We start from the raw sequence: 112,705 nt of genomic DNA on the forward strand, positions 1-112,705 counted from the left end.
GGCTGTTCTCCGGCTCCTTCTGCTACGCTCTCTGCATCTATCCGGAAGAAATGGCGCGCGCCCGATGCCGGAGGCAGGCTGATCCGCGCGCTAAATCCCGTTTCCGCAAATTCCAGCCGCGTCTCGGCCTTCAGCTCATAGGCCAGTCCCTGCTGGAGCAGTTCCAGCCCGAATCCCTGCGTCGGCGCGAGATTGGTGAGTGGTTCGGCCACGCTCTCGCGCCATTCCAGCTCCAGCCGCTCGTCCTCGATCCACCAGTGCACCGAAAGCCCGCGGCCCGCCTCCGCCAGCCCGCCATATTTGACGGCATTGGTCGCCAGCTCGTGGATCGCCAGCCGCATCGTCTCCGCCGCGCGGCCAAGCAGGCGGACATTGGGCCCGGAAAGCGCCAGCGCCCCATCCTCCCGCACGGCATAGACGAGCAGCTCCTCGGCGATCAACGTCTTGAAATCGATCCCGCTCCGCCATCCGCGGATCAGCGCCGCCTGGGCCCGGGCGAATGCCGCAAGACGGCCGTCGAGATGCGCCTGATATTCCTCCACGCTCTCGCTATTCTCGCCCGTACGACGGGCGATGTGGCGTACCGCGGCAAGATTGTTGCGAAGACGCCGTTTGAGTTCCGCGATCTGGGCCTTCAACGCTGCCGTATCCTCTCCCTCCTTGTCCGGCATCGTCACTCGACCACAGGCTTGATCTCGCCGCCATTGGCGTCGAACTGCGCGCCCTCATGGTCGAGGTGGAGATAATTGGGGTGGAAGAGGCTCACCCGCTGGAGCTCGGCCAGATCGGGAATCCTGAGCTCGCGTCCCTTGAGCACGATCAGGCCGGACGCCCGCAGATCCTGGAGCGTGCGATTGACATGCACCGGGGTGAGCCCCGTCGCTTCCGCCAGTTCGGTCTGGGTCACCGGCATCTCGCATATGTCGCCATGAGTACGTCCCACGGCGCGCAGCCGCAGGAACAGTTCACAAAACAGATGGGCGAGCCTTTCGGTTGCGTTGCGCTGTCCGATATTCACCGTCCATTCGCGCTGTACTGCCGCACTTACCAGCGCCTGCCAGGCCAGCGCCTGATGGATGCGGGGATAGGTTGCCATCAGCCGGTCGATCGTGCTGCGCGAGATTTCCGCGAAGGTGAGCGCCGTCAGCGCGCCGATCGAATGATCCATCTCGTGCAGCATCGATATGTCGAGGTCGCACATGTCGCCGGGTATGAAGAAGGCGATGATCTGCCGGCGTCCGTCCTCCAGCGTCTTGTAGCGGCAGGCCCAGCCTTCGAGGACCAGATTCACGTCACGAGGGCTGTCGCCCTCGCGAATGATGTCCTCGCGGGCGCGGATGCGGCGCACCCGTTCGGAAGCCGCCTTCGTCAGGGCGTCACGCTCTTCAGCCGATAGATGTACGAAGCCTTCTAGCTTTTTTATCAGTGCCGTAGCCATCTGGCGTCCCTGTTGCCTTGGCGAAGATTAGACCCCCGGGGGAAGCGGCGGACTCACCTATGTTGCCCCACTGGTGGCCCCTCCTCCCGGCCCCGGGCTGGCGACGAAGGAACGCCAACCATACAGAAACTTACCTTTGTAAAAGCGCCGTCTACGACAACTCTTCTAATCCGGTTCGGCAGGACGGACAGGAGAGCATCATGAACCGGAGCGACCTCCAATATTATGCGGACCGCGCAATCTGCCAGCTGGCGCTCGCCCAGCGCGCCCGCAAGACGGAGGCGAGCAGCGCGCATCTGCGCCTGGCGCAGCTTCATCTCGCGCGCCTGCGCGACGGGCTGGCGGCGCCGGAGCTGATGGATCGCGAACAGCTCGGCTGGGGCGACGAGGCCCGCCACTAGCCTCGCGCGATCCGATTGGCCGATCCACCCGCTCATCCGTGCAGCCGGTCGCGAAGCATTCGGGCCGGACACCTCTCGCTTCGCCACGCTGCCTCGCCTTCCATCCCCCTGTCCCGCCGGGCGGGGCGATCCGCCGGCCCTAACATGCCGGCCAAGGCGTCGGATCCCCGCGTCTTGGCATCTGCACCGATCGTACAGTCTCTTGCGGGCCCTCCCAAGCTGCCGCAATGCGGGGTGGATATCCCCACCGCATTCGGCAAGCAGCTGAAAAAGCTCACATCCCGGCGTCCACAAACGCCCTGACGGCAGAAAAGCCATTTTCCTCGCCGCCCCCTGCCGTCTACCGTGCCCCCCGCGTCCCGGGCCATCATCCCCGGCGATGACATGAAGCGGGACATGCGGGGGGAATGGATGGCGCTGATCGCACGGGAATATCCGGGGGAGCCGGAGCGGCTACGGCAGGGGCTGCATCGGCACCTCTACTTCCAAGTGCTGGCGGCGATCGCGCTGGGCACGCTGCTGGGCTATTATTGGCCTGCCATGGGCGAAGCGCTGAAGCCGCTCGGCGATGGCTTCATCAAGCTCGTCAAGATGATCATCGCGCCGGTAATCTTCCTGACGGTGACGACCGGCATCGCCGGCATGAAGGAGCTGGGGTCGGTCGGCCGCGTCGCCGCCAGGGCCTTCGCCTATTTCCTCTGCTTCTCCACGCTTGCGCTGGTCGTCGGCCTGGTCGTCGCCAATCTTCTCCAGCCGGGCGCCGGAATGCATATCGCGCCGGCCAGCCTCGATGCCGGCGCTGTCGCCAGCTTTGCCGAAAAGGCGCATGAAAGCACGATCACCGGCTTTCTCCTCTCGATCATCCCGACCACCATCCTCTCCGCGCTCACCGAAGGCTCGATCCTCCAGGTGCTGTTCGTCGCGATCCTGTTCGGCGTCGCGCTGTCGCTGGTCGGCGATCCCGCCCGGCCGCTCATCGACCTGCTCGATCGGCTGTCGCTGGTCGTGTTCCGCCTGGTCGGCATATTGATGCGCGCGGCCCCCATCGGCGCGTTCGGCGCGATCGCCTTCACCATCGGCAAATATGGCATCGGATCGCTGGTCAATCTCGGCGCGCTGGTTGCATCCTTCTATGCCACCTCGCTGCTGTTCGTGGTGGTGGTGCTGGGGCTGGTGGCGCGGCTCAACGGCTTCTCAATCTTCCGCTTGATCCGCTATCTCCGCGCCGAGCTGCTGCTCGTGCTCGGCACCTCCTCGTCCGAAGCGGCGCTTCCCAATCTGATCGACAGGCTGGAACGCGCCGGCTGCGCCAGGCCGGTGGTCGGACTGGTCGTGCCGATGGGCTATTCCTTCAATCTCGATGGCACCAACATCTATATGACGCTCGCCGCGCTGTTCATTGCCCAGGCGACCGACATTCCCCTCTCGATCGGCGAGCAAATAGCGCTGCTGCTCGTCGCGATGCTGAGTTCGAAGGGCGCGGCCGGCGTCACCGGCGCGGGCTTCATCACGCTCGCCGCAACGCTCTCGATCGTGCCGAGCGTGCCGGTCGCGGGTATGGCGCTGATTCTCGGCGTCGATCGCTTCATGTCCGAATGCCGCAGTCTCACCAATTTCATCGGCAATGCGGTAGCCACCCTCGTCGTCGCCCGCTGGGAAGGGAGCCTCGATGGAGCCGCGCTCGATCGCGCGCTGGCGGGGCATCCGCCCGAAGCCATAGCCGGAGCGCAAGGCAGCCCGGCCGATGCAACAACTGGACGATAGGGCCATAGGCCGCCATTAAGCCGGCTGCGAAGGCGGATCCGCCTTCGTCGGCGCCACGGAACGGAGCATGTGATGGACGAAGATTTCCGCCAGGCGGCACTGGATTATCATCGTCTGCCCCGCCCAGGCAAATTGTCCGTCGAGCCCACCAAGCGGATGGAGACGCAACGCGATCTGGCGCTCGCTTATTCGCCCGGCGTGGCCGCCGCCTGCGAGGCGATCGTCGCCGATCCGGACAAGGCGCGCGACTATACGGCGCGCGGCAATCTCGTCGCGGTCATCACCAACGGCACCGCCGTGCTCGGCCTCGGCAATATCGGCGCGCTCGCCTCCAAGCCGGTGATGGAGGGCAAGGTCGTCCTGTTCCGCAAATTCGCCGGGCTGGATGCGTTCGACATAGAGGTCGACGCGACCGACCCCGCTAAATTCTGCGACGTCGTGGCGGCGCTCGAGCCGAGCTTCGGCGGCATCAACCTCGAAGACATCAAGGCCCCCGAATGTTTCGCGATCGAGGCGGAGCTGCGGCGCCGGATGAAGATCCCCGTCTTCCATGACGATCAGCATGGCACGGCGATCGTCTGTGCGGCGGCGGTGCGCAATGCGCTTCTCCTCCAGGGCAAGCGGATCGAGGATGTCCGGCTCGTCACCTCCGGCGCGGGTGCCGCCGCGCTCGCCTGCGTCGATCTGCTCGTCTCGATGGGGCTCCGGATCGAAAATGTCACGCTGACGGATATCAAGGGCGTCATCCATGAAGGCCGCGATGCGGACATGCTGCCCAACATGGCGCGCTATGCCCGCGCGACCGACGCGCGCACGCTGGGCGAAGTGATTGCGGGCGCAGACATCTTCCTCGGCCTGTCCGCGCCGCGCGTGTTCAAGCCCGAATGGCTGCCGCTGCTCGCCGAAAAGCCGCTGATCCTAGCGATGGCCAATCCGGAGCCCGAAATCCTGCCCGAGCTGGTCCATGCCGCGCGGCCCGACGCGATCGTCGCCACCGGCCGTTCGGACTATCCGAACCAGGTCAACAACGTCCTCTGCTTCCCCTATATCTTCCGCGGCGCGCTCGACGCGCAGGCGACCGAGATCAATGAGGCGATGAAGCATGCCGCGGTCGAGGCGCTGGCGGGCCTGGCGCGCGTCGAGCCGGAGGAGACGGTCGCCAATGCCTATGGCGGCCAGCCGCTGCTGTTCGGGCATGACCATATCATCCCCAAGCCTTTCGATCCGCGCCTGATCCTGGAAATCGCGCCCGCCGTCGCCAAGGCTGCGGCGGACAGCGGCGTGGCGCTCAGGCCGATCGCCGATCTCGACGCCTATCGCGAGCGGCTGTCGCGCTATTCCAATCGCTCGATCCAGCTCATGATGCCCGTGTTCGAGGCCGCGCGCCGCAATCTGAAGCGCGTCGCCTATGCCGCGGGCGAGAGCGAAGCGGTGCTGCGCGCGGCGCAGACGGTGGTCGACGAGCGGCTCGCCCGGCCGATACTGGTCGGCCGGCGCGAGGTGGTCACGCGCAGGATCGAGGCGCTCGGCCTACGTATCCGGATCGACCATGATATCGAGCTGTTCGATCCCACCGTGGAGACCGAGCTGTTCCTGAGGCTGGGCGACCGCTATGCCCGGCTGGTGGAGCGGCGCGGCGTGCCGCCCGAAGCCGCGCGCCGCCGGCTGCGCCAGCAGCCGAGCGTGGCAGCGGCAATGCTGCTCGAATCGGGCCGAGCCGATGCCGCGCTATGCGGCACCCCCGCCGACTGGTGGCGCGAGACGCGCTATGTGCTGGAAGCCATTCCGCGCGCCGAGGGGGTCGATCGTGTCTCGGCGCTCACCGCGCTGATCCACTCGGGCGGCACGCTCTTCTTCGCGGACACGCATCTCAACGTCGATCCGACGGCCGAGCAGGTCGCGGAAATCACGATGCTCGCCGCCGATCAGGTACGTCGCTTCGGCATCACGCCCAAGGTGGCGCTCGTATCCCATTCCAATTTCGGCGCATCGAGCTCGCCCACCGCGCGCAAGATGCGCCAGGCGCTGGCTCTGATCCGCACGCACGCGCCCGAGCTGGAGGTCGATGGCGAGATGCACGCCGATGCGGCGATCAATCCCGCCATCCGCGCCCGGTCGGTCCTGACGAGCGCGCTCGAAGGCGCTGCGAACCTGCTCGTCATGCCTTCGCTCGATGCCGCCAACATCGCGCTCACCCTGCTCTCCTCCGTGTCGAAGGGCTTGCCGGTGGGCCCGATCCTGCTCGGCATGGCCAAGCCGGTCCATGTCCTCGTGCCGAACACGACGACGCGCGGCATCGTCAACATGACCGCGCTCGCCGTAGCCGATTGAGCGTTCGTTCGAGGAGGGGGCCAGCCTCGAACGCCCCGACCTCGAACGGGCGCTCAGGCCTCGACCGGCTTGGCCCGGCGGCGACGCGCCGGCTTTACGGCCGGCGCCTCTTGCACCGGCGCCGACCCGGCCTCACGCTTGCGCCCGAGGCCGATCGCATGGGCGAGATGGCGCCGTTTCTCGGCATAGGCTGGCGCCACCATCGGATAATCGGCCGGCAGCTTCCATTTCGCGCGATATTCCTCGGGCGACATGTCGTAATTGGTGCGCAGATAGCGCTTCAGCATCGTCAGCTTCTTCCCGTCCTCCAGGCAGACGATATAATCGGGCCTGATCGAGGCACGGATCGAGACGGCGGGCGCCTGCTGTCGCGCCGGTTCCTCGACAGGCGCGCCAAGCCCACCCAATGCGCCATGTACCTTGCCGATCAGTTCAGGAAGTTCGTTCATCGCCACGCGATTATGGGCGACATGCGCCGCGACGATATCAGCAGTCAATGCAATAAGCCGATTGTCGGTTTGTTCAGCCATAGGACTCCTCGCCAAGAAAGATTAGGACGCACGCTGCCGTACATTACGCTCGACATGTTCTTCCCATTCCAAGCCCGGACCAAGCCAGACTTTGCGTTATTTATATAGTTTTTTTGATGCTGCTCGACTTATCGCCTGCATCATCCTCTATTACATATATGCATCGAAACCCTTTTTCTAGATGGGATCTCGCTTGGAATATTATGCCATCCGGCATGATGGATCATGAATATCCGCCTTATTCCGTTGGAGAATTGCATGCTGCATCACAGCAACAATCGGGAGTCTTTGCGGAAGACCGGATAAGATCGGGGATGCGACCGCTCATCGCGCCGCCGGGCATGCGATGCGGCCTCGCGAAAAGCTGCGCTCAACTCTGGCTCTTTTGCCCGCTTCAGCCTAATTCGCGCCCATGAGCACGCGCTTCGATGCCCTGCCCCAGCGCCGCGCGATCATCGATCGGCGCGCGGTCGCGGACGTGCTGGCGGCACTGCTGCCGGGCGAGGAGGATAGCGCCGCGCTGCGCGCCGCCGCCACGCCGCTCTTCAAGCAGGCGCTCGAGCAGGGCCGCGCCGAAATCGCCCGCCGGCTCGAGGCCACGCCCACCAGCGGCAGCCAGATCGCTGCCTCCTACGCCTTCCTCACCGATCAGCTATTGCGCCTGATCTTCGATTTCACCGTCGAGCGCCTCTATCCCAATTCCAATCCGACCGCGGCCGAGCGGCTCACGCTGCTCGCGGTCGGCGGCTATGGGCGAGGCGAGATGGCGCTCCATTCCGATGTCGACATCGCCTTCCTCACCCCCTGGAAACAGACCGGCTGGGCCGAGCAGGTGATCGAATCGATGCTCTACATATTGTGGGATCTGGGGCTGAAGCTGGGCCAGTCCAGCCGCTCGATCGACGATATGGTCCGCATGGCCAAATCGGATCTCACCATCCGCACGGCGCTGCTCGAGGCGCGCTTCGTTTGGGGCGACGAGGCGCTCTATGACGAAGCGTCACGCCGCTTCGACCGCAATGTGATGGCCGGCACGACGCGCAGCTTCGTCGCCGAGAAGCTCGCCGAGCGCAATGCGCGGCATGAGCGGATGGGGGACAGCCGCTATGTCGTGGAACCCAATTTGAAGGAGGGCAAGGGCGGCCTGCGCGATCTCCACACGCTCTTTTGGATCGGCAAATATGCCTATCAGGTCCGCTCCGTGCCCGAGCTGGTCGACAAGGGCCTGCTCACCCGCGACGAGCTGCGCCGCTTCCGGCGCGCGGAAAATTTCCTATGGGCGGTGCGCTGCCACCTCCACATCCTCGCCCGCCGGGCCGAGGATCGGCTGACCTTCGACGTCCAGTCCGAAATCGCCCGCCGGATGCATTATGCCGATCGGCCGGGCCGCTCCGCGGTCGAGCGCTTCATGCATCATTATTTCCTCACCGCGAAGCAGGTGGGGGATCTCACCGGCCTGTTCCTGGCGCATCTGGACGAGCAGTTCGCCGCGCGCGGGCGGCGCTTCGGCCTAGTCGGGGTCCGTCGCCGCAAGCCCCGGCAGCTCGAAGGCTTCGTGCTCGATCGCGGCCGGCTCGCCGCCCCGACGGACGAATTCTTCAACGAGGATCCCGTCCGCCTGCTCAAGCTGTTCGCGCTGGCGGATCGCCACGGCCTGGAAGTCCATCCGCTCACCATGCGCCAGGCAGGGCGCGACGCGCGGCTGATCGATCATGGCGTGCGTTCCGATCCGCGCGCCAACGCGCTGTTCATGGATGTGCTGACGAGCCCGCGCGATCCCGAAACGGTGCTGCGCTGGATGAACGAGGCCGGCGTGTTCGGCCGCTTCGTCCCCGATTTCGGTCGTGTCGTGGCGCAGATGCAGTTCGACATGTATCATCATTATACGGTCGACGAACATTCGATCCGGGCGCTCGGCCTGCTCTCTCGCATCGAACAGGGGAAGCTGGCGCAGGATCTGCCGATGCCGACCGCGGTGATGCGGCAGATCGTCTCGCGCCGCGTGCTCTATGTCGCGGTGCTGCTGCACGACATCGCCAAGGGGCGCGGCGGCGATCACAGCATATTGGGCGCGGAGGTGGCGGAACGGCTCTGCCCCCGCTTCGGCCTGACCGCGGCCGAGACGGAAACCGTCGCCTGGCTGGTGCGCTACCATCTGCTGATGTCCGCCACCGCCTTCAAGCGCGACCTTGCGGACTTCAAGACGATCCTCGACTTCGCGGAGATCGTGCAGTCGCCCGAGCGGCTCCGCCTGCTCCTCCTGCTCACCGTAGTGGATATCAGCGCGGTCGGCCCGGGCATATGGAATGGCTGGAAGCGCCAGCTATTGGGCGATCTCTATGACGCGGCCGAGGAAGTGCTCGGCCCGGGCCACAAGCAAAGGTGCCGCAGCGAACGGATCGCGCTCAAGCGGACCCAGCTCATGCAGGAGTTGGGCTGGCCCGAGGCGCAGTTCGAAACCTTCGCCAATCGCCTGCCCGAATCCTATTGGGTGGCCGAAAGCACCGACATAATGGAGCGCAATGCGCGCCTGATCGCTGCCGCGGATGCCGCCGAGAAGCGGCTGTCGATCGCCTCCCAGGCCGATCCGGATCGCGGCGCCACGCTGGTGACGGTCTATACGAGCGACCATCCCGGCCTCTTCTATCGCATCGCCGGCGCGATCCACCTCGCCGGCGGCAACATCATCGATGCGCGGATCCACACCACGCGCGATGGCATGGCGCTCGACAATCTGCTCGTGCAGGATCCGTTCGGCCGACCGTTCGACGATTATGACCGGCTGGCGCGGCTGAAACAGGGTATCGAGGATGCTCTGGCCAATCGCAGCAAGCTGGCCGACCGGCTCGCCGCCAAGCCGTCCGCCCGCACCCGGGCGGAGGCTTTCCCGATCGAGCCCAACATCCTCATCGATAACAAGGCGTCGAACCGCTATACGGTGGTCGAGGTCCATGCCCGCGACCGGCCGGCGCTGCTCCACGCGCTCGCCCATGCGCTCTTCCAGGCGAAGGTGACGATCTATTCGGCGCATATCGCCACTTATGGCGAGCGCGCGGTCGACGTCTTCTATCTGACCGATCTGATCGGCGACAAGATCGTGAGCCAAAGCCGGCTGAGGACGCTCGAACGGCTCCTCCTCGAAGCCGCCGAGGGCAAGATCGCCAAGCGCGCGGCCTGAGCCCTCCCCCCAGCCGGAAGGAGGGCTCCCGCCTCAGAAGCGCGTGCGCGCCGTCACGCCATAGGTGCGCGGCTCAGCCAGGAAGGCGCCGTAAAGCTGCGTCCCCGTCGCCTGATAGCCTTGGGCCACGCCGCGCGCCGTATTGAACGCGCCCCCCGGCTGCACCGGCGCGTCGAACGCCACCTGCTTGTAGAGCGTGTCGAACAGGTTGTTCGCCCAGAATTCGAGGCTCCACCCGGCATCCGCATGCCGCACGCCAATGCGCGCATTGACCGTCGCGACGCCCTGCTGCTCCTTCTCCAGGTCGAGATCCGATCCGGTATTGATCCGGCTCTGATAGCGCATATCGGCATAGAGCAGGCCGGAAAGCCCGCCGCTGCCGATCGGCGGCGTCCAGCCGAACGATCCCGTCACCGTATGGAGCGGCGCGTTGGACAGGCCCCGCCCGGGGAGCTGGAACAGCGCGGCGCCGATCGCACGCCCGCCCACGCCCGCCAGATCCTTGGCATAGCGCGTGTCGGCCAGCGTATAGCCGATATTCACCGACAGGTCGGGCGCCGGCCGCAAATAGGCCTCCACCTCCACGCCGCGCGAGGTCACGCCCGGCTTCTTTTCTCCCACGCACGCGCTGTTGCCGCCGATATTGTCGCTGTCCGATCCCGGACCGCCCGCCAGCGCGCCGCAGCCCTCGATATTCTCGACGATGAAATTGGCGCCGGAGAAGATGTTGAGCTGGAAGTCGTCGAACCGCTGGTAGAAGGCCGCGACATTCAGGTCGAAGCGCCGCCCGTTGAACTTGGCGCCGATCTCGAGCGCATCCACCTTCTCGGCGGCGAAGCGCAGCGACCGGGCGGAGGGCGCCGCCGGAGTGAGCGCCGCGCGATCGAGGTTGAAGCCCCCCGCCTTATAGCCGCGCGCATAGCTCGCATAAGTGAGCAACCGCTCCACCGGCCGATAGGAGAGGATCGCGGTGCCCGTCAGCTCATCCTCGCCCCGCCGGTCGGCGAGCGTCGCGGAAGTGATCGGCGCCACGACGCAGCCGAGCGAGATGATCGTCCCCGCCGCCGTGCGGATCGCGGCCGGCTGCGCCGGATCGTCGCGCAGCGCGGCGAGCTGCGCCGCATTGGTGGCGCAGGTGGAGGCCGCGGCCGGGCTGCCGTTCAGCGATGCGGAAAGCCTCTTGCGCTCATTGGTGTAGCGCAGGCCGAGCGTCAGGTTCAGCCGGTCGGTCAAGGTCACGACATTATGCGTGAACAGCGCCCAGTTGCGGCTGCGCTGGACATAGCGGTCCGATCCCGCCCCCGCCGACGTGATTCCCGCCAGCCGGTCGAGCCCGGCGAGCAGGGTCGCGCCCGAAGCCGAGGAGGCGAGCGACGCACGCGTCGCGGGCGAGAGACAGCCGGGCGATGCGGGGCTGAGCCCCCCCAGCCCATTCGCGGTCAGGCAGGCGGTATAGCGGCCATAGTCCGCGCCATATTGGAGATTGTCGGCATAGTTCAGCCGCTCATCGGCGAAATAGCCGCCGACCAGCCAGTCGACCGGCCCCGCCTCGCCCTGCATCCGCACTTCCTGGCTGAAGGTGTGGAAGCGCACGCCCGCCGATCCGTCGTCGGGCCGGGCGAGAATGTCGAGCCCGGTGAAGTCGCCATCCTGGCCGCGCAGCCAGCGCCAGTCGCGCCAGGCGCTGATCGAGGTCAGCGTCGCATCCCCAAGATCATAATCGACCTGCCCCGAAATGCCCCGGTCGCGCACGTCGGAACGGAAGCTCCGCCCGGGCGTCACCGCCGCGCGACGGCTATCGGGGTCCTCCACGACGATCCCGCCAAGCTGCCGTTCCAGCGCGGCGATGCTCGACGGGCTGACGGCAAGCGTCCCATCCGCATTGCGCCTTATGTTGCGCGTCGGCTGATAGGGCGCGGCGCAACATTCCTCATCGCGCTCGGCATAATCGGCGATGATCCGCGCCGTCAGCGGCCCGCCCTGATCGAACAGCAATTGCCCGCGCAGCAGCCAGCGGTCGCGATCATTGATGTCGCGCCCCGAAACGACGTCGCGGACGAAGCCGTCGCGCTTCACATAGGTGCCATCGATCCGATAGGCGACGCCCGTTACGAGCGGCCCCGTCAGGCCGAGCTGGAAGCGGCGATAATCATAATTGCCATAGCTCGCCTCGGCTGTCCCTTCTTCCTCGAACTTGGGCCGGGCGGTGATGACCTGGATCAGGCCGGCGGACGCGTTGCGGCCGAACAGCGTGCCCTGCGGCCCGCGCGCCACCTCGATCCGCTCGACCGCGCCGAGCTCGGTCAGCGCCACGCCGCTGCGCGCGCGATAGACGCCGTCGACGAAGGTCGCGACCGAGCTTTCGAGGCCGGCATTGTCGCCCACCGTACCGATGCCGCGAATGCGCGCCGCGCCGCCCGCCGCCTCGGTCGAGCTGGACGAGAGCAGCAGCGACGGTGAAAGCTGGACAAGCCCGCGCGTGTCGCTCGCGCCTGACAATTGCAGCGCCTCGCCCGAAACGGCGGAGACGGCCAGCGGCACCGACGACAGCGCCTCGCTGCGCTTGGTGGCGGTCACGATGATCTCACCCTGCCCTGTGGCTTCGGGGGTCTGGGACTGCGCCAGGACGGGTACCGCAATCAGCGACAAGGCCGCCGGCGAAAACCGGATCATTTTCAATGAAATTCCCCCTGATTACGAAATTATATGTCTCATTCTTCAGCGGCGGCGCCCCTAGACGCCTGCCGATGAGCTTGCCAAGCGAAATGAGTTGAGCCGTTATTCGGGTCGCAAGCGGAATGATCGGCAAGGGAGCGAGCGATGGGCATTACGGGAATCGGCGGGCTGTTCTTCCGGGCGGCGGATCCGGACGCGCTATCGCTTTGGTATCGCACGCATCTTGGGATCAGCGCCGGCTGCAATACCGAGGGTGAGGGCGATCCCGAGGACTGGTGGTGGCGCACCGCCGCAGGCCCCACCGTCTTCGCTCCCTTCCGCGCCACGACCGATTATTTTCCGGCCGACCGGCAATGGATGGTCAATCTGCGTGTGGACGGGCTCGATGCGCTGCTCGATCGCCTGCGTGCTGCGGGGATCGAGATCGTCACCAAGGCCGAATGGGATTCGCTCGAAACCGGCCGCTTCGCCCGCATCCACGATCCCGAGGGCAATCCGATCGAATTATGGGAGCCACCTGCGGGCCTCTGATCGATCCCTCGCCCTGGCAAAGCAGGGATGACGGATTTTAGCGAAACACCACCGTCCGCATGCCGTTGAGCAGCACCCGCCGCTCGGCATGCCAGCTCACGGCGCGGGCGAGCACGATCGATTCGATGTCGCGTCCGGCGGCCACCATCTGCTCGGCGGTGGTGGCATGGCTGATCCGCGTCACCTCCTGCTCGATGATCGGCCCCTCGTCGAGATCGGCGGTGACATAATGGGCGGTCGCCCCGATCAACTTCACGCCGCGCGCATGCGCCTGATGATAGGGCTTGGCGCCCTTGAAGCTGGGCAGGAAGCTGTGATGGATATTGATGATCCGTCCGGCGAGCCGGGTGGAAAGCTCATCCGACAGCACCTGCATATAGCGCGCGAGCACCACCAGCTCCGCCTCTTCCGCCTCGTACAGCGCCATCAGCGCCGCCTCGGCCTCGGCCTTGGTCTCGCGCGTCACCGGGATGTGGTGGAAGGGGATGCCTGCGGTCGCGGCGACGCCCTCGAAATCGCGATGGTTGGAAACGATCGCAACGATATCGAGCGGTAGGCTGTCCGTCGCATGGCGGAAAAGCAGGTCGTTCAGGCAATGGCCGAAGCGCGACACCATCAATATGGTGCGCACCTTCTCGGCTGCGTCGTCGATCCGCCAGTCCATGCCGTAACGGCGCGCGATCGCCGCGAATCCGCCGCGCAGCGTGGGCAGGTCCACCCCGCCTTCGCTCGCCACGACGACACGCATGAAGAAACGACCGCTCTCCAGATCGTCATATTGCGCGGATTCGAGGATGTTGCAGTCCTGGCTCGCCAGATATCCCGCGACCGCGGCGACGATGCCGCGCTCGTCGGGACAGCCGAGCGTCAGTATGTAGCGGGCCCCATCCCCCGGAAGAGCCTCAGCCATTATTTGGGTGCGAGCACCATCAGCATCTGGCGACCTTCCATGCGCGGATGCTGCTCCACCTTCGCCACCTCGGCGATATCGGCCTGAACGCGCTGGAGCACCTGCATGCCGAGCTGACCATGGGCGAGCTCGCGGCCGCGGAAGCGCAGCGTGATCTTCACCTTGTCGCCTTCCTCGATGAACTCATGCACCTTCTTCATCTTGGTGTCATAGTCATGGTCATCGATGTTCGGACGCATCTTGATCTCCTTGATCTCCTGCGTCTTCTGGCTCTTGCGGGCGAGATTCGCCTTCTTCTGCGATTCGTACTTGAACTTGCCGACATCGAGGAACTTGGCGACGGGCGGGTCGGCATTGGGCGAGACCTCGACCAGATCCAGGCCGACCTCAGCCGCCTGCTCCATCGCCTCGCGCGTGTACATTACGCCCAGATTCTCCCCGTTTTCATCGATCACCCGAACCTTGGGCGACTGGATGAATTCATTGTAGCGGGGGCCGTTGAGGGGCATCGGCGGCTGCCCGAGGGGGCGGCGCATCATAGGCGGACGTATAGCAGTTTCTCCTGTCGAAAATTCCTTCGAGAGCGCGCGATATAAGGCGTCCCGGGATCTTTTGAAAGATGTCGGAAAGCCACTCCCCAAATGTCGTTCCGACCGATGCCGGAACGACATTTCCCGGCTTGTTCCGGGGACTTAGGCCAAATCAGGCACCAGATCGGGCGGCGTCGCTTCCCGCGTCAGCAACGCGATCGCCTCGTCCACGGACAATATCTGCTGCCCCTGATCGCCCAGGCGACGGAGGGCGACCGTGCCTTCCTCCGCCTCGCGCCGGCCCACCACCAGCAGCGCCGGCACCTTGGCCAGGCTGTGCTCGCGCACCTTATAGTTGATCTTCTCGTTGCGCACGTCCGCCTCGACGCGCAGCCCGGCCGCGCGCAGCTTCGCCGCCACCTCCTGCGCATAGCCGTCCGCTTCGGAGACGATCGTCGCCACCACTGCCTGCACCGGCGTCAGCCACATCGGGAAGCGGCCGGCATGATGCTCGATCAAAATACCCAGGAAGCGCTCGAACGTGCCCAATATCGCGCGGTGGAGCATCACCGGGCGGCGGCGCGTGCCGTCCTCGGCGACATAGCTCGCGTCCAGCCGCTCGGGCAGCACATAATCGAGCTGCAGCGTGCCGCACTGCCAGGTCCGCCCGATCGCATCGGTCAGGTGGAATTCCAGCTTGGGCGAATAGAAGGCGCCCTCGCCCGGCAACTCCTCCCAGCCATATTCCGGCCCGGCACGGCCCGCCAGACGCACCGCGTCGCGCAGATCCTGCTCGGCTTGGTCCCACATCTCGTCGGAGCCGAAGCGCTTCTCCGGGCGCAGCGCCAGCTTGATCGAATATTGCTCGAATCCGAGGTCGCGATAGATCGAATCGAGCAGATCGCAGAAACGCCGCGTCTCCTCCACGATCTGGTCCTCGCGGCAAAAAATATGGGCGTCGTCCTGCGTGAACTGCCGCACGCGCATGATGCCGTGCAACGCTCCATGCGCCTCGTTCCGGTGACAGCAGCCGAACTCGGCGAGCCGCATCGGCAGATCGCGGTACGACCGGATGCCCTGCCGGAACAGCTGCACATGCGCCGGACAGTTCATGGGCTTCAATGCCATCAGGTCCGCGTCGCCCGACAGGACCGGCCGGTCCTCCTCGGTGCTCGGCACCTCGTCGGGCACGACGAACATATTCTCGCGATATTTGCCCCAATGGCCCGACGCTTCCCACAGCTTCGCATCCATGAGCTGCGGCGTCTTCACCTCCTGATAGCCACCCGCATCCAGCTTGCGCCGCATATAGGCTTCCAGCTGGCGCCAGATGATCCAGCCCTTGGGATGCCAGAAGACGGAGCCCTGCGCTTCCTGCTGCAGGTGGAACAGGTCCATCTCGGCGGCGATCCGGCGATGGTCGCGCTTGGCCGCTTCCTCCAGCCGCGTCAGATGCGCCTCGAGCTGCTTCTTGTTGAGCCAGCCCGTGCCATAGATGCGCGAAAGCATCGCATTCTTCTGGTCGCCGCGCCAATAAGCGCCCGAAACGCGCGTCAGCTTGAACGCGTCGGCGGCGAGCTTGCCCGTGGAGGCGAGATGCGGCCCCCGGCACATGTCGAGCCAGTCCTCGCCCGAACGATAGACGGTCAGCTCCTCGCCTTCGGGCAGCTCGCCCGCCCATTCCGCCTTGAACGTCTCGCCCTTCTCGCGGAACCAGGCGATCAGCCGTTCGCGCGTCCAAACCTCGCGAACGAGCGGTTTGTCGGCAGCGATGATGCGCCGCATCTCCGCCTCGATCGCGGGCAGATCCTCGTCGGTGAAGGCGCGATCCTTGGGCGCGAAATCATAATAGAAGCCGTCCTCGGTCGCCGGACCGAAGGTGATCTGCGTACCCGGGAACAGAGTCTGCACCGCTTCGGCCAGCACATGGGCATAATCATGCCGCGCCAGTTCCAGCGCATCCGCCTCGTCCTTCGCGGTCACGAGCGCGAGGCTGGCATCGCCTTCCAGTGGGCGGTTTATGTCGCGCAGCTCGCCATCGACGCGCGCCGCCAGCGCCGCCTTGGCGAGGCCCGGCCCGATCGCCGCCGCGATCTCGCCCGGCGTGGTGCCGGCCGCAACGGAGCGGACGGAGCCATCGGGAAGCGTGATCGTGAGAAGCTCGGACATGGGGTTCGCAATCATTCCATCTGGAGGGGAAATCGTGCGCGCTTATGCCCGCGATGCGCCCGCCGGGGCAACCGCCTAAAAGTCCGTCGCGCGCGTCAGCGCCACGCGCAGGCCGATGTCGAGCCGCGACACGCCCGACAGCGCGCGTCCCCCCGGCACCCGCTTCCCCCGATTCAGATCGGGCCCGCAAGGGGCCGGCGTGCAGGAAAGCGGCAGAACAAAAAGGATTTCGCACAGTTCCATCGGCGGAATTGGCTCGATAGGGTCCGGCCATCATCAGGGGATAGCAATATGGCAGTTCTCGATCGCATGCCCCGCCGGGCCGTTCCGTCGGCGCTCCGCAAATTTCTGCGGGGCGAGGCGACGGGCGGCATCCTGCTGATGGCGGCGGCGGCGCTGGCGATGATCGTGGCGAACGGCCCGCTCGCCACGGCCTATTTCGCCACGCTCCACGCCTATCTCGGCCCGCTGTCGGTGCAGCATTGGATCAATGACGGGCTGATGGCGCTGTTCTTCCTGGTGGTCGGGCTGGAAATAAAGCGCGAATTTCTCGACGGCCATCTATCGAGCTGGGCGGACCGGAGCCTGCCTATGATCGCGGCAGCGGGCGGGATGGCGCTCCCCGCCTTTGTCTATCTCATAGTGGCGGGGGGCGAACCGGGCCTGGTACGCGGCTGGGCGATCCCCGCCGCGACGGACATCGCCTTCGCGATCGGCGTGCTCACCCTGTTGGGCCCGCGCGCGCCCACTTCGCTCAAGCTGTTCCTCGCCACCGTCGCCATCGTCGACGATATGGGCGCCGTCGCGATCATCGCGCTCGCCTATACGGCGAAGATCAATCTCGTCGCGCTGGCCGCAGCGGGCGGCATATTGCTCGTCATGTACGCGCTCAACCGCGCGCGCATCTTCGCGCTCTGGCCCTATCTGCTGCTTGCCGCCGCACTGTGGCTGGCCGTGCTGCTGTCGGGCGTCCATGCCACCATCGCCGGCGTGCTGGCGGCGCTTGCCGTGCCGCTGCGCAAGACCCCGGCCGCGCCGGATGCGGCGGATTCGCCGCTCCACCGGCTGGAGCATAAGCTGCATCCGCTGGTCGCCTTCCTGATCGTGCCCTTGTTCGGCTTTGCCAATGCCGGCGTGACGCTGGACGGCGTCGGCCCCGCCGATCTGCTCGATCCCCTCCCCCTCGGCATCATGCTCGGCCTGTTTCTGGGCAAGCAGCTCGGCATATTCGCCAGCCTGCGCCTCGCGGTCGCGCTTCGCCTGGGCGTGCGGCCGGCAGGCGCGAGCTGGCTGCAGGTCTATGGCGTGGCGCTGCTGTGCGGCATCGGCTTCACCATGAGCCTGTTCATCGGCGGCCTCGCCTTCGCCGACCCGAAGCTGGTGGACGAGGTCAAGATCGGCGTGCTCGCCGGCTCGATCCTGTCGGCGCTTACAGGCTTCCTCCTGCTGCGGATCGCGCCCCTCCGGGAGCCTTGCCGCCCGGAATCCTGAAGGATCTAGCCCAGGCTGCCCGCGAAACGCTCGGCGAGGCGCTCGCGGCGGAACGTCTCGGCGACGAAGTCGACGAACACGCGCGTCTTGGACGGCAGCAAGGTCCGGCTCGCATAATAAAGCGAGATCGGCCCGGCATCGGCATACCAGTGCGGAACGAGGCGCATGAGCGCGCCGCTTTCCAGATACGGCAGCGCATCGGGCACGGCGATCAGCGTAACACCGAGGCCAAGCAGCGCTGCGCGGCACATCGCCGCCGGATCGTTGAGCACGATCGTCTCGGGCAAGGTCGCGGCCATCTCCTCCCCGGCGGCGTTGCGCATCGTCCAATGGCGCACCCGGCCGGTTCGCGCCGATCGCATGACGATCCCGTCGAGCGCGGCGAGGCCCACCGGGTCGATCGGCATCCTGCGCCCTTGCAGATAGGCAGGCGAGGCGACCGCGATGATATGCGCCGGCGCCAGCGCGCGCGACACCACGCCCGGCGCCAGATCGAATCCACCCCCGATCGCGGCATCGAAGCCTTCGGCGATCAGATCCACCTGCCGGTTGTCGAGCTGCCAGTCGGCGCGGATGCCAGGATAGCGAGCGAGGAAGGCCGGCAGCAGCGGCAGGATATAATCAAGCCCGAACATCAGGCTCATGCTCACCTTCAGCACGCCCGCCGGCTCGCCCCGGTCGGTCGCAGCCCCCGCGATCGCGGCCTGCAGCCCTTCCAGATTGCCCCGGATCGCGTGGAGGAAGCGCTCGCCCGCCTCGGTCAGCATCAGCTTGCGCGTGCTGCGCTGGAACAGCCGCGTGCCCAGATTGCGTTCCAGCATCGCCACATTGCGGCTCACCGCCGCCGGGGTCAGCGCCAGCCGCCGCGCCGCAGCCGAAAAGCTCCCCGCCTCCGCGCTGCGGACGAAGGATTCGAGGTTGGCAAGCGTTTCCATAGGCAGACTTTCAATTAATGCTTGCAGATAATTCCATTCATTACCGGCTAATCATGAACCAATGACTGGGCGATATCCCCTCCGTCAACCCCGAACGGAGTGCCCTTCCAATGTCCAATAACTCGCCCCTCACCGGTAAGACCGCCCTCGTCACCGGCGGCTCGCGCTCGATCGGCGCGGCCATCGCCAAGCGCCTCGCCGCGGACGGCGCCGCCGTCGCGATCACCTATAATGGCTCGCCCGATAAGGCCGGCGAAGTCGTCGCCGCGATCGAGGCGGCGGGCGGCCGCGCGCTCGCCATCCAGGCGGATGCCGGCAATGCGGATGCGGTCCGCGCCGCCGTCGGCCAGACGGTCGCGCAGCTTGGCGGCATCGACATCCTCGTCAACAATGCCGGCATCGCCATCAACGGCCCGGTTGAAGAGATCGCCTTCGCCGATTATGAACGGATGATCGCGGTCAACGTGACCGGCGTCTTCGTCGCCACCCAAGAAGCGGTGCGCAACATGAAGGCGGGCGGCCGCATCATCCATATCGGCAGCTCGATGGCGCGCTATGCCGCCTTCCCGACCGCTTCGGTCTACACGCTCACCAAGGGCGCGGTGGCCGGCTTCAACCGCAGCCTGGCGCGCGATCTCGGCCCCAAGGGCATCACGGTCAACACCGTGCTCCCCGGACCGACCAACACCGACATGAACCCCAAGGACGGCCCCGTCGCCGCGATCGTCGGCCCCGGCATGGCGATCGGCCGCTATGGCGAGCCGGAAGAGATCGCCGCGGCCGTCGCCTTCCTCGCCAGCCCCGATGCCGCCTTCATCACCGGCGCCGAGCTGATGGCCGACGGCGGCTTCACCGCCTGACGCCTCGCTCCCCTCCCCCTCTCCCCCCTGCGGGGAGGGGAGCCCCCCATAGCCTTCAAGGAATCCCGTCATGACCATCGGTATCATCGGATCGGGCGCCATCGGCTCGGCCATCGCCCATGCCCTCACCCGCGCCGATCAGGAAATCGCCATCGCCAACAGCCGCGGTCCGGAAACGCTTTCCGAGCTCGCCGCGAAGCTCGGGCCCAAAGCCAGTGCCGCGACCGTGGCGGAAGCGGCAGCGCAGGACATCGTCTTCGTCGCGGTCAACTGGTCGAAGATTCCCGCCGCGCTCGCCGGACTGGGGCCTTGGAACGGCCGGATCCTGATCGACGCCAATAATCCGATCGAAGCGCCGCTCTTCCGGCCCATCGATCTGAATGGCCGCGCATCGAGCGAGGTCTTCGCCGATCTCGTCCCCGGCGCGCGCGTGGTGAAGGCGTTCAACCATCTCCAGCCGCATCTGCTCTCGAGCGACCCCAAGGCCGAAGGCGGCCGCCGCGTCCTCTTCTATTCGGGCGACGATGCGGGGGCCAAGGCGGAGGTCGACGCGCTGATCGACCGGCTCGGCTTCTTCGGCATCGATCTCGGCAGCCTCGCCATCGGTGGGCGGCTCGTCCAGTTCCCCGGCGGCCCGCTCCCCGCGCTCAATCTCGTCAGATTCGGCTGATCCCCCGGCCGATGCGGGGCGCCCTTCCCCAGGCGCCCCGCTTTTCCCTCATCGGAGAATCCCGCCATGGCAAATGTTTCGGCCATCGATGCCGTCCCGCCGCCTGGCCATAGGCCCCCGGCATCCTGGGCGGCGGTCGCCTCGGTCGGCGTCGGCGCCTTCGCGCTCGTCACCACCGAATTTCTTCCCGTCGGCCTATTGCCGCAGATTGCCCGCGATGTCGGGATCAGCGAGGGGCAAGCCGGGCTGATGGTGACGGTGCCCGGCATGCTCGCCGCGATTGCGGCGCCGCTCACCATCGCCTTTGCGGGCCGGTTCGATCGGCGCCACGTCCTGTGGTTCCTGCTCGGCCTGCTCGTCCTCTCCAATATTCTCGTCGCGACCGCCACAAGCTTCGCCGCTTTGCTCCTCGGCCGCGTGCTGCTCGGGATCGGCGTCGGTGGTTTCTGGACGATCGGCGGATCGCTCGGCCCGCGTCTGCGGCCGGGGCCGCAGGGCGCACGCGCCACGTCGCTCATCTATTCCGGCGTCTCGCTCGGCACGGTCGCGGGCGTACCGGCGGGCGCGCTGGTCGGCAACCTGCTCGGCTGGCGGCTCGCCTTCGCCGGCTCGGCCGCAATGGCGCTGCTCGTGGTCGTGGCGCTCATGCTGCTGCTGCCCGTCATCCGGCCCGAACGCTCCTCGGGGCTCGCGCAGGTCCCGGCGGTGCTGCGGCTCGGCAAGGTGCGGATCGGCCTCATCGGCACCGTGCTGATCTTCATCGGGCAGTTCGCGGCCTATACCTACATCACGCCCTTTCTGAATCAGGTCACGCATATCGAGGCGGCGGGCCTCAGCGCGGTGCTGCTTGGCTATGGCCTCGCCGGCTTTCTCGGAAATCTGTTCGGCGGCTGGGCGGTGAGTCGCGACGTGCGGCTGACGCTGGTCGGCACCGCCATACTGCTCGGCGGATCGGTGCTTCTCCTGGCGCTTGCCGGCACGATTCCCGTTACGGCCATATTGGCGGTCCTCGCCTGGGGATTCGGCTTCGGCATGCTGCCGATCGCGATGCAGAGCTGGATGTTCAGCGCGGCGCCCGACCGGCTGGAAAGCGTGGCGGCGCTGTTCGTCTCGATCGCCCAGGCCGCGATCGGCAGCGGCGCGCTCGTCGGCGGGCTGGCCGTCGATCGGCTCGGCGTGGAAAGCGCGTTCTGGCTCGGCGGCCTCGCCGCGCTCGCCACCGCCGCGCTCACCTTGGTTTTCGGGCGGGATAGTTCCGATGCCGCCCGCACTGAGCCTGAGCTTGCCAAAGGCTGTTAGCCCGGTCTCGACACGCGCCTGATACGAAAAAGGGGTGGAGCAATGCTCCGCCCCTCATCCTTGCCTCCCGCCCGGCGGGCGAGCCCTCAGAGTTTTTCGGTCAGCTCGGGAACGATCGTGAAGAGGTCGCCGACCAGGCCAAGATCCGCCACCTGGAAGATGGGCGCATCCTCATCCTTGTTGATGGCGATGATGACCCCCGAATCCTTCATGCCGGCCAGATGCTGGATGGCCCCGGAAATACCGACGGCGACATAGACTTCGGGCGCCACGATCTTGCCCGTCTGGCCCACCTGATAATCGTTGGGCGCATAGCCGGCATCGACCGCAGCACGGCTCGCGCCGATCGCGGCGCCCAGCTTGTCGGCCAGCGGATCGATCAGCGCGTGGAACTGCTCCAACGATCCCAGCGCGCGTCCGCCCGAGACGACCACCTTGGCGCTCGTCAGCTCGGGCCGCTCGGACGCGGATATTTCCGCGCCGACGAAGCGCGACAGCCCGAAGTCGCCCACACCCGGCACGGCCTCGACCGTCGCCGCGCCGCCGTCACGCGCCGCCTTCTCGAAGGCGGTGCCGCGTACCGTGATCACCTTCTTGACGTCGGTCGACTGGACGGTCGCGATCGCGCTGCCGGCATAGATGGGCCGGGTGAAGCTGTCCGGCCCCTCGACCGAGAGGATGTCCGAAATCTGCATCACGTCGAGCAGCGCCGCGACGCGCGGGGCGATATTCTTTCCGGTCGAGGTGGCCGGCGCGACGAAGGCGTCATGCTCCGCCATCAGCCCCACCACCAGCGGTGCGACATTTTCGGCGAGCGCATTGGCATAGGCCGCATCGTCGGCGAGATGGACCTTGCCCACGCCCGCGATCCGCGCAGCCTCCTCGGCCACGCCACCGGCATTGTGCCCGGCGACCAGCAGATGGACCTCGCCCAGCTTCGCCGCCGCGGTCACCGCGCTCAGCGTCGCATCCTTGATCGCGCCCTTGTCATGTTCGACCCAGACGAGCGTCTTCATGCCGCCACTCCCAGCGCCTTGAGCTTCGTCACCAGCGCATCGACATCGTCGAGCTTGATGCCCGCCTGCCGCTTGGGCGGCTCGGATACTTTGAGCGTCCTGAGCCGCGGCGCGATGTCCACGCCATAATCGGCCGGCGTCTTCTGCGCGAGCGGCTTGGACTTGGCCTTCATGATGTTGGGCAGGCTCGCATAGCGCGGCTCGTTGAGGCGCAGGTCGGTCGTCACCACCGCCGGCAGCTTGAGGCTGACCGTCTCGAGCCCGCCATCGACCTCGCGCGTGACCTTCACGCTGTCGCCTTCCACCTCGACCTTGGACGCGAACGTGCCCTGCGGCCGGCCGAGCAGCGCCGCCAGCATCTGCCCGGTCTGGTTCGAATCATCGTCGATCGCCTGCTTGCCCAGGATGATGAGGCCGGGCTGTTCCTCCGCGACCACCGCCTTCAGGAGCTTCGCCACGGCAAGCGGCTCGACCACCTCGTCGGTGAGGATCAGGATCGCCCGGTCCGCGCCCATCGCCAGCGCGGTGCGCAGCGTATCCTGCGCCTTGGCCGGACCGATCGACACCGCCACGATCTCGCTCGCCACACCCTTTTCCTTCAGGCGCACCGCTTCCTCGACCGCGATCTCGTCGAACGGGTTCATCGACATCTTCACATTCGCGAGTTCCACGCCCGTGCCGTCCAGCTTCACGCGTGGCTTGACGTTATAATCGATCACCCGCTTCACGGGCACCAGCAACTTCATTCACTCTGCTCCTTGCCCTCGATCCTTCCCCCCGGCGGAGGGGGGAAGGGATGAAGGTTTCAGGCCGCCTTGCGCACCTCGGCCACGATCTTGCGGGCGGCGTCGCCCAGATCGTCCGCCGCCACGATCGGCAGGCCGGACGCGGCGAGGATATCCTTGCCCTGCTGGACATTGGTGCCCTCGAGCCGCACGACCAGCGGCACGGAAAGATTCACTTCCTTCGCCGCCGCGATAATGCCCTCGGCGATGATGTCGCAGCGCATGATCCCGCCGAAGATGTTGACAAGGATGCCTTCCACCGCTGCATCGCTGAGGATCAGCTTGAACGCTTCCGTCACCTTCTCCTTGGAAGCGCCGCCGCCCACGTCGAGGAAATTGGCCGGGAAGGCGCCGTTGAGCTTGATGATGTCCATCGTCGCCATGGCGAGACCCGCGCCGTTCACCAGGCAGCCGATATTGCCGTCCAGCTTGATATAGGCGAGGTCATATTTGGACGCTTCGATCTCGGCCGGATCCTCCTCGGTCTCGTCGCGCAGCGCCTGGATGTCGGGATGGCGATAGAGCGCGTTGGAATCGAAGCTCACCTTGGCATCGAGCACCAGCAGCTTGCCGTCGGCCGTCTCGACCAGCGGATTGACCTCGAGCATCGACATGTCGGTCGAGACGAAGGCGGTGTAGAGCTGCTGCGCGACTTTCTGCGCCTGCTTGTTGAGATCGCCCTTGAGCTTGAGCGCGAAGGCCACCGCGCGGCCATGATGCGGCTGGAAGCCCTCGGCCGGATCGATCGTGATCGTCACGATCTTCTCGGGCGTCGAATGCGCCACTTCCTCAATATCCATGCCGCCCTCGGTGGAGGCGACGATGGCGATGCGGCCGGTCGCGCGATCGACCAGCATCGACAGATAATATTCCTTCGCAATATCCGCGCCGTCGGTGACGTAGAGGCGGTTGACCTGCTTGCCCGCCTCGCCCGTCTGGATCGTCACCAGCGTGTTGCCGAGCATTTCCTCGGCATTCTTCCGAACCTCGTCCAGCGTCTTGGACAGGCGCACGCCGCCCTTCGCCTCGGGTGCGAGCTCCTTGAACTTGCCCTTGCCGCGGCCGCCGGCATGGATCTGGGCCTTCACCACGTAAAGCGGCCCGGGAAGCTTGCCGGCCGCCTCCACGGCCTCCTCGACGCTGAGCGCCGCAAAACCGGCCGGAACCGGCGCGCCGAACTTAGCAAGCACTTCCTTCGCCTGATATTCATGAATGTTCATGGGCAGCGCCTCTTCCCGTGGTTTCAGGATATGTCGCTCGCGCCTAAAGCATAGTCGCGCAGCGATGGAAAGCCCGTGCGCTCGCGCAAGACGGCCGGTTCGGCTATATCCCGGCCATGTCGTTCCTGCCCGGCCTGCTGCTGTTCCTCGCCACCATCGCCGGGATGGAGGGGTTCGCCTATGCGGCGCATCGCTGGGTGATGCACGGGCCCGGCTGGTTCCTCCATGCGAGCCACCATCGCCCGCGCCGGGGCAAGTGGGAATGGAACGACCTTTATGCCGCGATCTTCGCGGTGCCGAGCATCATTCTGCTGATGGGCGGGGTGCAGCTCGGCTGGTGGCCCGGCTGCACCTGGATCGGCGCGGGAATCGCGGCCTATGGCGCCATTTATTTCGGCTTTCACGACCTGATCGTCCACCGCCGCCTGCCGATCCGCTATCTTCCCCGATCACGCTACATGAAGCGCATCGTCCAGGCGCATCGGCTCCACCATGTGGTCGAGACGAAGAAGGGCACGGTCAGCTTCGGCTTCCTCGTCGCGCCGAAGCCGGAGGCGCTCAAGGCCGAACTCGCCCGGCGCCAGCATGCGGGCATGAGGGCTCCGGCGCGCTAACCCAGCCGCGCGGCATGGCGGCTTATCGCCATCAGCTCCTCGCTCACCGCCACCGCGCCGACCGTGCCCGAAGCCTTGACCTGCCGTTCCGCCTCGGCGAGCCGGCCAAGCGCCGTCTCGATCGCATGCGGCGTCCAGCGTGCGAGCTGCTGCGCGATTTCGGGCTTTTCCTTCCAGAAGAGCGCCCTTCCCGCGCCCGCCATCACCGCATCGACGCTCGCGCCCGCCGCCACCTGCGCGCGCAGTTCCGCGAGCAGCAGCAGCCGGCGCAGCGTCGCGCGGATCAGCGCCACGCCCTCAATCCCCTCGCCCGCCAGCCGCCTGAGCTCGGCATCGACCGCATCCGGCCGGCCCGAAAAGACCGCGCCCACCAGCCGGCCGAGATCGCCTTCCTCCGATGCCGCGCCCAGCGCGTCGAGCGCCTCATGATCGATCTCGCCCGGCCGGTCCGGTGCGGCATCGACATAGAGGGCGAGCTTTTCGATCTCGCGCGCGATCAGCGCCCGGTCCCCGCCGGTCGCTCCCGCCAGCCGCCGGCCGACATCGGGCCGCATCCGGAGGCCCGCCTCGCGCGCGAGCTGGAGCACGAGTTGGTCCGCATCCCGCCCCTCGGGCACATAGCTTGCGAAGGCCAGCACCGCCGGATGCGCGAGCGCGAGCTTGAGCAGCTTCGATTCCTTGCGCAGCGCACCCGCCAGCACCACCACCGGATTGCCCGCCGATGGCGCCTCCAGCAGCGCCGAGACGGCCTCCATTATCTCGTCCCCGGCCGGCTCGACGCGGATCCAGCGCGCGCCGCCGAACAGCGAGATCGCCGCCGCCTCATCGGATAATCGCGCCGGATCGGCCTTGAGCGCGGCGCCGGTCAGGTCGATCCGCTCGGCATCCCCGCCGACCGCCTTGGCTAACCTCTGCCCGAGCGCGCGCGACCCCGATTCGTCGGGGCCATAGAGCAGGAACAGGCGGCAGGCGGGATCGGCCGTGTCGAGCGCCCGTTCGATCTGGTTGCGCTGGGCCTTCACTTCCCCCCGGGGGCCGGCGCGGCCGAAGCGCCCGGCGTGCGCGAGGCATAAAGCGCGATCCGCGCCATGATCTGGTCCGCCACTTCCAAGGCGAGCCGCTCCTGCGCGGTCTGCTCGGCGGCGATGGTGGCATATTCCGATCCGACGACGTCGATGCCCGCATCCGATCCCGCCGTCGCGTCGAGCAGCACGCCGCCCTGGCTATCGTCCACCAGCCGGTAGCGCGCGCGCAGCGTCCGCCGCTCGCGCGTCACCGCATTGTCGGTGCGCACGCCGAAGCCCTCGATATTGTCGTCAAGCTCCACTTCCAGCCGGTAGCGCGGCGCACTCGTGCCGCCCGCGCCCAGCCGATCGACCAGCGCGTTGCGCACCAGCCAGCCGGCCCGCCCCGGAATAGGCGCCACCTCGACCGAACCCAGCGTCCGCACCACCGGGCTCTGCGTGCCGCCCGAATAGAGCGGCCGCAGCCCGCAGCCCGAAAGCGCGAGCGCCAGAGCGAGCGCGGCGCCGGCCCGTCTCATGCGACGATGTTCACCAGACGATCGGGCACGACGATCACCTTGCGGGGCTCCTTGCCTTCGAGCAGGCGGACGATCCTGTCCGATCCCAGCGCGAGCGCTTCCAGCGCGGCCTTGTCCATGCCCTTGGGCGCGGTCAGCGTGTCGCGCAGCTTGCCGTTCATCTGTACCGCGATCGTGACCTCGTCGTCCACCAGCAGCGCCGGGTCCACCTCGGGCCAGGCCGCATCCGCGATCAGCCCCTCGCCCCCGATCCGCGCCCAGGCCTCCTCGGCCACATGCGGGATCATCGGCGCCACGATGCGGATCAGCGTGCGCGCCGCCGCATCGCGCGAGGCGGACGGCTTCGCCTTCTCGATCGCATTGGCGAGCTCGTAAATCTTCGCCACCGCCTTGTTGAAGGACAGCGCCTCGATATCCGTCGCCACGCCCGCCACCGTGCGATGCAGCCGCTTGTCGAGTTCCCTGTCCTCGCCCGAAGCGCCCTCGCCCGGCTCGGTGATCCGCCACAGCCGCTGGACGAAGCGCCACGAGCCCTCGATTCCTGCCTCGCTCCACGGCAGATCGCGCTCGGGTGGGCTGTCGGAGAGCATGAACCAGCGCACCGCGTCCGCGCCATATTGGTCGACGATCGGGCCCGGATCGACGACATTCTTCTTGGACTTGGACATTTTCTCGACACGGCCGACATTCACCAGCGCGCCCGTGTCGAGCACTACGATCTGCCCATCGCGCGAGACCACATCCTCGGGCGAAAGCCAGCTTCCGTCCGCCGCCTTATAGGTTTCATGCGTCACCATGCCCTGGGTGAAGAGGCCGGTGAAGGGCTCCGCCACGTCGATCCGGCCGATCCGCTTCAAGGCCCGCGTCCAGAATCGCGCATAGAGGAGATGCAGGATCGCATGCTCCACGCCGCCAATATATTGGCCGACCGGCAGCCATTGTTCGGCCACCGCCCGGTCGAACGGCCGATCCCCCGGCTGGCTCGCGAAGCGGATGAAATACCAGCTCGAATCGACGAATGTGTCGAGCGTGTCGGTCTCGCGCCGCGCCGGCTTGCCGCAATTCGGACAATCGACATGCTTCCATGTCGGATGACGATCGAGCGGATTGCCCGGCACGTCGAAGGAAACATCCTCGGGCAGCACCACCGGGAGCTGCTCCCTGGGCACGGGCTGCGGCCCACAGGCGTCGCAATGGATGATCGGGATCGGCGTGCCCCAATAGCGCTGGCGCGAAACGCCCCAGTCGCGCAGGCGCCACACGGTCGTGCCCTCGCCCCAGCCTTCCTCCTCGGCGCGGCCGATAATGCCCGCCTTGGCCTCTTCCGCGCCGAGACCGTCGAGGAAATGCGAATTCACGATCACGCCCGGGCCCGTATAGGCCTCGTCATGGATCGGCTCGCCCGCCTGCTCCACCGTGGGCGCCACGACACGCGTGACGGGCAACGCATATTTGCGTGCAAAATCCAGGTCACGCTGATCATGCGCGGGCACGCCCATCACCGCGCCCGTGCCATATTCCATCAGCACGAAATTGGCGACGAACAGCGGCAGGCGCCAGTTCGGGTCGAGCGGATGGATGACGTGGAGGCCGGTGTCGAAGCCCTTCTTCTCCGCGGTCTCCACCTCGGCCGCCGCCGTGCCGGTCCGACGGCAATCGGCGATGAATTCGCCGAGCGCCGGGTCCTTCGCCGCCAGCGCCGCCGCGATCGGATGGTCCGCCGCCACCGCCGCGAAGCTCGCGCCAAAGATGGTGTCCGGCCGGGTGCTGAACACCTCAATATGATCGATGCCGCCCACCACATGGTCGAGCGCGAAGCGGAAGCGCAGCCCCCGGCTTCGCCCGATCCAGTTGGCCTGCATCGCGCGGACCTTTTCGGGCCACTGGTCGAGCGTCTCCAGCCCGTCGAGCAGCTCCTCGGCGAAATCGGTGATCTTGAGGAACCATTGGCTGAGCTTGCGCCGTTCGACCAAGGCGCCCGAACGCCAGCCGCGCCCGTCGATCACCTGCTCATTGGCGAGCACCGTATGATCGACCGGATCCCAGTTGACCGCAGATTCCTTGCGATAGACCAGCCCCGCCGCATGAAGATCGAGGAACAGCGCCTGTTCCTGGCCATAATATTCGGGTTCGCAGGTCGCGAGCTCGCGGCTCCAGTCGAGCGCGAAGCCGAGCCGCTTCAGCGCGGCGCGCATCGTCGCGATATTGGCGCGGGTCCAGTCGCCCGGATGCACGCCCTTTTCCATCGCCGCATTCTCGGCGGGCATGCCGAAGGCGTCCCATCCCATTGGATGGAGCACCTCATGGCCCGTCATCCGCCGGAAACGGGCGAGCACGTCGCCCATCGTATAGTTGCGGACATGGCCCATATGGATGCGCCCCGAAGGATAGGGGAACATCTCCAGCACATAGCTTTTCGGTTTCGGGCTGGCATCGTCGGCGCGGAAGCTGCCGCGCTCGTCCCAAATCTTCTGCCAGCGCGCGTCCGCCGCCTGCGGGTTGAAGCGCGAGCTCATATAATATGTCCGTCGATCAGCGGGCGACCGCAGTGCGGCGCAGGTCGCGCGCCTTGGAAAGGATGATATCCTCCAGCTTCTGCACCGTCGCCGCCTGCACCGGGGCATCGACCCACTGGCCGCCCTGGCTGATCTGGCGCGAAACCGCGACGCGCAGCGCATCGGCGCGCAGATCCTGGTCCAGGATCGCGACCGAGACCTTCATCCGCTCGCCGGCCGCGGCCGGATTGGCATACCAGTCGGTCACCAGCACGCCGCCGTTCGAATCGACCTGCGCCATGGGCATGAAGGACAATGTGTCGAGCGCAGCGCGCCACAAATAGCTGTTGACGCCGATCGTCGTCACCTTGGACGGCGCGAGGCCGGAGGCGGTCGGCAGGGATTTGCCCCCACCGCAGGCGGCGAGCGTTGTGGCGAGCGCCAGGCCAAACGCGGTGCGGAACGGGCGGTTCATCATGCTGTCCTTGGGGTCGTACGGAACTGGAGGCGCCGTTATAGAAGCTCCCGCCCCGCCCGCAAGCGCCAGAGCCGTGCCGCCTGCCCTGTATCCACCGCGCAACAGCCCAGGGGATTCGCCCCCCTATGCTGGCGCGAGGCCATGGGTTCATGATAACTCAAAGCTCACGGGGACATGGTCAGCAGAATGAGCGCGATTCGGGGAGGTATGGGATGGATGGGTGCCTTAGCGGCGCTCTCCCTCCTTGCGTTTGCCCCGGTCACGGCGACGACGACCAAGCCGATCCGCAAGGCGCGGCCCGAATCGCAGATCCTGCCACTCGCCGAATTCGGCGCTTTCACGCCCTCCGCAGCCGATCCGCGCCGTGCCTCGGCCCTGTCGCGCGGCGGGCTCCTGTCGGGCACAAGCGGCGCTTTCCGCTTCACGCCTTCGGGCAATCTGGGCAGCCGCCGTGCCGTCACCGTCGCCGTCCGGGCGCGGACCAATGCGCGGGCGGAGGCGGCGCGCACCGCCTCGATCACGCCGGGCATCATGCCCTCCGCCTATAATCTGGGCGTCTCGGTCGGCTGGAAGCGCTTCGCCCTTTCCGGCGACATCGCCAAGGTGGATGGCGGCCTCTTCCCCGAAAATCGCGAATCGGCGGATATCGGCCTGGCCTATCTCGGCAAGAAATGGTCGACCCGGCTCGAAATCGGCGCCGATCGCACGACCGGCGATCGCCCGCGCCTGATCGGCGACGACGAAAGCTATTCGCTCGGTCTCGGCGGCTCCTATTCGCTCACCCGCAATATCGACGTCACCGGCGGCGTCCGCTACCGCCTCCAGCGCGACCGGCTCGAGCCCGTCGTCGACAATCGGCGCGACAGCCAGGCCGTCTATATCGGCACCGCCTTCCGCTTCTGATCGGCTCGTAATTCTCCGAATCGCTGCCCCCTGCGAAGGCAGGGCCCTATATGTCTCTCTCCATCAAAACTGCCGCCCAGCGCGGCTTTTCCCTGACTAGGCTCGCCCTGAGCGCGGCGATTCAGTGGGTCCAAGGCCTCCTAGCCTCGCAACCCATCAATCGCCGCCCAACCATAAGCGCCCAGGGCCCGCGCCTCCCCCGCACGCCGCCGCGTCATCCCGCCCAAGGCCACCACCGGGCAGGGCGCATACCGCGCCAACAGCCCGAATCGCGACCGCCCCAAGGGCGCCGCCCCGGGATGCGACCGCGTCGCATGAAGCGGCGAGACGAAGACAAGATCGGCCCCGATCCGCCGCGCCACCGTCATTTCTCGCCCGTCATGCACAGGCACGCTGCGTATCTGTCGTCCCGCCCGCCGCGCGCCATATCGGCCATGCGTCCCGTCCGCACCCCAGGCCGCAGCCAGCGCCGGCGGCCCAGCGAGCAGCAGCAGCAGCCCCCTTGCCCGGCTCATCCGTCGTATCGCGTCAAACAACCGCCGCCTTTCTCCCGCCGGGGTCGCATGATGGCGAAAGACGACGCCGCTCCCGCGCGGCAGCCGGGCGAGCGCCTGCCACAGCCCGTCACCCAGCCGTTCGTCGGTCATCAGCCAGATTCGCGGCAGGGATCGAGGCTGGCGGGTCGTCACGCCTCCGCCTATAGCACGCCGCCATGCCTGCACATGCCCTCTCCGCCGCCGACCTGCTGGCCGAAACCCGTGCCGCCATCGCGCATGCCGCGGGCCTTGCCGGCCGCGCGCCCGAAACGATCGAGCTGCTCGCCATCTCCAAGACTCGCACGGCGGACGAGATTGCGCCGCTGATCGCCGCCGGCCATCGCAGCTTCGGCGAGAATCGCGTGCAGGAGGCGCAATCCAAATGGCCCGCGCTGCGCGAGGCGACGCCGGATCTCCGCCTCCACCTCGTCGGCCAGCTCCAGTCGAATAAGGCGGACGCAGCCGTCGCGCTGTTCGACGCGATTCATTCGGTCGATCGCCCCTCGCTGGTGGAGGCACTGGCGAAGGCGATGGAACGGAGCGGCCGCCGCCCGGCCTGCTTCCTCCAGGTCAATATCGGGGAAGAGCCCCAAAAGGGCGGCTGCGCCATCACCGATCTGCCGGCGCTGATCGATTTCGCCCAGGCCGCCGGCCTGCCGCTTACCGGGCTGATGTGCGTGCCGCCCGCCGATACGGAAGCCGCGCCCTATTTCGCGCTCACCGCCAAGCTCGCCCGCCGTCACGGCCTGGCCGGGCTGAGCATGGGCATGTCCGCCGATTATGAGACGGCGGTGATGATCGGCGCGACGCATGTCCGCATCGGCACCGCGCTCTTCGGCGCGCGAACGCTATAATGTCGTCGAATCCGCAGGCTTGGGTTCGACCGGCGTAGCGGGAGCGGGCGCCGGCACGGCGTCCTCGGCCGGCGCTGCGGGAACGGGCGCCGGATGCGGCTGGAGCAGCGCCGCCGTCTCGATCCGATCGAGCGCGTTGCGCGCGCCCGAATAGCGCCGGGCCATCGCGATCCAGTCGGCTGCGATGGCATGGCCGGGCAGCCGCGCTACCTCCGCCAGCGCCAGATCGACATGCCCGCCCTCGAGCTGGCGCCGCGCCCGCGCCAGCCGATCGGCGGGAACGGCGGAGGGCACCTCGCTCCTGCGCACCACGATCAGCTGCCCCAGTTCGCGCCGGAATCCGGCCCACCAGCCTTCCTCGGCCGGCGCGACGGCAAGCTTCGGCGCGATCCGCTCCAGTCCGGTCTGCAGCTCCTCCAGCGTCACCGGCTGGCGCGCCGCGGCGATCACCGCGGCGACCGCCTGCGGCTCCGTCCCGCCAAACCGTTCGCGCAGCAGCCCTTCCATATAGCCGAGCGGCACGCCGCGATCGAGCGCGCGCCGCGCGGCAAAGGCGAGCAGCAGCCCCTCGGCCCGGTCGGCATTGCCCGAAGCCGCGCTCGCCCGGATATCGATCTGCTGAAGCTGCTCCTCGATCCGTCCGATCCGCGCCTCCAGCTCCGGCGCTGTGGGCTGAACTTGCGGCACAGGCGCGACCGCCGTCATCGGCGCGGTTTCAACAGGGCGTGGGGCAGGCGGAGGCGCGCTGCCCTTCTTCTCGAGCGCGACCAGCGAGGCCGCCTCGTCCCAGTTGGTCAGCGCATAGACCGCCGCCGCCAGCCCGCCGGCAAAAGCCAGAAGCGCGATCATCAGCACGGTCAGCAGCGGCCGGCGCCGTTTGGCCGGTCGTTCCGTCGCGCGCGTCCAGTCCCTATCGCCTTCCATCACCATTCCCCAGAAATCGGCCCCTGATCGCACAGCCGCGCCGCCGCCGCCAGCAGCGCCGCGTCGGTCGGCCTTTCCGCCGCCACGATCCCGGCCCAGCCCATGCCCGCCGCCTCGCTTGCCGCCGGGCTGATTGCGGCGACGGCAATCCCGCCCCGCTTTATCCCCGCCTGATCGACCAGCGCACCGAACAGCGCCGCCGCGCGCGGCGAATGGAGCAGCGCCACCACATGCTCGACATGCGCCTCCGCCGGCAACCGCTCCACTGCCCGCGCCCGATAGACGATCCGCCGCGCGATCCGCACCCCCTCGGCGGCAAGCGACCGATGATCCTCACCCGCCAGATGGAGCAGCCGCCCGATCCCGTCGCGCGCCGCCCGGGCGATCAACGCAGCCCCGTCCGCCTCCCCTGTCCGGACATCGGCGAACCCCGCCGCCTGCGCCGCCTTGGCCGTCACCGCACCCACCGCATAGAGTGGAAGCCCGACCAATCTCTCCAGTCCCGTACCGCCATGGCGCGCGGCATTGGCGCTCGTCATCATCACCGCATCATGCTCGGCCGGATCGACCGCGTCCCAGCCAAGAGGTTCCACATGGAACAATGGCGCGCGGATCACTTTCCAGCCCGCCTGCCCCGCCCGTTCCGCGGTCGCCGATGCGCCCGGCTCCGGCCGCAGCAGGAGCAGCCGCCGCCTCATCGTCTGAAATGGGCGCGCAAATCCGGCTCCGCCCGCGCCAGCAGGTCGCGCGCCAGTTCTGCCGCCGCCTCGAGCGCATCGACCGCGAAACGCGCCTCGCCCGCCTCGAAGCTCCGCCCATCCTCGCGCAATATTTCCGCCCGGAGCCGGATCATGTCGCCCTCGCGCAGCGCCAGCGCCGCCACCGGCGCGCGGCAATCCGCCCCCAGCGCCGCCAGCAGCGCCCGCTCGGCACGCACGCAGGCGCTCGTACACGCATCGTCGATCGCCGCCAGCGCCGCGCGCACATCTTCGCGTGCTGCCAACGTCTCGATCCCCACCGCACCCTGTGCCGGGGCGGGCAGCATCGTCTCGACGGGCACGGCATGGCCGATATCGCTTCGCCCCAGCCGGTCGAGCCCCGCCGCCGCAAGCAAGGTCGCCTCCGCCTCGCCCCCGGCCAGCCGCCGCAGCCGCGTATCGACATTGCCCCGGAACAGCACGATCGAAACGTCCGGCCGCGCGCGCAATATCTGCGCGCTCCGCCGCGGCGAGGATGTCCCCACCCGCGCGCCGGCCGGAAGCGCGTCGAGGCTTTCCGCGCCGATCAGCCGGTCGCGCACATCCGCTCTCGGCAGCATCGCCGCGATGACGATCTCGGCCGGGCGGATCGTCTCCACATCCTTCATTGAATGGACCGCGAAGTCGATCTCCTCCTCGAACAGCGCCCGGTCGAGCTCCTTGGTCCAGAGCGCCTTGCCGCCCACTTCGGCGAGCGGACGGTCCTGAATGCGGTCGCCGCTGGTCTTGATCGGCACGATCCGGATCGCTTCCGGCCCCCAGCCATGCGCGGCACGGAGCGCGCCTGCCACCATATTGGCCTGGGTGAGTGCGAGCGGCGATCCGCGGCTGCCGAGACGGAGAGGAAATTGCATCGCGGTTGCTCTAATGACACCCAAGGTGGCAGGGAAGGCCCATGAGCCTCATCCTCGGCCTCGAATCGAGCTGCGACGAAACCGCCGCCGCGCTCGTGGCCTCAGACCGCACCATCTTGTCCCACCGCCTCGCCGGCCAGGAATCGGCGCATGCGCCCTATGGCGGCGTCGTGCCCGAAATCGCCGCGCGCGCGCATGTCGAGGCGCTGACGCCGCTGATCGAAGCCGCGCTCGCCGATGCCGGCAAGAGCCTCGACGATGTGGACGCGATCGCCGCCACCGCCGGCCCCGGACTGATCGGCGGCGTGATGGTCGGCCTCGTCACCGCCAAGGCGCTGGCGCTCGCCACGAACAAGCCGCTCGTCGCGGTCAATCATCTGGAGGGCCATGCGCTGTCGCCGCGCCTCGCCGATCCGGATCTCGCTTTCCCCTATCTGCTGCTGCTCGTCTCGGGCGGCCATTGCCAGCTCCTGTTCGTCGAAGGCGTCGGCCGCTACCGCCGTCTCGCCACCACCATCGACGATGCCGCGGGCGAGGCGTTCGACAAGACCGCCAAGCTGCTCGGCCTCGGCTTTCCCGGCGGCCCGGCGGTGGAACGCGCGGCGCTCATGGGCGATCCCGCCGCCGTCCCCCTCCCCCGCCCGCTGCTCGGCACGGCGGAGCCGCATTTCTCCTTCGCCGGCCTCAAAAGCGCCGTGCTCCGCGCGCGCGATGCCGGGCTCCATCGGCCGGAGGATATCGCCGCCTCCTTCCAGCAGGCGGTGGTCGATTGCCTTGTCGATCGCACCCGCCGGGCGCTCGGCCAGGCGCATGGCGCGACCGCTTTGGTCGTGGCCGGCGGGGTCGCCGCCAACAAGGCGGTCCGCGCCGCGCTCGAATCGCTCGCTTATGCCCATGATCTGCCCTTCGCTGCGCCGCCTTTGTGGCTCTGCACCGACAATGGCGCGATGATCGCCTGGGCCGGCGCCGAACGCTTCGCCGCCGGACTCATCGATCCGCTCGACGTGCCCGCGCGCGCGCGCTGGCCGCTCGATCCCAGTGCCGAAAAGGCGCGCGGCGCGGGGGTGAAGGCATGAAAATCGGCGTAATCGGCGCGGGCGCCTGGGGCACCGCGCTTGCTCAGGTCGCCGCTACCCGCGACCGCGACGTGCTCATCTGGGCGCGCGAGCCGGAGGTTTCCGCCTCGATCAACGAGGCACGGGTCAATGCCGCCTTCCTGCCCGGCATCCGCCTGTCGAGCGCGATCCGCGCCACTTCGGATCTGGCCGCACTCGCTGATCGCGATGCGCTCCTCCTCGTCACGCCCGCGCAATTTCTGCGCTCCGTGCTCGCCGAGGTGCCGGTCGGAGCCAGGCCGATCATCCTCTGCGCCAAGGGGATAGAGGCCGGCACGCGCATGCTGATGTCCGAAGTCGCCGCCGAAGCCGCGCCGGACGCGCCTATCGCCGTCCTGTCGGGCCCCACTTTCGCGCATGAAGTGGCGGCCGGCCTGCCGACCGCGATCACGCTCGCTTGCGAGGATGAGGCGCTCGGCCGCAGCCTCGCCGACCGGCTCGCCCGCCCCGGCTTCCGCCCCTATCTTTCCACCGACGTGATCGGTGCGGAAATCGGCGGCGCGGTCAAGAATGTGCTGGCGATCGCCTGCGGGGTCGTGGAGGGCGCCGGCCTCGGCCAGAATGCCCGCGCCGCGCTTATCAGCCGCGGCTTCGCGGAAATGAGCCGCTTCGGCCTCGCCCGCGGCGCGCGGGTCGAAACGCTCGCCGGCCTGTCGGGCCTCGGTGATCTGGTGCTCACCTGCTCGTCGACCAACTCGCGCAACTTCTCGCTCGGCAAGGGGCTTGGCGAGGGCCGCGCAGCCGCCGATCTGCTCGCCGATCGCCGCACCGTCGCCGAAGGCGCCTTCACCGCCCCCGTCCTTGCCGAAGCCGCGCGCGACGTAGGCGTCGAAATGCCGATCGTCGATGCCGTCTGCGCGCTCCTGAAAGGCGACATCAAGGTCGATACGCTGATCGACGCCCTCCTCGCCCGCCCGCTCAAGAATGAGGGGCTCTGACCCACCGTCGCCCCCACACACAGACAGGGCCGAGCCCTGAGGCATTTTCCACCTGACGGCGCTCAGCCTGAGCGCGCGGACAAGTGAAAGTCGCCTTAGAAATCGATCGCGATTCCCTTGCTCTCCCAGTCGCCATAGCGCACCGGATCGAGCCCCTCGCGCCCGGCAAAGGCGGGCTCGTCCGGATCGCGCACCATCGGTTCGGGCTCGGGCACGGGTGTATTGGGCGAAAGATGGGCCGGCGGCTTCACATGGGGCGGGCGCTTGGACATGTCACATCATTCCGGGAAATTGCGGCCGATTGAACAATATCGCTCTATCCCCCACATTGGGATTGGAGGGTCAATAGCCAATATGAACGGTTTCAAGACGACCATGCTGCTCGCGGCGATGACCGCGCTGTTCATGGGCCTGGGATATACGATCGGCGGTTCGGGCGGTGCCATCATCGCGCTTCTGGTCGCTGGCGGCATGAATCTGTTCACCTTCTGGAACGCCGACAAGATCGTCCTGCGCATGCATGGCGCGCGCGAGGTCAATCGCGAAAATTGTCCGGAATTCGTTGGCTTGGTGCATGATCTCGCGGCGCGCGCGAACCTGCCGCTGCCCAAGGTCTATGTGATCGATTCGCCGCATCCCAATGCCTTCGCCACCGGCCGCAACCCTGAAAATGCCGCGGTCGCCGCCACCACGGGCTTGCTCGCCATCCTCGATCGGGACGAGATTGCGGGCGTGATGGCGCATGAGCTCGCCCATGTCCGCAATCGCGACACGCTGATCATGACGATGACGGCGACGATCGCGGGCGCCATCTCGATGCTCGCCAATTTCGGCCTGTTCTTCAATCAGGGCGATGGCGAACGGCCGCAGAACATGCTCGCCACGCTCGCCGCCGTCATCCTCGCGCCCTTCGCCGCGATGATCGTGCAGATGGCGATCAGCCGGAATCGCGAATATGGCGCGGATCGCGGCGGGGCGGAGATTTCGGGCAAGCCGCAGGCGCTCGCCTCCGCGCTCGCCAAGCTGGCGGAAGGAGCCGCGCGCATCCCCAATCCGGTGGTGCAGCGCAATCCCGCCGCGGCCGAGCTCTATATCGTGCCGAGCTCGGGGCGCGATAATATGTTCTCCACCCATCCCGACACCGGCAACCGCATCGCCGCACTGTACCAGATCGCCGCCGAAATGGGCATAAGGCCCACCGGCGTGGCAGCAACGGTTTCGGCCGGCGCCCGGCGCAGCGCGCTGCATCCCGCCGCCGCCTCGGTGCCGCCCTCCCGCCGCCGCGCGAGCGCGCTCGATCCGCTCCGGCGGGACTGACCTTCAAGCCCGGTCTTCGCTGGAGCGACAAAGGCTGTTACAGGCGCCGGCTTGACCGACCATATCCCCGATCCCGCCGGCACGGCCACGCGCCGTGCCGCCATGAAGCTGCTCGATGCCGTGCTGCGTCGTGGCCTGCCGCTCGATTCCGCGCTCGACGCCGCCGCATCCGGGCTCGATCGCGCGGATGACCGCGCCTTCGCCCATGCCATCGCCGCCGAGGTGCTGCGCCGCCTTGCCGATCTCGATGCGCTGATCGACGGCGCCACGGCGAAACCGCTGCCGCATGACGCCAAGGCGCGCTTCGCGCTGCGCATCGCGCTCGTTCAGGCACTTGCGCTCGAAACGCCCGCCCATGCCGCCATCTCCACCGTGCTGCCGCTGGTCGATGGCGGTCCGCGCAAGCTCGTCCATGGCGTGTTCGGCGCGCTGATGCGCGGGGATGCGAAGCTTTCCGATCCGCCCCGCCTGCCTGCCGCCGTGTCGAAACGCTGGCGCCAAGCCTGGGGCCGGCAGATGGTCGATGCCGCGCGCGTCGCAATCGCCGCTCCCCCCCCGCTCGATCTCAGCCTCGCCGATCCGTCGCAGACCGCGCTCTGGGCCGACCGTCTGGGCGGGATCAGCTTTACCCCCGGCCATGTCCGCCTCCCCGCCCGTTCGCGCGTCGCCGATCTGCCCGGCTTCGCGGAAGGCGCATGGTGGGTGCAGGACATTTCCGCTTCGCTGCCCGCGCGCCTGCTCGGAACCGGATCGAAACGAACCGTCCTCGATCTCTGCGCCGCGCCGGGCGGCAAGACGCTCCAGCTCGCCGCCGCCGGCTGGCAGGTGATCGCCCTCGACCTCTCCGAAAACCGCCTCGCACGCCTGAACGAGAATCTGAACCGCACCGGCCTTTCCGCCCGCACCCTCGTCGGCGATGCCCTCACCTTCGCCGCCGATGCGCCGGCCGATGCCGTGCTGCTCGACGCGCCCTGCTCCGCCACCGGCATCTTTCGCCGCCACCCCGACGTCCTCCACCGTGTCCGCGACAAGGCGATCGCCGATATCGCCGCCCGCCAGCGCGCCATGCTCGCCCGCGCCGCCGACTGGGTGAAACCGGGCGGCACGCTGGTCTATGCCGTCTGCTCGCTCGAGCCGCAGGAAGGCGAGCCCGTCGCCGACGCCTTCGCCGCCTCCCATTCCGCCTTCATCCCCGATCCAGTCGCTCCGGAGGAGCTTCCCGCCGGCATCCTCCCCGACAAGGCCGGCCGGGTCCGCATCCTGCCCGGCATGCTGGCGGACCAGGGCGGCGCGGACGGCTTCTTCATCGCTCGGTTCCGCCGCAGCGCCTGACTTTCTTGCCCCCGTCGATTCGGGACGGTAAGTGCCCCTCGACATGAGCCAGCCCATCCGCATCGCCCCGTCCATCCTCTCCGCCGATTTCGCGAAGCTCGGCGAGGAAATCCGCGCGATCGACGCGGCCGGCGCGGACTGGATCCATGTCGACGTGATGGATGGCCATTTCGTGCCCAACATCACGATCGGCCCGGCGGTGGTAAAGGCGCTGCGCCCGCACACGGCCAAGCCCTTCGACGTCCATCTGATGATCTCGCCGATCGATCCCTATCTCGATGCCTTTGCGGAGGCCGGCGCGGATATCATCACCGTTCATCCCGAAGCGGGCCCCCACCTCCATCGCACGATCCAGCGGATCAAGGCGCTGGGCAAGAAGGCCGGTGTGTCGCTCAATCCCGCCACCCCCGCCAAGACGCTCGACTATGTGCTGGAGGAGATCGACCTCGTCCTGGTGATGAGCGTCAATCCCGGCTTCGGCGGACAGAGCTTCATCTCCAGCCAGCTCCGCAAGATCGAGGCGATCCGCAATCGGATCGACAAGCTCGGCAAGCCCATCGACCTGGAAGTGGATGGCGGCATCGACGCCGCCACCTGCCGCCAGGCGATCGACGCGGGCGCCGACGTGCTCGTCGCCGGCACGGCCACCTTCCGCGGCGGCCCTTCGGCCTATGCCGCCAATATCGCCGGGCTGCGCGCGGGCGCATGAACGCGGCGGGGCCTAACGAGCCCGCCGACGGGATCGAGCCGGGCAAGCGCCTGATCCGGCTGGAGGGCGACAAGGGCCTTTCGCTGACGGAAAGGCTGGCCCAGCGTTTCCACCGTTTCGCCTGGCGCACGCCCTTCCACGCATTGCGCCTGCGCGGACGCCATCCGCTGAAGCTGCTCGGCGTGCCGAAGGATCCGATTCCCGGTGACGAGCAGATCGGGCGCCAGATTCTCGCCGGCCAGATCGTCCATCGGGGCGAAGCGCTCGATATCACGACGCTCGACCTGAGCGGCACCACCCTCTCCCCTGCCCTCGCCGATCATCTCCAGAGCTTCGCCTGGCTGCGCGATCTCGCCGCGGCCGCCAGCTACAAGGAAGGCGCGCCGGTCGCCGAGGCGGTGATGCGCAAATGGCTCAGCGCCCATGCCCGGCAGGTCACCGAGGCGGCATGGCGGCCTGACCTGTGGGGCCGCCGCATCCTTTTCTGGACGGCGCATGCCCCGCTGATCCTCTCGTCCGGCGACCTGGTCTATCGCTCGGCCGTGCTCAACGCGCTCGCCCGCGGCGCACGCCATCTCGATCGTTCGGCGGACAAGGCACCGCAGGGCCTGCCGCGCATCGCCGCCTGGGCGGGCACGATCGCGGCGGGGCTGCTGATCCCGAATGGCGACATGCGCCTCGCCATGGCGGAGGAAGGGATCGCCCGCGCGCTCGCTCTGTCGCTCTACGAGGATGGCGGGCTCGCCAATCGCTCCCCTCTCGGCCAACTCGAATTGATCGAGCTGCTCGCCCAGCTCAGGGCGGTCTATGACATGGCCGGCCGAGATCTGCCCGATGTGCTCGCCCGCGCGCTCGCCACCGCCGTCCCGGCGCTGCTCGGCGTCGCGCTCGGCGATGGCAGCCTGTCGAGCTGGCAGGGCAGCGGCCCCGTGCCGGGCGCGCGCATCGAGGCCGCAGTCGCGGCCTCCGGGATTCGCGCCAGACCGCTCCGGCAGGCACGCGACTGGGGCTATCAGAGCCTGAGCCGCGGCCAGACCCGGCTGGTGCTCGACGCCGCGCCCCCGCCCGTCACGCGTCTCGCTACCGGCGGCTGCGCTTCCACGCTCGCCTTCGAGCTGTCGGACGGGCCCCACCGGCTGATCGTCAATTGCGGCACGCCGGCGGGTGCGGGACTGCCGCCCGAATTCGCCGCCGCGCTGCGGACCACCGCCGCCCATTCCACGCTGATCGTCGCCGACAGCAATTCCACCGCGATCCATCCCGACGGATCGCTCGGCCGTGGCGTCGCCCAGGTGGAGCTCGACCGCAAGGAGCTGGAATCCGCCAGCCGGATCGAGGCGGCGCATGATGGCTATGTCCGCCGCTACGGCTTCCTTCATCGGCGGACGTTGACGCTTTCCGCAGACGGCCGGGAACTGGCGGGCGAGGACCTGCTACTGCCCGCCGGCCGCCGCCGCAAGCCGAGCACCGGCTTCGCGGTGCGCTTCCATCTCGCCCCCGGAATCGCCATTTCCGAGACGCAGGACGGGCTCGGAGCGCTGCTCCGCCTCGCGCATGGCGCCTTCTGGCAATTCCGCTGCCGGGGCGGCACGCTCGCCATCGAGGACAGCGTATGGATCGACGCCACCGGCCGGCCGCATCCCACCAGCCAGCTCGTCATTTCGGGCGAAGCCGTCGCCGGCGGCACCACCATCAACTGGCTGCTGCGACGCGCGGCCTGACCCCAACCCCACAGGATATTCATCATGACCGAAGTGAAGATCGCCCGCGCCCTCCTGTCGGTGTCCGACAAGAGCGGCCTCGTCACGCTGGGCCAGGCGCTCGCCCGCCATGGCGTCGAGCTGGTCTCGACCGGCGGCACGGCGAAGACGCTGCGCGACGCCGGGCTTGCGGTGAAGGACGTATCGGACCTCACCGGCTTTCCGGAGATGATGGACGGCCGGGTCAAGACGCTCCACCCCAAGGTCCATGGCGGCCTGCTCGCGGTGCGTGACGATCCCGAGCATGCCGCCGCGATGGCGGAGCATGACATTGGCGCGATCGATCTGGTGGTCGTGAATCTCTATCCCTTCGCCCAGACAGTCGCGCGCGGCGCGGGCCGTGACGAGGTGATCGAGAATATCGACATTGGCGGCCCGTCGATGGTCCGCTCTGCCGCCAAGAACCATGCCTATGTCGCGATCGCGACCGATCCGGCGGACTATCCGGCGCTGATCGAGGAACTGGACGCCAATGGCGGCAAGTCCACTCTGGCGCTGCGTCGCCGCCTCGCCGCCAAGGCCTTCGCCGCCACCGCGGCTTATGATGCCGCCATCGCCTCCTGGTTCGCCTTCGCCGACCAAAGCGAGGCGTTTCCGGACTCGCTGTCGGTCCCTCTGCGCAAGGCGGCGGGGCTGCGCTATGGCGAGAATCCGCATCAGTCGGCTGCGCTCTATCTGCCGACCGGCCCGTCTGCGCGCGGTATCGCCCAGGCGGAGCAGGTGCAGGGCAAGGAGCTCAGCTACAATAATTATAATGACGCCGATGCCGCGCTCGAGCTGGTCAGCGAGTTCCGCGACGGCCCGCCGACCGTGGTGATCGTCAAACATGCCAATCCGTGCGGCGTGGCGACGGGGGAGACGCTGATCGAGGCCTATGAGGCGGCGCTCGCCTGCGACAGCGTCTCGGCCTTTGGCGGGATCATCGCGGTCAACCGCCCGCTCGACGGCAAGACGGCAGAAGCGATCTCGGGCATCTTCACCGAGGTCGTCGCCGCGCCGGGCGCGGACGAGGAGGCCCGCGCCGTCTTCGCCCGGAAGAAGAATCTGCGCCTGCTGCTGACGGGCGAGCTGCCCGATCCGGCCCGGCCAGGCCTCACCTTCAAGACGATCGCCGGCGGCGTCCTCGTCCAGTCGCGCGACAATGGCCAGGTCGCGGCCGATGCGCTCCAGGTCGTCACCAAGCGCGCGCCGACCGAGCAGGAGCTGGCCGACTGCCGCTTCGCCTGGACGGTCGCCAAGCATGTGAAGTCCAACGCCATCGTCTATGCCAAGGGCGGCGCCACCGCCGGCATCGGCGCGGGCCAGATGAATCGTCTCGAATCGGCGCGCATTGCCGCATGGAAGGCGAAGGATGCCGCGGAGAAGGCCGGCTGGGATCAGCCCCGCACGATCGGCTCGGCAGTCGCCTCGGATGCCTTCTTCCCCTTCGCGGACGGGCTGCTGGCCGCCGTCGAGGCGGGCGCCACCGCGGTGATCCAGCCCGGCGGATCGATCCGCGATGCGGAGGTGATCGCCGCCGCCGATGAGGCGGGCCTGGCAATGGTCTTCACGGGGATGCGTCATTTCCGCCATTGATCGGGTGCCAATAAGCTGGCGATAGCCATGCCGCTCGGTTTGTCGCGCTTCGCTTGACCGCTTCCCGCGCTCGGGGGCATTCTGCCTCCCGGAACATTTCGAGGACAGGGCAGGCGCCCGCCCGAATGGGGGACTAAGGCAAATGGCGAGCATCGCACCCGAAGGGCCCGCTTGGCGGGATACCGCGCGTCGGATCGGCCGGCGCGGCGGCACGATGATGGCGGGCGTGGCGCTGTTGGGCCTCGTGCTGCTCGTCGGTTTCGCGCTGGCGAGCTACCATGGCACCGATCCCGCGCTGAACACGGCGGCCGGCGGCCCCGCGCTCAATATCATGGGCAGCCCCGGCGCCTGGCTCGCCGATCTGCTGCTCAGCCTGTTCGGCCTGCCGGTCGTGCTGCTGCTGCCGCCGGTGGTGGTGGTGGCGCTTCGCCTGTGGCGCGGCGCGGAACCCGGCCGCTGGCGGCGCGCGCTTCCCCTCTCGCTCGGCGCGATCCTGCTGCTCGACATCGGCTTCGCGCTGTTTCGCGGCGGATCGATCGCGCCGCTTCCTGCCGGGCTGGGAGGCGCGATCGGGCTGGTCGGTGCAGGCCTGGTCGATCTTGCGCTCGCTCAGATCAGCGCACCCGGCTGGCCGGCGGGCATCCGCGTCGCGCTGATGCTGCTGTTCGTGATCGCCGGCCTGGGGCTCGGCTTCTGGTCGCTCGGCCTCGATGCGGAGGAGCGCAGCGTCTTCCGCCGCCGTGCCGCGTCCGCCGCCGAAGACGAGGAGGATGAGGCTGATTTCCTGCCCGAGCCCGCCCCGGAGCGCGTGAAGCGCCCGCGCGCCGTGGCCCCGCCGATCGAGGAGGAAGCCCCCCGCCCGGTGATCGCCGAACCCGCGCCGCAACAGCCGACCGGTGCACGTGGCCAGCGCGAGCGACAGGCCAAGCTCGACCTGCGCGACACCTATACGCTGCCGACGCTGGACCTGCTGAGCGCGCCGCCGGCCGCCACCGACAAGACGATCGACAAGGCCGCGCTCGAACGCAATGCGCGGTTGCTCGAATCGGTGCTCGACGATTTCCATGTGAAGGGCCGCATCACCGAGGTCCGCCCCGGCCCGGTCGTCACAATGTATGAGCTGGAGCCGGCCGCCGGCATCAAGGCGAGTCGCGTGATCGCGCTCGCCGATGATATTGCGCGCAACATGTCCGCCCTCTCCGCGCGCGTCGCGACGATTCCGGGGCGCAGCGTGATCGGCATCGAGCTGCCCAATCAGCGCCGCGAATCGGTGATGCTGTCGGAACTCGTCGCGAGCGGGAGCTTCGAGGACCAGACCGGCCTGCCGCTGATCCTGGGCAAGAATATCGCGGGCGATCCGGTGATCGCCGATCTCGCGCCCATGCCCCATCTGCTCGTCGCGGGCACCACCGGATCGGGCAAGTCGGTGGGCCTCAACTGCATGATCCTGTCGCTGCTCTACCGGCTGACGCCCGACGAGTGCCGCATGATCATGATCGATCCCAAGATGCTCGAGCTCAGCATCTATGACGACATCCCCCACCTCCTCTCGCCCGTCGTCACCGAGCCGCAAAAGGCGATCCGCGCGCTCAAATGGGCGGTGGAGACGATGGAGGAGCGCTATCGCATGATGGCCTCGGTCGGCGTGCGCGGCCTCGCCTCCTTCAACGAGAAGGTCCGCGCCGCCAAGGCCAAGGGCCAGCCGCTCGGCCGCCGCGTCCAGACCGGCTATGATGCCGAGACCGGCCAGCCGCTCTATGAAGAGGAGAAGCTGGAATATGAGGTGCTGCCGCAGATCGTCGTGATCGTCGACGAGCTGGCCGACCTCATGATGACCGCGGGCAAGGAAGTGGAATTCCTGATCCAGCGGCTCGCCCAGAAGGCGCGCGCGGCGGGCATCCACCTGATCATGGCGACGCAGCGCCCCTCGGTCGACGTCATCACCGGCGTCATCAAGGCGAATCTGCCGACGCGGATCAGCTTCCAGGTCACGTCCAAGATCGATTCGCGTACCATCCTGGGCGAGCAAGGCGCCGAGCAGCTTCTGGGCAAGGGCGACATGCTCTACATGCCTGGCGGCAAGCAGATCGCCCGCGTCCACGGCCCCTTCGTCTCGGACGAGGAAGTTCGCGCTGTCGCGGAGCATTGGCGCGGCCAAGGCACGCCCGATTATATTTCCGCCGTCACCGAAGAGCCGGAGGATGGCGGCTATGTCCTCGAAGGCGCACCTTCGGGCCCGGACGATCCCGAGACGCAGACCTATCGCCGCGCGATCCAGCTCGTCGTCGAGAATCGCAAGGCCTCGACCAGCTGGCTCCAGCGGCAGTTGCGCATCGGCTATAACAGCGCCGCGCGCCTGATCGAGCGGATGGAGAAGGAGGGGATCATCTCCCAGCCCGATCATGTCGGCCGGCGCGAGGTGCTGATCGAACCGGGCGAGCTGGCGAACCATATCTGAGAAGCCATATCCGGCAGGTTCAGTGGCGATTAAAGCCGGCTCCGCCATGTCCGGCGGCATGATGAATCCAAACGGAGTTTCCGAATGCAGCGTTTCCTGATGGCCGCCCTCCTGGCGGCGCCGGTCGTGGTCGCCTCCGCGCCCGCCCCGGCCCAGACGAGCTCGCTGCAGCAAATCTCGCAGCATCTGCGCGGCGTGAATACGATGACCGCCGATTTCGCGCAGACCGACCGCAACGGAAAGACGCTTACCGGCGCCCTGACACTCAAGCGGCCGGGCCGTATCCGCTTCCAATATCAGAAAGGCGTGCCGCTGCTCATCGTCGGCGACGGCAAAGCGCTCACCATGATCGATTATCAGGTGCGCCAGGTCTCGCGCTGGCCGATCGGCAATTCGCCGCTGTCGGTGCTGCTCGATCCCTCGCGCGACCTGTCGCGCTATGCCAAGCTAGTGCCGAGCGGCGATCCGAACCTGCTGCTGCTCGAGGGACGCGATCCCAAGCATCCCGAATTCGGCACCATCACCATCGCCTTCGCCAAATCCGCGAGCGCGCCCGCGGGCCTGCTGCTCCAGGGTTGGTCGGTGCTCGACGCGCAGGGAAACCGCTCCATGGTCCGCCTCTCGAACCAGCGCTTCAACGTGCCCGTTTCCGACAAGACGTTCCGCTGGAACGATCCACGGGCGAAGGGCCCGGCACGTTGAACGAGGTCATTCATCATGGCGACAGGTAGACTCGCCTAGAAGGACATCAGCGGTCGCATGATCCCTGTCAGGATTTCCCCCCTGTTGCCTGACATGGATTCGCGTCCCGCCTGCGTGACGAACGCTAGGTCGGCCCTCGCTCCATGCCCCCGGAGCGAGGGCCTTTCCTTTTCCGGCCCTGCCTCCGCGAAATCGCCCTTCGCCGCTTCTGGCGCTCGGCGCGCGGCAACGCTACATCGCCTGCCATGACCGCGCTCAAGATCGCTTCCTGGAACATCAACTCCGTCCGCGCCCGCATCGACATCGTCGAGCGTTTCCTGCGCGAGGAGCAGCCCGACATACTCTGCCTTCAGGAAACGAAGGTGGTGAACGACATCTTCCCGGGCGGCATCTTCCACCAGCTCGGCTACACGCATCAGATATTGCACGGCCAGCGCATGCATCATGGCGTGGCGATCATCAGCCGCATTCCCATCCGCGAGGATGCGGAGAGCCAGTGGCGCTTCGACTGGCAGGATAATGGCGAGGCGCGCCATGTCGGCGTGCAGCTCGATTGCGGTATCCGGCTGGAGAATGTCTATGTGCCCGCCGGCGGCGACATTCCCGATGCGGAGCTCAATCCCAAATTCGGCCAGAAGCTGGCCTTCATCGAGCGGATGACGCGCTGGGCCGAGCAGATCAGCCAGCCGACGCTGCTGGTGGGCGATTTCAACATCGCGCCGCTCGAATGCGACGTGTGGAGCCACAAGCAGCTGCTCAACGTCGTCAGCCATACGCCGATCGAGGTGGAGGCGCTGGCCGGGCTCAAGGCGGCGCATGATTGGGTGGATCTCGGCCGCAAATTCGTGCCGCCGCCCGAGCGGCTCTACACCTGGTGGAGCTATCGCGCGCAGGATTGGGCGGCGTCCGATCGCGGCCGGCGGCTCGACCATATGTGGGCGAGCCCCGAAGTGGCGAAGCTCGCCACCGCGCACAAGGTGCACGAGCCCTGCCGCGGCTGGCTCAAGCCTTCGGACCATGTGCCGCTCGTCACCGAGTTCGAGGTGTGAGCGATCCACGCGATTCCGCACGCGCCATCGATGCGCTGCGTCGCGGCTGGCCGATCGCCATTTCGGGCGCGGACGGCCGGCTGGTGCTGCTCGCGATCGAGACGGCGGACCAGGACCGCCTCGCCGCCTTCGATCCCCGCGCGGAGGCCAGGATCCTGCTCTCCTCCGCGCGCGCGGCGACGCTGAAGCTCGCCAATCAGCGCGACGCGGCGATCCCCGGAATGCCGGCGATGGTGGAGCGCGCGCCCTGGCTCGATCTCGATGGCGCGATCGCGCTCGCCGACCCGTCGCTCGACCTCGCGACGCCGCTCAAGGGCCCCTATCGCGCGCTTCCCGTAACGGCACCGGAAGCGGCCTCCGCCGCGCTGCGCCTTGCCCGCCTCGCCGGGCTGCTCCCCGCTTTCTTCGTGGCGGAGGATGCCGACGATATCGCGGTCGAACTCTGCACTGCCGCGATCGCCGAGCATGACAGCCCTGCCCGGCTCGTCATCGCCTCGCGCGCGCGGCTGCCGGTCGCGGCGGCGGAGAATGCGGAGATCGTCGCCTTCCGGGGCGGGATCGACGCGGCGGAACATGTAGCATTGCTGATCGGCGAACCGGACGGGCGCCCGCCGCTCGTGCGCCTCCATAGCGAATGCCTGACGGGCGACGTGCTCGGCTCGCTCAAATGCGATTGCGGGCCGCAGCTTCATGCCGCGCTCCACGCGATGGAAGATGCCGGCTGGGGCATTCTCCTCTATCTCCGCCAGGAAGGGCGCGGCATCGGCCTGATCAACAAGCTGCGCGCCTATGCGCTGCAGGATCAGGGCTTCGACACGGTCGATGCCAATCTCCGCCTGGGCTTCGCGATCGATGCACGCGATTTCGGCGTGGCGGCGCGGATGCTGACCTTGCTCGGCCAGGACAGGGTGCGCCTGCTCACCAACAATCCGCAGAAGGTGGCGGGGCTGGAAGCGGCCGGCATCGGCGTAATCGAGCGCGTTCCGCACCGGATCGACGCCAATCCGCATAATGCCGCCTATCTCGATACCAAGCGCGACCGCACGGGCCATATGCTGTGACGGCGATCCGGGTCGATAGCGCCGCACGCACGCTCCACGCCTTCGGCCGCGCCATATCCTGCACCATCGGCCGATCCGGCTCCTGCCCGGCGGACGCAAAGCGCGAGGGCGACGGCTGCACGCCGTTGGGGCGCTGGCCGATCCGCACGGTGCTGTTCCGTCCCGGCCGATCGGCCCCGTCGCCCGCCATGCGCCTGCCCTGGCGCTGGGTGCGCGAGGATGATGGCTGGTCGGACGATCCGGCAGATCCCGCCTATAACCGCCCCGTGCGCCATCCCCATGGCTTTTCAGCGGAAAGGCTCGCGCGCGAGGATGCGCTCTACGACCTGATCGTCATCCTCGGCCATAATGACGCGCCGCCCGTACCCGGCCTCGGCAGCGCAATCTTTCTCCATTGCTCGATCGAGGAACAACCGACGGAGGGTTGCGTCGCGATTCCCAAAGCCGAACTGCTGGCACTCGTCTCGCAACTGGGCCCGGGCGATCTGATCGAAATCGTCTGAGCAAACCAGTTAAATCATCGTCCCCGCGAAGGAGGGGCCCCCTGTCTCTCTCCACGAACGGCAGTCGCTGTGGAGAGAGACAGAGATTCCGGCCTGCGCCGGAATGACGGAAAGCTACTCTGCCGCCGGCAGATAGATCTCCCCGCCCTTCTCCTTGAAGGTCTCGCTCATGTCCGCCATGCCCTTGGCGGCGAAGTCGCGCACTTCCTGCGTGATCTTCATCGAGCAGAATTTGGGGCCGCACATCGAGCAGAAATGCGCGGTCTTGGCGCCTTCGGCCGGCAGCGTCTGATCATGATATTGCTCGGCCGTGTCGGGATCGAGCGACAGGTTGAACTGGTCGCGCCAGCGGAATTCGAAGCGGGCACGACTCAGCGCATCGTCGCGCAGCTTGGCGGCAGGATGGCCCTTGGCGAGATCGGCGGCATGGGCGGCGAGCTTATAGGTGACGACGCCGACCTTGACGTCGTCGCGATCCGGCAGGCCAAGATGCTCCTTGGGCGTGACGTAGCAGAGCATCGCCGTGCCGAACCAGCCGATCATCGCGGCGCCGATCGCCGAGGTGATATGGTCATAGCCCGGCGCGATATCGGTGGTGAGCGGCCCGAGCGTATAGAAAGGCGCCTCGCCGCAGGCCTCGAGCTGCTTGTCCATATTGGCCTTGATCTTGTGCATCGGCACATGGCCGGGGCCTTCGATCATCACCTGCACATCATGTTTCCATGCGATCTGCGTCAGCTCGCCGAGCGTCGCCAGCTCGCTGAACTGCGCCTCGTCATTCGCGTCCGCGATCGATCCGGGGCGGAGACCGTCGCCCAGCGAGAAGGCGATGTCATAGGCCTTCATGATCTCGCAGATTTCCTCGAAATGCTCGTAGAGGAAGCTCTCCTTATGGTGCGAGAGACACCATTTGGCCATGATCGAGCCGCCACGGCTGACGATGCCTGTCACGCGCTTGGCCGTCATCGGAATATAGGCGAGCCGCACGCCGGCATGGATGGTGAAATAATCCACGCCCTGTTCAGCCTGCTCGATCAGCGTGTCGCGGAAGATTTCCCAGGTCAGGTCCTCGGCAATGCCGCCCACCTTTTCGAGCGCCTGATAGATGGGAACGGTGCCGATCGGCACGGCCGAGTTGCGGATGATCCATTCGCGTGTGTCATGGATGTTGCGGCCGGTGGAAAGGTCCATCACCGTATCCGCGCCCCAGCGCGTCGCCCACACCATCTTCTCGACCTCGCTCGCCACGTCCGAGGCGACCGCCGAATTGCCGATATTGGCGTTGATCTTGACGAGGAAGTTGCGGCCGATCGCCATCGGCTCGCTTTCGGGATGGTTGATGTTATTGGGGATGATCGCCCGGCCGCGCGCGACTTCGTCACGAACGAATTCGGGCGTGACATAGTCCGGAATCGCGGCGCCGAAATCCTGCCCGTCGCGAGCAAGCGCTTCCTTCAGCCGCGCGCGGCCGAGATTTTCCCGGATCGCGACATATTCCATCTCGGGCGTGATGATGCCCTTCTTGGCATAATGCATCTGGCTGACATTCGCGCCGGGCTTGGCACGCAGCGGGCGCTTGCGGACGTTCGGGAAGGGCTGCACGCCGCCCGAACGATCCGGCCCCTTCATGCCATTATCCTCGGGCTTCACGATGCGGGCATCATATTCCTCGACATCGCCGCGGCCGCGGATCCAGTCGCGGCGAAGCTCGGGCAGGCCGGCCATGATGTCGATATGCGCCTTGGGGTCGGTATAGGGCCCCGAGCAATCATAGACGCGCAGCGGCGGCTCGCCGGAGGAAGGCTCGAGATCGATTTCGCGCATCGCGACGCGGATGCCGCCCGGCCCTTCGACATGGATCTTGCGGCTGCCCCGGATCGGGCCGGTGGTCACCTTCATCTCGGTGCGCGCGGGGATATCGGCCATATTCTGCTCTCCATCGAGGGCCGTTGCCGATGGAGGGATTGCGGGCTTCTGCTGTGCCGCTCCCTCCCTCCGCCGGTGTCAGCCGGATCAGGTTCAACGGGTCGCGGCCGATCTGCCGCCTCTCAGCCGCACGCGCGGCCCCCCGGGGAATAAGCCCAGCTTACAGGCGTCACGATCTGGGCGAAAGGCGGAATCGGTGGGGTGTGACGAATCGGGGCCCGCCCCTGCCTTACGTCAAAGGAAATATCGGATCCGGATATCCTGCGTGATCAGACCGCCTTCGACATGGAAACGCACGGCGGAAAAGCGCGGCGGGCCGAACAGCAGGCGCGGATTGCGCGAGAAGCCGATCCCCTCGCGCGGGATTCCGGCGAACATATCGAGCCGGCCATTGCCATTCTCGTCATGAATCAGCGACAGCGCATAGTCGCCCGACGGCAGGTCGGAGAAGCGGATGACGGGCGATGCAGCGGCCACCGTCAGGTGGCGCGCGGCGGGATCGTTCTTACAGTCCGGAAAATGCGCCGGATCGCGGGTGAGACAGACAAGCAGCGCGCCCTTTTGCGAGCGGAGCGCCGCGATACCGACATCAAGCTGCGTGCCCGGGCTCGCCCCCGGCAGCAGCATGAGCGCGAGCAGCGCGAGGGACATGCGGCGCGAAGCTGCCCAGCCCCTTGTCCGTGCCGCAAAGCCTGTCCCAGAAGCGGAAATAAAGGCCATAATTGCACCTGTAATCGCGATGGTGCCGCTGATGATGGCTGGCGGTGATCAACCAGCGCCCCATGGGGCCATGCACCAGCCACGCCGGAAACATCTCCCAGCCCATATGATTGGTCACGCCCATGATCGTCATGATGGCGAGCACGACGCCCAGCGCGGCGACATGGATCGGGATCAGGAAGACGAGCGCGGGGATCAGCAGCGCGCCCGTAATCGCTTCCCAGGGATGGAAGCTCATCGCCGCCCAGGCAGTGGGTGGGCGGCTGGCATGATGCACGGCATGGGCGATGCGGAACAGGCGCGGCGCATGCATCGCCCGATGCGTCCAGTAGAACCATGTATCATGGGCGAGGAGATAGAGCAGGATCGAGACCGGCCACCACCAGAGCGGCATCGCGCCTGCATCCTCATAGATGCGCGTCCAGCCATGCTCGCGCCAGCCCCAGGCGACGATGCCGGCGGGGATGCCGTAAATGGCGGCGGAGGCGAGCGACCAGCCGATCTCCCGCGCTATCTGCGCACGCCGCCCCGCATAGAGGCCGGGATGGCGGCGGCCCGTGGCGAATGCGAAGGCGCCGCTGACGATCAGATAGCGCAGACCGACGATCAGCGTCATGGCGACGACGGAAAGGATCGCGGCAAGCAGCATCGACATTCCTTTACCGTCATTTTCGTGGCCGCGCGACGGGCGGAACATGTGTAGGGTGGTGCCGGATGACATCGGACCATGATTGCGACCTTGCCATCATCGGCGGCGGGCTGGCCGGGGGACTGATCGCGCTGGCGCTCGCCACGCGGCGGCCGGGGCTGCGCCTGATGCTGGTCGAGGCGGAGGAGCGGCTCGGCGGCAATCATATCTGGTCCTTCTTCGACAGCGATATCGACGAGGATGACCGCTGGATCGTCGAGCCGCTGATCTGCCATCGCTGGCCGAGCTATGACGTGATCTTCCCCGGCCACCGGCGGACGCTCGATACGGCCTATAATTCGATCGAATCCGAGCGGCTCGATACGATGCTGCGCACCCGGCTCGGGCCGGAATCGCTGCTCACCGGCCACCGCGTCGCTGATGTTCAGCCGAACGGCGCGACGCTGGAGGACGGGACGCGCATCGCCACGCGCGCCTTGATCGATACGCGCGGCACAGGCGATCTTTCGCTGCTCGATCTGGGCTGGCAGAAATTCGTCGGGCGTGAACTGCAACTCGCCCGGCCGCATGGGCTGGCGCGACCGATCGTGATGGATGCGACGGTCGACCAGCAGGACGGCTATCGCTTCGTCTATTGCCTCCCCTTCTCGGCCGATCGGCTGTTCATCGAGGATACTTATTATAGCGACAATGCCGATCTGGACGGACCGACGCTGGGCCAACGGATCGAGGCTTATGCTGCGCAGCATGGCTGGTCCATCGAAACGATGCTGCGTGAGGAAAGCGGCATTCTGCCCGTCGCCATGAGCGGCGATTTCGAAGCCTATTGGCGTTCCGGTGGAGATGCGACGGCGAAGGCCGGGATGCGCGCCGGCCTGTTTCACCCGACGACGGGCTATTCGCTTCCCGATGCGGTGCGCATCGCAGCATTCGTCACGCTGCTCGATGATCTGTCCGGCAATGCGCTGCATCATGCGCTGCACGGCTTCGCGCGGCGCGCATGGGCCCAGCGCAGCTTCTACCGCCTGCTCGATCGCATGCTGTTCCGCGCTGCAGCACCAATGGAGCGCTACAAGGTCCTCGAACGCTTCTACCGGCTGGACGCGGGACTGATTGGACGCTTCTATGCTGCGCGCTCGACGGTGCTGGACCGGCTGAGGATATTGGCCGGCAAGCCGCCCGTGCCGATCGGGCGCGCGCTGGGGGCGATGATGGGGAAAGAGGCGTGAAGAGGGCGGCGGTGATAGGCGCCGGGTTCGGCGGGCTGGCGCTCGCGATCCGGCTGCAATCGGCGGGTATCGCGACCACGCTGATCGAGGCGCGCGACCGGGCGGGCGGCCGCGCTTATATGTGGCAGAGGGATGGCTTCACCTTCGATGCGGGCCCCACCGTCATCACCGATCCCGATTGCCTGCGCGAGCTATGGGCGCTGTCCGGACGGATGATGGCGCAGGATGTGACGCTGATGCCGGTCACGCCCTTCTACCGGCTCAACTGGCCGGACGGCACCAATTTCGATTATTCCGACAATGACGCGCAGCTCCGCGCCGAAATCGCCAAGCTCGATCCGCAGGATATCGCCGGCTATGCGCGCTTCCTCGAATATGCGGCGGGTGTCTATGCCGAGGGCTATGAGAAGCTCGGCCATGTCGCCTTCCTCGATTTCGCATCGATGCTGCGCGCCACACCCGCGCTCGCCCGCTATCAGGCATGGCGCTCGGTCTATTCGATCGTCTCTTCCTATGTGAGGAATGAGAAGCTGCGCCAGGCGCTCAGCTTCCATACGCTGCTGGTGGGCGGCAATCCGATGACGACCAGCGCCATCTATGCGCTGATCCACAAGCTCGAAAAGCAGGGTGGTGTCTGGTTCGCCAAGGGCGGCACCAACGCGCTGGTCGATGCCATGGCGCGCCATTTCGAGCGGCTGGGCGGCACGATCCGCCTGGGCGACAAGGTGGTGGAAATAGAGACGCTGGGCAACCGGGCGACCGGCATCCGCACGGCGAGCGGCTGGCGCGAGGATTTCGATGCGGTCGCCTCCAATGCGGATGTGATGCACAGCTATCGCGACCTGCTCGGCCATAATGTGCGGGGGCAGCGCGCCGCCCGCGCGCTGGCGGACAAGCGCTTCTCCCCCTCCCTCTTCCTCGTCCATTTCGGAATACGCGGTCGCTGGCCGGGCATACCGCATCATATGATCCTGTTCGGCCCGCGCTATCAGGGGCTGCTCGGCGACATTTATGATCGCGGCGTGCTGAGCAGCGATTTCTCACTCTATCTGCATCATCCGACCGCGAGCGATCCGTCCATGGCGCCGGAGGGCTGCTCGACCTTCTATGCGCTCGCCCCCGTGCCGCATCTCGGCAAGCTGCCGATCGATTGGGAGACGGTCGGCCCGATTTATGCCGAGCGTATCCTCGACGAGGTGGAAAGACGCCTCATCCCCGATCTACGGAGCAGGATCGTAACCCGCTTTCATTATATGCCGACCGATTTCGCGCAGGATCTGGGCGCGCATTTCGGATCGGCCTTCAGCCTGGAGCCTATTTTGACCCAATCCGCCTGGTTCCGCGTCCATAATCGCGACGACAGCATCCCCAATCTCTATTTCGTCGGCGCGGGCACGCATCCCGGCGCAGGAATTCCCGGCGTCGTCGGCTCCGCCAAGGCGACCGCCGCGCTGATGCTGAACGATCTGCGGTACGCCTCGTGAAGCGGCTTTGCGTTTTCTGCGGATCGAGCCCCGGCTTCGATTCGATCCATGCCGATGCCGCGCGTGAGCTCGGCACCGCACTTGCCCGCAATGGCATCGGCCTCGTCTATGGCGGCGGCTCGGTCGGCCTGATGGGCATCGTTGCCGATGCGGCGCTGCTGGAGGGCGGCGAGGTTATCGGCGTGATGCCCCAGGCGCTGGTCGATCGCGAGCTGGCGCATAATGGCTGCAACCAATTTCACATCACCGCCTCCATGCATGAGCGCAAGGCCATCATGGCCGATCTTTCGGACGGCTTCATCGCGCTTTCCGGCGGCATCGGCACGTTCGAGGAGATGTTCGAGATCTGGACATGGGCGCAGCTTGGCGACCATGGCAAGCCGGTCTCGCTGCTCAATATCGGCGGCTTCTATGACAGCCTCGCCGCCTTCTTGGACGGCGTGGTGGCGCAGGGCTTCCTGCGGCAGGAGCATCGCGACATGCTGCTCGTCGAAGATGAGGTGGATGCGCTGCTGACCCGCCTCGCCGATTATCAGCCACCCGATCTGGGCAAATGGATCGGGCATAAGGAGCGGTGAGCCCGGCCGGCCTGAATCGTGCGGAACTCGTTGCTGCAGCGCAGCAAAGCATCGCGCGGGGCTCCAAATCCTTCGCGATGGCGTCGCGGCTGTTCGATCGGAAAACGCGCGAGCAGGCCTGGCTGCTCTATGCCTGGTGCCGCGCCTGCGATGATCTGGCGGACGGCCAGACGATGGGCATGGGGCGCAGCGCGGTAGACGATCCCATGGCCCGGCTGGCGACGATTCGCAGCCTCACCGAACAGGCGCTGGCGGGCCAGAAGACCGACGATCCGGCATTTGACGCGCTGGCGCTGGTCGTCGCCGAAACGGGCATGCCGCATGAACTGCCCCGCGACCTCGTCCGTGGTTTCGCACTCGATGCCACGGACTTCCGGCCCAGGCATGAGGCCGATCTCTATCGCTATTGCTACCATGTGGCGGGGGTCGTCGGCGTGATGATGGCGATCGTCATGGGTGTATCGCCCGATGACGCGCCAGTGCTCGATCGCGCCTGCGACCTCGGCATCGCATTCCAGCTCGCCAATATCGCGCGCGATATGAGCGAGGATGATGCGGCGGGGCGATGCTATATTCCCCAGGACTGGCTCGCCGAGTTCGACATTCCGCCCGGCGAAGCGATGAAGCCACCCTATCGGCAGCGGCTGGCGATGATCGGCAGGCGGCTGGCCGAACGTGCCGACCGCTATGAGGCAAGTGCGCGCCACGGCACTCCCGCCCTCTCCTTCCGCTCGGCCTGGGCCGTGCTCGCCGCCGCCGGAATCTATGGCGATATCGCGCGCGAGGTCGCAGCGCGCGGTCCTGCCGCCTGGGACAGGCGCGTCGTCACGTCCAAGGCTGCGAAGCTCGGCTGGGTAGCGAAGGCAGCGTTTCAGGCCTCACGACGCAATACGCTATGGCCCGGCGACGCCCGCCGGGACGGCCTCTGGACGCGCGCACTGATCGGCGCTTGATCCAATATCCGTCCCAATGAAAGCCGTCAGATCGGCTCGCCGCTCAGCCGCTGGCAGATCATGTCGAGCTGATCGAGCGAGGAATAAGCGAGCGTCACGCTGCCGCCCGCGGGCCCATGCGCGATCTTGACCTTCAGCCCCAGAAGATCACCCAGCTGCCGTTCCAGCGCCTCGATATCGGCACCGGCGCCCTTATATTCCATCTCCGGCTTGCGCTTGCCGCCGCCCGGCTTGGCCGCACGGGCGAGCTTTTCCGTATCACGCACCGAAAGGCCGCGATCGATCACCTCCTGCGCCAGCGCCTCGGGATCGGCCGCCGTGACGAGCGCGCGGGCATGCCCCATGCCCAGCCGCCCGTCCGCCACCGCCATGCGCACCGGCATGGGCAGATCGAGCAGGCGGATGAGATTGGCGATATGGCTGCGCGATTTGTGGACAAGCCTGCCCAGCTCCTCCTGCGTATGGCCATAATCGCCGATCAGCCGTTGATAGGCCTCCGCCTCTTCGATCGCGTTCAGATCCTCGCGCTGGATATTTTCGACCAGCGCCACTTCCAGCGTCTGCGCCTCATCGAAATCGCGAACGATCGCAGGCACTTCATGAAGCTGCGCGCGCTGCGCCGCGCGCCAGCGACGCTCGCCCGCGACGATCTGATAGCCGCTGCCATGCGGCCGCACGACGATCGGCTGAATCAGCCCGCGCGCGGCGATCGACTTGGCGAGATCGTCGAGCGCTCCCTCGTCGAAATGGCGGCGCGGCTGGCCGGGATGCGGCGCGATCGCGGCAACGGAAATGGTCTGCACGCCTGACGAGCGGCTGCCGCCCTCGGCGATCGGCTCTTCACGTGAAACATCGCCGAGCAGCGCGGAAAGCCCCCTGCCCAGCCCTGACGGCCGCCGCCGCGCCGCCTCGCTCATGCCGCTTCCGCCGGCTTGGGCAGCCGCCCGATCAGCTCGCGGGCAAGCGCCATATAGGCTTCCGATCCGGGGCAGCGATGATCGTAGATCAGCGCCGGCACGCCATGGCTCGGCGCTTCGGACAGGCGGACATTGCGTGGAATCACCGTCTCGAACACGGCATCGCCCAGGCAGGCGCGGACATCCTGCGCCACCTGTTCCGACAGGCGGTTGCGCCGATCATACATGGTCAGCGCAACGCCCAGGATCGACAGGCCGGGATTGAAACGGCCGCGCACCCGCTCGATCGTCTGGAGGAGTTGGCTCAGCCCCTCGAGCGCGAAGAATTCACATTGCAACGGCACGAGCAGCATGCGCGCCGCGACCAGCGCATTGATCGTCAGCAGCCCCAGCGAGGGCGGGCAATCGATCAGGCAAATGTCCCAGCGGCCCACCGGCATATTCGAAATCGCCGCGTCCAGCCGATGCGTCCGCCGCTCATGTTCAACCAGCTCAATCTCCGCACCGGACAGATCCTGTGTCGCGGTGACGATATCGAGCCGCGGCACGCGCGTCGCGATCGCTGCCTCGGCCAATGTGCATTCGCCCAGGAGCAGCTCATAGCTGGACCGATCCCGCGTGGCGCGCTCGACGCCGAGGCCGGTCGAGGCATTTCCCTGCGGATCGAAGTCGATCAACAGCACCTTCCAACCCGACGCGGCAAGCGCCGTCGCCAGGTTGATCGCGGTGGTCGTCTTACCGACACCACCCTTTTGGTTTGCGACCGCTATGCGGATCATCGCCTTCCTTTCGGCCTGACGTTGCGCGCGACGATGATCGCCGCATCCGGATCGGTGACGCTTGGTTCGATCCGGAAATCACCTTGCCATGAATGGCGCACGGCTTCCAGTTCCGTGGCGGCACTTCGTCCCTTCGGGAGCAGCCATAATGTGTCGGGCGTGGCAAAACGCCCCGCCAGCGCGAAGAGCTTGTCGAGCGGCGCGAAGGCCCGGGCGCTGATCACGTCGAACTTCGCATCGCCCATCATCTCGACCCGCGTGCCCTGAACGCGCGTGCGAGCGGCAATTCCGAGCTGCTCCGCAGCGGCGCGAAGGAAGGCGATGCGCTTGGCGCGGGATTCCACCAAGGTCATGCGCCGATCGTCCAGCGTGGCGACGACCAGTCCTGGAAAACCCGCGCCCGATCCAAGATCGAGCCAGTCATGATGGACGGACACGGCGAGCGGAAGAAGCTGAGCCGAATCGACGATATGCCGCGCCCAGATATTGGGGATGGTCGATTCCGAGATGAGATTCTGATGCCGCGCCTCGGCGAGGAGGAAAGCGATGAACGCCTCCAGCCGCTCCATTGTTTCACGTGGAACAGCGAGACGATCCCGCAGCCACGCCTGTGCCTCATCTTCCGTCATGCCGCGCGACGTCGCGCCTGGACAAGGATCGCCGCGAGCGCAGCGGGCGTAATGCCGCGCACGCGCGCGGCTGCCGCGAGGGTCTGCGGCCGGGCCTTATCGAGCCGCTCGACCATCTCGTTGGAAAGGCCGCCGACCGACGAATAATCTTCGATATGCGAGAGATCGACCGCCTCATCGGCGCGGATGCGCGCAATCTCCGCCTCCTGCCGTGCGAGATAGGGCGCATAGCGGCCGTCACTGATAATCTCCTCGCGCAGCTCGGCCGGGATGGCGGCGAGGCCCGGCGCGATGCGCAACAGATGCTCCTCACCCACTTCGGCGAAGCGGAGCCAGTCGAACAGGCTGCGCCGCTCCCCTCCCCCGGTCGAAAGCCTCGCCCCGACCGCGACCAGCGCGTCTAGCGTCACGCGCATCGAAAGCATCTCCATCGCCTGGCCACGCGCACGCTCGCGCTCGCGATGCAATGCCGCGCGCTCCGCACCAAGCGCGCCCACAGCCGCGGCCTGTCCCGAAAGCCGGGTCATCGCATTGTCGGCGCGAAGGCGGAGGCGATATTCGGCCCGGGCAGTGAGCATGCGATATGGCTCGGTCACGCCCTGCAGCGTGAGGTCATCGATCATCACGCCGATATAGCTTTCGGATCGATCGAAGAGGATCGGTGCGCGGTTCCCAGCATGCGCCGCTGCATTGAGCCCGGCGACGAGGCCCTGGGCGGCGGCCTCCTCATAGCCGGTCGTGCCGTTGATCTGCCCGGCGCAGTAAAGACCGGGCACGTCGCGCACGGCGAGCGTGCTCTCCAGCGCGCGCGGATCGATATGATCATATTCGACGGCATAGCCGGGCTGGACGATGCGCGCGCGCTCCAACCCTGGCATGGAGGCGATCATCGCCGCCTGCACATCGAGCGGCAGCGAGGTCGAGATGCCGTTGGGATAGATGGTGCTATCGTCCAGACCCTCGGGCTCGAGAAAGACCTGATGGCCATCCCGATCCCCGAAGCGGACGACCTTATCCTCGATCGATGGGCAATAGCGCGGCCCCCTTCCCTCGATCGCGCCGGAGAAGAGCGGCGAGCGATCGAGCCCGGCACGGATCAGATCATGGGTGCGCTGGTTGGTGCGGGTGATCGCGCAGAAAAGCTGCGGCGCCACCCGGCCGGGACCCAGCGCGGAGAAGCTCCAAATCTCGCTGTCGGATTCCTGCCGCTCGAGCGCGGCCCAATCGATGCTGCACCCGTCGAGTCGGGGCGGCGTGCCCGTCTTGAGCCGCGCGATCGGCAGGCCCAGCGCGCGAAGCTGCTCCGCCATGCCAATCGCAGCGCCCTCGCCGATCCGCCCGCCCGTGCGGCAGTCGAGCCCGAAATGGAGCTTGCCGTTTAGGAAGGTGCCGGTCGCGAGCACCACCGCGCCCGCATGCAGCGCGCGCCCGCTGCCGAGCATCAGCCCCGCGATCCTGCGTTCCTGCCCGTCGAACAGCAGCGCCTCGGCCGATGCTTCGACGATCGAAAGGCCGGGCTGTGCGTCGAGCAGATCATGGATCGCCGCGCGATAGCGCCGCCGGTCCGCCTGGACGCGCGGCCCCTGCACCGCCGGCCCCTTGCTGCGATTGAGCATGCGATAATGGATTGCGGCATGATCCGCGGCGCGCGCGATCAGCCCGTCAAAGGCATCGACCTCGCGGACGAGATGGCCCTTGCCGAGCCCGCCGATCGCCGGATTGCAGGACATGGCGCCGATCATGTCGCGCCGCATGCTGACCAGTGCGACGCTCGCGCCAAGGCGCGCGGCCGCAGCGGCGGCTTCGCATCCGGCATGGCCACCGCCGACGACGATCACATCAAAGCGCGACTGATCCATTGTCGCGCCCTAGCCTTCGGCCGGATTCAAGTCAAAAGCGTTCCACGTGGAACATGTCATTTGCCGATGCAAAATGCGCCGAACAGCCGGTCGAGCATATCCTCCACGCCCGCCCGTCCGGTAAGTCGATCGAGCGCGCTCCGGGCAAGGCGCAGCGCCTCACCCCATAGGATCATGTCCTCCGTCCCGCGTAGCAGCGCCAATGCCTCGACGCATTCCGCCAGAGCCTCGCGCTGGCGCCGATTGAGCGCCACCATATCTTCGCGTGGCAACAGCGCGGCGGCGCGCTCGCGCAGCATCTCGCCGAGCCGCGTCATGCCCATGCCGCTGCGCGCGGAAACCGATATGTCCGCGCCGGCCGGTGCCCCTTCCCTGCCCGGCTCGTCGGCGCGCGGATGGACGATGATCGCCCGACCGCGATCGGGGCAAGCCTGCGGATCATCGAGCCACAATAGGATGTCGGCGGACAGGAGCGCGGCACGGGCGCGATCGACGCCGATCCGCTCAATCTCCTCCTCGCCCTCACGCAGGCCCGCCGTGTCGATCAGCAGGAAGGCCGTGCCGCCGATCGCGACCGGCGCCTCGATGATATCGCGGGTCGTGCCCGCGATCGGCGAGGTGATTGCCGCCTCACGCTCGACCAGCGCGTTGAACAGCGTCGACTTGCCCGCATTGGGCGATCCCGCAAGCACTACCCTTATACCGTCGCGCAGCCGCTCCGCCGGCGGCTGGGCAAGACGCCCCGCCAGCTCCTCCGCCAAGTCGAGGATGGTGCGACGCACCATATCCTCTTCCTCGCGCACATCATCTTCATCGGCAAAGTCGAGCATCGCCTCGATCCGCGCAGAGGCATCGAGCAGTCGCATCCGCCATCCCTCGACCGCACGGCTAAGGCCCCCTTCCGCCAGCGCCAGCGCATTGCGCCGCTGCGTCTCCGTCTCGGCGGCGAGCAGATCCGCCAGCCCCTCCGCCTCGGCGAGATCGATCCGACCATTGGCGAAAGCGCGGCGGGTAAATTCGCCCGCAACCGCCGGGCGTAGCCCTTCCAGCCGGCCGAGCGCGGCAAGCACGGCCGCCACCACCGATCGGCCGCCATGGAGATGGAGCTCCGCAAGATCCTCGCCGGTCGCAGTCGCCGGCCCCGGAAACCAGAGGATCAGCGCCTGATCGAGCAGCGCCCCGTCCGCAGGATCGCGCAACCGGGCAAGGCTCGCCCGGCGCGGCGGCGGCACCCTCCCCGCAAGTGCCGCGAGCGCATCGCTTGCGGCCGCACCGCTGATCCGCACGATGGCGACGGCCGCTGGGGGCTGGCCACTCGAAAGCGCGAAGATCGTATCGCCCGCATCGCCGAAGCCTCCCGGCGCGGAGCGCTTCAGGGTCACGTCTTCGAAAGGCCGGTCATCTGCTCGATCACCTGCCGCCAGATGTTCATGCCGGCCTCGCCCATCGGCGCCCAGCTCCGCATCAGCTTCTCGATGGAATCGGGCGTGATACCTTCGTCGATCGTGCGCTTCAGCTTGTCGAGATAGATGTCGTGGATCGGCGCCATGTCGGGAAGACCCATGAAACGGCGGGCTTCCTCGGGCGTGCAATCGACATCGACCGTGACTTTCATGCCCACCATCCTCTCTTGAGCAATCTCGCTTCCGATTGGTAAAGCCTAAGCGAGGAAGCGTCCATGGCACAGATCCGCATCGTATCTCCCATCGGCCCGATCCTGCTCGTCGCCGAGCGGGACAGGCTGAGCGCAATCCGGATCGGGGCTCCACCAGGCGAGGATAGTCCGGATCTGCTGCTGCGCGAAGCCGCGGCGCAGATCGACGCCTATTTCGCCGGGCGGCTGCGGCATTTCGATCTGCCGCTCGTCCCTTGCGCCACGGAGCGCGGGGCGGCGCTGCGCGATGCGCTGATCGCCATCCCCTATGGCCAAACGATGAGCTATGGCGCGGTGGCACGCATCGCCGGCTCCGGACCGCGAGCCATCGGCCAGGCCTGCCGCCGCAATCCCCTGCCGATCATCGTCCCTTGCCATCGCATCGTCGCGAGCAACGGCATAGGCAATTATTCGGCGGGCCAGGGGATAGACACGAAAATATGGCTGATCGGCCATGAACGGATGGGAGACTGAGTTTATGGGCACGACGATCGACATTGCGGCGCTCGACGGCAGCGGCAGCTTCGCCACTTATATTGCCGAGCCGGAGGGCACGCCCAAGGCGGCGATCATCGTGATCCAGGAGATTTTCGGGGTCAATCCAGGTATCCGCGCCAAGGCGGACAAATGGGCGAAGGAAGGCTATCTCGCGCTCGCGCCCGACATGTTCTGGCGCTTCGCCCCCGGCCTCAGCCTCGATCCGGACGTTCCGGAGGAAATGAACCAAGCCTTTGATATTCGTACAAATTTTGATGCAGACAAAGGCGTTCAGGATATCGAGGCGGTGATCCGCGTCGCGCGCAAGCGTGTCGGCGGCGGCAAGGTCGGCATCGTCGGCTACTGTATGGGCGGCCGCATGGCCTATCTCAGCGCGACGCGCACCGATGTCGATGCCAGCGTCGGCTATTATGGCGCGAGAATAGCGGAGGCGATCCGCGAGGCGCATGCCATTGCCAATCCGCTGATGCTGCACTTTGCCGGCCAGGATGGCTTCATCCCGCCCGAGCAGCTGGCGATCATCCATGCGGCGCTGGACGACAACGCCCATGTCATCATCCACGAATATCCCGGCGTCGATCATGGCTTCGCGACCGAGACGGGCAAGCGCCGCAACGATGCTGCGGCCGAATTGGCCGACAGCCGCACCCGCGCCTTCTTCGCCGAACATCTCGCCTGAGGATCCCCACATGGCCGACGATTTCCGCCTGATCTTCCGCCGCACCGGCGGACCCGAGGTGATCGAGCGCGAGGCGATCGAAATGCCTCCCCTGCCCGGCCCGGGTGAAGCCATGGTCCGTCACACTGCCGTCGGCCTCAACTTCATCGATATCTATTATCGCAAGGGCCTCTATCCCGCATCGCTGCCGAGCGGCCTCGGCACCGAAGCGGCAGGCGTGATCGAAGCGGTGGGTGAAGGCGTGAGCGATCTCGCGCCCGGCCAGCGCGTCGCCTATGCCGGCGGCCCGCTCGGCGCCTATACGACGGTACGGGCATTACCTGCCGAGCAGCTCGTTCCCCTGCCCGATGCGATCGACGATCGAACCGCTGCCGCGGCGATGCTGAAGGGGCTCACCGCCGACTATCTGGTCGGGCGCTGCAGCCGCATCCAGGCGGGGCAGACGGCGCTGGTCCATGCCGCAACGGGCGGCGTCGGCTCGATCCTCGTCCAGTGGCTGAAGCATCTCGGCGTAACCGTGATCGCCCATGCCGGGACGGCTGCCAAGGCGGAACAGGCCAAGGCGCTGGGCGCGGACCATGCGCTTTCCTGTCCCTTCGATGATCTGGCTGCCACTGTGCGCGAGCTGACGGACGGGCGCGGCGTGGACGTCGTCTATGATGGCGTCGGCGCGGCAAGCTGGCAGGCTTCGCTCGGCTCGGCCGCGACGCTCGGGCTGTTGATAAGCTATGGCAATGCCTCGGGGCCCGTTCCGCCCGTTTCGCCACTGGAACTCACCAAGGCCGGATCGATCTTCCTCACGCGGCCGACGCTGGCCCATTATGTCGCGACGCGCGCCGACCGGCTTGCGGCGGCCGACCGGCTGTTCCAGGTCATCGCTAGCGGGGCGGTAAAGATCGGCATAGGACAGGATTTTCCGCTCGCCGAGGCCGCCCAGGCCCAGGAAGCGCTGGCAGCGCGCAGGACGACCGGCTCGACCATCCTGCTGCCCTGAGGCCGCTTCGCTTAGAGCATGTCGTGATTAGATCTAATCACGACATGCTCTAATTCTCCTTTGTTTCCCGCATTTTCCGAGCCGTCAGGCGATTCCGCCTGACTTGAAAACGCTTTAGCCGACGAGCCTCAGCAGGCCCACTTCCGGATTGACGATGCCGTCATAGATCATCTTGCCCGCGACATAGAGGATCACGATCAGGCCGACATAGGCGATCCAGCGATGGCGCTCGATCACCTTGGCGAGCAGGTTCGCCGCCACGCCCATCAGCGCGACCGACAGGATCAGGCCCACCACCAATATGCCGGGATGCTCGCGCGCGGCACCGGCGACCGCGAGCACATTGTCCAGGCTCATGCTGACATCGGCCACTGCGACCGCCCAGGCGGCCTGGGCGAAGCTCTTGGCAGGGGCAACGCCGGAATATTCGTCGCCTTCCACCTCAGGCGATCCCCCCGCGGTCTCGGCGGGATGCAGCTCGCGATACATTTTCCAGGAAACCCATAGCAGCAGCAGCCCGCCGGCGAAGACGAGGCCTACGATCTGCAGCAATTGAGAGACGAGCAGCGCGAATATGATGCGCAGCACGAGCGCAGCAATTATGCCGATCAGGATCACTTTGCGGCGCTGGACCGCCGGCAATCCAGCCGCCAGCGCGCCGACGACGATGGCATTGTCGCCCGCCAGCATCACGTCGATCATCAGCACCTGGCCGAATGCCGCAATCGCCGAAGGGGAACCGAGATTCGCGAAATCGGCGGCGATACTTTGCCAGATGTCGAACATGATGGCCTTTCGTCCTTACTGGTTCATCGAATCGAAGAAATCTTCGTTCGTCTTGGAATCCTTCATCTTGTCGAGCAGGAATTCCATCGCGTCGATCGTGCCCATCTGCATCAGGATGCGGCGCAGCACCCACATCTTGGAAAGCTTGCCCTTGTCGACGAGCAATTCTTCCTTGCGCGTGCCGGACTTGCCGACATCCATCGCCGGGAAGATGCGCTTGTCCGCCACCTTGCGGTCGAGCACGATTTCCGAATTGCCGGTGCCCTTGAACTCCTCGAAGATCACCTCGTCCATGCGGCTGCCGGTGTCGATCAGCGCGGTCGCGATGATCGAAAGCGAACCGCCCTCCTCGATGTTGCGCGCTGCACCGAAGAAGCGCTTCGGCCGCTGCAGCGCATTGGCGTCGACACCGCCCGTCAGCACCTTGCCCGAAGACGGCACCACCGTGTTGTAGGCGCGGCCCAGACGGGTGATCGAATCGAGCAGGATCACCACATCCTTCTTATGCTCGACGAGGCGCTTGGCCTTCTCGATCACCATTTCGGCGACCTGCACATGGCGCTGCGCCGGCTCGTCGAAAGTGGAGGAGATGACCTCGCCCTTCACCGATCGCTGCATGTCGGTCACTTCCTCCGGCCGCTCGTCGATCAGCAGCACGATCAGGAAGACTTCCGGATGATTGTCGGTGATCGCCTTGGCGATATTCTGGAGCAGCACGGTCTTGCCGACGCGCGGCGGCGCCACGATCAGCGAGCGCTGGCCCTTGCCCTGCGGCGAGACGATGTCGATCACGCGCGCCGACTTGTCCTTGACGGTCGGATCGAGCGTATCGAGCCGCAGCTTCTCTTCCGGATAGAGCGGCGTGAGATTGTCGAAATTGACGCGATGGCGGACGACCGAGGGATCGTCGAAATTGACCGCGGTGAGCTTGGTCAGCGCAAAATAGCGCTCGCCATCCTTGGGCTCGCGAATCTCGCCTTCCACCGTGTCGCCCGTGCGCAGGCCGAATTTGCGGACCTGGTTGGGCGAGACATAGATGTCGTCGGGGCCGGCGAGATAATTGGCCTCGGGCGAGCGCAGGAAGCCGAATCCGTCGGGCAGCACCTCGATCGTGCCGAGGCCCATAATCTGCTCGCCATTTTCTGCCTGCACCTTCAGGATCGCGAACATCAGATCCTGCTTGCGCAGCGTCGATGCGCCCTCGACGCCCAGTTCCTCGGCCATGGCGACCAGTTCGGCGGGGGTCTTCTTCTTGAGGTCCTTGAGATGCATGGCGGGTATTCCTGGGGAAAGCAGAGGCGGCTGAGCGCGGGAAATCATGCTTTTTGGAGACAGCTTTTCACGCGAACGGTGAAGGCCGATAGCGAGCCGTTACGGACGGGCTCGACGCAAGTCAAGCACGGCCGCCGCGGCGGAAAAGAACGCACCGGGCATATAAGGATCATCCCCCCCTGCCGGATGCGGGCCACGATATCGCTATTTTCGCGCCATCGCTACCTGCAGACGCTCAGAAGGGCCTGACGATCACCAGAATCACGATCACCGCGGTTGCGATTCCCGGAATTTCGTTCATCCAGCGCAACGCCTTGTCGCTCGCCGGGCGATAGCCGCGGGCGAGCTTCCTGCCATAGCCGACCGCCCAGCCATGATAGGCCGAAAGCGCGATCACCGCGGCGAGCTTCGCATGGAACCAGCCTTCGCTGAACGCGCCGATATTGAATGCGAGCGCGAGGCCGAAAATCCATACCAGGATCATCGCCGGCGTGATGATGATGGTCCGCAGCCGCCGCTCGCGTTCCACCCACAGCCGATCCTCGGCCGATCCGGGCACGACCGGCTGATGATAGATGTAGAAGCGCGGCAGCATGAAGAGCCCCGCGATCCAGAAGATCACGAAGATCAGATGCGCGGCCTTCACCCAGAGATAGGATGCCCCGAGAAATCCTTCCATCCCCCGCCCCTAACGCCTGCGAACCAGCTCCAGCAACCGCTCGACATGCGCGATGGGCGCGTCGGGCAATATGCCATGGCCGAGATTGAACACATGCGGGCGGCCTGCGAAAGCCCCCCTGATCCGCGCGACCGCCTGTTCGAGCGCTTCACCGCCCGTGATCAACGCCAGAGGATCAAGATTGCCCTGCACCGGCAGCCCTTCCGGCAACGCGCGATCGGCCCATATGGGATCGACCGTCTCGTCGAGCCCGATCGCGTCCACGCCTGTCTCGCGCGCATAGGCGCCGATCTTGCCGCCCGCGCCCTTGGGAAAGCCGATGATCGGCGTTTCGGGATGGCGCGCGCGCAGCCGCTCGACGATCCGCGCGGTCGGCTCGATCACCCACCGTTCGAATTGCACCGGCGCGAGGCTGCCCGCCCAGCTATCGAATAGCTGCACGGCATGGACGCCGGCCGCGATCTGGCCGGACAGATAATCGACCGTGCTTTCCACGATCGCATCGATGATCGCGCCGAATCCCGCCGGATCGCGATAGGCTGCGCGACGAGCCTCCGCCTGCTCGCGGCTGCCCTGCCCCGCCACCATATAGGTCGCGACCGTCCAGGGACTGCCAGCGAAGCCGAGAAAGGTCGTTTCGGGTGGGAGCGTCGCCGCCACGCGCCGCACCGTCTCATAGACGGGAGACAGGCGCTCGGGCACGCGCACAAGGCTCTCCAGCGTCGCATCGATCAGCGCCGGAGTGAGCCGAGGTCCCTCGCCCGTCCCGAACGTCAGATCCTGGCCCAGCGCATGGGGAATGACGAGAATGTCGGAAAAGAGGATCGCGCCGTCGAATCCGAAGCGGCGGATCGGCTGGAGCGTCACCTCCGCCGCGGCTGCGCTGTCATGGACGAGCTCGAGGAATCCACCCTTTTCGGCCCTCAACGCGCGATATTCGGGGAGATAACGGCCGGCCTGGCGCATCAGCCAGACGGGTGGAGGATCGCGACGCTGCCCCCGGAGAACATCCAGAAGGGGGCGGTCCGGTCCGGCGCTCAAAGGCGCGATACCGTTCGGAACGGACTCCATCTTCTATTCCTTAAAAGAGATTCAAATGAATCTGTTGCAGGTTGTTGGTCGGCTGGAGCCGGGGTTTATTCACGACTCGCGGGCTTGCCAACAGCTTGACTCCCTGACTCATCCGATGACTCCCTGAGTCCCGTCCGGGATTCCCATTATCCACAGGCTGGGGAAAATCCGGATGTCTTGTGGAAAAGTCCGGAAAATGAATCGGCAAGCCGGGCATGAATCGCCTGCTTGTATGGATGGGCCGGGTTCCGCTAGCGCTTCCCCCATGGTTATCCACAGCTTCACCCACCCCTGATGCGCCTGCACCTTCATCTGCTGTCGGATTCCACCGGCGAAACGCTGGAGGCGATCGCCAAGGCGGGGCTCGCTCAGTTCGAGGGCGTCCAGACGATCAAGCATTTCTGGCCGATGGTGCGCTCGGAAGGGCATCTCGATCGGGTGATGGCCGAAATCTTCCAGCGGCCGGGGCTCGTCATCTACACGCTTGTCAATCCGGACGTGCGGCGGAAGCTGGAGGCGCGCTGCCTTGCCACCGGAATGCCCTGCGTCGCAGCCCTCGATCCGGTGATGGATGCGCTGTCGCGCCTGTTGGGGCAGAAGGCGGTGGCGCGGCCGGGGCGGCAACATATGCTCGATGCCGCTTATTTCGCCCGGGTCGAGGCGATTCACTTCACCATTGCGCATGATGACGGCATTGCCGCCGAGGATTGGGAGGAGGCGGATGTCGTGCTGGCCGGCGTGTCGCGCTCGTCCAAGACGCCGACCGCAATCTATCTCGCCAATCGCGGCTACAAGACGGCGAATATCCCGCTGGTGCCCGAAGCCCCGCCGCCGCGCTCGCTCTACACGCTCCGGCATCCGCTCGTCGTCGGGCTCACCACCAGCCCCGACCGGCTGATCCAGATCCGGCGCAACCGGCTGCTCTCGCTCAACCAGGCGCCCGAGACCGCCTATGTCGATCAGGAGGCGGTCGCCGCCGAGCTCGCCTTCGCCCGACGCATTTTTTCCGATCATGGCTGGCCGGTGATCGACGTCACGCGCCGTTCGATCGAGGAGACGGCGGCCGCGATCATCAATCTGGTGCAGGAACATCGCCCGATGGAGAATGGATTGTGACGTTGATCCTCGCCTCGCGTTCGTTCGCCCGGCGCGCCATGCTCGATGCGGCGGGCGTGCCGCATGTGGCGATGGCGCCGGGGGTCGACGAGGATACGGCCAAGGCGGCGATGCGCGCCGAAGGGCTCGATCCCCGCGCGCTCGCCGATGCATTGGCGGAACTGAAGGCGGTCAAGCTGTCGCGCCGCCATCCGGGCGATCTGGTGCTCGGCTGCGATCAGATGCTGGCGACGGCCGAGGGCGGGACGCTCGACAAGCCGGAAAGCCGGGAACAGGCCGCCGATCAGCTTCGTGGGCTTCGCGGCAAGACGCATCGGCTGATCAGCGCGGCGGTGGTGTGCGAGGCGGGCGCGCCGATCTGGCGCCATGTCGATGTGGCGAAGCTCAGCGTCCGGTCATTTTCCGATGCCTTTCTGGAACGCTATCTCGACGCGGAATGGCCCGCGATCGGCGGCTGTGTCGGCGCCTATCGGTTGGAGGGGCTGGGCGCGCAGCTTTTTTCCCGGATCGAGGGCAGCCATTTCACCATTCTCGGCCTGCCGCTCCTGCCGCTGATGGACTGGCTGAGGCTCAGGGGCGTGCTGGAGGCGTGATCGGATGGTAAGGGCCGATCCCATGACCATCCTTCCCCCTTCCGCCGGCGTGATCGGCTGGCCCATCGCGCAGAGCAAATCGCCGCTGATCCATCGCTTCTGGCTCGCCCGGCTCGGGCTCGACGGCGATTATGGCCGCTTTCCCGTCCAGCCTGCGCGGCTCGGCGAGGCGATCCGCGCGTTGCCCGCGCTCGGCCTGCGCGGCGTGAACGTCACCGCGCCGCACAAGGAAGCGGTGATCCCCTTTCTCGACCGGCTCGATCCCGTCGCCGAACGGATCGGTGCGGTGAACACCATCCGCGTCGAGGAGGATGGCATGCTTGCCGGCTATAATACCGACGCCGCCGGCTTTCTCGAGCCGCTCCGGCCCTTATTGGCCGAGCGCCATCTGTTCCGCATGGCGCGGATCATCGGCACGGGCGGCGCGGCGCTGGCGATCGCCCATGCGCTGTGGAGCGAGGGTTTCGCCATCGTCATGGTCGGCCGCGATCCGGAAAAGACGCGCAGGCTCCGCGCGAGCGTCGATCCGGCGGAGGGGCCGAACAGTTTCACCGCTTCGCTCGAATCCTTCGCCGAGCCGCTCGATTTTGCCTGGGACGACCGTAGCGGCGTGCTCGACCTGCTCGTCAACGCGACTTCGCTCGGCATGAAGGGCTTTCCGCCTCTCCCGATCGATTTCTCGCATGTGCCGCCGGGCGCGCATGTTTATGACGCGGTCTATGCGCCGCTCGAAACGCCGCTGCTGGCGGAAGCGAAGCTGCGCGGCCATCCGGTGATCGACGGGCTTTCGATGCTGATCGGCCAGGCAGCGCAGGCTTTCGAGCTGTTCTTCGGCGCGCCGCCGCCGCGCGAGCATGATGCCGAGCTTCGCGCGCTGCTGACCGCGTGAAGCCCGCGCGATGATCATGCTCGGCCTCACCGGCTCGATCGGCATGGGCAAATCGACCGTCGCGGCGATGTTTCGCAAGCTCGGCGTGCCCGTCTTCGATGCCGATGCCGAGGTGCACCGGCTTCAGGGCCCGGGTGGCGCGCTGCTCGCTGCGATCGAGGCGCTCCATCCCGGCACGACCGGCGAGAAGGGTGTCGACCGCGCGCGACTCGGCCAGGCGGTGTTGGGCGACAGGGCCGCGCTCGCCCGGCTGGAAAGGCTGATCCATCCGGCCGTGGCGAAGGCTCGCCGCGCCTTCATCCGCCGCCATCGGGCCAAGTCCTTGCTGGTGCTCGATATTCCCTTGCTGTTCGAAAAGGGCGGCTGGCGCGATGTCGATGCGGTTGCGGTCGTCTCCGCGCCCGCTTGGATGCAGCGCAGGCGCGTGCTGGCGCGGCCGGGCATGAGCGAGGCCAGGCTCGCCCGCATCCGCGCGCTTCAGACGCCCGATCGGGAGAAGCGCCGGCGCGCCGATTTCCTGATCGAGACGGGAGTTTCGCGCGCCGAAACCAATGCGGCGGTTCGCAGACTCGTCGCTTGCCTCCGGGCGCGGGGAGTCCGATATTCCCGCTCATGCGTGAGATCGTCTTCGATACGGAAACAACCGGCCTGAGTCCCGAACGGGGCGACAGGCTGGTCGAGATAGGCTGCGTCGAGCTGGTCAACCGGGTGGAAACCGGGCGGCATTTCCACGCTTATTTCAATCCCGAACGCTCCATGCCGAGCGAGGCGGAGGCGGTGCATGGCCTTTCCTCCATCTTCCTGTCGGACAAGTCCCTTTTCGCCGACAAGGTGGAGGAGCTGCTGGAGTTTATCGGCGAAAGCCCACTCGTCGCGCATAATGCGACCTTCGATTTCGGCTTCCTCAACTGGGAGCTTTCCGCCTGCGGCCGTCCTCCCGTTTGCATGACGCGGATGGTGGATACGCTGGCGCTCGCGCGCACGCGCCATCCCGGCGCCAAGCACAGTCTGGACGCGCTGTGCAGCCGTTACGGCATCGATCGCAGCCATCGTGTCAAGCATGGCGCGCTGCTCGACGCCCAGCTTTTGGCGCAGCTTTATGTGGAGCTCACCGGCGGGCGCCAGATCGGCTTCGCGCTCAAGGCGGAAGAGCCGGTCGTTGCCATTGCGTCGGTTGCTGCCGAGGCCGTTTCCGTGCCACGGCCCGTGCGTCCGCCGCGCCCGCATGCGGCCTCGGCGGAGGAACTTGCCCGCCACGCCGCCTTTGTATCCAAGCTGTCCGATCCGCTCTGGGTCGGCATGGTTGGAAATGATGTCATGGCTTGACCGAGCCAATTCTGGCCCGGGTGCCTTTGCCTCGCAGCCATGACGATGAAGAGGAGAACTGAAGATGGATATCCGGGTCTCTGGTCATCAGGTCGATACGGGTGATGCGTTGCGTCAGCATGTCGGGGATCGTCTCCAGTCGCTCTCCGAGAAATATTTTTCGCGAAGCATCTCGGCCCATGTGACCTTTGGGCAAGGGCCCCATGCCAGCTTCACCTGCGATATCGTTGCCCATGTCATGCAGGGCCTGCTGCTCAAGGCGTCCGCCCAGGCGGGCGAGGCGCATCCCGCTTTCGATCTGGCCGCGGCCAAGATCGAAAATCAGCTTCGCCGCTATATGAACCGGCTGAAAGACCGGCAGTCCAACGCCGCTGCCACGCTGGACAACATCGCGGCCAATGCGGGCTACACCGTCTTTCAGGCCGTGTCGGATGAGGAGGATGTGGCAGGCGATCATCCGGTGATCATCGCGGAAACGCGCGTCGACGTGCCCGATGCCAGCGTATCCGATGCGGTGATGATGCTGGATCTGCGCAATACGACCGCGCTTTTGTTCCGCAATTCGGGTACGGGCGCGTTCAACATGGTCTATCGCCGTAACGATGGCACGATAGGCTGGGTCGAGCCGCAGCGCGCTGCTTGACCGCTTTTTCCGGGTGGGGGGCACCAGCCCGCCACCCGGGCGTTCTTGGAATGATCATGGATGAATTGAACGATATCCTCTCCCCCGATGCCGTGATCGCGGCGCTCACCGTCCCGAACAAGAAGACGCTCTTTCAGCAGCTTGCTTCTGCTGCGGGGCGTAATGTGGGCGTCGATCCGCGCATGGTGGTGGAACGGCTGGTGGAACGCGAGCGGCTGGGGTCGACTGGCTTCGGCGGCGGCGTCGCTATTCCCCATGGCAAGGTGGAGGGGCTCGATCGGGTTATCGGCCTGTTCGCGCGGCTCGCCCAGCCGATCGATTTTCAGGCGATCGACGACATGCCGGTTGATCTCGTCTTCCTGCTGCTCTCGCCCCCCGATGCCGGCGTCGAGCATTTGAAGGCGCTCGCCCGCGTCAGCCGGCGGCTGCGCGACCGTGCCTTTCTGGCGAAGCTGCGCGGCGCGGGGTCGGAAGACGCGCTTTACGCGCTGTTCGCCACCGGCGAGGCGCGCGACGCGGCGTGACGCCGCGCGCGACCGCCGGCCTGCTCGTCTCGGCGCTGATCCGGCGGATCGAGGCGGAAGGCGGCAATGCGATGGTGCTGGCAAAGGGCGACGCGACTGCGGGCGCGATCCTGATCGTGCTGGCCGCGCGCGGCGTCGTCACCGCCATGCTGGAACGGGTGCTGGGCCCCGATGGCTATGCCTGGACGGCGACGGGCCCGTCCGACCCTTCCGATCCCATGGCGGTTGCGGAACATATCGCGAAGCGGCGGCGCTTCGATCCCGATCTCTGGGTGGTGGAGCTGGACGCGCCCGATGCCGAGCGGATCGCGCGCGAGGTACTGGCGGGCTGAACATCCTCCCCTTTTTTTCGTTCCTGTCCTGTTCTATTGGGAAGGCATGGCGTCCACCCCCTGCTTCGATGATTCTCCGTTGGTGGCGGGGGATGTGGCGCGCGGCGTCGCCCGGCTTTTCTACCGCCAGGATCTGGTGGCGCTGTGCGAAGTGCCGCTGGGCAATGGCCGGCGCGCCGACATCATGGCGCTCGATGCCAAGGGCCGCGTGACGATCGTCGAGATAAAGGTTTCGCGCGCCGATCTGCGCGGTGATGCCAAATGGCCGGATTATCTGGATTATTGCGACCGCTTCTTCTGGGCGGTGCCGGCCGGCTTTGACCTGGCACCGTTCGAGGAGCCTGGTTTCCGGCCCGAGATCGCCGGGCTGATCGTCGCCGATCGCTATGATGCCGCGATATTGCGCGAGCCGGCGCTGAGGCCGCTTTCCGCCGCCCGCCGCAAGACCGAGACCTTGCGCTTCGCCCGTGGCGCCGCCCGGCGCCTGCTGGGCGGGCTCGATCCGGGGCTGGCCGGGCTGGATTAGAGCGTCGGTCCGGCCGGCTTGGCCGCGGGCTTGGTCTTGTTCTCGTCGATCAGCTTCAGGATCGCGGCCGAGCGCCTGTCTTCCGCCGCATAGTCGCGCGCGCTCTTGCCGGCGACGCGGTCGGGCAGCGCGGGATCGGCGCCGCCGGCGAGCAGCAGGCGCACGCTCATCAGATCATGCTGCTGCACCGCCAGGATCAGCGGCGTTTCGCCGCGATTATTGGCCAGATTGGGATTGGCGCGCGTGGCGAGCAGCACGCGCATCCCTTCCGGCCAGCCGATCTGCGCGGTGATTGCGAGCGGGGTCGTGCCCTCATTGTCGCGCGCGTCCGGCCTGGCGCCGCGATCGATCAGGAAGGCCAGCCATTGCAGGTCGCGCCGCTTGACGACGATGTGCAGTGCCGTCTCGCCGGTCGAATAATCCTTGGTGTTCAGCACGGGCGAGCCGGGCTTGTCGAGGAAGGGCATCACCTTGGCGCCGTCGCGGTCGCGCACCGCCTTCAGGAAATTGTAGCTGTCGGAAAATTGCGCCGTCGCCGGCATGGCGGCGAACAGGGCCAGCCCCGCCGCCAAGGATGCGATCATCCGCCGATTGGCAAATAAGCGCGCAACACCCATATTCATTCTGCCCCGTTTCTTCGGCGGAGCATCCCGTCCGCCCTGTCCCTTGCATGGGCGCGCATAGCAAAGCATGGCTGGCCGCACCATGAACAATAGCCTTTTCTTCCGCCTTCTTGCCGCCTGTTGCCTGATGGGCGCAGGGCTTTCCGCATGCGGGCGGGAGACGCCGCCGCTCGCCGGCGCCAAGATCGGCGGGCCCTTCACGCTCACCGATCAGGACGGCCGGCGTGTCAGCGACAGCCAGTTCGCCGGCCGCTATCGGCTGGTCTATTTTGGCTATACCTATTGCCCCGATGTCTGCCCGCTCGACGTGCAGAATCTCGCGCTCGGCCTGAAACAGCTGGAAGAGAGCGATCCTGGCAAGGCGGAGAAGATCCAGCCGATCTTCATCAGCATCGATCCCGCGCGCGATACGCCTGAGGTGCTCAAGCAGTTCGTTTCCGCCTTTCACCCCCGCCTGATCGGCTTGACCGGCACGGAGGCGGAGATCGCTACGGTCGCGAAGGAATTTGCCGTCTATTATAAGAAGCAGCCGCCCGCCCCCGACACGTCGGGCTATCTTGTCGATCATTTGCGCCAGGCGATGCTGTTCGGTCCCAAAGGCGAGCCGCTCGCGCTGATCCCGCAGGAAGAAGGCGCCGAGCCGATCGCCGCCGAACTCGCCCGGTGGACGAAATGACGACGCCCCCGCCTGGCCGCTTCTGGGAGGAAAAGACGCTCGAGCAGATGACGCGCGCCGAATGGGAATCTTTGTGCGACGGCTGCGGCAAATGCTGCCTCCACAAGCTGGAGGATGATGAGACGGGCGAGCTTTTCCCGACCAATGTCGCCTGCAAGCTGCTCAACCGCCACACGGGCCAGTGCAGCGATTATCGGCGCCGGCGCATGTTCGTGCCCGAATGCGTACGGCTGACGCCCGCCAAGCTGCGCACGCTCGACTGGCTTCCTTTCACCTGCGCCTATCGGCTGCTGGCGGAGGGCGAGAAACTGCCCGAATGGCATCCGCTGATCAGCGGCGATCCGGAATCGGTGCATCGGGCCGGTGTCTCGGTGCGCGGTTGGACGGTGTCCGAGGACGAGGCCGGCGACCTCGAATATCATATTGTCGACCGGAAGCTCTGATCTGGTCTTCGAAGGCGGCGGCCGGCGCCGGACGCTCGAGGTCCGGCGCATGGCGCAGGCGCGGCGGATAAGGCTGAGCGTCGATCCGCGCGACGGCGGGGTAAGGCTGATCCTGCCGAAACGCGCTGCGCTGCGTCAGGCCTTTCTGTGGGTCGAGGGGCAACGCGGCTGGATCGAGGCGGCGCTGGAGGCGCTGCCCCGGCCCCAGCCGATCCTGCCCGGCGGCACGATTCCCTTCATGGGCAGCCCGCTCCTGATCGATTGGGATGCGGTGCATCCCCGCGCCGTCGTTCATCAGGAGGAGAGGCTGCGGCTCGGCGGCCCGCGCGAATCCGTGGCCCCGCGCGTGCTGCGCTGGCTCCGCGCCCGGGCGGCGGCGGTGTTGGAGGAGGAGACGCGGCTGTTCGGCACGCGCGCGGGCGTCTCGATCGGCCGCGTCGCCGTCGGCGATCCGCGTGCGCGCTGGGGAAGCTGCTCGGCCTCCGGCGACATACGCTATAGCTGGCGGCTGATCCTCGCGCCGCCCGATGTGCGCGAGGCGACGGTGGCGCATGAGGTGGCGCATCGGCTGCACATGGATCACAGCCCCGATTTCCATGCTGCGGTGAGACGGTTGCTGGGCCGCGATCCGGATGCGGAACGCCGTTGGCTCAGGACCCACGGCCCCGGCCTTTACTGGCTGGGGCGTGATCCCTGAGACGGCGGGGGCGCCGCCTGCGCCGGCTTGTCGCGGTCCAGCACGTCATCCAGCCATTTCTGGTCGAGCGGCGGCGGCACGATCGCTTCGCGGCCCGGCTCGGCCGGGCTGTCGCCGGGATTGGTGGATTCCATATCCTCGGGCGGGATCACCTCGCCATTCTCGTCGATCAGATTGGCGAGCGGATCGCCGAAATAGGCTTCCGCGTCGGGCTCCAGCTCGGCCTCGGGCAAGGTCACCTGCGTCTCGAACGTCTCCGGCGACCGGTTGCTCAGCGCCGCGCGCATGAAGCTGGCGAAGGCCTGGGCCGGCGTGCGGCCGCCCTGCAGCCCGCCTACCGCCTTGGCATCGTCGCGGCCCATCCACACGCCGGCGGTGATCCCGCTCGAGAAGCCGAGGAACCAGCCATCCTTGTTCGAGGATGTGGTGCCCGTCTTGCCCGCCACCGGCCGGCCGATCTGCGCCGCGCGCGCCGTGCCGGTATTGACCGCGGTCTGGAGCAGGTCGGTCATCTCCGCCGCGACCCAGGGCGCCACGAGCACGCGGCTATTGTCCGCCTCATGCTGGTAGAGCAGCGTGCCGTCCGACGTCGTCACCTTGACGATGCCATAAGGCACCACCGCCACGCCCTTGGCCGAGACCGAGGCGAAGGCGCGCGTCATGTCGATCAGCCGCACGTCGGACGTGCCGAGCACCATCGAGGGATGGGTGTTGATCGGGGTGGTGATGCCGAAGCGGCGGGCCATATCCGCGACCGCCTGGAAACCCACCTGCTGGCCGATCTTCGCCGCGACCGTGTTGACCGAGAAGGCGAAGGCGTTGCGCAGGTCCATCGCGCCGTTGAACCGGCGGGAGCTGTTGCGCGGGCTCCAGCCGTCGATCGTCACCGGTTCGTCCACCACCGGGTCGGTCGGCTTCATCCCGTTTTCGAGCGCCGCCAGATAGACGAACAGTTTGAAGGCGGAACCCGGCTGGCGCTGCGCCTGCGTCGCGCGATTATAGATGGAGGAGACATAGTCGCGCCCGCCCACCATCGCGCGCACCGCGCCGTCGCGATCGAGCGCCACCAGCGCACCCTGCAGGCCGGCCGGCGTGTTCTGGCGGATCGCCGCATCGGCCGCGCGCTGCATCTTCGGATCGATCGTGGTCCACACGTCGATCGGCGAACTGGTCTCGTCCACCAGCGTGTCGAGCTGCGCCAGCGCCCAGTCGGTAAAGTAGCGCACGCTATTCTGTCGCGGCTCGGGGGCGAGCTTCACCTGCGCCGGCTTCGCCTCGGCGGCCTGATCGGCGGTGATGACGCCCGCATCCTGCATCACCTCGAGCACAACCTGGGCGCGGTCGACGGCGGCCTCGGCATCGGCGGTCGGCGAATAATGGGACGGCGCCTTGACGAGTCCGGCGATGATCGCGGATTCCGCCAGGCTCAGCCGGTTGCCCGGATGGCCGAAAAATTTGCGGCTCGCGGCGTCGATGCCATAGGCGCCGCCGCCGAAATAGACGCGGTTCAGATAGAGCTCCAGGATCTGCTCTTTGCTGAACTTGCGCTCCATCGCGAGCGCCAGGATCATCTCGCGGAACTTGCGCCCGAAATCATAGGCGTTGGTCAGGAATATGTTGCGCGCGATCTGCTGCGTGATCGTCGATGCGCCCTGCCAGCGCCGGCCGGTGCCCTTATTTTCCCAGGCGAACCATGTCGCGCGCGCCATGCCGATCGGATCGACGCCCGGATGCAGGTAGAAGCGACGGTCCTCCACCGCCACCATCGCATCCACCATCTCCTTGGGGATGCGATCATAGGGCAGCCAGTCGCCATAGCTCGGCCCCAGCGACACGATCACCGTGCCGTCCGCCGCGCGGACGCGGATCATCTGCCCGTTGGGGGAGGATTTCAGCGCATCATAGCCGGGCAGCGACGCCATCGCGATCATCACCGCGATGATCAGCGCGCCAAGGCCCGCAAGCCCCGTGAAGAGCAGGATCTTCAGGAAGGTTTTCATCTTGCGGGGGCGGCGCGTGCGCTTGGGCGAGGATTTGGGAGGGGCCATTTGTAAATATGGATTAGCCCGTCCGCGCCGCCGTCACAAGATGGCGGCGATGTCGCCGGTCTCAGTCCTTGCGCGGCTTGAAGTCCAGCGAGGCGGAATTCATGCAATAGCGCAAGCCCTCCGGTCCGGGTCCGTCGGGGAAGACATGGCCCAGATGCCCGTCGCATCGGGCGCAGCGCGCCTCGATCCGGCGCATGCCGTGGCTGATGTCGACATGTTCGGTCACGGCCTCCGGGGAAACGGGCTGGGTGAAGCTCGGCCAGCCGCTGCCGCTGTCATATTTGGTCTCGCTGTCGAACAATGGCGCGCCGCAGCCGGCGCAGCGATAGGCGCCTTGCTGATGATTGTTCCAGTAGCGCCCGGTGAAGGCCCGTTCGGTCCCTGCCTCGCGCAGCACATGATATTGTTCGGGGTTGAGCCGCTTGCGCCACTCATTTTCGGGAAGATCGAGCTTTTCCTTTTCCATGCGCGAAATGTGGGTAGCGGCCCTGAGTCGGTCAATGGCGCAACTTCGGTCAATATCCGATCCGGGTGAGGCGGGCGAGCAGCGCCGTCAGGCCCGGCATGGCGCCGATCAGCGACAGGATCGGCGGCGCCACTGCCGGCCGCTCGGCCAATCCTTTCAGCACGCCTGCGATCGCGATCGGCCGGGCGGCACGGCGGGCGAAGCTGCGTTGGAAGGGCATGGCCCCGGCGGCTCCGTCGCGCAGCCATGCCGTCGCCGCATGGGCACCGCTCGCCAGCGCGATCGCGATCCCGTCTCCGGCGAGCGAGGCGATCACCGCTGCCTGATCGCCGATGCGGAACAATCCGCTCTCCCCCTCTCCGGCGCGCCAGCCATAGGGAATGCCCGCGACCGCCAGCCAGCGATCGGCCGCGCCCGCCTGCTCCTGCCGTTCGGCGAGCAGCGGCGCCTCCTGCGCGAGATGGGCGATCAATCCCCCGGGCCCGCCTGCTTCGGCGAGCCGTGACGCGGCGACCGACAGGCAGAGATTCACGCGGTCATCCTCCTGCAGCAGAAGGCCCGCATAGCCCCGGTCGAATAGATGCAGCTCGATGCGTCCTGCCAGTGCCCGAGCCAGCGCCGGCGTCGCCGCGAGGCTCCACCGCAGCCCCACCGCCGGATCGGCGCCCGCCGCCCGCCGCGGCCGGGCGAGGCCGCGCAGATCATGCTTGCCCGTCGCCAGGAACAGCGCGTCCGCCTCGATCGTAGCACCATCGGCAAGGTGCAGCATTCTCCCCGCCGCGCGACGGATCGCGAGGCCTCGCTCGATGCGCGCGCCATGCCGCGCGGCGAGGTCGATCAGGTGGGAATCGAGTCGATAGCGCGAGAGTCCGGCGGCAAGGTGCGGCAGGCGTGCTTCGATCTGCCGCCCGCCCGCGAGGATGCGCAGATGCGTGATCGGCCGCGCGCCGAGCCTTTCCGGCTCCACGCCCAGCGCGCGGAGCGCCGCCAGCGCATCCCAGCCGAGGAATCCGCCGCACACAATGGGCTGCGGCTCCCTGCTGCGTTCGATCAGCAGCGGAGCCGCGCCCGCGCGGGCGAGCCTTATCGCCACGGCCGAGCCCGCCGGCCCGCCGCCCGCGATCAGCGCATCCGTTCGACGCACAGCCGGAAGGGGAAGCGGCGCACCACCCGCGCCTTGTCCGACAGGCCTGTCTCCGCGAGCAGTGGTTGCCAATCCTCGCGACGGAAGGAACGCGCGACCGAGAGCTGGCCGTCATGCCGCACGATCGGATGCCAGCGCATCGCGGTCGCGAGGATCGGGAAGCCGATATAGGCGAGGCGCAGGCGATGGAGATCATTGATCATCCAGCCGAGCCGCGCCTCCGCCTCCATGAAGCGCAGGAAGGTGACGAGCTGGTCGTGCGTCATATGATGCGCGACGAGGCTGCTGATGATGACATCGAATCCTTTGCCCGCGAGCGTCGCATAGTCGCCAGTGCGATAATCGATCGCCAGTCCGGGCGGCGTCGCCGCGCGCGCGACGGGCGCCGAATTGAGGTTGAGGTCGATTCCTACCAGCTCGGCCGCCTTGCCGCGCTGTGCCGCCCAGCGCGCTATGGCACGCAGCATGTCGCCCTGCCCGAATCCCACGTCGAGCAGGCGGAAGGATTTCCGGTCGCGCAGCAATTGCGCAAGAAAGCCGATCGTCGGCCGCGCCGAAAGGATCAGCCGGTTGACCTCAGCCAGATCATTGAGCACTCGCGCATAGATTTCCGGGGCGAGCGCCGGATCGTCCATCAGCTCGTCGGCATGCGCCCTTTCGCGAAGCGAGATCATCGTGCCCCGCCGAAGCGGAACCCCTCTGCGGCAAGCCCCGGCCCGAAGGCGACCGCGACGCCGTTCCGCGGTGGCTTTTCGCGCAGCATTCTCGCCAGCACGAACATCAGCGTCGCAGACGACATATTGCCGCAGGCATCGAGCACCGCGCGCGATGCCGCGAGCGCATCCTCGCCAAGGCCCAGCCCCGCCTCCACCGCGTCGAGGATCGATCGTCCGCCGGCATGGACCGCCCAGCCATCGACCGTCCCCTGCCCGAGCAGCATCTCGCGCAGCTCCGGCTCCGCCAGCGCCTGGCCGATACGCCCCGGCACCTCGCCCGAAAGATGCATGGCAAACCCTTCGTCGCCGATCGTCCAGCGGATCAGCCCGGCGGAATCGGGCAGCGTCGCGGCGAAGAAATTGCGCATCGCCAGCCCCCGGGGCTCGGCCGTCACCAGCGCTGCCGCCGCGCCGTCGCCGAACTGCAGCATGGCGAGCAGCGGCTCGATCGCCTGGACAGGCCGAAGGTGCAGGCTCGACAGCTCGACCGTGACGACCAGCACGCGTGCGGCGGGCTCCGAACGGACGATATGATGCGCCACGCGCAGCGCCGCGACCGCGGCATAGCAGCCCATAAATCCCACCAGCGTGCGCTCGATGCTGCCGGACAGGCCGAGCCGCGCCGCGATGATCTGGTCGATCCCCGGCGCCACGAATCCGGTGCAGCTCGCCACCACGAGATGGCTGATCGCGTCCAGCGTTCCCAGCCCCGCAATCGCCTTCAGCGCCAGATCCGGTGCCGCCTCGGCATAGAGCGCCATGCGCGCGGCGGTCGTCGGCAATATGGGCGCGGAATAGAATCCGCCCGGCTCGACGGGGGAGCCGCCCGTCTCGGTCGGCGGCAGCACGGACCAGCGATGCGCGATTCCCGATCGCGCCGCCATCCGCCGGAACAGCGCCGCCTGGTGCCGGTCCCTGATCTGGCTTTCCGCCCATCGGATGAAGGCATGATGGATGTCATGCCCCGGCGTTGCGGTGCCGATGCGGTTCAGGAAGGCAGTCCTCTGGTCCAATCCTGTGTTAACGTTCCGCCTCCGCTTCGGTTCAGTCGAACGCGCCCTCGCCCGGCGCGAGCGCGATGCGCATGATGAAGCGGCGTGTCTCGCCCGGATCGATCAGGACGATGCCGGGCTTGTCGCGGAAATCGCCGTCGAAACCGATCGGGTCGCTATGGCCCTGCCACGGCTCGATGCAGAGATAGTTCGCACCCGGCTTCATCCACAGGCCGAGATGCGGCATGTCCGGAAAATCGATCTGCAGCGCCGGCCCGCCCGGCGCGCCATAGGTCAGGCTACGGCTTTCGAGCCGATCGAAGATGATCGCGTCGTCGGCGAAGAGCGCATCGTCCAGCATCAGGTCGCGGCCCTTCACCGGCGTCGGCAGTGTTTCGGGGCGTATCGCGCCGGTGCCGTCGATGCGACGGATCGGCGCCGGCTCCGGCTGGGCGAAGCGGACGCGATGCTGATCGCGCGGCCGGCCATAAGGCAGCGGCCAGCGCAGCGCGGGATGGAATCCGAAGCTGGCGGGCATGGGTTCGTCGCCGGCATTGGTCACGGCCGCGGTCATGGTCAGCGCCGCGCCTTCGATCGCAAAGCTTATGTCCAGCACGAAATCGAAGGGATAGGCGGCGCGCGTCGCTGCATTCGCCGCGAGACGGAATGTGACGCTGCCCTGCTGCTGCGCGATCGGCGTGAACAGGCTGCGCCGCGCAAAGCCATGTTTGGGCAGCGTGTAGCGCCTGTCCCCCAGCCTGTAGCTGTCTCCGACGAGCGATCCGACGATCGGGAACAGGATCGGCGCGCGGCCCGTCCAATAGGCCGGATCGCCGTCCCACAGCAGCTCCCGTCCCTGCGCGTCGGTCAGCCGCTGAAGCTCCGCTCCGAGCGGCGCGATCTCGGCGGACAATTGTGCGGAGGCGATGCGGACCTTCTGGTCCGTCTCGGGCGGCAGGAGGGAATCGAGTGTCGGCATTTCCGAATGTTCGCGGGGCATGTCTTTCCGATGCGTAAGACATATATCGTTTCCGCCGCATGAGGGCCACGTCTCGTCGCGGAAATATCCGGCAAGTGCGCGCGCTATTTTCCGGCTCTTCATCCACCGCGAGGGGGCCTCAGCAGGCCTAAAAGGGCGATCGCCCGTCGGTTCTGCCTGTTTCGAGATAGGGCCGTCTGTTAGGTCGATCCGGTCTTTTGCGTTTCGAGGATATATGAGCGTCGTTGCAGCATCTCTCTATCGGAAAGGCGAAAAGATCGGGACGGTGCCGCTCGATCGCCCCCTCCGCTGCGCGGCGGACAGGTCCGAATTCGTCTGGATCGGCCTGCTCGAGCCCTCCGAGCAGGAGCTTCGGATGCTCCAGGAAAATTATGGGCTGCATCCGCTGGCGGTCGAGGATGCGCTCAAGGCGCATCAGCTTCCCAAGGTCGAGGTCTATGGCGACCAGCTCTTCGTCGTCGCGCGCACCGCGCATCTGGAGGATGATCATATCGCCTATGGCGAGACCGCGATCTTCGTGGGCGAGAGCCATGTCATCAGCGTCCGCCATGGATCGGCGCGCACGCATAGCGAGCTTCGCGCGCAGCTCGAGGCGGCGCCCGCGCTGCTCCGCAACGGCGTGGATTATGTGCTCCACGCCATTCTCGACTTCATCGTCGACGGCTATCTGCCGATCGTCGAGACGATCGAGGAGGAAGTCCTCAAGATGGAGCAGCGCGCGCTCGACGCCTTCCTCGATCGCAGCGAGGTCGCCCGCATCTTCACGCTGCGGCGCGAGCTGATGCGGTTCCAGCGCCTGCTCGGGCCGATGTCCGAAGTGGCGAGCCGGCTCACCCATCTCGAGCTGCCCTATCTCGATGCCGAGGTCCGGCCCTATTTCCGCGACGTGCTCGATCATGTCCGGCGGGTCGATGTGAATGTCGGCGGCCTGCGCGAGGTGCTCTCCTCGGTATTCGAGGTCAGCAACCTTTTGGAGCAGCAGAGGCAGGGCACGATCACGCGGCAGCTCGCCGCCTGGGCGGCGATATTAGCGGTGCCGACCGCGATCGCCGGAATCTATGGCATGAATTTCGAGAATATGCCCGAGCTGAGGACGCATTATGGCTATTTCGTCATCCTGGCGATCATCGCTATCGTCTGCGTCGCGCTCTATATCCGCTTCAAGCGCGCGCGCTGGATCTGACGCGCCGATCTAGCTGCATATCGAATTGATGAAATAAGGATTATGCATTTCTCTAATCCTGGCTGAGCGCGCATCCTCTGGGCAACTGGAGGAACCATGCTTATGAAAGCCATTGGCTATTATCGTCCCCTGCCGATCGACGATGCGCAGGCGCTCGTCGATATCGACATGCCGATCCCGGAGCTCGGGCCACGCGACCTGCTGGTCAAGATCGAGGCGATCTCCGTCAATCCGGTGGATGTGAAGCTGCGTGGCGGCGCGACGCCGCCCGAGGGCGCGGCCCGCATCCTCGGCTATGATGCGGCGGGCATCGTCCATGCCGTCGGCCCCGAGGTCACTCTGTTCAAAAAGGGCGATCCGGTCTTCTATGCCGGCGCGATCGACCGGCCGGGCACTAATGCCGAATATCATGCGGTCGACGAACGGATCGTCGGACCAAAGCCCGCTTCGCTCTCCTTCGCCGAGGCCGCGGCGCTGCCTCTGACCTCGCTGACTGCCTGGGAGCTGCTGTTCGATCGACTGCACCTGCCTTATGGGCAGAAGGCATCGGATGATGCGATATTGATCATCAACGGCGCCGGTGGTGTCGGCTCCCTCCTGACGCAGATCGCCCGCCGCCTCACCGGCCTGACCGTCATCGCCACCGCCTCCCGGCCGGAGACGACGGCCTGGTGCCGGGAAATGGGCGCGCATCATGTTATCGATCATCATAAGCCGCTCGACGAGGGGCTGAAGGAGATCGGCATTCCCCAGCTCCGCTACGTCGCCGGCCTCACCGCCACGGACCGGCATCGCATGGCCATCGTCGAAGCGCTTGCGCCGCAGGGTGCGCTCGCCCTGATCGACGATCCCGAAAGCTTCGATGTGGCGCCGTTCAAGCGCAAGAGCCTGGCGGTCCATTGGGAGCTGATGTTCACCCGCTCGCTTTTCGGCACGCCCGACATGGTGGAGCAGCACCGCATCCTCGGCAAAGTCTCGGCGCTCGTCGACAGCGGCATCCTGCGCACCACCTTCCGCGAAGATTATGGGCCGATCAGCGCGGCCAACCTACGCCGCGCGCATGCGACCGTGGAGAGCGGCCGGAGCATCGGCAAGCTCGTGCTCAGCGGCTTCTGACATGAGCGTGAAGCATGCGATGTTCGCGGCGCTGCTGGCCGCCGGCCTGGCGCAGCCGGCAATGGCCGCCGCGCGATCGGATGGCGGGGCCGCGCTCATTATCGCGGCCGAAAGCCCCTCGATGATCTGGAATGGCGTGGCGGTGGACCATGGCCGGATCTTCGTCGCCGGCCCGCGCTGGACGGGGTCCAAAGGGCCGGCGATCGGCATCATCGGCAAGGACGGCAGGCCGCTTCCCTATCCCGATCCAGGCTGGAATGCCTGGCGTGCCGGCGACGATCCGGTACGCGCGTTCGTTAACATCAACGCCATCCATCTCGACGGGAAGGGCGCGCTTTGGGCGGTGGATACGGGCTCGCCCGATTTCGGCGGCAATCCGCTCCCCGGCGGCGCCAAGCTGGTGGCGATCGATCTCGCCACCGATCGGGTGAAGCGCGTCATCCCCTTCGGCCCGGATATCGCGCTGCCGGGGAGCTATGTGGATGATATCCGCTTCAACGGAAATTTCGCCTATCTTACCGATGCCGGTCGTCCCGGCATCATCATCGTCAATCTCGCGACGGGCGCCATGCGGCGCGTGCTCGACGATGATCGCTCGACAGGCGCCCGCGCGGATCGGCCGATCATCCTCGACGGCAAGACGCTCCTCGCGCCCGACGGCAATCCGTTGCGCGTCAACAGCGATCCGCTGGAAATCTCTCCGGACGGCAAGTGGCTCTATTTCGCGCCGCTGCCGGGGCCCTGGTCGCGGATCGAGACGCGATGGCTGGACGATTTTTCCACCACGCCGGAGAGGATCGCGGCCAAGGTCGAGCCATGGGCCGATCTGCCCCCGGTCGGCGGGACCGCCATGGATGCCAATGGCGATCTCTATTTCGCCGATCTCGCCGCGAACGCGCTCAAGCGCCGCACGCCGGACGGCCGGATCACGACCCTGATCCAGGACGAGCGCCTGCATTGGGTGGATGCTCCCTTCGTCGATTCCGATCATGTCATCTGGCTGCCCGTGCCGCAGATGGATCGCGTCGCCCTGTTCAATGGCGGCATGTCCAAAACGAAATGGCCTGTCCGGCTCTATCGCCTGGCGCTCAAGCCGGCGCGGTAAGCACATCGCGCGGACGTGAGGAAAATCGGATAGGCTGCTTGCGGAGCTAGCAGGAACGCCACTGGATCATGCGCTACCCGGATCTTGAGATCGATCTTTTGAGAGCCTTCGTCGCGGTCGCCGAGACGGGGAGCTTCACCGCGGCGGCGGAGGTGGTCGGGCGCTCCCAATCGGCCGTCAGCCAGAAGGTCCTCCGGCTCGAGGACATGCTGCAGCGGCGCGTGTTCGATCGCACCAGCCGTTCGCTCGGCCTCACGCGCGAGGGCGAGCGCCTGCTCGTCGCGGCGCGCCATATGCTGGAGTTCAATGATGCGCTCCTGCGCGAGCTGCGGGAGCCGCCGGCGGTCGGCACGCTGCGCATCGGCATCGCCGAGGATTTCATTCCGGGTCAGTTGCCCAAGCTGCTCGCGCGTTTCGGCCGCCTCTATCCCGCCGTGCATGTCGATCTGATGACTGGCCTTAGCTGCGCGCTGCTTGAGGCTTATGACGATGATCGCCTCGATGCCGTGATCGCCAAGAAGGACGGGCTGGCGCAGCGTGGCCGGGTGGTCTGGCGCGAGCCCTTGGTCTGGATGGCCGCGGCCGATTATCAGCTCGATCCTGCCGGGCCCGCGCGGCTGGTGATGCTGCCTGCGCCCTGCACCTATCGCGAGCTGATGATCAGCACGCTGGATTCGGTTCGTCGCGAATGGGTCGCCGCCTGCACGGCAAGCAGCCTGATGGGCGTTCAGGCGGCGGTGGCCGGCGGGCTCGGCATGACCATGCTCGGCAAGTCCTTCGTGCAGCAGGGCATGCAGATATTGCGCGTGCCGGATCATTGGCCGGCGCTGCCGATGACCGAAATCACGGTCGTCGGGGAGGATTCGAAGGCGGCGGACCTTGTGCGGCCCCTCGTGGCCTTCCTGACCGAGAGCCTGGCCGGCAGCGCCGCACTGACCCTCGCCGCCTGACGGCAAGGCCCTTCCCGATCGGTGGACGATGGCGCGACCTCGCTGAAATCGCAGGATATTTGTCTAACCCATAGCGTCATGCCGAAATTGTTTCGGCATCCACTCCTCCTCCCCACCGTCACGCGGGTTTCAGAGTGGACCCTGAGACAAGTTCAGGGTGACGGCGGACCTATGCAAAGGTCTCGAAAACGCAAGCCCGGCCGGTTACGCGATGGCCGCAGCTATGTCGCGCGAAAATCCTGATCCCTATCACCCGCGTGCGGTGCTCCCCGAAAGTCACAATATTGTAATAATATCAATTGCTTCGATGTCGATTGACGCAGCCCAAGACTCGCCCTATCAGTAATTCCCGTCGCGTGATTTAAACGGGGGCGACAGCGTAACAGCGTGTAGGTCTCGCCCCCTTTTTTGCGTCCGCAATGAATGGCGGCCGCACGGCAAACCGCTTGTGTTTCGAGAAGGGGGCATTCGATGACGAACGGTAGATTTACTTCACGAATGAAGGGGCTTGGTTCGGTTTCGTTGGCGGCGATCGCTGCCGTCGTCCTGCTGCCTGGCCAGGCAGAAGCGCAGCAGCAGGCGCCCGCGGATCAGGCCGCCGGGGCGGAAGAAGCGATCGTCGTGACCGGCGTTCGCGCCAGCATCCAGCGCGCGCTCGAGCAGAAGCGCAATGCCGATGGCATCGTCGATGCGATCACGGCGGAGGATATGGGCAAGTTCCCCGACCTCAATCTTTCCGAATCGCTGCAGCGCATTCCCGGCGTCACGCTCGATCGCAACGCGGTCGGCGAAGGCCAGGCGATCAACCTGCGCGGCCTGGGGCCCGAATTCACGCGCGTCGAGATCAACGGCATGTCGGGCACGTCCAACGGCACCGGCGGTCGTTTCGGCAATAGCGAGGGCGGACGCGGCTTCAATTTCGAGATTCTCGCCTCCGAACTCTTCACCAACGCCACCGTCTATAAGACGAGCGCGGCGGATCAGGAGGAAGGCGGCCTGGCGGGCCTGGTGCGCCTCGAAACGCCCAAGCCCTTCGATTATCGCGGCTTCAAGCTCTCCGCCTCGGCGCAGGGCAACTATAGCGAGATCGCCGACAAGGTCGATCCGCGCGGCGCGCTGCTGATCAGCCAGAATTTCGACGATGTGTTCGGCATTTCGGCCTCGCTCGCTTATGCCGAAACCACCTTCCGTTCGGATACGGCCGAAGGCGGTAGCTGGCGACCCTTCGCCGGCGCCAATACCGGCACGCGCGCCAGCGATGCGGTGCGTGCCGCGCTCAACGCCAATGGCACGCGCTATTATCATTTCGCCGATGATCGCGAGACGCTGGGCGCCACGCTCGCCATGCAATATCGCCCGTCGGATACGCTGCTGCTCACCGTCGATGGGCTTTACGGCAATCTGAAGAGCGATCGGCTGGCGCTGCGTGACGATATGGCGATCGAAAGCGGCGCCAATGCGCCGCTCGCCACGACGATCGAAAATGGCGTGATCACTGCCGGTCAGTTCACCGGTATCCAGCAGCGCGTCGGCGCCAATTTCCTGACCACCGAGGAGGATTTCTACCAGGTCAACGCGCGCGCCGAATGGCAGCCGGCGGATGGTTGGACCGTCCGTCCCTTCGTCGGCTATTCGCGGCGCAAGGCCGATCGGAGCTTCGACCTCTATTCCTTCCGCCTGGCGGGCCAGAATGGCAGCTTCGATCCGGGCGTCGTTTCCTATAATGTCCGTGGCAATTTCGTCGATTTCTCCTCGACGGGCACGGACTTCATGTCCAATCCGCAGAATTTCCTGTTCAACGTCTTCATCCTACGCCCGTCGCAGGACAAGGATGAGGAGTTCAGCACCAAGCTGGACGTGGAGCGCAGCTTCGATTCGGCGCTCGACAATATCAAGTTCGGCATCCGTTATGCCGATCGTGACAAGGATCGCGTGGCGACCCAGGAGCGGCTGCAGCGTTCCGCCGGCGTGGCGGCGACGGCGGTGCCGAACCTCGGCTCGGTATATGATCTGGTCGATTATCATGTCTCGGGCGCGGGCTCCAATGCGCCGGATAAGCTGCTGTCGGTCGATCTCGCCAAGCTGCGCGATACTTTCTATCCGGGCGGCAAGGCCGTTACGGGCACCTTCGTCCGGCCGCTGCCGGGCTTCGGCGCGCAGCAATCCTACGGCATCGGCGAAAAGACATTCAACGCTTATGCCCAGGCCGAATTCAAGCTCGATGGCTTCCAGCTCATCTCGGGCGTGCGCTATGTCCGCACCAAGCAGACATCGAGTGGCAATCAGGTGGCGAACCTCTTCCTGCCGACCGAGGTCATCACGCCCATTTCCAAGAGCAAGACCTATTCGGCCTTCCTGCCGAGCCTCACCGCCCGCTATAATCTGACCGACGAACTGGTCCTGCGCGCGGCCTATTCGCGCACGCTCACCCGGCCCAACCTGGCCGATCTCGCGCCGTCCGAGACGGTGGCGGGCATCGATGCCGGCGGCGGCACCGGCACGCGCGGCAATCCCGATCTCGATCCCTATTTCGCCGACAATCTCGATGTCGGGCTCGAATGGTATTTCGCGCCCGAAGGCCTGATCGCCGGCAATGCCTTCTACAAGGATATCAAGGGCTTCATCGATACGCGCACCTTCACCCAAGCGCGCACCTTCCCGCGCCAGTCGGATGGCGTGCTCGTCACCGGGCCGATCGTCTTCACCGAGCCGGTCAACGGCGTGTCGGCGAAGATCAAGGGCTTCGAGCTTGCCGCCCAGTCGCGCTTGTCCTTCCTGCCGGGACCGTTCAGCAATCTGGGCGTGATCCTCAACTATACCTATACCGACAGCTCGGCCGATTTCTCGGTCGCCAATGACGTGCGCAGCCGCGGCCTGCCCGGTCTTTCGAAGAACAGCTTCAACGCCGTCGCTTATTATGACGATGGCCGTTTCGATGCGCGGCTCGCTTATGCCTGGCGTGACCGCTATCTGGCGCAATTCTCGGACGATTTCGGCATTCCGCGCTTCACCGACACGTTCGGCCAGCTCGATTTCAGCGCGAGCTACAACATCACCGACAATCTGACCGCGCAGGTTCAGGGGCTGAACCTGACCAAGGAACAGACGATCAACCAGTCGTCGGGCCGATATCTGCCCTATGGCGTCGCCGAGCTTGATCGCCGCTTCCTCTTCGGCTTGCGCCTGACCTACTGATCCCCTCGACCATCACCTTCCGACTTTCGCCGGCCCGGGCATGCCCGGGCCGGCATTTTTGTGTCGGCTACACAATCTTTCACCGTCATGTCATCGTCACCGCATGGGGCTATGGCCGCGCGCGATTGCCGGCTAACATCGCCGGGCATGGGCGAATGGAGGTGCCGTGGGGGCCGGCATGACGGTGCTGGATTGGCTGGTCGCGGGGGGCGTACTGGCGCTGACGCTGGCGGTCGGCGTGCCGCGCGCGCGGCGCGCACGTGGCCTGGACGAGCGGTTCGCGGCGGGCCGGAAGCTTCCCTGGCATTTGCTGGGCGGGTCGATGGCGGCCAGCTCTTTTTCGGCCGATACGCCGCTGCTCGTCGCGGGCGCGGTCTATCTGGACGGGCTGGCAGGCAACTGGTTCTGGTGGGCCAGCGCGCCGGGCATTCTCGCCACGCTGTTCTTCTTCGCGCGGTCCTGGCGCAAGTCGGGCGTGCTGACCGAGATTGAGATCATCCGGCTGCGCTATGGCGAGACGAGGCTCGCCACCGGCTTTCGCGTCGTCAAGGCGCTGCTCGAGGGGCTGGTCGTCAATGCGCTGGTGATGGCGTCGATCAGCTATGCGCTCGCCCTGCTCGGCCAATCGCTGCTGGACCGGGCGGCCGAAGCCGGCGTCATGGCTGCTTCCGTCCCGGCATTGCCGCTCGTCATGATCCTTTTCGCCGCGACCGCGCTTTATACGGCGATCGCCGGCTTTCGCGGCTTGGTAAAGGCCGATGCGCTGCAATTCGGCTTCGCCGTGATCGCCAGTTTCCTCCTCGCTTGCTTTGCGCTGGCGCCCCTGCCTGATGGTTTGGCGACGCTCGGGACGCTCCATGCGCCGCGCGGCGGGACGCCCCTATTCGATGCATGGCCGCAGTTCGAAATGCCGCTGCTGCTGCTCGTCGGGCTTGGCTGGTGGCATAGCGCGCCCGGCAATGGCATGCTCGTGCAGCGCATGGTCGCCGCGCGCAGCGATGGCGATGCCACGCTCACCGTGCTGTGGTTCGCGCTGCTGCACTATCTGGTCCGGCCCTGGCCCTGGTATCTCGTCGGCGCGGCCGCGCTTCTCTATTTCCCCGCGCTCGATCGGGCGGAAATGGCGTTTCCGATGATGGCGGCGCGGCTGCTGCCGCCCGGCGCGCTGGGATTGCTCGGCATCGGCCTGCTGCTCGCCTTTGTGAGCAGCATCAACAGTCGGCTCAATTTCGGCGCGTCCTTCATCGTCAATGATGTCCATCGCGTGCTCCGCCCCCATACCGATGTCGCCGGCGATCGGCGCATCGAGCAGGCGGCATTGTTCCTTCTCACGCTCGTCACGCTGGTTATCGCGTTCAGCGGCGTGCTGGGCGGGATCCGCGCGCTCTATCATTATCTGATGGTGATCGCGGCAGGCACCGCCTTCGTGTCGATCGTGCGCTGGTATTGGTGGCGGGTGACGATCGTCAGCGAGATCGCCTCACTCGCCAGCGCCATTCTCGTCGGCAATCTGCTCGCGCTTGTCGGTGACATTGCCGATCCGGCGAGCTTCGCCTGGATGCTCGGCGCCAATCTGGTCGCGGGCGCCGCGGTCACGATCGTGACCGCCATCCTCGGCAGCCGCGCTGGTCCCCTGCCCGATGCGATCGCCTTTCACCGGCGCACCGGCGTGGGCGGTCCCGGCTGGCGCCGTCTGGCGGCGGACGGCGGCGCGCCCGAGGAGGGAAGCTGCCTTCGCCACGCCATTCTGCTATGGCTATTGGCCAATATCCTCCTCTTCGCCGCCATGCTGGGCACTGCTGCCTTCTTCGCGGGGGACGTAGCGCGCTTGCTTGCCTGTCTCGCCGCCTTTGCCGGCGCGGCCGCCTTTCTCTATCGCAAGCGACGGCTGCTGCAGCGCGTGCTCGGGCTCGACCCAGCCGATGCAATGATGGACGTCAGGCGCGATCCGGCTCGAAAAAGCGGGCGATGGGGAGTGCGACGGCTCCATATTCCAGGCATTCCGATCCTGGATCGACGATGATGCCCGGCCGTGGCGCGGCGATGCCGCCGATCGCGGGGCCGCCGAGATGGATGCGCTCCGCCAGCGCCGCGCGCACCGCGGGCGAAAGCCGCCCGGCGAAGATGATCGCTTCGGGATCGAGCAGCGCCGTGACGCTTTCGAGCGCGCGGCCCAGCACGCTGGCCGCGGAATCGAGCCATTGCCGGACCGCCGGATCGCCCGCCTCGACAGCCGCATCGATCGCCTCCGCAGTCGGGGTGGCGCCCCATGCGAGGCTCAGCCAGTCGCGCAGGCTTTCGGTCGTGGGGCGCACCGCCGCCGGATCGCCCGGCAGCAACACCGCCAGCTCGCCCGCATTGCCGAGCCGCCCGCGCAGCAATTGCCCATTGTGGATCACGCCGCCGCCGACGCCGCGCGTCATCAGCACCAGGAAGAAATTGCGATAGGCGGTGCCGATGCCGTGGATCGTATGGCCGACGGCCGCGGCCGATCCGTCATTTTCGATGATGACGTCCAGGCCGAAGCGCTCGGCGAAATGGCCCGCGAGGTCCGTCCCGGCCCAGCCCTGAATATCGTTGCGGCTCATCATCCGCCGCGTTCCAGCCTCGAAGAAGAAACCCGATTGCGATACGCCGAGGCCCAGCAGCTTCGTATTGCCGGGTAGTTCCTGGAGCATCGCGGCAATCAGTTCCTCGGCCGCGCGCACCGTCGCGGCGGCGGAGAGGAAATCGCCCGAGGCCGTCCGCCGCCGCAGCGGCGCTTCGGCGATGTCGCCGGCAAGGCAGGTGATCCGGTCATGCTCCAGCACGAGGCCGAGCGACATCAGCCGCCCCGGGGCGAGCGCGAGATCGATCGCAGGCTGGCCGCGCTGGCCGCTGCGGCGCGCGCCTTCGGCGAGATAGCCCATGTCGAGCAATTCGCGCGTGATGCGCGTCAGCGACTGGGCGGAAAGCTGCGTCGTCCGCGCAAGCTCGATCCGGCTCGCCATGCCGGCCCGATTGAGTGCCCGCATCACCATGATCTGGCTGGGGTGGAAATCCTGCCGGCCTATCTGCATCTGCCGGTCCTTTGTTTCTGTCATGCAATGCTCCTGGCATCACGAGTGCGCCCTAGGCAAGCGACCCGTATCCGCCATCCGAAAAAGAGGAGCATAGCAGCACACTTGCCTTAAATCACGCAACGCGATTAAAGGCGGAGGAGCTTTGCAGCCGGGCGCCGATGTGCCGCGGCGCCATTGACGGGATGATCGTGCATGAGCCTCGCCTATTTCCGATCCCGTCGGGCGCTGGCGCTTTGTCTCGGCCTTTTCGCCGTTTCGCCCGCTGCGGCAGGCCTGCCCGACACGCCCTTCCCGCTCGGCCGCGAGGGTCTTGCCGAAACGCGCGTCAGCGAGGCGCTCGCGCCGGGTCTTGCCTATCATCGCATCGCGCGCGGCGCTGTCGATCCACAGGCACGCTGGACGGTATCCGCGGGAATCGCGCGCACGTCGGCCGAGCGGGAGCAGGCGGCCGCCTGCCTCAAGGCGGCGGGCCTGCCGCCTCGCTATAGCGCCTATCGCGCGCCCGGCACGCGGCCGCTCCCCTATGACGAATTCTCGGGCGGCAGCTTCGCAAGCGAGGAAGCCGCGCGCACAGCCTTCGCGGCCGTGCCGGCTTCGCCCTGCCATCTCGCGGCGCGGCATATGGCGAGTCTGCCACAGGATCGCGACGGTCCCTGGCTGCTGCACATTCTCGAAATCCGGCCGACCGTCTTTCGCGGCCGGCTCGTTTCCGCCTTGGCTCAGGACAAGGTGGCCGGAAAGGAACAAAGCTCCTCCATCGCCCGGCGCCACAAGGCGCTCGCCGCGATCAATGGCGGCTTCTTCGCGATGAAGGAGGAAGAAGGCATAGCGGGCGAGCCGGCGGGCATCGCGATGGTCGCAGGCCGGATTCACAGCGAGCCGACGCGCGGACGGCCCTATCTGCTGCTCCGCGACGAACGGCCCGTTGCGGCGCAGATCGTGATGCGCCAGGCATCGCACCCGATCAGGGTGCGTTGGGCCGATGGCAGCAGCAGCCGGATCGATGGCGTCGATCGCACGCCGGGCATGATCCGCAATTGCGGGCTCGCCGGCGCCCATCCGACCAGCCGGCCCGCGCATGACATGACCTGCACCAAGGCGGACGAGCTGATTGCGATCACCGACCAGGCAGGCTTCGTCCCGACGCAGGCCAAGGGCTATGCCCTGCTGCTGGGCGCGGATGGGGCGATCCGGCCGGTCACCGGCACCGCCTCTCCTGCGACCGGCGAAACCCTGCTGATCGCGACGGGCCGCCGCGCTGCGGAGCTGTCCCGCAAGGCGCAGGCCAATCGTTCGGCGCGGATCGACCTATCCTATCGCGCCATCGCGCCCGGCGTGGAGCCGCAGCGGCTCGATCGCCTCTATGCGGTCAATGGCGCGCCGCTGCTGCTCCGCCATGGCCGGGCCGTTCGCCGTGAGAACCGCGAAGGCTGGCCGATGGATCTGAAGATCGACCGGACCGAGGCGACGCATGTCCATGACTGGATCGTCCGCCGCAATCCCCGGACGGCGGCAGGCATCGCCGCAGACGGCACCATCTATCTGCTGGTAGCCGATGGGCGTCTTTTTGCCGGCGGCGATCCGGAGCCCTCCGTGCCGAGCGCCGGCCTGACGATCGAGGAGCTGCGCGCGGTGATGCGGCATCTGGGCGCACGCGATGCGATCAATCTCGACGGCGGCGGATCGTCCACGCTCGTCCTGCGCAGCGCGACCGTCAACCACCCGTCGGACAAGGAAGGCGAGCGCCCGGTGGGCGACGCCATATTGCTGCTCGACTAGACTAGTCCGTCGGACCGAATCGCCGCGCTCAGGCTGAGCCTGTCGAAGCCTGTGTCGAGCCTGGCGGAAGTGCGTCAGCGCCCCTCCGCCGGCCCGTCAGACGTCCAGATTGGCGACGGACAGCGCATTTTCCTGGATGAATTCGCGGCGCGGCTCGACCACGTCACCCATTAGCCGGGTGAAGATCTCGTCGGCCACATCCGCCTGCGATGCTTCGACCTGCAGCATGGAGCGATTGGCGGGATCGAGCGTGGTTTCCCACAATTGCTCGGCATTCATCTCGCCAAGGCCCTTGTAGCGCGAGATAGCCAGCCCCTTGCGCCCCGCCGCGAGAATCGCGTCGAGCAGCTCGGTCGGCCGCGTCACCGGCTTGCCCCGGTTGTCGGCCAGCGGCTCATCCTCATCCTCCGCTTTCTCCGCCTGCTTGATCGAGACGAGGCGCGAGGTGGTGGCATAGGATTCGGCCTGCTCGGCAGCGAGCGCGTGCAGCTTGCGCGCCTCGGTCGATCCGACGAAGGCCGCGTCGACGACATGATGGTCGGTCACGCCGCGCCACAGCCGGCGGAAATGATAACCGCCCTCATCGGATAGCTCGACCGTCCAGCTCGCTTCCGGATCGGCGCGGCCGAGCCAGGCCGCCGCACGTTCCGCCGCGGCACCGCGGGTGGCACCCGTTGTCGCCGGATCGAGCCCGCCGAGCAGCGCCAGCGCTTCGACCACCGCCGGATCGTAGCGGCGCGGCACATAGTTCATCAACATGCGCATCCGGCGCGCATGATCGAGCAGCGCGCGCAGATCCTCGCCCGAACGCGCGCCTTCCGCCGTTTCCAGCACCATGGCCGATATGCCGGCATCGACCAGATAGTCGTCGAGCGCGGCATTGTCCTTGAGATAGACTTCCGACCGCCCCTTCGCGACCTTGTAGAGCGGCGGCTGGGCGATGAAGAGATGGCCGTTGTCGATGATCGGCTTCATGTGTCGGTAGAAGAAGGTCAGCAGCAGCGTGCGGATATGCGCGCCGTCCACGTCGGCGTCCGTCATGATGACGATCTTGTGGTAGCGCAGCTTCTCGATGTTGAAATCGTCGCGGCCGATGCCCGTGCCCATCGCCTGGATCAGCGTGCCGACCTCCTTGGAGGAGAGCATCCGGTCGAAGCGCGCGCGCTCCACATTGAGGATCTTGCCCTTGAGCGGCAGGATCGCCTGATAATGGCGGTCGCGGCCCTGCTTGGCGGAGCCGCCTGCCGAGTCACCCTCCACCAGGAACAGTTCGGACTTGGCCGGATCGCGCTCCTGGCAGTCGGCGAGCTTGCCGGGCAGCGAGGCGATGTCCATCACGCCCTTGCGCCGGGTGAGCTCGCGCGCGCGCTTCGCTGCCTCGCGCGCGGCGGCCGCGTCGATCACCTTCTGGATGATCGATTTGGCATGCGCCGGATTTTCCTCCAGCCATTCGGCCAGCTTATCGGCCATCAGCGCTTCCAGCGGCTGGCGCACTTCGGAGGAGACCAGCTTGTCCTTGGTCTGCGACGAGAATTTGGGATCGGGCAGCTTGACCGAGACGATCGCGGTCAGCCCCTCGCGCATGTCGTCGCCGGTGAGGCTCACCTTCTCCTTCTTCAGCAAGCCGGATTTTTCCGCATAGGCATTGATCGTGCGGGTCAGCGCCGCGCGGAATGCCGCCATATGCGTGCCGCCGTCGCGCTGCGGGATATTGTTGGTGAAGGCCAGGACCTGCTCATAATAGCTGTCATTCCATTCGAGCGCGACATCGATGCCGACATCGTCGCGCTGGCCGGTGATCGCGATCGGATCGGGCATCAGCGGCGTCTTGGCGCGGTCGAGATATTTCACGAAGGCGGCGATGCCCCCTTCATAGAATAGTTCCACCTGCTTCTTCTCGGCATGGCGCGCGTCGATCAGGAACAGGCGCACGCCCGAATTGAGGAAGGCCAGCTCGCGATAGCGATGCTCGAGCTTGTCGAAATCGAATTCGGTGATCTTGAACGTCTCGGCGGACGGCAGGAAAGTCACCTTGGTGCCCTTCTTGCTCCCGGCCGGGCCGACCACCTTGAGCGGCGCCACCGCGTCGCCCCGGCGGAACTGCATGTAATGTTCCTGTCCGTCGCGCCAGATGGTCAGGTCCAGAAAGTCACTGAGCGCGTTCACCACGGAGACGCCCACGCCGTGCAGGCCGCCGGAGACCTTATAGGCGTTGCTGTCCGACGTGTTGTCGAATTTGCCGCCGGCATGGAGCTGGGTCATGATGACCTCGGCCGCCGACACGCCTTCCTCGGGATGGATGCCGGTCGGGATTCCGCGGCCATTGTCTTCCACGGAAACCGAGCCGTCGGGATTGAGCGTGATCAGGATCCGGTCGCAATGGCCGGCCAGCGCCTCGTCGATCGCATTGTCGGAAACCTCGAACACCATATGGTGCAGGCCCGATCCGTCATCGGTGTCGCCGATATACATGCCCGGGCGCTTGCGAACCGCATCCAGGCCCTTGAGGACCTTGATGGATTCCGCGCCATATTCGCCGTTGCTCTGAGGTTCGCTTGCCATGCCGATTATATAGCGGCGGGATGGGGCAAACCCAAGCAAATCCGCTCCCCACGGTCTTCGCCCAGGCGCGCGAAGCGCTCAGCCGGGATGGACCGTCCCATCCGCTACGGCGAGCCAGCTCGTCCCCTCGCCCAGCGCGTCGAACAGCGCCCGTTCCGTTCCCGTCATCCATACCTGCCCGCCGGCGGCCGCGAGCCGGGCGAACAGCGCCTCGCGCCGCAGCGGATCGAGATGCGCCGCCACCTCGTCGAGCAGCAGCACCGGCCGGCTGCCTCGATCCTCCGCCACCAGATCGGCATGGGCGAGCACGACGCCCAGCAGCAGCGCCTTCTGCTCGCCCGTCGAGCAGCGTTCGGCCGGCTGGTCCTTGTCGAGATGGGTGACGGCAAGGTCGCTGCGATGCGGCCCCACCAGCGTGCGCCCCGCCGCCGCGTCGCGCCCGCGGGACTGCCTGAGCTCGGCGGCGAGCGCGCGCTCGGCCTCCTCCCCTGGCCGCCAGCCTTCGAGCGCGAGGCCCGCCCGCGCGAACGGCCCTTGCGGTTGCGCCTCCAGCCGCATCGCCAGCGCCTTCACTGTGCGCTGGCGCGCCTCCGCCACGGCTGCGCCATGCTCGGCCATGCCCGCTTCCAGCGCCGTCAACCAGGCTGCGTCCGCCCCTTCCGGCTCGGCGAGCAGCTTGTTGCGCGCGCGCATCGCCGCCTCATAGCGCGCGGCATGGACGGCATGGCCGGGCTCGCGCGCCAGCACCAGCCGGTCGAGAAAGCGCCGCCGCCCGCTCGCTCCCTCGACGAACAGCCGGTCCATCGCCGGCGTCAGCCATAGGATCGAAAGCCATTCGCCGAGCGCCGCCGCCGTCGCCGCGGCGCCGTTGATGCGCACTTGCCGCCGTTCGGGCGCGGTCGGAAGCGTGCCCGTGCCGATCTCCACCTCGCCGCCCGGCGCCGTCACCCGCGCCGCGACCGCGAAGCCCCCCGGCCCGTCGCTCCGCGCCATCTGCGACAGCGCCGCCTGTCTCAGCCCCCGCCCTGCGGTGAGCAGCGAGACCGCTTCGAGCACATTGGTCTTGCCCGCCCCATTTTCGCCGGTGAGCACGACGAAGCCCGCGCCAGCGGCTATCGCGGCGTCACGGTAGGAGCGGAAGTCGGTCAGCGAAAGGCGCGAGACGGCGGTCATGAAACCCGATCAAAGCATCACTTTGATCGGATCGACTATACCCGCATCGGCATCAGCACATAGAGCGCCGGCGCCGTGTCATTCTCGCGGATCAGCGTCGGCGCGGCCGCGTCGGCGAGATGGACCTCTACCGTGTCGCCTTCGATCTGGCCGAGAATGTCGAGCAGATAGCGTGCGTTGAAGCCGATCTCGAAATTCGGTGCAGTATATTCGCCCGGTACCTCTTCCGCCGCCGTGCCATTTTCGGGCGAGGTCACCGAAAGCGTGATCTTGTCGCGCTCCAGCGCCATCTTCACCGCGCGGGTCTTCTCGCTGGCGATGGTCGCGACGCGGTCGACGCCCTCCTCGAAGCTGCGCGGATCGATGCGCAGCAGCTTGTCGTTCGCGGTCGGGATCACGCGCGAATAATCGGGGAAGGTGCCGTCGATCAGCTTGGAGGTGAGGATCGCGCTGCCCAGGCCGAAGCGTACCTTGGTGGAAGAAAGCGACACTTCGACCGAACCGTCCACCTCGTCGAGCAGCTTGCGCAGCTCGCCCACGCATTTGCGCGGCACGATCACGTCCGGCATGCCCGCGGCCCCATCGGGCCTCGGCACGGTGACGCGCGCGAGGCGATGGCCGTCGGTCGCCGCCGCCTTCAGCACCGGCTGCGAATCGTCCGACACGTGCAGGAAGATGCCGTTCAGATAATAGCGCGTCTCCTCGGTCGAGATGGCGAAGCGCGTCTTGTCGATGATCTGCTTGAGCGTCTCGGACGGAAGCTCGAACTTGGTCGGCAGCTCGCCCTCGGCGATCACCGGGAAATCGTCGCGCGGCAGCGTGGCGAGGTTGAAGCGGGCGCGGCCCGCCACCACCAGCATCTTGCCCTCGGCCGCGGTAAGCTGGACCTGGCTGCCCTCGGGCAGCTTGCGCGCAATGTCGAACAAAGTGTGCGCGGAAACGGTGGTGGCGCCCGGCGTGTCGACCGCCGCCTCGACCGTCTCGACGATCTGCAGATCAAGGTCGGTCGCCATCAGCTTCAGCCTGCCATCGGCCGAAGCTTCGATCAGCACATTGGACAGGATGGGGATGGTGTTGCGCCGTTCGACCACGGATTGGACATGGCTCAGGCTCTTCAGCAGGGTCGCCCGTTCGATCGTCGCCTTCATATTCTGTCCCGAAATGCCTGATTTAGGATGTGGGCAGCGTTATAGCGCGGCTTTGGCCTCGGGGAAGGGCGCACATGAAAAAGGCCGGGGAGTCGTCTCCCCGGCCTTTCCCTTTCGCGGATTTCTGAGGCGCGCTCGGCCCAGAAGGATCAGAAGCGGAAGCCGAAGCCCGCAAGCGCCTGGTGGCGCTCGACGCCCTGCTCATAGTTGGAATAGCGATATTCGGCCTTGAGGAAGCTGTTCGGGCCCACCGCATGCTCGACACCCGCGCCGACGCGCACGCCATCGAGATTGGTGCTGTCCACCACCGTGCTGTCAGCACCTGCATCGCTGGTCAGCTTGTAGCGGCCATTGGTGTAGCCGGCCTTGGCATAGAGCAGCGTGCTTCCGCCCACGACCGTGCCGACGCGGCCGCCGGCATAGATGTCGCGGCCGGCCTTGGCGCACAGGCGCGGATCCGTCGAGGTGGCGGCGCCGACGCATTCCTTGGCCGAGGAATCGTTCAGTTCGGTTTCGACGCCGACGATGGCCGGGCCGGCCTGGACGTCATAGCCCGCGCCGATGCCATAGAGCGCGCCATCGTCATGCCCACCTGCCTGGGTGCGATCCCAGCCGACAATGCCTTCGACGCGGGGGCCCGTGAAGGGGGCCGCGGCTTCCTGCGCGAGCGCGGGGGTGGCGACGGCGGCGCTGGCGAGCAGCGCGAGATAAGCAAAGCTACGCATGATCAAACTCCATCATGTGAACCCGTCGTGCGGGGTCGGTGCCGTCTAGCGCATGTTGCGCCTGTCAGTTGCATGAACGGCAGATAAACCTTTCTTTCTGTTGCATTTGTGCCACAAGTCGATCATGGCCCATCCATGTCGGTAGACCGCCTCGTTGCGCCGCTTTTTGTTGGGTTCGCGCTGATCGTTTCTGCGCCGGCCGCCGCGCGTGAGGCGTTGGGGATATTCGGCACTTGGGGTGCATTTCGCGATGCGCGGCCGCCGCGCTGCTTCGCGATTGCGGAACCTGCCGGGGCCCCCCGCGGCGAATGGCGCCCCTTCCTCTCGGTCGCGCGCTGGCCAGCGCGCGGGGTTGCCGGCCAGATCCATGTGCGGCTTAGCCGCGCGCGGGCGGCGGGTGCACCTGTCTATGTTACCATCGGTTCGTTCAAGGCGCGGCTGGTGGCGGGCGGGGTGGATGGCTGGGCGGCCGATGCGCGCGCCGATGCCGCGATTGTCGCGGCGATGCGCGGCGGCGATCGCCTCGTCGTCACCAGCAATGGCGTCGACGGCCGCCGCTTTACCGATGTCTATCCGCTCCGCGGCGCCGCCACCGCGATCGACGCCGCCACCCTCGCCTGCGCCAAGCGCGGCTAACTGGAAAAAAATGCCGCATCGCGCTACATGGCAGCGCATGAACGCCCATAGCCCCGCCATGCCGATCCCCGGCCATATCGATCCCGTGCCGGTGAAGCGCGCCGTGCCGCCGCGTGCCGACGGCCGCGTCGATCTGCTCGGCCTGACTCGCGAGGAGCTGCGCGATACGCTCGTCGCAGCGGGGCTCGAGCCGAAACAGGCGAAGCTGCGCGCCAAGCAGCTCTGGCACTGGATCTATAATCGCGGCGCCACCGATTTCACCGCGATGACGGATATCGCCAAGGCGATGCATCCCTGGCTCGCCGAACGCTTCGTCGTCGGCCGGCCCGAGGTGGTCGAGGCGCAGGTCTCGTCGGATGGCACGCGCAAATGGCTGCTCCGTTCGGACGATGGCCAGGATTATGAGATGGTCTTCATCCCCGATGCGGATCGGGGCACGCTGTGCGTCTCCAGCCAGGTCGGCTGCACGCTCAACTGCCGCTTCTGCCATACCGGTACGATGCGCCTCGTGCGCAATCTCACCGCGGGCGAAATTGTCGGCCAGGTGATGCTCGCGCGGGACTCGCTCGGCGAATGGCCGTCCCAGCCCGAAGGCCGCATGCTCACCAATATCGTGATGATGGGCATGGGCGAGCCGCTCTATAATTTCGACAATGTCCGCGATGCGTTGAAGCTCGTCATGGACGGTGACGGCCTCGCGCTTTCCAAGCGCCGCATCACCCTTTCCACCTCGGGCGTGATCCCGATGATGGAGCGTGCGGGCGAGGAGATCGGGGTCAATCTCGCCGTCTCGCTCCATGCCGTGACGAAGGAGGTGCGCGACGAGATCGTGCCTCTTAACCGCAAATATGGCATCGAGGATCTGCTCGCCGCCTGCGCGGCCTATCCCGGCGCCAACAATGCCCGGCGCATCACCTTCGAATATGTGATGCTGAAGGACAGGAATGACAGCGACGAGGATGCGCGCGAACTCGTTCGCCTGCTGCGCAAGTACAAGCTGCCCGCGAAGGTGAATCTGATCCCCTTCAATCCCTGGCCGGGCGCACCCTATGAATGTTCCGATCCGGATCGGATCGCGCGCTTTTCCGATATCGTGTTCAGGGCGGGCATTTCCGCACCTGTGCGCACGCCGCGTGGGCGGGATATCATGGCCGCCTGCGGCCAGCTCAAATCCGCCGCCGAGAAGAAGAGCCGCGCCGAGCTCGATCGCATCGCCGAGGAGAAGCAGGCCGCCCTCGGATAGGGAGCGGGCGGATAAGGGCGGTTCATCGGGTACAGGCGTAAGGGGGCTGGGGCATGTGGTTGCTGGACAGGATGTTGCGTCGCATCGTGCGCAAGGGCGAGCTGACGGTCATCGAAGCCAGCGGGAAATCGCATCGCTACGGTGCGCCTGATCCGGATCGTGCGCCGGTCGTGATCCGCTTCGCCGATGCCGCCGCGCCCAATTATATCGCCCGCAATCCCCGCCTCGGCATAGGCGAGGTGTGGATGGATGGCCGGGTGGCGATCGAGCAGGGCGACATTCTCGCGCTGATCAGCCTGATCCGTTCCAACGCCCCCTGGGAACGAGGCGGTGACGGCCTGCGCGGCAGCACGCTCAAATCCACGCTCGGCAAGCTTTCCGGCAAGATCGACCGGCTCAACTGGGAACGCCGCTCGAAGCGCAACGTCGCGCATCATTATGATCTGAGCGACCGGCTCTACGATCTCTTCCTCGATGCCGATCGCCAATATAGCTGCGCCTATTTCACCGATCCGGCCAATGGCCTGGAACAGGCGCAGGCCGACAAGAAGGCGCATATCGCCGCCAAGCTCGCATTGAAGCCGGGGCAGCGCGTGCTCGATATCGGCTGCGGCTGGGGCGGCATGGCGCTTTATCTGAACCGGGTTGCGGACGTCGACGTGCTCGGCATCACGCTCAGCGAGGAACAGCTCAAGGTCGCCCGCCGCCGCGCGGAGGAAGCCGGCGTCGCCGACAGGGTGAAATTCGAGCTGATCGACTATCGCCAGCTCCAGGGCAGGTTCGACCGCATCGTCTCGGTCGGCATGTTCGAACATGTCGGCCCGCCCCATTATCGCCGCTTCTTCGCCAAATGCCGCTCGCTGCTCGCCGAGGATGGGGTGATGCTGCTCCACACCATCGGTCGCATGGGCAAGCCGGGCGTGACCGATGCCTTCACCGCCAAATATATCTTTCCCGGCGGCTATAATCCCGCGCTGTCGGAAATCGTCGCCGCGAGCGAGCCGTCCAAGCTGATCGCCGCCGATATCGAGACGCTCAGGCTCCATTATGCCTATACGCTGCAGCATTGGTATGATCGCACCGTCGCCGCGCGCGAGGCGATCGAGGCGCTGTACGATGCGCGCTTCTATCGGCTGTGGATCTTCTATCTGGCGGGCGCGCTCAGCGCCTTCGCGCATGGCGGCCTGTGCAATTACCAGATCCAATATATCCGCCGCCGCGATACCCTGCCGATCACGCGCGACTATATGAGCGAGGCGGAGGCAGCATTCCGGGCGCGGGGATGAAGCCCGGCCCGCTGCGTTCCGGGCTCGCGCTGCTGGCGGCGTTGACGATGGTGCCGGGTTGGTTCACCGAGGCGCCGGGCTCGCCGCGTGCCCGGGTACGCGAACGGCGCTTCCTCGAACGGGCCGCCCGCGCCTTCCTCCGCGCGGTGGACATGCGCGGGGCCCCGCCGGCGGGGCCTGGCACGCTCTATGTCGCCAATCATATGAGCTGGCTCGACATCCCTGTTCTGGCGAGCCGGCTCGACGCGCGCTTCGTCGCCAAGGCGGAGGTCGGCGGCTGGCCGCTGATCGGCCTGCTCGCGCGCCGCGCCGGCACGCTGTTCGTGAAGCGCGAGCGGCGGCAGGAGGCAGGGGCCCAGGCGGATGCGATCGCCGAACGGCTGCGACGCGGTGACAGCCTGATCCTTTTCCCGGAAGGCACCACCTCGGACGGCACGGCCGTGCTCCCCTTCCGCACCAGCCTGTTCGCTGCCGCGGCGGCTGCCATCTGCGTCCAGCCGCTTGCCATCTGCTATCGCCGGCCGGACGGAACGGCGCTGGACGGCGCGGATCTTGCCGCCTTCGCCTGGGTGGATGATGAGCCGCTGCCGCCCAATGCCGCCCGCGCGGCGCGCGCGGGGCTTCGCGCCGAAATCCTGCTCCAGCCGCCGATCCCGGTCGATCCGGCGGAATCGCGCAAGAGCCTCGCCGATCGCTGCCGCGCGGCGGTGGTCGATGCCTATGCGGCGATGCGCGCCGCGCCGAATCGGTCCGAATAGCGCGCGGTGATCGCCGCCACCGGCATCAGCACGAAGATGTCGATCGTATTGAAGTCGCGATCCAGCCAGGCGCCGTCGCCGACACAGGCGCCGACGCGCAGATAGGCCTTGATCAGCGGGGGCAGCGCCCGCATCGCGAGCCGCTGGTCATAGCTGCCGAGCGCCAGCCGCTCCATCTCGATCCGTCCCGCCTCGCGTGCCCGCGTCCGAAGGTCGGCGGGTGCCAGATGCTGGTGGTAAAGATAGGTGAGCGCGGCCTCATGTTCCTGCGGATCGGTGCCGAAGAAGGAGGCGCAGCCGAACATCTGGCCGATGCGATGCTCCGCCAGATAGGAGGCGATGCCCCGCCACAGCAGCTGGATCGTCCCCGAATCGCGATAGCCGGGTGCTACGCATGACCGGCCCAGCTCCAGCAGCGACTGGCCCTGCATCGCGGCATGGCCGATCAGCGGCGCCAGATCAAACTCTCCGGCGCTGTAGAATCCGCCATGGCCTTCCGCCACCGACTGCCGCAGCAGGCGGTAGGTGCCGACGACCTTCGGCGCGCCGTCGCTCATATCCTCCACCAGAAGATGGTCGGCGAGATCGTCATAGCGGTCGCGATCCAGCCCCGCCGCTATCGAACTGGCGCTCAGCGCCGCGCCCATCTCATGATGGAAGACGGCGAAGCGTAGCGCCTGCGCGGCGCGAACATCCTCCTCGCCCTCGGCGAGGCGGACGCGCAATGCCGTCCCTTCGGATCGGCTGTCCTGCTCTGGTCCCATAGGCGCTGCCATAGGGCCGGCCCGAGACAATATTGCGCCGGATCGGCGACATTTATGTTTCGATGTCGTTCCAATTCGGAGACCGGGCCTCGGCCCGGTCTCCGAAGGGTGGATCAGTTTCCGCGCTTCGCCTTCCATTCGGCGTGCATCGTCTCGAACGCGGCCCTGCGTTCCTCGGGCGTCACCGTGCCGTCCTTATTGGCGTCGGCCCGATCGAACATGGCGAGCGGCCGGGCGGAGGCTTCGGCGAGCGTCACCCGGCCGTCCTTGTTCGCATCCATCGCCGCGAAGCGGTCGCCCCGGCCGAATCCGGCAAAGCCATGTCCGCGATGATGGCCGCGATGGCCCCACTCGCCCGCCTCGCCGCGCTCGGGCCGCGCCATGAATTCGGCCTGCGAAATCTGCCCGTTGCCATCCTTGTCCAGCCGGGCGAACAGCGCCGCCCGCCGCTCGCCATGCTTCTTTTCGCGATAGGCGTCATGTTCCGCCTTGGTGACGGCGCCGTCGCGATTGGTGTCGATCGCGGCGAAACGCTCCCGCACCCTCGCCTCGACCGCCGCGCGCGTCTGCGGCGCATTCCGATCGGGCTTCTCCTGCTGCGCCAGTACCGGCACCGCGAGCAGCGCGGCGAGGCCGGCGCCGATGACGATCTTCTTCATGCTCATCTCCTCGATTCGTGCGTGGGGGACGCACGCTCATTTCCCTGGCCGAGTCCTGTTTCGGCCATAGTTCGACGATGCAGCTATGTTGCGAGGCTGAAACGCGCGGCTTGTGCGGATCGCCCCCGCATGGCAAGGCGCGCGCGCCTTTTTCTCGGGGAGTTTGGGACGATGACGGATGTGAAGCGCGTGGTGCTGGCCTATTCGGGGGGCCTCGACACGAGCGTCATCCTCAAATGGCTGAGGGAGACCTATAATTGCGAGGTCGTCACCTTCACCGCCGATCTCGGCCAGGGCGAGGAGCTCGAGCCCGCCCGCGCCAAGGCGGAGCTGATGGGCGTGAAGCCGGAGCATATCTTCATCGACGATCTCCGCGAGGAGTTCGTGAAGGATTATGTCTTCCCGATGATGCGCGCCAATGCGCTCTATGAGGGGCTCTATCTGCTCGGCACCTCGATCGCCCGGCCGCTGATCGCCAAGCGCCAGATCGAGATCGCCCGTCAGGTCAGCGCCGATGCGGTGAGCCATGGCGCCACCGGCAAGGGCAATGACCAGGTCCGCTTCGAGCTCGGCTATTATGCGCTCGCGCCCGATATCAAGGTGATCGCCCCCTGGCGCGAATGGGATCTCACCTCGCGCACGCGCCTCATCGAATATGCCGAGAAGCATCAGATTCCCGTGCCCAAGGACAAGCGCGGCGAATCCCCCTTCTCCACCGACGCGAACCTTCTCCACACCTCGTCCGAGGGCAAGGTGCTCGAGGATCCGTGGGAGGAGGTGCCCGACTATGTCTATTCGCGCACCGTCAATCCGGAGGATGCGCCCGATCAGCCCGAAATCATCACCATCGATTTCGAGCGCGGCGATGCGGTCGCGATCAATGGCGAGGCCCTCTCCCCGGCGACGCTTCTCGCCAAGCTCAACGATCTCGGCCGCGCGCATGGCATCGGCCGGCTCGATCTGGTCGAGAATCGCTATGTCGGCATGAAATCGCGCGGCATGTATGAGACGCCGGGCGGCACCATCCTCCATCTCGCCCATCGCGGCATCGAGCAGATCACGCTCGATCGCGGCGCCGCTCATCTCAAGGACGAGCTTGCGCCGCGCTATGCCGAGCTGATCTATAACGGCTTCTGGTTCTCGCCCGAGCGCGAGATGCTGCAGGCCGCGATCGACCACAGTCAGCGACAAGTGACGGGCACTGTCCGCCTCAAGCTTTACAAGGGCGGCGTCCATGTGATCGGCCGCAAGTCGCCTTACTCGCTCTATTCGGAGAAGGTCGTCACCTTCGAGGATGATGCCGGCGCCTATGATCAGCGCGACGCGGTGGGCTTTATCAAGCTCAATGCGCTGCGCCTGCGCCTCCTCGGCCGCCGCGACGGGCGCTGAGGCGAACAATCCCTCTCCCCTCAGGGGAGAGGGAAAACCGCCTGTGTCAGCGGCGGGAGGGTGAAGGCAAGTCCGCCTTGCGCAGCCCGATGATATCGATCGGCCCGCTCCTGAAACTGCCTACCTGCTCGCGCCCGACGCTGAGCTCGTCGAGGAACATGTCTCCCTTATCATAGGCCCAGGGGCCGAGCCGCAGCAGCCAGATGGTCGGCACGGCCTGCGTGCCCCTTTCCCGCGCGATCGCGCGCAGCCGGTCGCGCGGCAGCGAGACGACCCCCCGGCTCCCCGTCGGATACCATCCTCCCACCCCGATCGAGGGCACGGGCGTCGGGATCGACCGGCTCGGCATGTCGAGCTTCATGTCGCGCACCGCATAGTCGAACGGCAGCGCTCCCTCATTGGGATAGGCATAGACCATGTCGCCCGGCCGGAAGCGCGCCGCCAGCCAGCGCACTGCGCCATACCAATTTTGCGGTGGCCCGCCCGATCGCGCCCTGATGTCGATCGCGATCATCTGTCCCAGCATCAGCGCGAAGGCGATCGCCGCCAGCCAACGCCGCCAGCCCGACTGCGTCGCGGCTCCCGTCGCGATCAGCAATGCGGCCGGAATCGCAACGGGCGTCATCGTCCGCATGATGAAGACGGGCGCCAGCAGCGCTGAAATCCCGACAGACAGCGCCACCGGCAGCAGCCCCGTCAGCAACAGCATGATGAGCGCCCGCCGCCGCTCGCCTGTTCGCGCCAGTACCCTCGTCCCCATCGCCGCGAGCAGCCCCGCCGCGATTCCCAGCAGCACGCCTGGCCCGGCATAGAGCATCAGCAGCCGCCAGGGCAGCGGCCACCAGCGGAAGGTGAGCCAGGTCGATTTCACCCAGGTCGGCGCCTGATCGACCAGGATCATGAGCGCCGGCAGCCAGGCGAGCGCCACCAGCACATGCCCGCCGAGGAAGATCATCCATTCGCGCGCGCGCGTCTCCTTCCGCGCCACTGCCAATAGCGCAGCGAGCCCCAGTGCCGCCGCATAGAGCAGCCCCAGATTGTGGAGCCACATCATCAGCGCGAGCGCGACGAGATAGAAAGCGAACGGCCCCCGCGCGATCCGCCCGTCCGTGCCGGCATGGCGCAGGACGCGCAGAAGCGCCCAGATGGCAGTCGCATAGACCAGGATCATCAGCGGGTAGGGGCGCACCTCGCGCCCCATCTGCACGGTGAGCGGCGCGAAGGCGGCGAAGGCGAGCGCGGCCAGCATCATCGCCGCCGTCCGCTGCCGGCCGAGGCCGATGATCCGCGCCAGCTCGCGCGCGGCGAGCGCGGCCACCGGCATCGTTGCCAGCGCGCTGGCGAAGCCGAATGAACGGAGCGCCACCAGCCCGTCGCCGAAGATCAGCGTCCACAGCCGGACGAGCGAATAATAAAAGGGCGGATGCGTCTCGTAACGCGGCACCACCTGCCACAGAAAGGCGAAGCCCTTGCCCGCCGCATAGGCGCTATAGGCCTCGTCCAGCCATAGCGGCGTCACGGTCACCTTCCAGATGCGAAACGCCATGCCGCCTGCGATCAGCAGCAGCGCCGCCAGCGCCCACCAGCGCTTCAGCCGATCATCCTTCATTCCGGTCATCACCCGCGCGGTAGAGGAAGCCCGCGCCCGCGACAATGAACAGATGCCGTCCAACCCACTGTCCGAACGGCCGAGCCCCCGCTATCGACGCAGCATCGCGATCGCCTTCATCAATCCGCTTGTCGCGGATGCCCGGCGCGCCATAAGGGGGCTCGGATGTTCCGACCAAATCTCCCCCCGGTGGAAACGCCGTCCGGCTGGTGGAACAGCCGTATCTTCCTCGCCCTTCTGGTGCTGGCGGCGGCGATTCCGCTCCTTCGCCCCGATATCGCGCCCGTCACCGATCTGATGGGCCATATGGGCCGCTATCGGGTCGAGATATCCGATCCGGATTCGCAGCTTCGCAACCTCTATTATGATTTCCGCTGGGCGCTGATCGCCAATCTCGGCGTCGATCTGCTGATCCTGCCGATGGCCAAGATCTTCGGGCTCGAGCTCGGCGTGAAGCTGATCGTGATGGCGATCCCGATGCTCACCGTATCGGGCATGCTGCTGATCGCGCGCGAGGTGCATGGCCGTGTGCCGCCCGTCGCCTTCTTCGCCTTGCCGCTGGCCTATAGCTACACCTTCCAGTGGGGCTTCGTGAATTTCCTGCTGTCCATGGCGCTGGCCTTCAATGCCTGGGCGCTGTGGCTGCGGCTCGGCCGCACGGGGCGGCTCCGGCTCCGGGCGGGGCTATTCGTCGCGATCGGCATCATCCTCTATATCGCCCATGTCTTCGGCTGGGCGGTGCTCTGCCTGCTCGCCTTCGCGTCGGAAGTGGTGCGTTTCCGCGATCGGGGCCGGGGCTTCATCGCCAGCATCTGGTATGGCGGCTGGGCCTGTCTGCCGCTCGCGCCGCCTTTGTTGCTGATGGCCCTGTGGCGCAGCGGCGATGCCAAGGGCGGCAACGCTGACTGGTTCTACTGGCGCGCCAAATATGTCTACATGCTCTCGGCGCTGCGCAATCATGTGCGCTGGTTCGATATCGCTTCGATCAGCCTGCTCTGGGCGCTGATCGCGCTCGGCCTCACCCGGCTCGGCTTGCTGATGAACCGCACGCTCGGCATCGCCGCGCTGCTGCTTGGTATCGCCTATCTGCTGCTGCCGCGCGTGCTGATCGGATCGGCCTATGCCGATATGCGCCTTGCCCCTTATGTCGTGATGGTGGCGGTGATCGGCCTGTCGCTGCGCACGCCGTCCCGGTTGGTGGCGCAGATCGTCGCGGTCCTGGGCATCGCCTTCTTCGCCGCGCGGCTTACCGTCTCGACGATCCATTATGCCGAGATCGATCGGCTCCATACTGATCAGCTGCGCGCGATCGATCATATGAAGGAAGGCGCGCGCGTATTCGCGATGGTCGAGCTGCGCTGCCTTGGCCTGTGGGATTCGTCGCGGATGGAGCATCTCGGCGCGATGGTGATCGTGCGCCGCCGGGGCTTTGTGAACGGCCAGTGGACCGCGGCCGGCGCGCAGCTCATCACGATCAAATATGCGCCCGCCAAGGGCTATGCCGAGGATCCGACGCAGATATTGCGCCCCGGCCGCTGCCGCCAGCGCGGCGCCAAACGTTATCCCGAAGGGCTCTACACCCTGCCGCCGGGCGCCTTCGACTATGTCTGGCTGATCGATATGCCGCGCAGCAAATGGCGCGCCTTCCCCGGCCTCACGCCGATCTGGAACGGCGGCGCGCGCGGGTTGCTCTACAGGGTCGATCCGCCGCGCGAGAAGGCGCCGGCACGGCCCTGGTCCGGGCCGGTCGCGGTCAATGTCGAACGGGAGACAGGCTGAACGTCGGCCTCCGCCGGTTCAGGCCGCGCGCGGCTCTTCCACCGGCACCGCGACTGCCGCCAGCGATATGCCGAAGGGCAGGTAGGCGCGCGTCACCATATGCCGTTCTGCGCCGAACAGCCGCGCGAGCAGTGCATTGACCGGCGCGGGCGGGGTCGCATCGTCGCCGCCTTCGCGCCCGGTGAGCTTGCCGATCCCGCGCACCGCCACGATCAGCGGGAAGAGCAGGCTGTTGAAATGGCTCCGATGGCTGATCCGGAAACCGGCGTTTGCAAAGACGTCGGTCAGCGTGCGTTCGGTGTAGCGCCGCTGATGATGATGCGCCACGTCATGCGCGCTCCACAGCCAGGGGGCGGCAGGCACGGTGACGATGATCCGCCCGCCCGGTGCCAGCTTGGCCTTGAGCGCGACCAGCGCCTCGCGGTCCGCCGGAATATGTTCCAGCACGTCGAACAGCACGATCAGGTCGTAATATCCGTCCTCCAGCGCCACGCCGTCGGGCAGATAGCCACCCTTGATGGCGAGGCCCGTGCGCTGCGCGGCGAAGGCGCGCGCATGGTCGTCCGGCTCGATCGCATCCACCTGCCCGAATTGCTGCAGCATGGCGATGTTCGATCCGGTGCCGCAGCCTACTTCCAATATCTTGAGCGGCCGTTCCGCCGGACGATGCTTGCGCAGCAGCTCCGTCACAATCCTGCGCCGGCCGACGAACCACCAATGATCCCGATCGATCTCGGCCATCCGGTCGTAAACGGCGCGGTCCATTCATTGCCTCTCCGAATGCGCATCGCCCATGCCGATGCGCTCACGCACTACATAGATGGGTCTGTGTTTCGTCTCGACCAATATTCTTCCGACATATTCGCCGAGTATGCCGAGCGACAGCAACTGCACCCCGCCGAGGAACAGGGTCGCCACCATGATCGAGGCATAGCCCGGCACGTCGATGCCGCTCACGATGGTGCGGATCGCGAGGAAGCCGGCATAGCCCAGTGCTATGATCGCGATCACCGCGCCCAGATAGCTCCATACCCTGAGCGGCACGGTGGAGGCGGATGTGATCCCGTCGATGGCGAGCGTCCAGAGCTTCCAGTAATTGAACTTGGTTTCGCCCACCATGCGTTCGGCGCGATCATATTCCACCGCCGTCTGGCGGAAGCCGGACCAGGCGAACAACCCCTTCATGAAGCGGTTGCGCTCGGGCATCTTCCTGATGACGTCCACCACCTTGCGGTCGAGCAGGCGGAAATCCCCGGCATGTT

The 112,705-nt window shown here is 66.7% G+C and carries 106 protein-coding genes and 1 riboswitch (2 of these 107 only partly in view); of the genes, 56 read left to right on the forward strand and 50 right to left on the reverse strand.

Annotated elements, in window-relative coordinates; all coding sequences use genetic code 11:
- Both CLG96_RS04555 and CLG96_RS04560 read right to left on the reverse strand, forming a co-directional pair.
- Positions 1–671, reverse strand: partial view of an HWE histidine kinase domain-containing protein gene (locus CLG96_RS04555; RefSeq protein ID WP_107966600.1) — the 5' portion only. Its footprint begins 13 nt before the window's first position; 671 of the gene's 684 nt are visible here — the first part of the coding sequence; the start codon lies at positions 669–671; its stop codon lies off the left edge, out of view.
- Between the two features lie 2 nt (positions 672–673).
- Entirely contained in the window at positions 674–1,348 is a 675-nt protein-coding gene (locus tag CLG96_RS04560; protein WP_207796558.1) for a Crp/Fnr family transcriptional regulator, read from the reverse strand.
- A gap of 290 nt (positions 1,349–1,638) precedes the next feature.
- Between CLG96_RS04560 and CLG96_RS04565 the strand changes: the two genes are divergently transcribed.
- The 3 genes from CLG96_RS04565 to CLG96_RS04575 all read left to right on the forward strand — a co-directional run bounded on the left by CLG96_RS04565 (position 1,639) and on the right by CLG96_RS04575 (position 5,934).
- Positions 1,639–1,839: a hypothetical protein gene (locus CLG96_RS04565; protein WP_107966602.1), complete on the forward strand. Its 201-nt coding sequence runs from the start codon at positions 1,639–1,641 to the stop codon at positions 1,837–1,839.
- A gap of 411 nt (positions 1,840–2,250) precedes the next feature.
- Positions 2,251–3,603 (forward strand): dicarboxylate/amino acid:cation symporter, encoded by a 1,353-nt coding sequence (locus CLG96_RS04570; protein ID WP_107966847.1) that lies wholly within the window; start codon positions 2,251–2,253, stop codon positions 3,601–3,603.
- Positions 3,604–3,675: 72 nt separating this feature from the next.
- Positions 3,676–5,934, forward strand: coding sequence for an NADP-dependent malic enzyme (locus CLG96_RS04575; protein ID WP_107966603.1), 2,259 nt, complete (start codon positions 3,676–3,678; stop codon positions 5,932–5,934).
- Positions 5,935–5,987: 53 nt separating this feature from the next.
- Here CLG96_RS04575 and CLG96_RS04580 read toward each other — a convergent pair whose 3' ends face one another.
- Positions 5,988–6,464 (reverse strand): Ros/MucR family transcriptional regulator, encoded by a 477-nt coding sequence (locus CLG96_RS04580; RefSeq protein ID WP_107966604.1) that lies wholly within the window; start codon positions 6,462–6,464, stop codon positions 5,988–5,990.
- Between the two features lie 412 nt (positions 6,465–6,876).
- On the opposite strand from CLG96_RS04580, the gene CLG96_RS04585 reads away from it, so the two are divergent.
- Entirely contained in the window at positions 6,877–9,642 is a 2,766-nt protein-coding gene (locus tag CLG96_RS04585; RefSeq protein WP_107966605.1) for a [protein-PII] uridylyltransferase, read from the forward strand.
- A 33-nt stretch (positions 9,643–9,675) separates the two neighbouring features.
- On the opposite strand, the gene CLG96_RS04590 is transcribed toward CLG96_RS04585, so the two are convergent.
- Positions 9,676–12,315 (reverse strand): TonB-dependent receptor, encoded by a 2,640-nt coding sequence (locus tag CLG96_RS04590; protein ID WP_107966606.1) that lies wholly within the window; start codon positions 12,313–12,315, stop codon positions 9,676–9,678.
- A 147-nt stretch (positions 12,316–12,462) separates the two neighbouring features.
- On the opposite strand from CLG96_RS04590, the gene CLG96_RS04595 reads away from it, so the two are divergent.
- A complete protein-coding gene (locus CLG96_RS04595) occupies positions 12,463–12,849 on the forward strand; it encodes a VOC family protein (RefSeq protein WP_107966607.1) in 387 nt (128 codons plus the stop codon).
- A 37-nt stretch (positions 12,850–12,886) separates the two neighbouring features.
- Here CLG96_RS04595 and purU read toward each other — a convergent pair whose 3' ends face one another.
- From purU to thrS, 3 genes are all read right to left on the reverse strand, one after another.
- Entirely contained in the window at positions 12,887–13,759 is an 873-nt protein-coding gene (gene purU, locus CLG96_RS04600; protein ID WP_107966608.1) for a formyltetrahydrofolate deformylase, read from the reverse strand.
- A complete protein-coding gene (gene infC, locus CLG96_RS04605) occupies positions 13,759–14,268 on the reverse strand; it encodes a translation initiation factor IF-3 (RefSeq protein ID WP_243395606.1) in 510 nt (169 codons plus the stop codon). The genes purU and infC overlap by 1 nt, the downstream gene beginning before the upstream one ends.
- 183 nt (positions 14,269–14,451) lie before the next feature.
- Positions 14,452–16,458, reverse strand: a complete 2,007-nt coding sequence (gene thrS / locus CLG96_RS04610) for a threonine--tRNA ligase (RefSeq protein WP_107966848.1) — start codon at positions 16,456–16,458, stop codon at positions 14,452–14,454.
- A gap of 291 nt (positions 16,459–16,749) precedes the next feature.
- Between thrS and nhaA the strand changes: the two genes are divergently transcribed.
- Positions 16,750–17,949 carry a Na+/H+ antiporter NhaA gene (nhaA, locus tag CLG96_RS04615; protein WP_423828183.1) on the forward strand — a complete coding sequence of 400 codons (1,200 nt, stop codon included), beginning with the start codon at positions 16,750–16,752 and terminating at the stop codon, positions 17,947–17,949.
- 5 nt (positions 17,950–17,954) lie between these two features.
- Here the strand turns inward: nhaA and CLG96_RS04620 are convergent, their stop codons facing one another.
- Positions 17,955–18,884, reverse strand: a complete 930-nt coding sequence (locus CLG96_RS04620) for a LysR family transcriptional regulator (RefSeq protein ID WP_107966610.1) — start codon at positions 18,882–18,884, stop codon at positions 17,955–17,957.
- Between the two features lie 110 nt (positions 18,885–18,994).
- Here CLG96_RS04620 and CLG96_RS04625 point away from each other — a divergent pair, with 110 nt between their 5' ends.
- The 3 genes from CLG96_RS04625 to CLG96_RS04635 all read left to right on the forward strand — a co-directional run bounded on the left by CLG96_RS04625 (position 18,995) and on the right by CLG96_RS04635 (position 21,713).
- A complete protein-coding gene (locus CLG96_RS04625) occupies positions 18,995–19,744 on the forward strand; it encodes a 3-oxoacyl-ACP reductase family protein (RefSeq protein WP_107966611.1) in 750 nt (249 codons plus the stop codon).
- A 70-nt stretch (positions 19,745–19,814) separates the two neighbouring features.
- Complete coding sequence (locus tag CLG96_RS04630; protein WP_107966612.1) at positions 19,815–20,414, forward strand: NADPH-dependent F420 reductase; 600 nt, start codon at positions 19,815–19,817, stop codon at positions 20,412–20,414.
- A 66-nt stretch (positions 20,415–20,480) separates the two neighbouring features.
- Positions 20,481–21,713, forward strand: coding sequence for an MFS transporter (locus CLG96_RS04635; protein ID WP_107966613.1), 1,233 nt, complete (start codon positions 20,481–20,483; stop codon positions 21,711–21,713).
- 86 nt (positions 21,714–21,799) lie between these two features.
- Here the strand turns inward: CLG96_RS04635 and CLG96_RS04640 are convergent, their stop codons facing one another.
- From CLG96_RS04640 to sucC, 3 genes are read right to left on the reverse strand one after another with little or no spacing between them, the layout of a single operon-like run.
- Positions 21,800–22,729, reverse strand: coding sequence for an electron transfer flavoprotein subunit alpha/FixB family protein (locus tag CLG96_RS04640; protein WP_107966614.1), 930 nt, complete (start codon positions 22,727–22,729; stop codon positions 21,800–21,802).
- Positions 22,726–23,475, reverse strand: coding sequence for an electron transfer flavoprotein subunit beta/FixA family protein (locus CLG96_RS04645; protein ID WP_107966615.1), 750 nt, complete (start codon positions 23,473–23,475; stop codon positions 22,726–22,728). Before CLG96_RS04645 ends, CLG96_RS04640 begins: the two co-directional genes overlap by 4 nt.
- 59 nt (positions 23,476–23,534) lie before the next feature.
- Positions 23,535–24,734: an ADP-forming succinate--CoA ligase subunit beta gene (sucC, locus tag CLG96_RS04650; RefSeq protein WP_107966616.1), complete on the reverse strand. Its 1,200-nt coding sequence runs from the start codon at positions 24,732–24,734 to the stop codon at positions 23,535–23,537.
- Positions 24,735–24,850: 116 nt separating this feature from the next.
- Between sucC and CLG96_RS04655 the strand changes: the two genes are divergently transcribed.
- On the forward strand, positions 24,851–25,348 hold the full coding sequence (locus tag CLG96_RS04655; RefSeq protein WP_107966617.1) for a sterol desaturase family protein: 498 nt from the start codon (positions 24,851–24,853) through the stop codon (positions 25,346–25,348).
- Here CLG96_RS04655 and holA read toward each other — a convergent pair.
- From holA to CLG96_RS04675, 4 genes are read right to left on the reverse strand one after another with little or no spacing between them, the layout of a single operon-like run.
- A complete protein-coding gene (gene holA, locus CLG96_RS04660; RefSeq protein ID WP_107966618.1) occupies positions 25,345–26,370 on the reverse strand; it encodes a DNA polymerase III subunit delta in 1,026 nt (341 codons plus the stop codon). The genes CLG96_RS04655 and holA overlap by 4 nt on opposite strands.
- Complete coding sequence (gene lptE / locus CLG96_RS04665) at positions 26,367–26,891, reverse strand: LPS assembly lipoprotein LptE (RefSeq protein ID WP_107966619.1); 525 nt, start codon at positions 26,889–26,891, stop codon at positions 26,367–26,369. The genes holA and lptE overlap by 4 nt, the downstream gene beginning before the upstream one ends.
- Positions 26,888–29,407: a leucine--tRNA ligase gene (leuS, locus tag CLG96_RS04670; RefSeq protein WP_107966620.1), complete on the reverse strand. Its 2,520-nt coding sequence runs from the start codon at positions 29,405–29,407 to the stop codon at positions 26,888–26,890. The genes lptE and leuS overlap by 4 nt, the downstream gene beginning before the upstream one ends.
- Positions 29,408–29,423: 16 nt before the next feature.
- On the reverse strand, positions 29,424–29,864 hold the full coding sequence (locus CLG96_RS04675; RefSeq protein ID WP_107966621.1) for a DUF3576 domain-containing protein: 441 nt from the start codon (positions 29,862–29,864) through the stop codon (positions 29,424–29,426).
- A gap of 216 nt (positions 29,865–30,080) precedes the next feature.
- Here CLG96_RS04675 and CLG96_RS04680 point away from each other — a divergent pair, with 216 nt between their 5' ends.
- Positions 30,081–30,767 (forward strand): porin, encoded by a 687-nt coding sequence (locus tag CLG96_RS04680; RefSeq protein ID WP_243395607.1) that lies wholly within the window; start codon positions 30,081–30,083, stop codon positions 30,765–30,767.
- A 140-nt stretch (positions 30,768–30,907) separates the two neighbouring features.
- Here the strand turns inward: CLG96_RS04680 and CLG96_RS04685 are convergent, their stop codons facing one another.
- The gene (locus CLG96_RS04685) at positions 30,908–31,456 is read right to left on the reverse strand and encodes a thiamine phosphate synthase (protein WP_243395608.1); all 549 of its coding nucleotides are present in this window, start codon (positions 31,454–31,456) and stop codon (positions 30,908–30,910) included.
- Positions 31,457–31,479: 23 nt separating this feature from the next.
- Here CLG96_RS04685 and CLG96_RS04690 point away from each other — a divergent pair, with 23 nt between their 5' ends.
- Positions 31,480–32,157 carry a YggS family pyridoxal phosphate-dependent enzyme gene (locus CLG96_RS04690; protein WP_107966624.1) on the forward strand — a complete coding sequence of 226 codons (678 nt, stop codon included), beginning with the start codon at positions 31,480–31,482 and terminating at the stop codon, positions 32,155–32,157.
- Here the strand turns inward: CLG96_RS04690 and CLG96_RS04695 are convergent.
- From CLG96_RS04695 to hemC, 3 genes are read right to left on the reverse strand one after another with little or no spacing between them, the layout of a single operon-like run.
- On the reverse strand, positions 32,152–33,081 hold the full coding sequence (locus CLG96_RS04695) for an MICOS complex subunit MIC60 (protein WP_207796559.1): 930 nt from the start codon (positions 33,079–33,081) through the stop codon (positions 32,152–32,154). The genes CLG96_RS04690 and CLG96_RS04695 overlap by 6 nt on opposite strands.
- The gene (locus tag CLG96_RS04700; protein ID WP_107966625.1) at positions 33,081–33,779 is read right to left on the reverse strand and encodes a uroporphyrinogen-III synthase; all 699 of its coding nucleotides are present in this window, start codon (positions 33,777–33,779) and stop codon (positions 33,081–33,083) included. The genes CLG96_RS04695 and CLG96_RS04700 overlap by 1 nt, the downstream gene beginning before the upstream one ends.
- The gene (hemC, locus tag CLG96_RS04705; RefSeq protein WP_107966626.1) at positions 33,776–34,693 is read right to left on the reverse strand and encodes a hydroxymethylbilane synthase; all 918 of its coding nucleotides are present in this window, start codon (positions 34,691–34,693) and stop codon (positions 33,776–33,778) included. Before hemC ends, CLG96_RS04700 begins: the two co-directional genes overlap by 4 nt.
- A gap of 41 nt (positions 34,694–34,734) precedes the next feature.
- Between hemC and tsaD the strand changes: the two genes are divergently transcribed.
- Positions 34,735–35,769, forward strand: coding sequence for a tRNA (adenosine(37)-N6)-threonylcarbamoyltransferase complex transferase subunit TsaD (tsaD, locus tag CLG96_RS04710; protein ID WP_107966627.1), 1,035 nt, complete (start codon positions 34,735–34,737; stop codon positions 35,767–35,769).
- Positions 35,766–36,746 carry an NAD(P)H-dependent glycerol-3-phosphate dehydrogenase gene (locus CLG96_RS04715; RefSeq protein ID WP_107966628.1) on the forward strand — a complete coding sequence of 327 codons (981 nt, stop codon included), beginning with the start codon at positions 35,766–35,768 and terminating at the stop codon, positions 36,744–36,746. The genes tsaD and CLG96_RS04715 overlap by 4 nt, the downstream gene beginning before the upstream one ends.
- A gap of 95 nt (positions 36,747–36,841) precedes the next feature.
- On the opposite strand, the gene CLG96_RS04720 is transcribed toward CLG96_RS04715, so the two are convergent.
- Positions 36,842–37,018, reverse strand: a complete 177-nt coding sequence (locus CLG96_RS04720) for a DUF1674 domain-containing protein (RefSeq protein WP_107966629.1) — start codon at positions 37,016–37,018, stop codon at positions 36,842–36,844.
- An 82-nt stretch (positions 37,019–37,100) separates the two neighbouring features.
- Here CLG96_RS04720 and htpX point away from each other — a divergent pair, with 82 nt between their 5' ends.
- The 10 genes from htpX (at position 37,101) to CLG96_RS04770 (ending at position 49,212) form a co-directional block, all read left to right on the forward strand.
- Positions 37,101–38,063, forward strand: coding sequence for a zinc metalloprotease HtpX (htpX, locus tag CLG96_RS04725; RefSeq protein ID WP_107966630.1), 963 nt, complete (start codon positions 37,101–37,103; stop codon positions 38,061–38,063).
- Positions 38,064–38,114: 51 nt separating this feature from the next.
- Positions 38,115–39,395: an RsmB/NOP family class I SAM-dependent RNA methyltransferase gene (locus CLG96_RS04730; RefSeq protein WP_107966631.1), complete on the forward strand. Its 1,281-nt coding sequence runs from the start codon at positions 38,115–38,117 to the stop codon at positions 39,393–39,395.
- Positions 39,396–39,438: 43 nt separating this feature from the next.
- Positions 39,439–40,104 (forward strand): ribulose-phosphate 3-epimerase, encoded by a 666-nt coding sequence (gene rpe / locus CLG96_RS04735; protein WP_107966632.1) that lies wholly within the window; start codon positions 39,439–39,441, stop codon positions 40,102–40,104.
- Positions 40,101–41,825: a heparinase II/III family protein gene (locus CLG96_RS04740; protein ID WP_107966633.1), complete on the forward strand. Its 1,725-nt coding sequence runs from the start codon at positions 40,101–40,103 to the stop codon at positions 41,823–41,825. Before rpe ends, CLG96_RS04740 begins: the two co-directional genes overlap by 4 nt.
- 24 nt (positions 41,826–41,849) lie before the next feature.
- A complete protein-coding gene (gene purH / locus CLG96_RS04745; RefSeq protein ID WP_107966634.1) occupies positions 41,850–43,439 on the forward strand; it encodes a bifunctional phosphoribosylaminoimidazolecarboxamide formyltransferase/IMP cyclohydrolase in 1,590 nt (529 codons plus the stop codon).
- Positions 43,440–43,581: 142 nt separating this feature from the next.
- A complete protein-coding gene (locus CLG96_RS04750) occupies positions 43,582–45,897 on the forward strand; it encodes an FtsK/SpoIIIE family DNA translocase (protein ID WP_107966635.1) in 2,316 nt (771 codons plus the stop codon).
- Positions 45,898–45,981: 84 nt separating this feature from the next.
- Positions 45,982–46,599: a LolA family protein gene (locus CLG96_RS04755; RefSeq protein ID WP_107966636.1), complete on the forward strand. Its 618-nt coding sequence runs from the start codon at positions 45,982–45,984 to the stop codon at positions 46,597–46,599.
- A gap of 245 nt (positions 46,600–46,844) precedes the next feature.
- Positions 46,845–47,648 (forward strand): exodeoxyribonuclease III, encoded by an 804-nt coding sequence (locus CLG96_RS04760; RefSeq protein ID WP_107966637.1) that lies wholly within the window; start codon positions 46,845–46,847, stop codon positions 47,646–47,648.
- Positions 47,645–48,709, forward strand: a complete 1,065-nt coding sequence (gene ribA / locus CLG96_RS04765; RefSeq protein ID WP_107966638.1) for a GTP cyclohydrolase II — start codon at positions 47,645–47,647, stop codon at positions 48,707–48,709. The genes CLG96_RS04760 and ribA overlap by 4 nt, the downstream gene beginning before the upstream one ends.
- Positions 48,706–49,212 carry a L,D-transpeptidase family protein gene (locus CLG96_RS04770; RefSeq protein WP_107966639.1) on the forward strand — a complete coding sequence of 169 codons (507 nt, stop codon included), beginning with the start codon at positions 48,706–48,708 and terminating at the stop codon, positions 49,210–49,212. Before ribA ends, CLG96_RS04770 begins: the two co-directional genes overlap by 4 nt.
- A gap of 114 nt (positions 49,213–49,326) precedes the next feature.
- Here the strand turns inward: CLG96_RS04770 and thiC are convergent, their stop codons facing one another.
- The 3 genes from thiC to CLG96_RS04785 form a co-directional block, all read right to left on the reverse strand.
- On the reverse strand, positions 49,327–51,138 hold the full coding sequence (gene thiC, locus CLG96_RS04775) for a phosphomethylpyrimidine synthase ThiC (RefSeq protein ID WP_107966640.1): 1,812 nt from the start codon (positions 51,136–51,138) through the stop codon (positions 49,327–49,329).
- A gap of 47 nt (positions 51,139–51,185) precedes the next feature.
- Positions 51,186–51,293, reverse strand: a riboswitch (TPP riboswitch).
- A 79-nt stretch (positions 51,294–51,372) separates the two neighbouring features.
- Complete coding sequence (locus CLG96_RS04780; RefSeq protein ID WP_107966641.1) at positions 51,373–51,789, reverse strand: DUF2141 domain-containing protein; 417 nt, start codon at positions 51,787–51,789, stop codon at positions 51,373–51,375.
- Positions 51,728–52,507 carry a sterol desaturase family protein gene (locus CLG96_RS04785; RefSeq protein WP_107966850.1) on the reverse strand — a complete coding sequence of 260 codons (780 nt, stop codon included), beginning with the start codon at positions 52,505–52,507 and terminating at the stop codon, positions 51,728–51,730. The genes CLG96_RS04780 and CLG96_RS04785 overlap by 62 nt, the downstream gene beginning before the upstream one ends.
- 65 nt (positions 52,508–52,572) lie before the next feature.
- On the opposite strand from CLG96_RS04785, the gene crtY reads away from it, so the two are divergent.
- The 4 genes from crtY to CLG96_RS04805 are packed head-to-tail and all read left to right on the forward strand — an operon-like array spanning position 52,573 to position 56,751.
- Entirely contained in the window at positions 52,573–53,736 is a 1,164-nt protein-coding gene (gene crtY / locus CLG96_RS04790; protein WP_107966642.1) for a lycopene beta-cyclase CrtY, read from the forward strand.
- The gene (locus CLG96_RS04795) at positions 53,733–55,220 is read left to right on the forward strand and encodes a phytoene desaturase (protein ID WP_107966643.1); all 1,488 of its coding nucleotides are present in this window, start codon (positions 53,733–53,735) and stop codon (positions 55,218–55,220) included. The genes crtY and CLG96_RS04795 overlap by 4 nt, the downstream gene beginning before the upstream one ends.
- Positions 55,217–55,798: an LOG family protein gene (locus CLG96_RS04800; RefSeq protein WP_107966644.1), complete on the forward strand. Its 582-nt coding sequence runs from the start codon at positions 55,217–55,219 to the stop codon at positions 55,796–55,798. The genes CLG96_RS04795 and CLG96_RS04800 overlap by 4 nt, the downstream gene beginning before the upstream one ends.
- Complete coding sequence (locus tag CLG96_RS04805; RefSeq protein ID WP_243395609.1) at positions 55,795–56,751, forward strand: phytoene/squalene synthase family protein; 957 nt, start codon at positions 55,795–55,797, stop codon at positions 56,749–56,751. The genes CLG96_RS04800 and CLG96_RS04805 overlap by 4 nt, the downstream gene beginning before the upstream one ends.
- Before the next feature lie 26 nt (positions 56,752–56,777).
- On the opposite strand, the gene CLG96_RS04810 is transcribed toward CLG96_RS04805, so the two are convergent.
- The 6 genes from CLG96_RS04810 to CLG96_RS04835 are packed head-to-tail and all read right to left on the reverse strand — an operon-like array spanning position 56,778 to position 62,550.
- Positions 56,778–57,668 (reverse strand): ParB/RepB/Spo0J family partition protein, encoded by an 891-nt coding sequence (locus tag CLG96_RS04810; RefSeq protein WP_107966645.1) that lies wholly within the window; start codon positions 57,666–57,668, stop codon positions 56,778–56,780.
- A complete protein-coding gene (locus CLG96_RS04815; RefSeq protein WP_107966646.1) occupies positions 57,665–58,447 on the reverse strand; it encodes a ParA family protein in 783 nt (260 codons plus the stop codon). The genes CLG96_RS04810 and CLG96_RS04815 overlap by 4 nt, the downstream gene beginning before the upstream one ends.
- Positions 58,444–59,076 (reverse strand): 16S rRNA (guanine(527)-N(7))-methyltransferase RsmG, encoded by a 633-nt coding sequence (rsmG, locus tag CLG96_RS04820; protein ID WP_107966647.1) that lies wholly within the window; start codon positions 59,074–59,076, stop codon positions 58,444–58,446. The genes CLG96_RS04815 and rsmG overlap by 4 nt, the downstream gene beginning before the upstream one ends.
- The gene (mnmG, locus tag CLG96_RS04825) at positions 59,073–60,935 is read right to left on the reverse strand and encodes a tRNA uridine-5-carboxymethylaminomethyl(34) synthesis enzyme MnmG (RefSeq protein WP_107966648.1); all 1,863 of its coding nucleotides are present in this window, start codon (positions 60,933–60,935) and stop codon (positions 59,073–59,075) included. The genes rsmG and mnmG overlap by 4 nt, the downstream gene beginning before the upstream one ends.
- 56 nt (positions 60,936–60,991) lie before the next feature.
- The gene (mnmE, locus tag CLG96_RS04830; RefSeq protein WP_243395610.1) at positions 60,992–62,317 is read right to left on the reverse strand and encodes a tRNA uridine-5-carboxymethylaminomethyl(34) synthesis GTPase MnmE; all 1,326 of its coding nucleotides are present in this window, start codon (positions 62,315–62,317) and stop codon (positions 60,992–60,994) included.
- Positions 62,314–62,550 carry a DUF6489 family protein gene (locus CLG96_RS04835; protein ID WP_107966853.1) on the reverse strand — a complete coding sequence of 79 codons (237 nt, stop codon included), beginning with the start codon at positions 62,548–62,550 and terminating at the stop codon, positions 62,314–62,316. Before CLG96_RS04835 ends, mnmE begins: the two co-directional genes overlap by 4 nt.
- Before the next feature lie 63 nt (positions 62,551–62,613).
- Between CLG96_RS04835 and CLG96_RS04840 the strand changes: the two genes are divergently transcribed.
- The 3 genes from CLG96_RS04840 to CLG96_RS04850 are packed head-to-tail and all read left to right on the forward strand — an operon-like array spanning position 62,614 to position 64,760.
- Complete coding sequence (locus tag CLG96_RS04840) at positions 62,614–63,063, forward strand: methylated-DNA--[protein]-cysteine S-methyltransferase (protein WP_107966649.1); 450 nt, start codon at positions 62,614–62,616, stop codon at positions 63,061–63,063.
- Between the two features lie 4 nt (positions 63,064–63,067).
- Positions 63,068–63,766 carry a dienelactone hydrolase family protein gene (locus tag CLG96_RS04845; protein WP_107966650.1) on the forward strand — a complete coding sequence of 233 codons (699 nt, stop codon included), beginning with the start codon at positions 63,068–63,070 and terminating at the stop codon, positions 63,764–63,766.
- A gap of 10 nt (positions 63,767–63,776) precedes the next feature.
- Entirely contained in the window at positions 63,777–64,760 is a 984-nt protein-coding gene (locus tag CLG96_RS04850) for a quinone oxidoreductase family protein (protein ID WP_107966651.1), read from the forward strand.
- A 114-nt stretch (positions 64,761–64,874) separates the two neighbouring features.
- Here CLG96_RS04850 and CLG96_RS04855 read toward each other — a convergent pair whose 3' ends face one another.
- The 4 genes from CLG96_RS04855 to hemE all read right to left on the reverse strand — a co-directional run bounded on the left by CLG96_RS04855 (position 64,875) and on the right by hemE (position 68,568).
- Positions 64,875–65,546: a TerC family protein gene (locus tag CLG96_RS04855; protein ID WP_107966652.1), complete on the reverse strand. Its 672-nt coding sequence runs from the start codon at positions 65,544–65,546 to the stop codon at positions 64,875–64,877.
- Between the two features lie 15 nt (positions 65,547–65,561).
- Positions 65,562–66,818, reverse strand: a complete 1,257-nt coding sequence (rho, locus tag CLG96_RS04860) for a transcription termination factor Rho (RefSeq protein ID WP_107966653.1) — start codon at positions 66,816–66,818, stop codon at positions 65,562–65,564.
- A 235-nt stretch (positions 66,819–67,053) separates the two neighbouring features.
- Positions 67,054–67,497 carry a CopD family protein gene (locus CLG96_RS04865; RefSeq protein WP_107966654.1) on the reverse strand — a complete coding sequence of 148 codons (444 nt, stop codon included), beginning with the start codon at positions 67,495–67,497 and terminating at the stop codon, positions 67,054–67,056.
- A gap of 9 nt (positions 67,498–67,506) precedes the next feature.
- Positions 67,507–68,568, reverse strand: coding sequence for a uroporphyrinogen decarboxylase (gene hemE / locus CLG96_RS04870; RefSeq protein WP_107966655.1), 1,062 nt, complete (start codon positions 68,566–68,568; stop codon positions 67,507–67,509).
- A gap of 291 nt (positions 68,569–68,859) precedes the next feature.
- On the opposite strand from hemE, the gene CLG96_RS04875 reads away from it, so the two are divergent.
- The 9 genes from CLG96_RS04875 to CLG96_RS04915 all read left to right on the forward strand — a co-directional run bounded on the left by CLG96_RS04875 (position 68,860) and on the right by CLG96_RS04915 (position 74,517).
- Positions 68,860–69,684 (forward strand): pyruvate, water dikinase regulatory protein, encoded by an 825-nt coding sequence (locus CLG96_RS04875; RefSeq protein WP_107966656.1) that lies wholly within the window; start codon positions 68,860–68,862, stop codon positions 69,682–69,684.
- A complete protein-coding gene (locus CLG96_RS04880; RefSeq protein WP_207796560.1) occupies positions 69,681–70,277 on the forward strand; it encodes a Maf family protein in 597 nt (198 codons plus the stop codon). Before CLG96_RS04875 ends, CLG96_RS04880 begins: the two co-directional genes overlap by 4 nt.
- A 22-nt stretch (positions 70,278–70,299) precedes the next feature.
- Complete coding sequence (gene aroE, locus CLG96_RS04885) at positions 70,300–71,166, forward strand: shikimate dehydrogenase (protein WP_107966657.1); 867 nt, start codon at positions 70,300–70,302, stop codon at positions 71,164–71,166.
- Positions 71,167–71,176: 10 nt separating this feature from the next.
- Entirely contained in the window at positions 71,177–71,818 is a 642-nt protein-coding gene (coaE, locus tag CLG96_RS04890) for a dephospho-CoA kinase (protein ID WP_107966658.1), read from the forward strand.
- Positions 71,779–72,492, forward strand: coding sequence for a DNA polymerase III subunit epsilon (dnaQ, locus tag CLG96_RS04895; RefSeq protein WP_107966659.1), 714 nt, complete (start codon positions 71,779–71,781; stop codon positions 72,490–72,492). Before coaE ends, dnaQ begins: the two co-directional genes overlap by 40 nt.
- Positions 72,493–72,556: 64 nt before the next feature.
- Positions 72,557–73,135: a ribosome hibernation-promoting factor, HPF/YfiA family gene (gene hpf / locus CLG96_RS04900; protein WP_107966660.1), complete on the forward strand. Its 579-nt coding sequence runs from the start codon at positions 72,557–72,559 to the stop codon at positions 73,133–73,135.
- Between the two features lie 56 nt (positions 73,136–73,191).
- A complete protein-coding gene (locus CLG96_RS04905; RefSeq protein WP_107966855.1) occupies positions 73,192–73,659 on the forward strand; it encodes a PTS sugar transporter subunit IIA in 468 nt (155 codons plus the stop codon).
- Positions 73,656–73,991 carry a DUF1491 family protein gene (locus CLG96_RS04910; RefSeq protein ID WP_107966661.1) on the forward strand — a complete coding sequence of 112 codons (336 nt, stop codon included), beginning with the start codon at positions 73,656–73,658 and terminating at the stop codon, positions 73,989–73,991. Before CLG96_RS04905 ends, CLG96_RS04910 begins: the two co-directional genes overlap by 4 nt.
- A gap of 46 nt (positions 73,992–74,037) precedes the next feature.
- On the forward strand, positions 74,038–74,517 hold the full coding sequence (locus CLG96_RS04915; protein ID WP_107966662.1) for an MmcB family DNA repair protein: 480 nt from the start codon (positions 74,038–74,040) through the stop codon (positions 74,515–74,517).
- Here the strand turns inward: CLG96_RS04915 and CLG96_RS04920 are convergent.
- A complete protein-coding gene (locus CLG96_RS04920) occupies positions 74,514–75,101 on the reverse strand; it encodes an ankyrin repeat domain-containing protein (RefSeq protein WP_243395611.1) in 588 nt (195 codons plus the stop codon). The genes CLG96_RS04915 and CLG96_RS04920 overlap by 4 nt on opposite strands.
- A gap of 106 nt (positions 75,102–75,207) precedes the next feature.
- On the opposite strand from CLG96_RS04920, the gene CLG96_RS04925 reads away from it, so the two are divergent.
- From CLG96_RS04925 to CLG96_RS04935, 3 genes are read left to right on the forward strand one after another with little or no spacing between them, the layout of a single operon-like run.
- Positions 75,208–75,816, forward strand: a complete 609-nt coding sequence (locus tag CLG96_RS04925; RefSeq protein ID WP_107966664.1) for an SCO family protein — start codon at positions 75,208–75,210, stop codon at positions 75,814–75,816.
- A complete protein-coding gene (locus CLG96_RS04930; protein WP_107966665.1) occupies positions 75,813–76,259 on the forward strand; it encodes a YcgN family cysteine cluster protein in 447 nt (148 codons plus the stop codon). Before CLG96_RS04925 ends, CLG96_RS04930 begins: the two co-directional genes overlap by 4 nt.
- A gap of 49 nt (positions 76,260–76,308) precedes the next feature.
- Positions 76,309–76,956 (forward strand): M48 family metallopeptidase, encoded by a 648-nt coding sequence (locus CLG96_RS04935; RefSeq protein ID WP_107966856.1) that lies wholly within the window; start codon positions 76,309–76,311, stop codon positions 76,954–76,956.
- On the opposite strand, the gene CLG96_RS04940 is transcribed toward CLG96_RS04935, so the two are convergent.
- The 6 genes from CLG96_RS04940 to CLG96_RS04965 all read right to left on the reverse strand — a co-directional run bounded on the left by CLG96_RS04940 (position 76,932) and on the right by CLG96_RS04965 (position 83,322).
- The gene (locus tag CLG96_RS04940) at positions 76,932–79,004 is read right to left on the reverse strand and encodes a transglycosylase domain-containing protein (protein WP_107966666.1); all 2,073 of its coding nucleotides are present in this window, start codon (positions 79,002–79,004) and stop codon (positions 76,932–76,934) included. The two genes, CLG96_RS04935 and CLG96_RS04940, sit on opposite strands and share 25 nt — an antisense overlap.
- A 61-nt stretch (positions 79,005–79,065) precedes the next feature.
- Positions 79,066–79,470, reverse strand: coding sequence for a peptide-methionine (R)-S-oxide reductase MsrB (msrB, locus tag CLG96_RS04945; RefSeq protein ID WP_107966667.1), 405 nt, complete (start codon positions 79,468–79,470; stop codon positions 79,066–79,068).
- Positions 79,471–79,519: 49 nt separating this feature from the next.
- A complete protein-coding gene (locus CLG96_RS04950) occupies positions 79,520–80,614 on the reverse strand; it encodes an NAD(P)/FAD-dependent oxidoreductase (RefSeq protein WP_107966668.1) in 1,095 nt (364 codons plus the stop codon).
- Entirely contained in the window at positions 80,593–81,288 is a 696-nt protein-coding gene (locus CLG96_RS04955) for a methyltransferase domain-containing protein (RefSeq protein WP_207796561.1), read from the reverse strand. Before CLG96_RS04955 ends, CLG96_RS04950 begins: the two co-directional genes overlap by 22 nt.
- Positions 81,285–82,343, reverse strand: coding sequence for a type III polyketide synthase (locus tag CLG96_RS04960; protein ID WP_107966669.1), 1,059 nt, complete (start codon positions 82,341–82,343; stop codon positions 81,285–81,287). Before CLG96_RS04960 ends, CLG96_RS04955 begins: the two co-directional genes overlap by 4 nt.
- Positions 82,344–82,374: 31 nt before the next feature.
- Positions 82,375–83,322, reverse strand: coding sequence for an aldose 1-epimerase family protein (locus CLG96_RS04965; RefSeq protein WP_243395612.1), 948 nt, complete (start codon positions 83,320–83,322; stop codon positions 82,375–82,377).
- Between the two features lie 214 nt (positions 83,323–83,536).
- Between CLG96_RS04965 and CLG96_RS04970 the strand changes: the two genes are divergently transcribed.
- The 6 genes from CLG96_RS04970 to CLG96_RS04995 all read left to right on the forward strand — a co-directional run bounded on the left by CLG96_RS04970 (position 83,537) and on the right by CLG96_RS04995 (position 92,894).
- Positions 83,537–84,505 (forward strand): magnesium and cobalt transport protein CorA, encoded by a 969-nt coding sequence (locus CLG96_RS04970; protein WP_107966670.1) that lies wholly within the window; start codon positions 83,537–83,539, stop codon positions 84,503–84,505.
- Positions 84,506–84,607: 102 nt separating this feature from the next.
- Complete coding sequence (locus CLG96_RS04975; RefSeq protein ID WP_107966671.1) at positions 84,608–85,621, forward strand: zinc-binding alcohol dehydrogenase family protein; 1,014 nt, start codon at positions 84,608–84,610, stop codon at positions 85,619–85,621.
- A gap of 1 nt (position 85,622) precedes the next feature.
- Positions 85,623–86,726, forward strand: a complete 1,104-nt coding sequence (locus tag CLG96_RS04980; RefSeq protein WP_107966672.1) for an L-dopachrome tautomerase-related protein — start codon at positions 85,623–85,625, stop codon at positions 86,724–86,726.
- Between the two features lie 68 nt (positions 86,727–86,794).
- On the forward strand, positions 86,795–87,676 hold the full coding sequence (locus tag CLG96_RS04985) for a LysR substrate-binding domain-containing protein (RefSeq protein WP_107966673.1): 882 nt from the start codon (positions 86,795–86,797) through the stop codon (positions 87,674–87,676).
- Positions 87,677–88,147: 471 nt separating this feature from the next.
- A complete protein-coding gene (locus CLG96_RS04990) occupies positions 88,148–90,871 on the forward strand; it encodes a TonB-dependent receptor (RefSeq protein ID WP_165799532.1) in 2,724 nt (907 codons plus the stop codon).
- 178 nt (positions 90,872–91,049) lie between these two features.
- The gene (locus CLG96_RS04995; RefSeq protein WP_107966675.1) at positions 91,050–92,894 is read left to right on the forward strand and encodes a sodium:solute symporter family transporter; all 1,845 of its coding nucleotides are present in this window, start codon (positions 91,050–91,052) and stop codon (positions 92,892–92,894) included.
- Here the strand turns inward: CLG96_RS04995 and CLG96_RS05000 are convergent.
- Complete coding sequence (locus tag CLG96_RS05000; protein ID WP_107966676.1) at positions 92,809–93,954, reverse strand: ROK family transcriptional regulator; 1,146 nt, start codon at positions 93,952–93,954, stop codon at positions 92,809–92,811. The two genes, CLG96_RS04995 and CLG96_RS05000, sit on opposite strands and share 86 nt — an antisense overlap.
- 171 nt (positions 93,955–94,125) lie before the next feature.
- Between CLG96_RS05000 and CLG96_RS05005 the strand changes: the two genes are divergently transcribed.
- Positions 94,126–95,712: a phosphodiester glycosidase family protein gene (locus tag CLG96_RS05005; RefSeq protein WP_107966677.1), complete on the forward strand. Its 1,587-nt coding sequence runs from the start codon at positions 94,126–94,128 to the stop codon at positions 95,710–95,712.
- Positions 95,713–95,808: 96 nt separating this feature from the next.
- Here CLG96_RS05005 and gyrB read toward each other — a convergent pair whose 3' ends face one another.
- The 4 genes from gyrB to CLG96_RS05025 form a co-directional block, all read right to left on the reverse strand.
- Positions 95,809–98,274, reverse strand: coding sequence for a DNA topoisomerase (ATP-hydrolyzing) subunit B (gene gyrB / locus CLG96_RS05010; RefSeq protein ID WP_107966678.1), 2,466 nt, complete (start codon positions 98,272–98,274; stop codon positions 95,809–95,811).
- 78 nt (positions 98,275–98,352) lie between these two features.
- A complete protein-coding gene (recF, locus tag CLG96_RS05015; RefSeq protein ID WP_107966679.1) occupies positions 98,353–99,447 on the reverse strand; it encodes a DNA replication/repair protein RecF in 1,095 nt (364 codons plus the stop codon).
- Positions 99,448–99,482: 35 nt separating this feature from the next.
- On the reverse strand, positions 99,483–100,595 hold the full coding sequence (gene dnaN, locus CLG96_RS05020) for a DNA polymerase III subunit beta (protein WP_107966680.1): 1,113 nt from the start codon (positions 100,593–100,595) through the stop codon (positions 99,483–99,485).
- Between the two features lie 149 nt (positions 100,596–100,744).
- Positions 100,745–101,320, reverse strand: coding sequence for an outer membrane protein (locus CLG96_RS05025; RefSeq protein WP_107966681.1), 576 nt, complete (start codon positions 101,318–101,320; stop codon positions 100,745–100,747).
- Positions 101,321–101,455: 135 nt separating this feature from the next.
- Here CLG96_RS05025 and CLG96_RS05030 point away from each other — a divergent pair, with 135 nt between their 5' ends.
- Genes CLG96_RS05030 through CLG96_RS05045 form a run of 4 tightly spaced genes read left to right on the forward strand, consistent with a single transcriptional unit; the run spans position 101,456 to position 105,243 of the window.
- Entirely contained in the window at positions 101,456–101,956 is a 501-nt protein-coding gene (locus CLG96_RS05030) for a hypothetical protein (RefSeq protein ID WP_107966682.1), read from the forward strand.
- 58 nt (positions 101,957–102,014) lie between these two features.
- Positions 102,015–103,199: a dual-specificity RNA methyltransferase RlmN gene (gene rlmN / locus CLG96_RS05035; protein ID WP_107966859.1), complete on the forward strand. Its 1,185-nt coding sequence runs from the start codon at positions 102,015–102,017 to the stop codon at positions 103,197–103,199.
- A 53-nt stretch (positions 103,200–103,252) separates the two neighbouring features.
- Complete coding sequence (locus CLG96_RS05040; protein WP_107966683.1) at positions 103,253–104,485, forward strand: SAM-dependent methyltransferase; 1,233 nt, start codon at positions 103,253–103,255, stop codon at positions 104,483–104,485.
- The gene (locus CLG96_RS05045) at positions 104,482–105,243 is read left to right on the forward strand and encodes a lysophospholipid acyltransferase family protein (RefSeq protein ID WP_107966684.1); all 762 of its coding nucleotides are present in this window, start codon (positions 104,482–104,484) and stop codon (positions 105,241–105,243) included. The genes CLG96_RS05040 and CLG96_RS05045 overlap by 4 nt, the downstream gene beginning before the upstream one ends.
- On the opposite strand, the gene CLG96_RS05050 is transcribed toward CLG96_RS05045, so the two are convergent.
- Positions 105,204–106,007: a GNAT family N-acetyltransferase gene (locus tag CLG96_RS05050; RefSeq protein ID WP_107966685.1), complete on the reverse strand. Its 804-nt coding sequence runs from the start codon at positions 106,005–106,007 to the stop codon at positions 105,204–105,206. The two genes, CLG96_RS05045 and CLG96_RS05050, sit on opposite strands and share 40 nt — an antisense overlap.
- A gap of 113 nt (positions 106,008–106,120) precedes the next feature.
- Complete coding sequence (locus CLG96_RS05055) at positions 106,121–106,666, reverse strand: EF-hand domain-containing protein (protein WP_107966860.1); 546 nt, start codon at positions 106,664–106,666, stop codon at positions 106,121–106,123.
- A 171-nt stretch (positions 106,667–106,837) separates the two neighbouring features.
- Between CLG96_RS05055 and CLG96_RS05060 the strand changes: the two genes are divergently transcribed.
- Positions 106,838–108,055, forward strand: coding sequence for an argininosuccinate synthase (locus CLG96_RS05060; protein ID WP_107966686.1), 1,218 nt, complete (start codon positions 106,838–106,840; stop codon positions 108,053–108,055).
- Between the two features lie 46 nt (positions 108,056–108,101).
- Here the strand turns inward: CLG96_RS05060 and CLG96_RS05065 are convergent, their stop codons facing one another.
- Positions 108,102–109,673, reverse strand: coding sequence for a glycosyltransferase family 39 protein (locus tag CLG96_RS05065; RefSeq protein ID WP_107966687.1), 1,572 nt, complete (start codon positions 109,671–109,673; stop codon positions 108,102–108,104).
- Positions 109,674–109,829: 156 nt separating this feature from the next.
- On the opposite strand from CLG96_RS05065, the gene CLG96_RS05070 reads away from it, so the two are divergent.
- Positions 109,830–111,443: a hypothetical protein gene (locus CLG96_RS05070; RefSeq protein ID WP_207796562.1), complete on the forward strand. Its 1,614-nt coding sequence runs from the start codon at positions 109,830–109,832 to the stop codon at positions 111,441–111,443.
- A gap of 18 nt (positions 111,444–111,461) precedes the next feature.
- On the opposite strand, the gene CLG96_RS05075 is transcribed toward CLG96_RS05070, so the two are convergent.
- Both CLG96_RS05075 and CLG96_RS05080 read right to left on the reverse strand, forming a co-directional pair.
- Positions 111,462–112,208, reverse strand: a complete 747-nt coding sequence (locus CLG96_RS05075; protein ID WP_107966688.1) for a class I SAM-dependent methyltransferase — start codon at positions 112,206–112,208, stop codon at positions 111,462–111,464.
- A protein-coding gene (locus CLG96_RS05080) for a glycosyltransferase family 2 protein (protein WP_107966689.1) crosses the window boundary here: on the reverse strand, positions 112,209–112,705 show its 3' portion. Its footprint extends 484 nt past the window's final position; the window shows 497 of its 981 coding nt (coding positions 485–981); its start codon lies off the right edge, out of view — the gene reads right to left on this strand; the stop codon is at positions 112,209–112,211.

This window comes from Sphingomonas oleivorans (assembly GCF_003050615.1).
Classification (GTDB): domain Bacteria; phylum Pseudomonadota; class Alphaproteobacteria; order Sphingomonadales; family Sphingomonadaceae; genus Sphingomonas_H; species Sphingomonas_H oleivorans.

Coding starts and splice junctions, on each gene's coding strand:
- CLG96_RS04565 (WP_107966602.1), top strand. CDS start 1,639: ATGAACCGGAGCGACCTCCAATATTATGCGGACCGCGCAATCTGCCAG.
- CLG96_RS04570 (WP_107966847.1), top strand. CDS start 2,251: ATGGCGCTGATCGCACGGGAATATCCGGGGGAGCCGGAGCGGCTACGG.
- CLG96_RS04575 (WP_107966603.1), top strand. CDS start 3,676: ATGGACGAAGATTTCCGCCAGGCGGCACTGGATTATCATCGTCTGCCC.
- CLG96_RS04580 (WP_107966604.1), bottom strand. CDS start 6,464: ATGGCTGAACAAACCGACAATCGGCTTATTGCATTGACTGCTGATATC.
- CLG96_RS04585 (WP_107966605.1), top strand. CDS start 6,877: ATGAGCACGCGCTTCGATGCCCTGCCCCAGCGCCGCGCGATCATCGAT.
- CLG96_RS04590 (WP_107966606.1), bottom strand. CDS start 12,315: ATGATCCGGTTTTCGCCGGCGGCCTTGTCGCTGATTGCGGTACCCGTC.
- CLG96_RS04595 (WP_107966607.1), top strand. CDS start 12,463: ATGGGCATTACGGGAATCGGCGGGCTGTTCTTCCGGGCGGCGGATCCG.
- purU (WP_107966608.1), bottom strand. CDS start 13,759: ATGGCTGAGGCTCTTCCGGGGGATGGGGCCCGCTACATACTGACGCTC.
- infC (WP_243395606.1), bottom strand. CDS start 14,268: ATGCCCCTCAACGGCCCCCGCTACAATGAATTCATCCAGTCGCCCAAG.
- thrS (WP_107966848.1), bottom strand. CDS start 16,458: ATGTCCGAGCTTCTCACGATCACGCTTCCCGATGGCTCCGTCCGCTCC.
- nhaA (WP_423828183.1), top strand. CDS start 16,750: ATGGCAGTTCTCGATCGCATGCCCCGCCGGGCCGTTCCGTCGGCGCTC.
- CLG96_RS04620 (WP_107966610.1), bottom strand. CDS start 18,884: ATGGAAACGCTTGCCAACCTCGAATCCTTCGTCCGCAGCGCGGAGGCG.
- CLG96_RS04625 (WP_107966611.1), top strand. CDS start 18,995: ATGTCCAATAACTCGCCCCTCACCGGTAAGACCGCCCTCGTCACCGGC.
- CLG96_RS04630 (WP_107966612.1), top strand. CDS start 19,815: ATGACCATCGGTATCATCGGATCGGGCGCCATCGGCTCGGCCATCGCC.
- CLG96_RS04635 (WP_107966613.1), top strand. CDS start 20,481: ATGGCAAATGTTTCGGCCATCGATGCCGTCCCGCCGCCTGGCCATAGG.
- CLG96_RS04640 (WP_107966614.1), bottom strand. CDS start 22,729: ATGAAGACGCTCGTCTGGGTCGAACATGACAAGGGCGCGATCAAGGAT.
- CLG96_RS04645 (WP_107966615.1), bottom strand. CDS start 23,475: ATGAAGTTGCTGGTGCCCGTGAAGCGGGTGATCGATTATAACGTCAAG.
- sucC (WP_107966616.1), bottom strand. CDS start 24,734: ATGAACATTCATGAATATCAGGCGAAGGAAGTGCTTGCTAAGTTCGGC.
- CLG96_RS04655 (WP_107966617.1), top strand. CDS start 24,851: ATGTCGTTCCTGCCCGGCCTGCTGCTGTTCCTCGCCACCATCGCCGGG.
- lptE (WP_107966619.1), bottom strand. CDS start 26,891: ATGAGACGGGCCGGCGCCGCGCTCGCTCTGGCGCTCGCGCTTTCGGGC.
- leuS (WP_107966620.1), bottom strand. CDS start 29,407: ATGAGCTCGCGCTTCAACCCGCAGGCGGCGGACGCGCGCTGGCAGAAG.
- CLG96_RS04675 (WP_107966621.1), bottom strand. CDS start 29,864: ATGATGAACCGCCCGTTCCGCACCGCGTTTGGCCTGGCGCTCGCCACA.
- CLG96_RS04680 (WP_243395607.1), top strand. CDS start 30,081: ATGGGTGCCTTAGCGGCGCTCTCCCTCCTTGCGTTTGCCCCGGTCACG.
- CLG96_RS04690 (WP_107966624.1), top strand. CDS start 31,480: ATGCCTGCACATGCCCTCTCCGCCGCCGACCTGCTGGCCGAAACCCGT.
- CLG96_RS04695 (WP_207796559.1), bottom strand. CDS start 33,081: ATGGAAGGCGATAGGGACTGGACGCGCGCGACGGAACGACCGGCCAAA.
- CLG96_RS04700 (WP_107966625.1), bottom strand. CDS start 33,779: ATGAGGCGGCGGCTGCTCCTGCTGCGGCCGGAGCCGGGCGCATCGGCG.
- hemC (WP_107966626.1), bottom strand. CDS start 34,693: ATGCAATTTCCTCTCCGTCTCGGCAGCCGCGGATCGCCGCTCGCACTC.
- tsaD (WP_107966627.1), top strand. CDS start 34,735: ATGAGCCTCATCCTCGGCCTCGAATCGAGCTGCGACGAAACCGCCGCC.
- CLG96_RS04715 (WP_107966628.1), top strand. CDS start 35,766: ATGAAAATCGGCGTAATCGGCGCGGGCGCCTGGGGCACCGCGCTTGCT.
- CLG96_RS04720 (WP_107966629.1), bottom strand. CDS start 37,018: ATGTCCAAGCGCCCGCCCCATGTGAAGCCGCCGGCCCATCTTTCGCCC.
- htpX (WP_107966630.1), top strand. CDS start 37,101: ATGAACGGTTTCAAGACGACCATGCTGCTCGCGGCGATGACCGCGCTG.
- rpe (WP_107966632.1), top strand. CDS start 39,439: ATGAGCCAGCCCATCCGCATCGCCCCGTCCATCCTCTCCGCCGATTTC.
- CLG96_RS04740 (WP_107966633.1), top strand. CDS start 40,101: ATGAACGCGGCGGGGCCTAACGAGCCCGCCGACGGGATCGAGCCGGGC.
- purH (WP_107966634.1), top strand. CDS start 41,850: ATGACCGAAGTGAAGATCGCCCGCGCCCTCCTGTCGGTGTCCGACAAG.
- CLG96_RS04750 (WP_107966635.1), top strand. CDS start 43,582: ATGGCGAGCATCGCACCCGAAGGGCCCGCTTGGCGGGATACCGCGCGT.
- CLG96_RS04755 (WP_107966636.1), top strand. CDS start 45,982: ATGCAGCGTTTCCTGATGGCCGCCCTCCTGGCGGCGCCGGTCGTGGTC.
- CLG96_RS04760 (WP_107966637.1), top strand. CDS start 46,845: ATGACCGCGCTCAAGATCGCTTCCTGGAACATCAACTCCGTCCGCGCC.
- thiC (WP_107966640.1), bottom strand. CDS start 51,138: ATGGCCGATATCCCCGCGCGCACCGAGATGAAGGTGACCACCGGCCCG.
- CLG96_RS04780 (WP_107966641.1), bottom strand. CDS start 51,789: ATGTCCCTCGCGCTGCTCGCGCTCATGCTGCTGCCGGGGGCGAGCCCG.
- CLG96_RS04785 (WP_107966850.1), bottom strand. CDS start 52,507: ATGCTGCTTGCCGCGATCCTTTCCGTCGTCGCCATGACGCTGATCGTC.
- crtY (WP_107966642.1), top strand. CDS start 52,573: ATGACATCGGACCATGATTGCGACCTTGCCATCATCGGCGGCGGGCTG.
- CLG96_RS04810 (WP_107966645.1), bottom strand. CDS start 57,668: ATGAGCGAGGCGGCGCGGCGGCGGCCGTCAGGGCTGGGCAGGGGGCTT.
- CLG96_RS04815 (WP_107966646.1), bottom strand. CDS start 58,447: ATGATCCGCATAGCGGTCGCAAACCAAAAGGGTGGTGTCGGTAAGACG.
- rsmG (WP_107966647.1), bottom strand. CDS start 59,076: ATGACGGAAGATGAGGCACAGGCGTGGCTGCGGGATCGTCTCGCTGTT.
- mnmG (WP_107966648.1), bottom strand. CDS start 60,935: ATGGATCAGTCGCGCTTTGATGTGATCGTCGTCGGCGGTGGCCATGCC.
- CLG96_RS04835 (WP_107966853.1), bottom strand. CDS start 62,550: ATGAAAGTCACGGTCGATGTCGATTGCACGCCCGAGGAAGCCCGCCGT.
- CLG96_RS04840 (WP_107966649.1), top strand. CDS start 62,614: ATGGCACAGATCCGCATCGTATCTCCCATCGGCCCGATCCTGCTCGTC.
- CLG96_RS04845 (WP_107966650.1), top strand. CDS start 63,068: ATGGGCACGACGATCGACATTGCGGCGCTCGACGGCAGCGGCAGCTTC.
- CLG96_RS04850 (WP_107966651.1), top strand. CDS start 63,777: ATGGCCGACGATTTCCGCCTGATCTTCCGCCGCACCGGCGGACCCGAG.
- CLG96_RS04855 (WP_107966652.1), bottom strand. CDS start 65,546: ATGTTCGACATCTGGCAAAGTATCGCCGCCGATTTCGCGAATCTCGGT.
- rho (WP_107966653.1), bottom strand. CDS start 66,818: ATGCATCTCAAGGACCTCAAGAAGAAGACCCCCGCCGAACTGGTCGCC.
- CLG96_RS04865 (WP_107966654.1), bottom strand. CDS start 67,497: ATGGAAGGATTTCTCGGGGCATCCTATCTCTGGGTGAAGGCCGCGCAT.
- hemE (WP_107966655.1), bottom strand. CDS start 68,568: ATGGAGTCCGTTCCGAACGGTATCGCGCCTTTGAGCGCCGGACCGGAC.
- aroE (WP_107966657.1), top strand. CDS start 70,300: ATGACCATCCTTCCCCCTTCCGCCGGCGTGATCGGCTGGCCCATCGCG.
- coaE (WP_107966658.1), top strand. CDS start 71,177: ATGATCATGCTCGGCCTCACCGGCTCGATCGGCATGGGCAAATCGACC.
- dnaQ (WP_107966659.1), top strand. CDS start 71,779: ATGCGTGAGATCGTCTTCGATACGGAAACAACCGGCCTGAGTCCCGAA.
- hpf (WP_107966660.1), top strand. CDS start 72,557: ATGGATATCCGGGTCTCTGGTCATCAGGTCGATACGGGTGATGCGTTG.
- CLG96_RS04905 (WP_107966855.1), top strand. CDS start 73,192: ATGGATGAATTGAACGATATCCTCTCCCCCGATGCCGTGATCGCGGCG.
- CLG96_RS04915 (WP_107966662.1), top strand. CDS start 74,038: ATGGCGTCCACCCCCTGCTTCGATGATTCTCCGTTGGTGGCGGGGGAT.
- CLG96_RS04920 (WP_243395611.1), bottom strand. CDS start 75,101: ATGATCGCATCCTTGGCGGCGGGGCTGGCCCTGTTCGCCGCCATGCCG.
- CLG96_RS04925 (WP_107966664.1), top strand. CDS start 75,208: ATGGCTGGCCGCACCATGAACAATAGCCTTTTCTTCCGCCTTCTTGCC.
- CLG96_RS04930 (WP_107966665.1), top strand. CDS start 75,813: ATGACGACGCCCCCGCCTGGCCGCTTCTGGGAGGAAAAGACGCTCGAG.
- CLG96_RS04935 (WP_107966856.1), top strand. CDS start 76,309: ATGGCGCAGGCGCGGCGGATAAGGCTGAGCGTCGATCCGCGCGACGGC.
- CLG96_RS04940 (WP_107966666.1), bottom strand. CDS start 79,004: ATGGCCCCTCCCAAATCCTCGCCCAAGCGCACGCGCCGCCCCCGCAAG.
- msrB (WP_107966667.1), bottom strand. CDS start 79,470: ATGGAAAAGGAAAAGCTCGATCTTCCCGAAAATGAGTGGCGCAAGCGG.
- CLG96_RS04955 (WP_207796561.1), bottom strand. CDS start 81,288: ATGATCTCGCTTCGCGAAAGGGCGCATGCCGACGAGCTGATGGACGAT.
- CLG96_RS04965 (WP_243395612.1), bottom strand. CDS start 83,322: ATGCCCCGCGAACATTCGGAAATGCCGACACTCGATTCCCTCCTGCCG.
- CLG96_RS04970 (WP_107966670.1), top strand. CDS start 83,537: ATGAGCGTCGTTGCAGCATCTCTCTATCGGAAAGGCGAAAAGATCGGG.
- CLG96_RS04975 (WP_107966671.1), top strand. CDS start 84,608: ATGAAAGCCATTGGCTATTATCGTCCCCTGCCGATCGACGATGCGCAG.
- CLG96_RS04980 (WP_107966672.1), top strand. CDS start 85,623: ATGAGCGTGAAGCATGCGATGTTCGCGGCGCTGCTGGCCGCCGGCCTG.
- CLG96_RS04985 (WP_107966673.1), top strand. CDS start 86,795: ATGCGCTACCCGGATCTTGAGATCGATCTTTTGAGAGCCTTCGTCGCG.
- CLG96_RS04990 (WP_165799532.1), top strand. CDS start 88,148: ATGACGAACGGTAGATTTACTTCACGAATGAAGGGGCTTGGTTCGGTT.
- CLG96_RS04995 (WP_107966675.1), top strand. CDS start 91,050: ATGACGGTGCTGGATTGGCTGGTCGCGGGGGGCGTACTGGCGCTGACG.
- CLG96_RS05000 (WP_107966676.1), bottom strand. CDS start 93,954: ATGACAGAAACAAAGGACCGGCAGATGCAGATAGGCCGGCAGGATTTC.
- CLG96_RS05005 (WP_107966677.1), top strand. CDS start 94,126: ATGAGCCTCGCCTATTTCCGATCCCGTCGGGCGCTGGCGCTTTGTCTC.
- gyrB (WP_107966678.1), bottom strand. CDS start 98,274: ATGGCAAGCGAACCTCAGAGCAACGGCGAATATGGCGCGGAATCCATC.
- recF (WP_107966679.1), bottom strand. CDS start 99,447: ATGACCGCCGTCTCGCGCCTTTCGCTGACCGACTTCCGCTCCTACCGT.
- dnaN (WP_107966680.1), bottom strand. CDS start 100,595: ATGAAGGCGACGATCGAACGGGCGACCCTGCTGAAGAGCCTGAGCCAT.
- CLG96_RS05025 (WP_107966681.1), bottom strand. CDS start 101,320: ATGCGTAGCTTTGCTTATCTCGCGCTGCTCGCCAGCGCCGCCGTCGCC.
- CLG96_RS05030 (WP_107966682.1), top strand. CDS start 101,456: ATGTCGGTAGACCGCCTCGTTGCGCCGCTTTTTGTTGGGTTCGCGCTG.
- rlmN (WP_107966859.1), top strand. CDS start 102,015: ATGCCGATCCCCGGCCATATCGATCCCGTGCCGGTGAAGCGCGCCGTG.
- CLG96_RS05040 (WP_107966683.1), top strand. CDS start 103,253: ATGTGGTTGCTGGACAGGATGTTGCGTCGCATCGTGCGCAAGGGCGAG.
- CLG96_RS05045 (WP_107966684.1), top strand. CDS start 104,482: ATGAAGCCCGGCCCGCTGCGTTCCGGGCTCGCGCTGCTGGCGGCGTTG.
- CLG96_RS05050 (WP_107966685.1), bottom strand. CDS start 106,007: ATGGGACCAGAGCAGGACAGCCGATCCGAAGGGACGGCATTGCGCGTC.
- CLG96_RS05055 (WP_107966860.1), bottom strand. CDS start 106,666: ATGAAGAAGATCGTCATCGGCGCCGGCCTCGCCGCGCTGCTCGCGGTG.
- CLG96_RS05060 (WP_107966686.1), top strand. CDS start 106,838: ATGACGGATGTGAAGCGCGTGGTGCTGGCCTATTCGGGGGGCCTCGAC.
- CLG96_RS05065 (WP_107966687.1), bottom strand. CDS start 109,673: ATGACCGGAATGAAGGATGATCGGCTGAAGCGCTGGTGGGCGCTGGCG.
- CLG96_RS05070 (WP_207796562.1), top strand. CDS start 109,830: ATGTTCCGACCAAATCTCCCCCCGGTGGAAACGCCGTCCGGCTGGTGG.
- CLG96_RS05075 (WP_107966688.1), bottom strand. CDS start 112,208: ATGGACCGCGCCGTTTACGACCGGATGGCCGAGATCGATCGGGATCAT.